The sequence below is a fragment of the Novosphingobium sediminicola genome (assembly GCF_014196525.1).
Taxonomy (GTDB): Bacteria; Pseudomonadota; Alphaproteobacteria; order Sphingomonadales; family Sphingomonadaceae; genus Novosphingobium; species Novosphingobium sediminicola.
Genome location: NZ_JACIDX010000011.1, coordinates 1 through 111,826, shown reverse-complemented (window position 1 = coordinate 111,826; position 111,826 = coordinate 1). Strand labels below are relative to the sequence as shown.

The following is a 111,826-nucleotide window of genomic DNA, read 5'->3' as shown; positions in this document are numbered from 1 at the left end:
GGCGTGGGCAAGATCGCCCGCGATCAGCATTTGCCCGCCATTGCCGCCAATCCGGCCTATGAACTGGTCGCTACGGTCAGCCGCCATGACCCGGAATTGTCGGTGCCGTGGTTTGCCGATCTGGATGATCTGTTGGCATCGGGCATTACGGTCGATGCGGTGGCCCTCTGCACCCCGCCGCAGGTGCGATACGGCTTGGCGGTCAAGGCTTTGCAGCACAAGCTGCATGTGTTCCTCGAAAAGCCGCCCGGCGCGACTTTGGCCGAGGTGGAATCCTTGCGTGCCATGGCCGATGAGGCGGGGGTGACGCTGTTTGCCTCATGGCATTCGCGCTATGCCGCTGGGGTGGAACCCGCGCGGGCATGGCTGGCCGGGCGCAGCATTCGCGACGTTCGGATCATCTGGCGCGAGGATGTCCGCGTCTGGCATCCGGGGCAGGCGTGGATCTGGCAGGCGGGCGGATTGGGCGTGTTCGATCCGGGCATCAATGCTCTCTCCATCGCCACGCATATCCTGCCGCGTCCTTTCTTTCTGACCGAGGCCACGCTGGAGATGCCCTCGAACTGTCAGGCGCCGATTGCGGCCGATCTGAGCTTTACCGACAGCGCGGGCACGCCGATCCACATGGATCTGGATTTCCGCCAGACCGGTCCGCAGAGCTGGGACATCATCATCCAGACCGACGATGGCGAGTTGAAGCTGGCCAAGGGCGGATCGGTGCTGACCCTGCCCGAAGGCGTCCGCGAGGATGAGGACAGGGAATATCCCGAACTCTATGCCCGTTTTGCCGCGCTGGTCGCCGGGGGGCAGAGCGATGTTGATATTGCCCCGCTGCGCCATGTGGCGGACGCTTTCCTGCGCGGCCACATGCGCGCGGTGGAGCCGTTTATCGAATAAGCGGTTTGGTCCTTCGCCGTCACACTGGGGTGGGGCGGGGGCCATTGGCCGAAAGGGGCGCTTTTCCGATGGGAAGGGCGCCCCTTTCCATGTCTGCGGTGCGGGCGCGTTGCTTGCCCGCCCATGCTTTCGGCGCGTTTGTCTGTAAAGGAATCGTGAATGTTTTCATGATTTTCGCAATGACGGCAAGATCAGACCTATTGGGATACTTTTACGGTCGCCGGATTTTGGTTGGATTGACTGATATCCGAATTGGGCAATTGGCCATTTGGTTTAGATGTATAAGGATGACGGAAATCAGCGCTTGTGGTTATCTTTGGGTGATTGATAAAGTGCATTGGTAAATTCATGTAAATAAACAAGTTATTTTTCTATGTGCCGTTGTGTGACGAAATTCGCGCCGCTTTCGTGGATAAACTATACGGTTATACATCTATTTTACCTAGACGCGGTCAAGAATTATCCTTAGCTGAACGCCAAGGTCATATCTGCGATCCACCGCACGGGGGCATGTGCGGCGCCGAATATGCGCCTTCGAATGGTTAAGGGGGTTCCATGCGTATTATTCTCAAGGCATTTGCTATTGCCGGGCTGGCTGTTGCCGGTTCGCTCACCGTCGCCTCGCAGCCGGCCCAGGCCGGTCTGCTCGGTTCGCTTGGCGCGCCCAAGCTGCCCGCTGCCGACACGCTTGTCGCGCCTTCGCCGATTGATGGCAATTCGGGCAAGTATATGTCGCCCTTCACCTCGGACGGGGTGACGGCGGAATGGGTGACGAAGGCGATGAAGGTGGGCGCGGGCGGCGCCATCGGCAGCGCGGCAGGCCAGTATGCGGGCCAGCAGGCGCTCAGCCAGGTGCCTTTTGTCGGCGGCTTTTTGGGCAAATCGCTGGGCAATTCGGCCGGTCGCGCCATCGCGCTCAAGTCGATCGGCGGCGAAGCTTTTCTCAAGAGCAGCTCGGACCTGTCGTTTGACAATGGCGATGCGATGCTGGTCTTTGTCTATGCCAAATATTCGACTCACGCCGAGTATAACAAGATCCTCGATGCGACCTATTCGATTTACCCCGAGCTGAAGGACCGTTACCAGAGCGCGCTTCAGCACGCCCAGAAGAAGTAATCGGGAATAATCGGAGCATCATGATGGCAATCACAAAATCTGGTCGTATCGCGACTTTCGCCCTGTCCTGCGGTCTGCTGTCCGTGCCGGGCGTGGCGCTGGCCGCGCCCAAGCCGCCGGCAAGTGTCTATCGCCCCACCGATTCCTCGGGCGATGTGCGGGGCGTGGGCACCGAATCGCAGGACATCATCGCGATGGCCGACCAGATGGTGCGCGACCTGCTGACGGTTCCCGCGCTGCTCAACGCCAAGACACCGCCGCGCGTACTGGTCGATCCGAGCAGCTTCAAGAACCAGAGTTCGGAAATCATCGACAAGGCGCTGATCACCGATCGGATCCTTGTCGGTCTGAACCGGGCGGCGCAGGGCCGGGTGATGTTCATCAGCCGCGAGGATCTGGAAGACATCCAGGCCGAGCGCGACATGAAGCGCAAGGGGCTGGTCGACAAGGGCACCACGGGGCAGACCGCCGCCGTGGCCGGTGTCGACTATGCCCTGACCGGGCGCATCAGCACGCGCGATGCGGTCAACACCGCCAATGGGCAGCGTTCGCGCTATACCCAGATCATGTTCCGCATGGTGGATATGGAATATTCGAACATCATCTGGTCGAATATTTTCGAATTCAAGAAAGAGGCTGGCGATGGTGGTGTCGTTTACCGCTGATCGGCGGAGCGGACGACATCTCGGCCTGAAAAAAGCGATGGGAGCAGGGGCCTTGCTGCTGCTGGCTCCCTCGTTTGCTGCGGCTCAGGGGCTGGGCGTTGTCCCGCCCTCGGGCAATGCCGAGATGTATGAAGCGCGCATCGACAAAGAGGGCGAGCGCAACCGCGTGCTCAACGAGATGGAGGTGGGCGCCCGGTCTTTCTGGCAGGGCGACATCGACCGTTCGCGGGTTATGCTCGACGATGCGATTTTGCGCATTGAATCGGTCTATAACAACAATGCGGCGGCCCAAAAGGCGCGCAGCCTGTGGTATTCGGAATCGGTGAAACCGTTCAAGGGCGAGCCCTACGAACGGGTCATGGTCTATTACTACCGCGGCCTGCTGTATCTGCGCGCGGGCGATTATGAAAATGCGCGCGCCGCCTTCCGTCAGGGGCAGATGCAGGACGCCTTTGCCGAGGAAGAACAGTTTCAGTGCGATTTCGCCATCATGCTGTTTCTTGAGGCATGGGCATCGCATCTCAACCACGATTATGCGTTGCGCGATGAAACGCTGGAGCGACTGGCCAAGCTGCGTTCGGGCTTCCCCGGCATCGGCAAGGATGACGATACGCTGATCATTGCCGAAACCGGATCGGCCCCGCGCAAGCTGGGCGATGGCGCGGCCCATGCCTATTTTGTTTACAAGCGGGGCAAGGGTTTTACCGAAAGCAGCGCGGTGCTGATGGGCGCGGGGGGCGAAGCGCCCTTCTATCCGATGGAGGACGTCTATTGGCAGGCCAACACACGCGGCGCGCGCCAGATTGACAAGATCCTCAACGGCAAGGTCGAATTCGTCAACACCAGCAATGCTGTCGGCTCGACGCTGTTGAAGGGGGCGGATATCGCGCTGACGGTCAGCAGCGTGGCGCAGAGCAACACGATCCTGCATGATTCCAGCGTTGGGCGGATAGCGGGCGATGTCGGCGTGGGCATGGGGGCGGTGGGCGGCGTGATCGCGCTGATCGCGGCCAATGCCAAGCCCACGGCCGATACGCGCACGTGGAGCTCGCTGCCTGATGGCATCCATATTCTGACGCTTAATTCGAAAAAGGCCGCCGGGGCCAAACTGGTGGCGCAATTCCGCAATCCTGACGGCACACCGGCGGGCGTGGAAAAGGAACTCGCTCTCGAACCTTCGGGCAAGAACGGCAAAATGGCGCTGGTGCGTTCCCGATAGGGTTTTACACAATAAAGCAATGGGTTAAACTAGGAGCAAGGCCGATGAAAATGTTTGTGAAGGGCGGGCTGGCTTTGGCCCTGATGGCGACGCTTTCGGGTTGCAACGAAGGCACCGAAGGCGGCGTCCGCATCGATAATCAGAATCAGATCCGTCCCGCGCTCAATTCGGTGCGGGTGGTCGATCCCACGCTGGCCCATTACAAGAACCGTTCGGGCACCAAGGTGGCGTCCGCGCTGGACATTGAGAATGTCACTGTCTCGCCCTCGGAAACAGGTTTTTCGCGCCTTTCAGTCGAAATCCGCAACAAGGTCGATGTGCCGTTGATGCTGGAGGTTCGTTCGAGTTGGTATGACGCCTCGGGCGCGCCCAGCGATGCGGCGCAGTCGTGGAGCCGGGTCAACCTGCCGCCGCAGGGTGTGACCGTGTACAAGACCGTTTCGACCAACATGACCTCGCGCCAGTATTATGTCGAGATCCGTCAGGCTCGCTGATCGACTGGCTCAATGAAAAAGGGGAGCGGGAGCCGATGCGCCCGCTCCCCTTTTTGCGTCAGCGCGCCAGTTCGCGCATCACATCGCCGGCCAGTTGGCGGCCGATGCCTTCGGGCGTGATATTCTGATCCTGCACCGCCACATAGCGGTTGCCGCGCGCCTCATACCTTGTGGGTCCGGACGGCGGCGTGGCGCTCGAAACGAATTGCGCGACCAAGGCCGAGCTGGGCAAATGCTTGATCTTGACCGACATGGCCAGATCGGTTGTGCCATTGTCAGTTTCGTTCGGCACGATTTCGACCAGATAGGTCACGCCCTGTTTAAGGGCCAGCGTTTCAAGATATTGCACATCGTCGCGCGTCTGGGCCGAAACCTTGGTGCTGAGCGAGCGCATCAGGGCATTACGGTCCAGCAACCGCCCGCCTGCATGCAGAAACTCGCTCATGAACGCGCCTTCGACCCTTTGCATCGGCACTCCGGTCAGATCGGTGGCCAGCCCGCCCGACTGGCGTTTAACGCCGACTTCGGTGTTGGTTTCATAAGAGAAATTCTGACTGTCGCCGGACCGCGATCCGCTCGAACTGGTCTGCAATGAATAGCGCGAAACGCTGTCTTCGCCCAATTCGCGGTTCCAGAACACCAGAATGCTGGGCTTGCCATGCGCTGCGTACCAGCGCTGAAAATTGCCGGCGACAAAGCGGCCGGAGGCGCGGGGATCGACCGGCCGGGGCGCTGCCGCCACCTCGGGCATGCCCATGCGATTGCCGCTGCGATCAACCTCCTGCGCCATCAGGCTGGTGCCGCCCATCACCAGAGCCATGGAAAGTGCAAATTTTTTGAATCGAACCGTGCTGATAGTCATCCCGTGAAACCCAATATTATCGACCGACTGCGAATCTCTGCGCAATCATAAAGGTCGATGTGCCGCCCCGTAAAACTTTACTATAAATTGCAGGAAAGTCCGTACAACTAAAAATATGCTAGACCTGCCCTGATGCTTTAGCCTTATGGAGCGCAGAATGACAGTGTCCGGGCGCATGGTTTCATGGATTTGATGCGGTTGCCGGTTTGTGGATTGATTTCGAAGGCAGAATAGCGCCCGGTCTTTGGCCCGCCGTCATGCACCCTGCTCTGCACAAGGCGTCCCGATCGGTCTGAGCCCGACGGATGATCGGCGCACCAACGGCTCTGATATCCCACTTCAGGACAGCAGCCATCTGCCTTCAACGATTTGGGGAATGGTGGCGATGACACACTCGAATAGATAGGCTTAACTATCTATAAAAATGTATAATTTATGCAATTGAAAGTCTGACATACCCTCATTTATACCCCCTTAGAGAAAAGGACGTTGGGTTCGTGTCCGGGGAATGCGAACTTTTATAGGTAGGTTTTGTTAGGTGGTATGATTCATGAGTCGCATCCTGATTCCTCGGAGAAGGGGTAAAAGTTTATATCGTCGGCTTGTGCGGACGAATCGGTAAGTCTCCTCCGGGGCCTGGATTGGCCCGAGCTGCCCTTCGTTCACCAGCGGCAAACTTGTCCCCTGAATGCCCATGCTGGTGGAAGGTCCGGAACGGCAGGTTACAGCCGCACAAATGGAATAGCGGACACTCGGATGCGTTGGTGTCCGCTTCCGGGTCCGACCCTTTGTCGCCATTCAGGCACCAGGTTCGGATCCTCAGTTCCGGACTGTCCGGTAACCGGCAGGTCGCGACCAGATCACGACGTTCGTTTGTGCTGGAACGAACGTCCATTTCGGGGAACAGCGGTCATTCGGATTCTACCAAACGGCTGACGACACGCGCCGGCGACTCGGCCGACAGTTCGAAGAGTGGAGAACGGCAGGCTTCGGCGCTAACTATTTGTGGCTGTTCGCCCCCAGACCCAACACGCATCACGACAGGTATGATGGAAGCTTAGAGGATCTCCGACAGCAATACCAAGCCGCCTTGCTCCATTGGCAAATCCTGCCAGCGCGTCCTCGCCGAGCTCACCATCCAAAATCCCGCCTTGATTAACGCAGATCGCTGTTAGCAGCGGCAAACCCTTCACGTGACAAAGATCGAGAAGTCGATCGAGATGCCCGTTGACACCATTCATCTGGTGTCGTGCCTTCGACCATTCGACACCGCTAGCTGCAGCAAGCGCGCCGTAGGTCGTGCAACGTTGTTCAATCGCCGCGATTTTCAAATGTTCGAGAGAAAGATCGAAGCTCATTTTTTGCTTTAATTGCGCGCGCCCGACACGTTCTATAAGCAAAGTTTTATAGAGTGGCGCATCAGTTGCCTGGCTAGTCTCATGATTCGCAATCCATTGATCAATTTGGCGATCGGTCTTTGTTGAAAAATCCATCAGCCTATACTCGAAAGTTTTTGCTGTGTGGCAGCTTCGTGGCGCCATGCCAATAAGCTATGGACGTGCAAACCGCTCAAAAGATGGCCCTTCATTGAGGCGGAATTCGACTTCGTAGCTTTTGAATGACACTGACGGCAAGGTACTCAGCGCATAATGAAGCTTGTCGTCACCGTGGGCGGCAATAACCAAGCCCTCTACGCCTTCGCCGGGCTTGGCGAGATGAGCTTTAATCCAGCCTATGTAGCGCAGGATTTGGCCAACAACAGCGTCAGACGACTTATCGCGCTTGAGTTCAATCACCAGCCAACGTGGTTCCCGCCTATGCCGGGCAAGGAGGTCTATTCTGCCAATGGGCGTCACAAACTCGTAGCCTGCGTCTGGTTCTTCACCGCGATCAAAGAGCTCCCAGTCCTTGGCTAAATCAAGTTTAGACCAATTATCGAATAAATAGTCTTGAAGATGCCGCTCTATCGCAAACCGGGTAGCTGCCCGGGTGGTGCGAATTTCCGTGATTGGTACGGATTCCTCGTAGCTGGCATCGGCATCCTCATTGTTCGAGAGATACCACCAAATGGTATCAAGCGTCCAAAGGTCGATTTCCAGCTCTCTAGCCAGTGTGGTAAGCACGGCGTTGATGGCGGCATAACGTACACCAAAACTGGCTCCGCGAGGCCACTCCGGAAGCAGGCCAAGATTAACAAGCCCGCTTTCTGAAGTGTTGTTCCACACCCCATATCTGTCAGGGTAGGCCACGATCAGGATCGCGGTTATGATGCCCTTACCGAGGCCTTTGACCTCAGTCGCTGCCCGAGTTCGCTCCTCGATTGGGCGCGTCTCATCAACCAGTTCACTCAGCGCAGAGCGCGTCATGGCCATATTGGCGCAAATCCGGTTACTTTGGCGGAAAAGGCCGGACCAATGCTTGTTGTTCTCGATAAGCAGAAAAGAGCGCAGTACCTCTTCCTCTACATGCTCAATTGCGCCTGGCCTGAATTGTGGGCCATAACGGTCAATCACACTGTCACGTGATTCAAGAATATCGCGAATTGCGGTGTCCTTTTGCATCAAAGCTTTGGCCGCACGCAGCCGGCCGAGCGCATCGGCCGAGATAACTTCGCTCATCAACATTCCCTCGCTTGAGCGTTCAACTAACTGACCTAGAGGTATTTTGATAGCGATAATTGCGAAACGTGAATGTACGTCGGCTTCGGACGGCACAACCTTGTTGCTTGAATGGCAACTTTGAGGGCGGGCAATTCCATGACGGCAAACCGGAAGCACCCGACCAAAGGCGGTTCTTCCCATCCGCGCTGATGAACGTCCTGTTTTGGCGATCCACGCCCTGCTTGAGGTGCGACGGGCGGCAAGGCCACGATACCGATCCTGTCCTATGTGTTTCGATCCACGCCCCTGCGTGAGGGGCTACGGCGCCCAACATGGGAAATGCATCCCTCTCAAGGGTTTCGATCCACGCCCCTGCGTGAGGGGCGACGCTTGCCGCCATCGGGCGGCGTGACAAACACGTCGTTTCGATCCACGCCCCTGCGTGAGGGGCGACTTTCCAGACCGGCGAAAGCGCCATGGTCTATATGGTTTCGATCCACGCCCCTGCGTGAGGGGCGACCCGATCAGGCCACCGCCACGCTGATCGCGATCCAGTTTCGATCCACGCCCCTGCGTGAGGGGCGACTGCAACAGCTTGATCACCTCCCTTCGAAATGGAGGTTTCGATCCACGCCCCTGCGTGAGGGGCGACGAGGCCGGGCATCGCCCTGAGCTGGTCAGCCGTGTTTCGATCCACGCCCCTGCGTGAGGGGCGACAGTTGCGCCCCGGCGTAGTCACGAGCTTTAACTGGTTTCGATCCACGCCCCTGCGTGAGGGGCGACGGTCCAGCTGGTCGAGGTATCGCAATCAGCGAGGTTTCGATCCACGCCCCTGCGTGAGGGGCGACCGCGGCCCGCGCGGCGCCTGCGGCTCTCGCGGTAGTTTCGATCCACGCCCCTGCGTGAGGGGCGACATCGGTATTCGGCTCGCAAGGGCTGGACGAGCGCGTTTCGATCCACGCCCCTGCGTGAGGGGCGACCTCTCGTTCACATAGACGGTGCAATTGTGCGCCAGTTTCGATCCACGCCCCTGCGTGAGGGGCGACGCGAGGTAGTATGTCGCTGCCGCATCCGTTTCCTGTTTCGATCCACGCCCCTGCGTGAGGGGCGACTGCCACGCTGCGGGACACATCACCGACTCCCAGCGTTTCGATCCACGCCCCTGCGTGAGGGGCGACAAGCCATCGCAGGCGGCGCTGCGGGCGGCGGCTCTGTTTCGATCCACGCCCCTGCGTGAGGGGCGACGAAGTTTTGGCCGTAAAGATCGCAGCCGATGATGGTTTCGATCCACGCCCCTGCGTGAGGGGCGACGCCATATAACACAATGTCCGGTCTGGCAGATGCATGTTTCGATCCACGCCCCTGCGTGAGGGGCGACCTGCGCTCGACATCGCTCAGGGCATGACCCGCGAGGTTTCGATCCACGCCCCTGCGTGAGGGGCGACACGTGCCGGGGATCAGCAGCACCGATTCCTTCTTGTTTCGATCCACGCCCCTGCGTGAGGGGCGACTGGATCGCGTATTCGTTACGCAGATCGGTGGCGCTGTTTCGATCCACGCCCCTGCGTGAGGGGCGACAACAAGCCCACGCTGATTGCAGGGAGCCGCGCAGTTTCGATCCACGCCCCTGCGTGAGGGGCGACGCCGCATGAGATATTCGACTGCCAGCATTTGGCGTGTTTCGATCCACGCCCCTGCGTGAGGGGCGACATTCGTCGTCCTCCACTTCATCGGGCATGTTGTAGTTTCGATCCACGCCCCTGCGTGAGGGGCGACATGCGGGTCATCCGGGGCAATGCGTAGGCTACGCGGTTTCGATCCACGCCCCTGCGTGAGGGGCGACCACAACCGACACCCGCGCGGGATTGGGCATCGGAGTTTCGATCCACGCCCCTGCGTGAGGGGCGACCGCCTGATCCTCTTGCTTGTGAGGTCGATGCCATGTTTCGATCCACGCCCCTGCGTGAGGGGCGACTCGCGGCGCAGATCCCTTAGCGCCGATGATGGGAGTTTCGATCCACGCCCCTGCGTGAGGGGCGACACCGGCTTTGGCGGCTTCTGGTTCGCCACTGTGCTGTTTCGATCCACGCACCTGCGTGAGGGGCGACCCAACAACGATGCCGCCATGACCAAGCGCTGATGGTTTCGATCCACGCCCCTGCGTGAGGGGCGACCTGAACCAGCGTTGCGTTGTCAGCCTGCAGCCCATGTTTCGATCCACGCCCCTGCGTGAGGGGCGACACCACCGCAGCGCAGCTTGCCACCGCCATTGCCGCGTTTCGATCCACGCCCCTGCGTGAGGGGCGACGACTTGTATACGCGCTAAGCGATACGACGTTTTGGTGTTTCGATCCACGCCCCTGCGTGAGGGGCGACCATCTTGACCGGGCGGCCATCCTCGTAATGCGTGGTTTCGATCCACGCCCCTGCGTGAGGGGCGACTCCAATAGCGCCGGTTGCCGGTCTGGTCGTGCAAGTTTCGATCCACGCCCCTGCGTGAGGGGCGACTTCTTGGCCAGCGTGTGACGGTTCGCTTTGATCCTGTTTCGATCCACGCCCCTGCGTGAGGGGCGACCTATGGACAGCCGGTGCGGATCGGCAAGTATCATGTTTCGATCCACGCCCCTGCGTGAGGGGCGACGGCCCGCGATCAGCGCAGAAGAGCGCGCGCGAATGGTTTCGATCCACGCCCCTGCGTGAGGGGCGACCTTGTCTCCCCGACCACATTTTCCGCCATTTTGTGTTTCGATCCACGCCCCTGCGTGAGGGGCGACCCGCGTCGCGCGCGGCCCCTCCCTTACCATCGGAGTTTCGATCCACGCCCCTGCGTGAGGGGCGACCAGAGCGCGGGCGATCATCAATCAGGCAGGGCTTGTTTCGATCCACGCCCCTGCGTGAGGGGCGACGAGCGCTTGCTAGCGACCAGCATGGCGCAGAGCAGTTTCGATCCACGCCCCTGCGTGAGGGGCGACGGCGAATGGAGAGCCGCTGCGGGCTTATCTCATGGTTTCGATCCACGCCCCTGCGTGAGGGGCGACCCCTGCTGCGCCTAGCACCGCTTCATGCCGACTATGTTTCGATCCACGCCCCTGCGTGAGGGGCGACCGCAGCTGGATGGAGGACCGCTGCGGCGAGGCATTGTTTCGATCCACGCCCCTGCGTGAGGGGCGACCACCTGTCCATCGTGCCGACCGAGGATCATCCATGTTTCGATCCACGCCCCTGCGTGAGGGGCGACAGGTGCCATCCGGGTACTGCGCCACGCGGCCAAGGTTTCGATCCACGCCCCTGCGTGAGGGGCGACGCGGACGCCCAAGCCCTAATTGCAGCGGGGGTGGCGTTTCGATCCACGCCCCTGCGTGAGGGGCGACGCGTGGCCTGAGCCGCGCGGGCGCGCAGGATCAATGTTTCGATCCACGCCCCTGCGTGAGGGGCGACTGTTGGCCAAATGGCAGCGCGACGAAGAGATGTTTCGATCCACGCCCCTGCGTGAGGGGCGACATCACACCTTCGAAAAATCCATCATCTTGAACGGGTTTCGATCCACGCCCCTGCGTGAGGGGCGACTAGCCATCATGCAGGCGGCAGGGCTGTCAAATATGTTTCGATCCACGCCCCTGCGTGAGGGGCGACAACAAACAATCGACATCATGCGGACGCATAAGCGTTTCGATCCACGCCCCTGCGTGAGGGGCGACCCTTGGGCTGATGGAGGGCACTGGCTCCAAGAATGTTTCGATCCACGCCCCTGCGTGAGGGGCGACGCCAGATCGTCGTGGAACTGCAAGAGCGCTATGTGGGTTTCGATCCACGCCCCTGCGTGAGGGGCGACGGGAATTGCGCGGTCATAGGCCCCGAATACCATGGTTTCGATCCACGCCCCTGCGTGAGGGGCGACTTCCCACTGTTGCCGCGCTCCAAGCATCCCGCTCTCGTTTCGATCCACGCCCCTGCGTGAGGGGCGACTGACTATCTCCACGATTTGCAAATGGACCGTGGCGGTTTCGATCCACGCCCCTGCGTGAGGGGCGACAGGGTTGCTGTTACACGATGAGAAAGAAGGAGAATATAGCCGCTTCGCGCGAAGCACGGCTTTTGCCACGCCTCGCCACAGCAATCATCCAATTAAACAAGTCAAGATATTGATAAGAAGTAACTTATTTTCGCGCGATCCTCCCGGCATTTTGCCCACAGCTTGGGGTTCGCGCATGGTCTGCCCGGTCAGAACACCAGCGGGCCTTCAAGATCCAAGGCAGGCTTTGCCCCCACATGCTCGACCCGCCGTTTACCCGAGGCGCCAAGCTGATAAAACCGCAAACTGTCTTTCCGGGCATCGATTTCCGCGATGAGACTTGCCCGCAGCATCGCCCAACGCGCCGGATCGACCTCACACTCAAACACCGAATTCTGCACTCTCTGGCCAAAGTCCTGACAGGCCTTGGCCACACGACGCAAGCGCCGTCGCCCCTCGGCATCCTGCGTATTCACATCATATGTCACCAGAACTAACATCGCTTATTTCCAAATGAAGGGCGGGTATCCGTCGAGATCCCCGCGCAAATGGCGCGCCAGTAATTGCGCCTGTATATGCACCACCAGCCCCAGCGACAGGGCCTCGCCAAGGAAAGGATGGCGCAGTTCCTCTTTCTTGCGTTCCTGCCAGGCAACCAGCATCGCCTTGCGGGCATCGTCGCTCATCCGCACCGCGCCGCCATCCTCGACAAGGAAGTCACTGGCGGCAATCTGCCTTCGATTGATCAGGCTGAGCGCCAGCCGATCGGCCAACACCGGGCGCATTTCCTCCATCAGATCGAGCGCCAGACTGGCCCGGCCCGGTCGATCAGCATGCAATAGGCCGACCTGCGGATCGAGGCCCACCGCCTCCAGGGCCGAGCGACAATCATGCCCGAGTATGGCATACAGAAACGACAGCAGCGCATTGACCCGATCAAGCGGCGGGCGGCGCGAACGCCCGACAAAGGCGAAGGCTGCATCATCGTGCCGAATCAGGTGATTGAACACTGAGAAGTAGAGCCTTGCGCAATCGCCCTCGATCCCGCGTAACTCGGCCACATCGCTGGCCGCCAGAGTGCGGCGGGCGGCATGGGATAATTGGCGTTCGACCGCTAGCAGCGCGTCCCGCGCCTCTTCAGGCATTTTCACCGCATGGTCGCGCAGTGCCCGCATCACAACCGTGCGCTGATTGGCCGCCTTGCCGGCGACGATGCCCCGCACCACCGGCAAGACCCGCGCGGCATCATCGGCCACGCGATATTGCGTGCGCCGCAGCAGAACATTGCCGCTGCGCTGCCCCTCGACCCGCGCCTGAAACCGCCCATTCGGCGTAAGAAAGGACAGACCAATCCCGGCTTCCGCACAGGCCGCCATCACCGATGGCGATGCGCCCGCCCTGCTGAAACACACAAGGCCTTCCATCATGTGGAGCGGCACTCGGCCGCGCTCCACGCCCTGAACCTCGATCACCAGATTTTCGCGATCCTTGCGCAGCCAGGCATCCTCGCTGGTGACATAGATGGTGTTGAGCAATTTGCGCATAGGCTAATCCTGCCCCAGGCTGGCGTTGAGCTGGCGCGCCAACCAGGCCGACACTGAGGGCGGCTTTTCAAGCGAGCGCGGCACGCACAGATCTTGCAGTGAACAATGTTTGCATGAGAGCTGGTAGTGGGGCGAGGGGGTAATCGCCGCGGCAATCATCGCACGCGCGGATTGAGCAGTTCCGGCGGTCAGGCTGCGCAATTCCGCATCGAAATCGACAACAAACCGGCGGCGTGTTTCGCCATAAAACAGCGCACCCTCAGGCACGGAAACGCCGAACATCTCTTCCAGACATATCGCCTGCGCACAGAGCTGCACCTCGTCCGCCCTGTGGGCCTTGGGGCGTCCGCGCTTGTATTCCACTGGATAGGGCACGGCATCGGCGCCCTTGCCATGAAACTCCACCGCATCAGCCTTGCCCGCCACGCCCAAGGCCATCGACCGGATCGCCATGCCGCGCACCGTGCGAACCCCTGCACGCCTGTCGGGCGGGCCGTTGTCTACGCGGTCATGCATGATGCGCCCCTCGGCGGTGGCACCATCTTCTGCCCACACCTGCTCGACATGAATGAGCGCGCATTGGCGAGGGCAGAACAGATAATGCTGCAAGGCCGAGAGCGGGACGAGCCCGTCCTCGGCAGCAGGGTCGGGAGTGTGCATTGACAAATCAGGCTTCTCCCTATAACTATTGGGCTGGTTTTCAAGGCATGGATCAGCGAAATGCGAAAGCGCGGTTGGAAGTTGAAAATTTCGGTTGGAAACTTCGCCCTCAGCGTCGAGTGGGAACCCTTATAGCTGTCGCCTATGCTTTAGGCGTGGATTGAAACTCCCTTTACCTTTGGGGTGAAAATAGAGGGGCTTCGGGCGCTAACCCCGAAGCCAACTTCTCTTACCGCTCGATGATCTCCACCCCACCCGTCAGGCCGCCGCGGTCGATCAAGACCTGGTAGTCCTGCCATTGGCGGGCAGGGGGCAGATTGCCGGTGCCCTCGCTGCCGATCTCGTAGGGCGCGCCCTGATAGACCCGCTGCACCGTCACCCGATCAAACAGGCTTTGCGCCCGCGCATTGCCCAGCGCGCTTTCGTGGCGGAACAGGATCAGCTTGCGCGTGGCCATTTCTCCACGCGCTGCCGAGCGGTCATGATCAAACATCTGCTCCAGCGCTTGCCACAGCAGTTCGAGGTCATCCTCGGAAAAGCCGGTGCCCTTGGTGGCATGCGAGGCCAGCGGGGCCGACACATAGCCATGCGCGCGGTAGAGACCGTAGGGCACGATATGCTTGCGCCCCATGGTGCGGCCGCCCTTATCCTCGGCATCCTTTTCGGTGGTGGCGGCCATGCGGGTGATCGAGATTTCCAACGGCAGGATTGGCTCTACCGAACGGGCAAACGAAAACTGCACTGGGCCGCGCACCTGCCCGGCATTGACCCCGGTCGACATCACCGCGCCAAAAGTGCGGATGTCCCAGAAATTGGCGCACATCCATGCCGTCAGCTCGCGGGCCTTGGCCTCGTCCTTGGGCAGCTTTTTCTTCTCTTCGGCCTTGCTTACACCGGGCATGACAGCTTTCCACGCCTCGTCATGCTGCAAATTGAGCGTCGCGCCCTCGGACATATAAATGCGATTGTCGGAGGCAAAAGCGACATAATTACGCACCTTGCGCTTCATGGCCACATCCGACACCAGCCCCTGATTGGTTTCGGGGTCGAGGCGGGGCATGTTGCCCGCATCAGGATCGCCGTTGGGGTTGCCGTTCGTCACATCGAAAAACAGGACGAATTCATAGCGGTTGGTTACAGGCGTGCTCATCAATCGTCCCCTTCTGCACCATTATCATCGTGGCCAGCCTCTTCGGGACGGCCTTTGAATTGTTCCTTGCGCTGGTGGTAATAGCCGACCGCAAAACGCCCCTGCTCGGCCAGCGGCAGCGAGCGCGGCAAATCGAGTGTCAACCTGTCGAGGATGTCCTCGATCTCACGCTCGATCCATTTGTCCTTGCCGTCCTTGCGCAAGCGGGCGAGGTGATTTTGCGCCCCGCGCAGCAGCAAGGGAAAAACGCTGGCGGGCGTGGCTGAAGCTGCCCCGAAATAGCGGTCACGGATGGTGGCATTGATCTTGCCCAGGGCCAAGCGCTGCGCGTTTTCCAGTACAGCAAACAGCCGCCCCAGTTGATAGGCCTTGTTCGGTTCGTCAGGCGCCAGACTCACAGGCACGTCCTCCTTCTGGAATTTTTTGCGATGATCACGGGTTAGCACCGCACGGATGACAGATACGTGCCAACCGGACAGCGGATCATCGCCCGCGCGCAAACGGATGATGGCCGCTGCTAGCCAGCTTTGCGGATAGCGCGCGCCGGTCAGAACCGAGCGCATCACCTCGCCAGCCAGCAACGGCGGGATATTCTCGAATTTCTCGCCGAGCGCCGTGGTTTTCATCAGCAGCCAGTTGACGCTCGGCGCGCCTGACCAGCCACGCGGGCGCGGCTCGATGTGCATATCCCGATAGTGATCGCCCAGATGGCGGGCGAAGACCTCGAAATCATCGGCCAGCCAGAACCGCACCGAAAGCCGCGCGGCATTGGGCGAGAGGCCCAGCACATGAAAGCGCGTGCCCGGTGTGAACCTGGGGCGCAATTTCTCCAGTGGGCGACCTTGCGCCAGCGCATCAAGCAAGGAGCCGATCTTGCCCGCCTCTTCGGCATCGGTGGGCGGGTCCAGCGCATCGCCAAACAGATCTTCCGCATCTTCTGCCGCTTCGGCATTGCTGGCATCCGCCCAGAATACCACCGTGGCATCGCCGATAGGGCGCCTCACCCTGTTTGGCCCATCGCGCGTGAGCATATGGTTCAGGGCGGTTCCATAACGGAAAGCGGCAATCTCGCTGGTTGGGGCATTGGCCCCCTGATCCTTTCCCAGTGAGGTGAAGGCATCAAGGTTGAACGATACCAACGCTGCCCCTGATGATTGCGCGCCCTCCACCCCCTTGATGGTGGGGTGCAGGCGGGCGAGCAGGGCTTGCTTTCCCGTAACCAGGCATGAGATGCCTTCGGCCTTGGCCCCATCTTTGGCCGCTTCAACCAGAGCGCGGGCGGCAGCACGCTCATGGATAAAACCGCGTTCGCCTTCCAGCCGGAACAGGATGTTGGCATCAAGCATTTCGGGCCGGAATGGCGCTTCGTCGAAACGTTCAGGTTGCCAGTTCTGCAAGAAGCTGAGCAAGGCCTTCAGCCCCGCATCCTTTTGCCCTGCCAGACGTTCGATATGCATGTCGACAAAGGCTGCATGCTCTTGGGCCGTCCGCTTGCCTTCCCCCGCTGTGCGGCCCAACACATAGGCTGTTTTGTCCCACAAAAAGTTGGCAGAAATACCAACGGTCCGTTTTACCGCAGCCGGAACGGAATAGAGCTTCGGCTTGGGTTTTTTCCCGGAAGTGTCGTGCAGGTCATAAACGTCGACTGGCGCACCATCGGCATCCAGAACAATGCACCAGCCAAACTTTTCCGGGCTCCACCCCGGCGCGGTCACCTCGCCGCGCTGGGCAAGGCGGTGGTAATAGCCATCCAGCGCCTGAAGAATGGTCATCGCGCGGCTCCCTCGGCCAGGCAGGCGTTCACATCAATCACGCCATCTACCATCACCGCCCGATAGAAGCGCGAAGTGTTGCCATTGGCAAAGTCTACGTCGTGCAGCATCCAGCCGAAATCGGCATGGCGTTTCTCGGGTGCCAGATCGCAGGTGGGCAAAGGCGCCCCCTCCGGCACCAGCGCGAATTCCGCGTCGAACTCCCGCGTGCCAAGGCAGGGGCGGTGGAAGCATTGTCCCTGTTCAGCCCGGCGGTTGAACATCGAGATATGCTTGGCGGCGCTGTCCTCTGGCCCGGCGCGGTCAGTCATGGTAAAATGTGCCTCGATCACATAGGCCACGTCGACCAGCGCCAGCGTGGCGCGCTGCTGGCGATTTTCATCGACGATCAGGCCAAGCCCCTGGGTCGTGCCCCGTTTCATCGCACTGGTGGCATTGGCCGCGCTGGCCTTGGCGCCCACCTCATTGCGACGGAAGGACTGAAAGCGGATCGGTTTCAGCACATGGATACGGTCAATATGCCAGCGAATGGCCGGTTTCCAATGCACGGCCTCCAGAATGCCCCGCGCGGCGGAAGGCGTTATTACATCATAGCTGACACGCTCGACTTTGAGTTCCGGGCGGGTGAAGCAGGCCCGCTCACCCCACACATGCAATCGAACCGCCATTTTTGCCCCTAAATCAAGCAAGGAATCCAAAATTTCTTCCGCTTACACCCTGTTTGACAGCAAAGTGGTCGCGCAATTGGATTTGTTCAAGTAATTTATATTCTCATCCATTGACGCCCATCAAATGACGTTGTTTTCTGCTGTGCGCCAGGTCGGGTCATCCAGCCGCAATCCTGCTTGCGGATCATAAAGGCTCTCATTGGCCAACACGGCAAAGCGATCACCATATTCCTCCGGCTTGATCAGTTGCACCGCGCCAAGGGCGATCATCGCCGCCCGGACCCGCGCAGGCACCGGCACGACATAGCGCTGCAAGCGGCGCGTCACCCCGGCGGGAGGGAATGGCGCGTTTGGATCTCGCAACGCGTCAATGTCATGGGAAACCTCGCCATCGAAAGGGATGATCACCGGGTCCATCAGATCATCGATCATGCGGAAGGCTTCTGCGATGTCGGCGAAGGGCCAGTCCATCGCCCGCGATGTGTCGGCCAGAGCGGGAAGGATGGGATAGCGGGTGCCGTTCAGCATCTTGGCTGCATCCAGCGCATCGTCCCCCTTTTGCCAATAGAGCTCTCGGTAATATTCCCTTACGGCCTCCAGCCCAAGTGGGTCATCCCAATCCTTGCGCAAAACGGTGCGAGCTGGTTGATAGAAGGACTCAAGGATCGGTGGGGTTTTGTGTTGGGAGGATTCGAACAGCACCGTGCGCCCGAAGGCTTCGCCCAGAGCGCCCAATTCTCCGCTGCGGTTGCAGCGTCCCGCGGCCTGCGCCACGCTGAACAGGCCCGCCGCTGCGCGCCACACTTCGGGAAAGCTGATGTCCACACCGGCCTCGATCAGGCTGGTCGAGACAAGCCGGACGGGCTGTCCGGCTTTCAGCGCCTCGCGCAAATCTTTCAGGACTTCACGCCGATGCTGCGCACACATCAATGTGGTGAGTTGCACCGCTCCGGGGAGATCCTCGCTGCGCATCCGTGTGAACAAGGCCTGCGCATGGGCGCGGCTGTTCACGATGCACAGCATCTGCGCCTGCTCGGCAAAGCGTCCGGCAATGACCTCGTCATCAACCGGATCGCGCAGCCATTCCACCTGCACTCGTTTCAGTTTTTGATAGAGCGCCGAGGGGGCGGGCGCCAATTCCCGTTCATCGGGGATATGCAAGCCGTCCGTCTCGCCGTCCTTGCGCCGCGGCAAGGCTTTGTCCTGAATACGCAAGGCAGGCTGGGTCGCGGTGCAGAGGATCACGCTGGCGCCATAGTTGCGCGCCAATTCCTCGATCGCCGCCATGCAGGGGCGCAGCAGATGCACCGGGATCGATTGCGCCTCGTCCAGCACGATCACACTTTGCGCCAGATTATGCAGCTTGCGAGCCTTGCTGGTGCGCGCGGCAAACAGGCTCTCGAAAAACTGCACCGCCGTGGTCACCACGATCGGGGCATCCCAATTTTCCGCGTCACGGCGCAATTTGGCAAGGCCGTTCGGGCCTTCTTCTTCCTTGTCATCGCTGGGCGGGCGTCGTTGATCCCAGTCGAAACTGGCATGATGCTCCAGCACGGCATCGCCCAGACCGACCTCCTCGCGAAACACCGCCGCCGTTTGCTCAATGATCGAGGTGAACGGGATCACATAGATCACCCGGCGCAAGCCATGCCGTGCGGCATGCTCCATCGCGAAGCTGAGCGAGGTAAGCGTTTTTCCGCCCCCCGTCGGTACTGTCAGCGTGAACAGGCCCGGCGCAAGGCTGGCCTTGGCATTGGCATGGTCCAGAATCTGCGAGCGCAACCGGTTGACTTCGGTGTTGTCGGCGCGATGGCCGGCCAGAAAGTTGCGCAATTTCTGCAAATGTTCAGGCAAAAGATGGCCGCCGCGCTCAGGCCGGGCATCGCGCGCATAGAAGGCCTCTGTTTCCAGGAAATCGGCATCCACAAGGCAGGAAAACAGCATCCGCGCCATGAATGGCACCGAAAAATGCTTTTCGATCTGATTGATCTGCGGCTTTTTTAACGCCGCCTTCAACTCTGAAGGCGAGGGCAAGCCAATGGCATAGTTCTCCCAGCCATCGTGAGGCTCCACCTCTTTCTCCAGTCGGGAGTTCAGGCTGGAACCTTCGTGGCCGCCGCCATTCATCAGTCCGCTATGGTGTCCGGCTATGCCAAACCCCATCAGGTGCCCCGCCAAACCATAGATCTCGCGAGCCCGGATGGCCCCGGCGGTGCTGTGATCCGGGCCTTTGGGGCCGCCTTCCACTGCGGGCCTGCGAATATAGGCCTGATATTGGGCTGAGCATTTGCCAATGTCATGCAGCAGCCCCATGGTTCGCGCCAGCAGGCCGCCGCCGAACGGCATGGCCTTCCGCTCCGCAGCGCTCCCTACTGCGGTCAGATGATGTTCCAGAGGTTCCCACGATGCCTCTGGTTCTCCCTGTCTGGAATGCGCATAAAACATCGCCGCTAAGACTCCGAGCAATGGCCATTAAAATCGATAATTGGAAATACTTGCAAAATTTATTGTGGTATAAATTATGGATGAAAGATCGATTTGGGAGGTCTGATCTGGTGGCGTGAACGTCTGGCCTTCGGGCGCTTACCCCGGCTCGGCCAGTGCCATTAGCCTTGCATGCACAATCTCAACTCGGCCTTCAGGACCCCTGATATTTCCGTGGAGGAAATTGTCGAAGTCAAAGTGTTGCAGCAGGGCCTGAAACTGCTCTGACAGATAGGTGCGGACATTGCCTTTCGCGGCCTGCACTTCGCTCAAGAGTTCTGCCCTGCCATCCACCACATTGATGATGTCTTCCAAATCATGGCTTCCGAGAGGGTCGTTCTGACCTCTCCCGGCATAAGCCTCCAGTTTGGTGGCCAGAAAAAGGGGGGATGTGAGATGCTTGATGACGCGCCCGCTCGGAAGGGCATATTTGATTGCCGTAGAGATGCCTTCTTTATACCAGCGGTTACTGAACCCCAATATGTCCGGATCGTCGGGCATAAAATCGACTTTGAGGTTCCCAAGCCGCATTCTGCAAATGACCTCGTCCTCTCCCGATACCGTAAAGCCCTTCGTGCCCAAGGTTTCCTGGAGTTGCATCCACTGCGCCATGCCGGTTAGGGCGACGATGAGGTCTACATCGTCAGTCGCCCGCACTTCCTGCAAAGTGATTTCGTCGGTGATGAGCACGGCGGTGGAGCACCCGCCTACAAACACCATCTTCCGGCACAGATCATCCCCCAAGGCTTCGGCAACAGTTTCCAGCATCGCGAGAAGTTCGCCTTGAACGCTCATGAACGGTTTATCCGTTCTTCAAATAGGTCCTGGGCAAGATTCGCCTCGCGCTGATTGCCCAGCCTGATCGCATCGATCAGCGCCAGAAATTCGTAAAGCCTCTCATCTTTGAGCGCCGCCTCGGGCACAGATTTGAACAAGGGGGTTATTGCTAAGCCTCGCAGGGTTCCTTCGGCATGAGGCCACACATAAATATCCGCGCTGGAGCTGACGAGCTGCCCTTTGAGCATGGGCGCGGCAAAGCCGGTGGCGACGCCGCGCTGCGGTGCTCCGGGTTTGGCGGGGAACACATATTTCAGCCCGTGCTGGACAAATTTGGTCAGGTTTCGGCGGTTCACTTTGGGGCGATCTTTGAGCTTAATCGCCAATGTCGCAGTGATGCTGCGCCGGAGTGATGCGCCTATCTCTGTTTTGCTGATGCCCAAGGCACCTTCTAGGTTTCGCAATGCAAACGGGTCGGAGCCGGGTGGCTCATCAAGACAGCCCTGTCTGATCTGGTCTTCCAGGCTTACGAGCTTGAGCAATATAACGATGTCTTGGCTTTTCATGGTGGGCTCATCTGTCCGCTGTCCTAGGACGGAGGACAGATTGGCGCTAAGCTGTTAATTTGTCAAACATCGAAAATGTCAGAGTTCAGCCTGGTGCCATTTCCCAGATTCTGCTGGATCTACTTCGAAAAGAGAAGGTCTTTGGTCGGCAAAGGCGGCGATGGTTTGGGCCATCCTGCCCGCCGCTTCGTGTCGTCCATGACCAGGCTCTAGGTCGCCTTTGGCGCCCCCGGACCGCAATTCTGCGTTCCGTCCTTTCAGGTGACGATCCTTTGTCCAAAGTTCTGAAGGCTCACTGCTGACGCCGCGCTGCTGCGCGGCGGCGTTCTTGTGGCCTTCCCCTCGGAGCGCGGGTGGGCGGCGCGCCCTTTTGGGCGGGCCCGTCCGGGCTGCAAGCCGGGCTTTCTGCCCGGCTCCTCCACTGCGTTGCGGCCGGAGGTGCAGCCCGGCCCTGTGGTCCCGCCCTGAACGGCGCTGGTGCCGCCCACCCCCGCTCCGGGGGAAGCCAATGTGGTGGGGTGGCGCAAGGAGGATACCATGCGTCAGACAAGCAAAGGTTGCGTTGCGGGCGAGGGTGAAGCGCCGCGCGGCGGGAACCGCAATTCTCTTTACGATGAAGTGACGGCAAAGATCATCGGCCAGCTTGAGGCGGGCCGCTTTCCATGGGTGCAGCCATGGGGGCCGGTGGATGGTGCGGGGCAGGGTGGCCTGTGTCCTGCGCTGCCGCATAATGCGCTGACCGGCAGAAGCTATTCAGGCGTCAATGTCCTGTTGCTCTGGGGCAGCGTGATCGAAGGAGGCTATCCTTCGCAGGGCTGGCTGACTTTCAAGCAGGCGCTGGAAGCAGGCGGCAATGTCCGCAAGGGCGAGAAGGGCGTCACGGTGGTCTATGCCGACCGCTTCACCCCGCAGGCAGAGAAGGCTCGCGCGCAGGAAAGCGGCGAGGATGCAAGGTCGGTTCCTTTCCTGAAGCGCTTTACCGTTTTCAATGTCGCGCAATGCGAGGGGCTGGGCGAAGGGCAGGGCAAAGAGTTGTTTGGTGATCCTGCGCCCTTGCCTGAGCGTGAGATGGTGCCGCTGGCCGAAGAGGTCATCACCGCGTCGGGCGTGCCTTTCCGTATTGGTGGGGCTAAAGCCTTCTATGTCCCCTCCGCCGATTATGTGCAGGTGCCGCCGCAACCGGCTTTCTTTGAGCAGATCAATTATTACCGCACCGCCCTGCATGAGCTTTGCCATGCCACAGGTCATGGCTCACGGCTGGATCGCAAAATCCTCAATCCCTTTGGCAGCAAGGACTATGCCCGCGAGGAAATGGTCGCGGAAATGGGTTCGGCCTTCCTCTGTGCGGCGTTGGGCATTGTGCCGACCGTGCGCCATGCCGATTACCTCGGTTCATGGCTGGAAGTGCTGCGGGAGGATAACCGCGCCATCTTCCGCGCCGCCAGTCAGGCCAGCAAGGCCGCCGAATGGCTGCTGGCAAAACATGCCGAATACAGGGTGAGCAAGGACGGCGAGGACGGCGAGGACGGCAGGGAGGCGCCGCAGTCGAAGCCTGCTGAGCCGGAGCAGGGCTCTATCACCGAAGGGAGGGCAGCGGCATGATCCTCCTTCCTGAAAAGATCCGCGTGGCCCTGCTGGTCAATGGTGCCCTCCATCGGGTGGCGCAGCGCGACAATCTGCCCGCGCCTGATCCGGTGCCTTTGCTCAAACTGTTCAACCCTTGCGGCGCGGCGACATGGCTGGCGAGCGAACTGGGCGAGGATGGCGATACCTTATTCGGGTTGGCCGATCTTGGCTTTGGTTGTCCGGAGTTGGGCCATTTCTCGCTGAACGAGATCGCTTCGGTGCGTCTGCCCCTAGGCCTGCGGATTGAGCGTGACCAACATTTTTCCAGTCATCACCCTCTATCCCTATGGACCCAGACCGCGCGGCGATTGGGTTCGCTCACCTGGGCGGAAATGTCCTTGAAGCGGAACGGTGGTGTGCCCAACCGCAACGGCAGGGCATAGGCCATGGGGTGCGAACGACAGCACGAGGGCCAGCCCCAGGATCAGGCCGAACGGCAGCGCCAGCGCCTGATCGCCCTGCTCGACACTTTGCCGATGGTGGAGAGGGCAGCCTATCTTCTGTCAGCCAGCGACGGCCTCAGCCATGGTGCCATCGCTTTCCGCCTTGGGGTGAGCATCCGGGAGGTGGAAACCGCTCTGGCGGGGGCTCTGAGCAAGCTCACCGAGGGGCTGGACGAGCCCTGACAGCAAGGTGGCGAGCCCAAGTACGGAGGCAGGCGCGGGATGGGGTGTGGAGGCCTGTGTAGCGCCTTGTAGCGGGGCGCAGGGCGCGAAGTTTGTCCGGTTGCAGGGGTAATGGCCCAAAGGCCATCACCCCTGCACAGTTGCTTCCAGCGCGGTCAGACGTTCGGTGCAGATCGTGTGAACGATGCGGCCCAACTCTTCGACCCGTTCCCCCAGCCATGCCAGTTCCTCGGCGGTGATCCGGTAGTGTTTCGAGTAGCGGGCCTTGACGTAAGCGTCCTTGAGCTTCTCAAACAAGGCGCGGTCCTTACGCAGTTCGCGGGGCCATGCAGCGACCAGCCGCAGGTCCAGCCGTTCAGCTTGGGTGCGCAGGAAGATGATATTGTGGTTATGTGGTGCGTACGCGGTGCAAACGAGCATCAGGCAATTGTACAATCTTTCAGTGGCTTGATGCAGCTCAAACGCAGCTTTCTTATTCCACCCACGTTGAGTGGCTTCATTGCCCTGAATTAAAAACTGCTCAGCGGTAGGCATCCACTCCTCAAAATACTCCCGCGCCATATCGAGATTGGCCTGCGGTGTCCTTGGCATCGGCCTTGCCAACTCACGGTCATCGGATTCGTAGATCGCGATACCTTCGTTGGCGATGTCCATGAAGAAGAACCGGCCATGGGCGAGACCGTCATTCACCTGCTGGAGCGAATGCACGATGAAATTGACCGGGGTTCGCAACCGCCCCGCGATCATCTCCTCGATCAGGCGTTCATCCGCGCGGGTCCAGTAGGCGGCCCGGTCAGCCAGTTCTTTCTGGCTGACGATGATCAGCAGGTCGAAGTCAGAACGGTAGCCTTTGGCGGTATGAGGTTCATCCACCCAGCCGCCGCGCGCATGACTACCATATAGAAGAATCTTGACGATCTTCCCCGTTTTGCGCCTGCCGGTCGCTTCCACATGGGCGCCGTCAAATTCCTCGAACAGCAGTTGCACCACGCGGTCGAGTTCGCGCTGCTTGTGGGCCGGCAGATGATCGAGATCGGTCTTCATCACCTCATCCTAACAACATCTTGCAGGCCCTGTGCAACTGAATTGACCGGTGGCGAAAAGGGGGCCGCGTTCCTGCATGACTGCCCGTTCCCCAGGACACGCAGGGATTTACCCAAAGGGCATTTGTCATCGGCTTCGCTCCGCCAAAGCCCCCCAAAGGGGCCGCCCCCGACATCGACGAATCATCCCATAAAGCCAGCCATTTGGCCACCCATGTAAGTCGTGGATCGGCGCATGGGACAGGCCCATGCGGTAAGTCGGACGCACGCCCAAAGCGGGCGTAAGTGTAATGCACCGTACGCACGGGTGCTGCGCGGCTTTTATGTCTCCATATCATGGGCTTATGACTGTGGTCCATGGACCCCAAAATTCCAGATTTGCGCCATACACGAACTACGGGAAGCAAATGGTGCTCGATAAGGCACTGATATACATCGGCGAATTCTGTCCTACGCGCACCATAGGCCTCGTTTACCTGTACGCCGCCAGCGAGGGCATGGTCGGGTGGTTGCAGGCAAGTCTTGGCAGGCGTATAAAGAACCTGCTTACGACCTCGGGCAGAAGCTCTGTTTAAAGGAGATTTCTGCAATGACAGTCCTATCCCTTCGTATCGATGATGCGCTTTACGAGGCGCTGAGCCGCCTTGCCTATGGCGCCAACCTTCCGCTCTCGGTCTTCTGCCGCAATGTGCTGACACGGGCCGCCGATCCGCAAAGCCGCTATATCTATTCCTCGCAGGACGAGATCCTTGCGACCTCGATCCAGATGCTGGCGATCCTTGGCACCTATGTCGGCCAGCAATCCCCAAAGGCGCTCGAAGGCGGCATGAAGGAAGCGCGGGCCATGCTTGTCGAGCGGGGCATGATGTCTGAGGAGGGTGGGGAATGAGCAAGGCCGCACCCTCCGTCACCCCGGCGCGGAAACGGCTTTTGCCGCGCCTCGTTCTCATGGTATTTTCGGACTGTGGCGGGCAGACCATCGCAAGGATGGAAATGCCCAAATGAAGAAACGCATCCCACTCAATCAGCCCCAGACGGCCTCGACAGTCGCCGCGCCCATGCAGCCCAGACCGCTCGCTCTGCGCATCCCTGAGGTCCAGCGCATGACCGGTCTTGGACGCACCAAGCTCTATGCGCTTATCGCCGATGGCGAACTGGCCACGATCAAGATCGGCAGGGCAACGCTGGTCCCGCTGGCCAGTCTTGAAGCCCTGCTTGAGCGTGGCCAGCAGCACCGCTCCTAACCGTGCTTCTGTTCCGGAAAGGACAGAATTGCGGCCCCGTCACGCAGCGCGTCGAGATAGTCGGACCACCATTGCGCCATCTCGACGCGCTCTTTCCAATGCGCCCCGCGATGATAGGCTGCGCGCACCTTGTCACTGTCGCCATGCGCTAGCGCCCGTTCAATCGCATCGGAGGTCCATTTGCCGGATTCGTTGAGCAGGGTGCTGGCCATCGCGCGGAAGCCGTGCGCGGTCATTTCGTCGCCCGTGTAACCCAAGCGGCGTAATCCCGCATTGACGGTGTTTTCGCTCATCGGGCGTTTGCGCGTGCGGATCGAGGGGAAGACATAGCCTGCCGGGCCAGTAAGCGGCATCAGTTCTTGGAACACCTCAACGGATTGCCGGGATAGCGGAATATGATGGGCTTTGCGCATCTTCATTTTTTCCGCAGGGATTGTCCACAAGCCCGCATCAAGATCAATGTCTGCCCATTCGGCGTGCCTCAATTCGCCGGGGCGTACGAAAACATGGGCGGAAAGGCGCATGGCGATCTTCGTGGTGCCCATGCCTTCGTAGGTTTCAATTGCACGGAGCAATTCTCCTGCCGCTTTTGGATCCGTGATAGCGCCGTAATGCTTTGACCGTGGGGCAGTCAGGGCGCCGCGCAGGTCGCGACTTGGATCAGACACGAGCCGAGCCGTGGCGATCGCGTAACGGAAGACACGCCCCGCTAGTTGCAGCACGCGGCGCGATGTTTCGTAATTTCCTTTGGTTTCGATACGACGCAGAACCGCCAGCAGATCGGGCGCAGTGATTTCTGATACGGGCATCCGGGCAATCTGGCTGCCCATGCGCGACATGTAATATTCGCTCTTATCGGCGGTGGATTCCGACATTCCTTCACGGCGGCGCTTGTTGATGAACTCTTGTGCAATTTCGCCAAAGGTGTTTGCCGCGGAGACCTTTGCTCTGAGCTTGATCTTCTGCTTTTCTCTTGCGGGATCGGTGCCGCTTGCAAGGGATTCCTTTGCCTTGTCCCGCTCTTTGCGGGCGATGGCCAGCTTAACCTGAGGCCACCCGCCGAACGAAAGTAGCTTTTCCTTGCCGCTAACGCGAAATTTCATGCGCCACAATTTTCCGCCCGCCGGAGTGACGAACAGATAAAGGCCACCTGAATCACTGAGTTTGTAAGCCTTATCCTTTGGCTTGGCATTTCGCACTGCGGTTTCTGTCAGCGCCATACCCCGGACGCTCCTCATGACCTTGGGGGTATCGAATTTTCGGGGTAGCGTACCACCCCACTTCATACCCCCATTTCGGGATGGCTGTCAGCGAACCCATGCGGACGCAGACGACCGGCTCATGAGAAAATATAGCAGATTTCCGGGGCTTATAAAGCCCTGAGCGACCTTCGGCGGTCAAGGAAATGGTGGGCGATGACGGGCTCGAACCGCCGACCCTCTCGGTGTAAACGAGATGCTCTACCAACTGAGCTAATCGCCCCAATCACGGGAAGGGCGCGGTTAGGCGGTTTTTCGCGGGGCGTCAACAGGGTAGGGATGAATTTGGCCTTTTCCCGCTCAATGCGCGGCGGCCTGCGGCCCGGCGCGGCGCAATTCGGGGAAATTTGCGGCCGGGCGTGCGCGGGAAAAGAGATAGCCCTGCGCCTGATCGCAGCCTTCGGCCAGCAGCACGCGCATCTGATGCTCGTTTTCCACCCCTTCGGCGGTGGTGGTCATGCCCATGGCGCGGGCCAGCGCGATCACCGCGCGCACGATAGGCAAGGTCTCGTCGCTTTCCCCCAGACCTTTGAGGAAACAGCGGTCGATCTTGATCTTGTCGAAGGGAAAGGCGCGCAGATAATTGAGCGAGGAATAGCCGGTGCCGAAATCATCGAGCGCCACCCGCACCCCGAGCCCGCGCAATTTGTGCAGCAGCGCGCCGTGGACGGCGTTGTCCTTGAGCAGCACATTTTCGGTGATTTCCAGTTCGAGCCGATCGGGCGCGACGCCATTTTCGGCAATCGCCTGCATCACGGTGGAAATCAGCCCGGTGCTGCGCAATTGCGCGGGCGAGAGGTTGACCGCCACGCGCAGATATTCGGGCCATTGCGCCATTTCCTCACAGGCCCGGCGGATCACCCAATCGCCCAGCGGCACCACCAGCCCGGTTTCCTCGGCCAACGGGATGAACAGATCGGGCATGACCATCCCGCGCGTGGGATGGCGCCAGCGCACCAGTGCCTCATAGGCCACGGTCCGGCGCGTGGGCACATCGATCAGCGGCTGATAATGCAGCTCGAACTGGCCTTCGCTCAGGCCCACCCGCATGTCCATTTCCAGCTCGCGCCTGGCGGCGGCGGCCTCGTCCATGCCCGGTTCGAAATGCGAGAACACGCCCCGCCCGCGCCCCTTGGCAACATAGAGCGCCAGATCGGCCTGTTTCATCAGCGTGGCGGCCTCGGTCCTGTTGTCGCGGCTCACCGCAATGCCGATGCTGGTCGAGGTGAGAACCTGTCCCTCGTCGATCATGCAGGGCTGGCGCACCGCTTCGATGATATGGGCGGCGGTTCGCTCGGCCACATGGTCGATGCGCCGCCCCTGCATCAGGATGGCAAATTCATCGCCCCCCAGCCGCGCCACCAGATCGCTCTTGCGTACCGCGCATTCGATGCGCCGCGCCACTTCGCACAGCAATTTGTCGCCCACCGGATGGCCCAGCGTGTCATTGACCGATTTGAACCGGTCGAGATCGAGATAAAGCACCGCAATCTCGTCATCCTGCGCCCGCCGCCGCAGCAGCGCGCCCGCCAGCGTTTCGTTGAACAGGAAGCGATTGGCCAGATTGGTGAGGCCATCGTAATGGGCCATGTGGCTGACGCGGGCCTCGGCGCGCTTTTGCGCGGTGACATCGCGGGCCACGCCGCGCATCCCGTCCTGCCATGGCTGGGCCGAAAGGGTCCACCAATGCGGCGATCCGTCCAGCGTCAGCGGCAGGGTAATGTCGCGAAAAGGCGTGCGCAGTGCCAGATGTTCGATCAGCCGTTCGGTTTCGGGGCAGGGGTCGAACAGGCCGGACAGGGGCGCGCCATCAAGCAATTGCCACGCGCGGCGGGCTGCATCGCCAAAGCGCGGGCTGGGGTCCTGAATGCGCCCTTCGCCGTCCACTTTCCACAGCCAGTCGGCCGATTGCGCCTCGAAATCATTGAGCAGCAATTGCACCGTCGCCCCGGTTTCGCGCAGCGCCTCGCGCGCATGAAAGGCTCTGGCAAATTCGCGCTGGCTTTGAAACGCGCCGCGCGACAGGATCAGCAGATAGGAGGCGCAAAACAGCGCTCCTACCCAGACCTGCGCGCCGGGAAACAGCGCCCATGCGATGATCGTGCCGACGCAGATCGGCGCCATGAACAGCACCGCCGCCAGCGCCATGGTCGAATAGGTCAGCACCGAGGCGCCCAGCATCCCGCCCGACAGAATGGCGATGACGATGAACTGGCGCGTATTGGCAATGCTGGCCCCGGCCGCGATCCCCGCGCCCCAGAGCAGCCCGTTGGCCAGCGCTGTGGCATGGATATGCCAAAGATCGCGCCGCACATCGATGGTGGCCCATCTCGCCCGTTTGCGCCGCAGCGCCAGTTCGAGCCGCGCTCCCGCCACCGCAAAGATGCAGGCCAGCCACGCCAGAACCATGGCCGGATCGGGCGAGGACAGCATCGTCAGGGCCACCGCCACCGCATTGACCGTTCCGCCCGCAGCCCCCGTTACCGCGCGGCGCAGATTGTCCTCGATACGCTCGGTCAGCAATTGGCGGGCGGTATCCCCCGTCTGTTGAGGCAAAGGGTTGAACATTTGCGCCGTGCCGGGAACATCCTGAAGTTAAGGCAGTATAGGCCTGGAGGCCCTGTTTGGCCAACAAGTCAAAAACCCAATGACTACGGATGTTTATCAGCGGTTGGTTAATTTTGGCTCCGCTCTCCCATCGGGATTGCCCCTATTGCGGCGCGGGTCAGGCCGCCCGGTCGGCAGGGGCGATGCGGCCGCCATACTTTTCGGCACGGCCATCGGCCGAACCGTCGCGCAACTTGTTGCGGCGTTCGAAACTGAACTGGCCCACGATGCCTGCCATGCCGGCGGCCTGATCGGACAGGCCGCGCGCCGCCGCGTTCGATTCCTCGACCATGGCCGCGTTCTGCTGGGTGTTGAGGTCGATCTGCTGCAACTGGGCGTTGAGCGCGACCATGCTTTCCGATTGCTGTTCGGAAAAGCTGGCGATGTCGCCCGCCTTGCTGCTGGTGTCGTCCAGCCGACTGATGATCAGGTTGAGCGCATCGCGCATCTGTTCGACCAGATCGGCGCCATGCTGCACATCCTCATTCGATGTGACGATCAGGCTCTTGATGTTCTTGGCTGATTCGGTGGTGCGATGGGCCAGCGCGCGCACCTCGCTGGCCACCACGGCAAAGCCTTTGCCCGCTTCGCCCGCGCGTGCCGCCTCGACGCCCGCGTTCAGCGCGAGCAGGTTGGTCTGAAACGCAATGCCGTCGATCACATCGACGATCTGGGCGATCTGGGTGGCTGAATCCTTGATCTTTTCCATCGCCACAACGGTCGAATCCATGATCCGCCCGCCCTTGCTGGCATGGCCCGACACTTCGGCCACCGAACCATCGACATCGCGCGCATTGCCCGCCGTGGTGGCAATCGCCACGGTCACATCGCGCATCACCTCGGAAATATGCGCGACCGAGACCGCCTGCTGCTCGGTACGGTTGGCAAGGTCGTTGGCCGCGCAGCTGATTTCATGCGCGCCCGATTTCACCCCATGAGCCGCATCGGTCATCTGGGTCACCAGATTGCTGATCTGATGGCGCATATTGTGGAAATCGGCGGCCAGTTGCCGATAGGCGGGCGGCACATCGCCCAGTTGCGCGCGCAGATTGCCCGCCGCCACTTCGCCCATCGCCTTGCTCATGGCCGTGATGATATCGTTGCGCTGGGTTGCCTCGGCGTCGAAATAGGCGCCAAGCGCCGCCTCCATATCGAACAGCGCGGTCTTGACCAGCGTCGCGACGGCCTTGGCCTGTTTGCGCCTTTGCCACGGCAGGGTAAAGCCCTTGAGCGTGCTTTCGATGATGGTTTCCAGCACCAGCGCATAGCCGCTGATATAAAGATCCGCCTCCAGCCCGACTCGGGCATGGATGTTGCCGATCTTGGTGGCGCGGGCCACGGCGGCCTCGTCAAAGGATGAGCCGAACAGCGAGAGCCAGTGCTGCAACTGGGCGCTGGAGGCCCTGTCGCGTTGTTCCTGGGTGGGAATGATTTTGGAGGCGACCGGATGGGCCGCGATGGCGGCATAGAGCCTTTCGAGCGCGCGCGGGGCATGGCGCGCCACCATCGCCCGGATGGTGGGAAACACGCGCAGATTGGAGGAATCGATCGACGTTACTGTTTCGCGGCGTGCGCGCTTGGTCGTTGGAATGCCCGGCATTGATTCGATTCCCTCTGCCCTGAGGTCAAATGTATAAAATCGAATCCTGTTCTAGGTGGGCTTGGTTAAATAGGGGGCAAGCGGCAGGACGGGGAAATACCGGATGCCCCCGTTTGGCTTATTGTTCGGCCAGAAGCGCCGCCGCTTCGGCCCCGGCCCAGTCTTTGCCGCCATTGATCCGCCACACTTCGCGCCCCTGCGCATCGTAATAGATGGATGCGGGCAGCGTGCCGACCTGCCACTGGGTCGCCGCCGTGCCTTCGGGGTCCAGCCATGGTTCAAGAGCATCGCCCCCGCGCGCCTTGAGGAAGGCGGCGACCTTGGCCTTGGCGCTTTCGCTGTCCTGCGAAACGGTCAGCACGCGGATCTTGCCGCCTGCGGCCAGTTTGTTCAGCGCGGGCAATTCCGCGATGCAGGGCCCGCACCATGTCGCCCACAGGTTGATCAGCAGGGGCTTGCCCTTGAGGCTGGCGGTGTTGATCTCCTTGCCGGCGGCGTCCTTGAAGGTCAGCGTGGGCAATTGGGCGCCCTTGTGGCTGCGGTCGAGCGCGGCACCTTCGGCATTGGGGGCAGCTGGGGAGGGCTTTGATGCGCTTGCTTCTGGCGGTTGCTTATCGCCGCCGCTTTGCCTATCGCAACCCGCGATTCCGGCCGCGATTCCGGCCACCATCAGGCCACTACCGGCAAGTTTGAGGATTTTGCGCGTGAGCGAAGGTGACAACAAGGCAGGCTCCAATCAGATGTGGGGGGGGCGCTTTGCCGAAGGGCCCAGCGCCATCATGCGTGAGATTAACGCCTCGATCCCCTTCGACAAGGCCCTTTGGCGGCAGGACATTCGCGCGTCCAAGGCCCATGTCGCCATGCTGGGCGCGCAAGGGATCGTAAGCGCCGATGACGCCGCCACGATCAGCGCCGGTCTGGATCAGGTCGCGGGCGAATATGAAGTGAGCGGCGTTCCCGAAAACTGGGACCTCGAAGACATTCACATGACCACCGAGAGTCGCCTTGCCGAGCTGGTCGGCCCGGCGGCGGGGCGCCTGCACACAGCCCGCAGCCGCAACGATCAGGTGGCCACCGATTTCCGCCTGTGGGTGCGCGATGCTGTGGACGAGGCGCTGGCGGGTCTGGATGCTTTGCAACGCGCGCTGGTGGCCCGCGCGGGCGAGCATGCCCACTCGATCATGCCGGGCTTTACCCATCTTCAGACCGCCCAGCCGGTGACGCTTGGCCATCACCTGATGGCTTACTATGAAATGGCCGCCCGCGATGTCTCGCGCTTTGCCGACGCCCGCGCGCGCATGAACCAGTCGCCGCTGGGCGCCGCCGCGCTGGCCGGGACCGGGTTCCCCATCGACCGTTTCGCCACGGCCGCCGCGCTCGATTTTGCGCGCCCCACCGATAACAGCCTCGATTCGGTGTCGGACCGCGATTTTGCGCTCGATTACCTGATGTCGGCGGCCCAATGCGCGTTGCACCTCTCGCGTCTGGCCGAGGAATTCATCATCTGGGCCTCGCAGCCCTTCGGCTTTGTTCGTCTGCCCGACAGCCTCTCGACCGGTTCGTCGATCATGCCGCAAAAGAAGAACCCCGATGCCGCCGAACTGGTGCGGGGCCATGCCGGGCGCATCATCGGCTCGCTCACCAGCCTGATGATCACGATGAAGGGCCTGCCGCTGGCCTATTCCAAGGATATGCAGGACGACAAGCCGCCGGTGTTCGAAGCCGCCGGTTTGCTGACCCTGTGTCTGGCCGCGATGACGGGCATGGTGGAAAGCACGACTTTCCGCACCGACCGTATGCGTCAGGCCGCCGAGCTGGGCTATGCCACGGCCACCGATCTGGCCGACTGGCTGGTCCGGCAAGCCAATATCCCCTTCCGCGAGGCCCATCACATCACGGGCGCGGCGGTCAAGCTGGCCGAAAGCAAAGGTGTGGCGCTGGATCAGCTCTCGCTGGACGAGCTTCAGGCGATTGATCCGCGTATCACCGATGCGGTCTATCCCGCGCTTTCGGTTGAAGCTTCGGTGGCATCGCGCGCCAGCCATGGCGGCACCGCCCCGTCTCAGGTAGAACAACGTGTGGCGCAGGCTCGCGCCGCGCTTGGTATGGAGTAACGCCCCTATGCGTGCTGCACTTTTCCCGATGGTTGCGCTGCTGGCGCTGGCGGGCTGCGGCACGCAGGGCGAGCTTAAACCGGCGCCGGGGCATCAATTGCCCCAGCCGCCCATTGGCCGCAAAGACAAGCCGAGCGCGAATGAATTGCTCAGCCAGTCGTCGCAGGCCCGTCCCAGCCGCAATGTGGAGCTGCATACGCGCTCTGAACCGCGCACGGACGATGCCTTCGACCTGCCCCCCCAAGATTAAGCCGGAGGGCGCCATGCCCTGCCGCAGGATTTGAGAACATATGGATCATTTTCATTACGTTGACGGCGTTCTTCATGCCGAAGACACCGCCATTTCCGCCATTGCCCGCGCCGTGGGCACGCCGGTATACATCTATTCGGCCGCCACGCTGACCCGCCATGCGCGCGTGTTCCGCGAGGCTTTGTCGATCCTGCCCTCGACGCATATCGCCTTTGCGGTCAAGTCGAACCCCAATCTGGCGGTGTTGAAGCTGCTGGCGCGCGAAGGTTACGGCGCGGACGTGGTCTCGGCGGGCGAGATGGATCGCGCGCTGGCCGCAGGTATCCCGGCCGAGGGCGTGGTCTTTTCCGGCGTCGGCAAGACGGCGGATGAGCTGACCCGCGCGGTTAAGGCCGGCATTGGCCAGTTCAACATTGAGAGCGAGGAAGAAGGCGTCGAACTGGCCGCGATTGCCGCTTCGCTCGGGCTGGTGGCCCATGCCGCGCTCCGCGTGAACCCGGATGTGGACGCGGGCACCCATGCCAAGATTTCCACCGGCATGGCGGAAAACAAGTTCGGCGTGGCCTATGACCGTGCCGCCGGGATCTATGCGCGCCTTTCCGCGCTGCCGGGTATCCAGATGCGTGGCCTTGCGGTCCATATCGGCAGCCAGCTCTCCAAGCTCGACCCGCTCGAAGCCGCCTTTGCCAAGATGGGCGAGCTGATGCGCTCGATCCGCGCGCAGGGGCTGAGCATCACACATATGGATCTGGGCGGCGGCATCGGCGTGCCTTACAAGGCGGATGAGGTGTTCCCCTCTCCGGCCGAATATGCCGCGATGGTGGCGCGCGTCACCGCCGACTGGGGCGTGACGCTGATGTTCGAACCGGGCCGCGTGATCGCGGGCAATTCGGGCGTGCTGGTGACCGAAGTCGTGCGCGTCAAGGAAGGCGTGACCACGCCCTTCGTCATCGTCGATGCGGCCATGAACGACCTTGCCCGCCCGGCGCTCTACGGCTCGTGGCACGATTTTCTGGCGGTTGAGCCCAATGGTGAAAAGTTCACCGCCAATATTGTCGGCCCGATCTGCGAATCCAGCGACACATTCGCCATGGGCCGTGAGATCGACGTGGTGAAGGCCGGTGACCTTGCCGTGTTCCGCACTGCCGGGGCCTATGGCGCGACCATGGCCAACACCTATAACAGCCGCGCGCTGGTGCCCGAGGTGATGGTGAACGGGGATCAGTGGGCGGTTGTTGCCAACCGGATCGATCCGGCGGCTATTCTGGCGGCGGAGCAGGTGCCGGATTGGTTGGCGGATTAAGGTTTTTGCCTCCGGCGGGCAAAGGGACTTGTCCCTTTGCAATCCCATTAATGGGGATGGTTTGACGCCGAGGTGAGTGGTGATTTTTAAAGCCTGCGGCGCTTACGAAAAGGCGCCGCGGGCTTTATCATTTCTCACATTGCATTCGCCATCCATTGGCTGAACCCCTTGCGCAACGCAGACAGTAAAGGGAGCGCGAGGGTCTAGACCCTCGCATCTTAAATCCTTCCCTTTATAACCCCCGGAATGATCGACACACTCCCCCTCTTTCACCGCATCAAGGGCCAACCCGTCATCGTTCTGGGCGAGGGCGATGCGGCTGACGCCAAATCCCGCCTTGTCCTGCGCGCAGGGGGCCATGTGATCGCCGATGCCGCCAAGGGCATCGCCCAAAGCGCAAGGCTGGCCTTCGTCGCCTACGAAGACCGCGCAGCGGCTGCGGACGAGGCCGAAAAGCTGCGCGGCGCGGGCCTGCTGGTCAATGTCGTCGATCAGCCCGACCTTTGCGATTTCACCACGCCCTCGATCCTCGACCGTTCGCCCGTGCTGATCGCGGTAGGCACGGGGGGCGTCTCGGCGGGGCTGGCCAAGCAATTGCGGCTCAGGCTGGAGGCGCTGCTGCCCGAGGGGCTGGGCGCGCTGGCGCAGGCGCTGGGCGCGGCGCGGACCATGCTGCGCAGGCGGTTTCCCGATGCGGCCGACCGCCGCCGCGCGCTCGACGTGGCGCTGGGGCAGGGAGGGATGCTCGACCCGCTCGACGATAGCAGCGCGGGCCGGGTGGATGCGTTCCTCGCAGGCGCCACTCTGCCTGACGAGACGCTGGCCGAAATCGTGCTGACCTCGCTCGACCCCGATGACCTCACGCTGCGTCAGGCCCGCTGGCTGGGCGGGGCCGATGGGATCGCTGTTGAGGAAGGCGTGCCCGATGCCGTGCTGGCGCGGGCGCGGGCCGATGCGATCCGCGTGAAAATCGCGCGGGGGCAGGGGTTTGAGGCGCCCGGCGGGGTGTGGGTTGTGGTGAGGAGGTAGGAAGCAGGTTTGCCTCCGGCGGGCAAAGGGACTTGTCCCTTTGCAATCCCATTAATGGGGTGCGGATTGCAGCCGAGGTGTTTTGGGCGATATTATAAAGCCTGCGGCGCCACTTAAAACGCGCCGCAGGCTTTCATATGTCTAACGTCACGTCTGACACGTGACGCCGAACCCATGGCGCAACGCAGACAGTATTGGGAGCGCGAGGGTCTAGACCCTCGCATCTTACCCTACCTTCTTCACCACCGCATCCCGCCCGCCATCGCATCGCAAGCCGCCTGCAGGATCACCGCCGCCGCCGCACTGTCGATGCGGACCTTGCGCTTGGCGCGGCTCATGTCCTGCTCGATCAACCCGCGCTCGGCGCTGGTGGTGGACCAGCGCTCGTCCCACAGCAGGATGGGCAGGCCCAGCACGGCGAGGTTCTTGGCATAGGCGCGGGCCGATTGCGCGCGCGGGCCCGATGTGCCGTCCATGTTCAGCGGCAGGCCGATGACGATGCCCTTGATCCCGCGCTCCTCGATCAGGGCGGCGATGGCCAGTTTGTCCACGCTGAATTTGCCGCGCGCGATGGTTTTGCCGGGCGATGCGATGCGCCATTCGGGATCGGCAAAGGCGGTGCCGATGGTCTGCGTGCCCAGGTCGAGGCCGATCAGGCCCCCGCCATCGGGCAGCGCATCGCGCATATCCAGCGCGGAAAGGGTAATCAGCTCAGCCATTGACGCCACCAGCCTGCGGTTTGTTCGGTTTGCGCGTCGGGCGCCTTGCGGGCGGCCCTTGCGGGAGGCGCCCCATGCCATGCTTTGACCCGCCGCGCCACATCCGCGCGCAAGGCGCTCCAGAACAGGGGGATGTCATAGACGTGGAAATTGTTGCCCGGCGCGACGAAGGGGCCGAGCTGGGGCGCGGGGCCGATCATCAGAAAGCCGTCCGGCGCGCATCGCGCGGGCACGAGGCCGGGGATCACGCTGGCCCCGGTCAGCGCGCCATCGGGCACCAGCGTGCCGGGATTGGCCTGCGCGGGAGAGGCGTCGCCGGGGCGGCCGGTGATGGGGTTGATGCAGAGGAACGGGCTGTCGCCTCGCGCTGCGCCATCAAGGCCGGGAAAGCGGGCATAGGCCTCGCGCACCATGTCGGTTTCGGCCGGTTCGGCAAAGCTCTGCCATGAAATCACACATCCGGCCTGATCGGGGCCTTCGCAGGCGGGCAGGCCCATTTCGGGCAGGTCATGGTCGAGGCTGACCGGCCAGCCCACCGCGTAGGCCGCCGCCACCCGCGCGGCCAAAGGCTTGCCCGCGACGCGGTCCTGCATCAGATGCATCAGGTGAAACGCGCCCTGACTGTGTCCGGCGATCACGATGGGCAGGCGCGGATCGACCTGCGCAATAAATTCATCAAACGCGGCCAGCACATCGCCATAGGCCACATCCAGCGCCGCTCGCCCCGATGGCCGGTCAGTCAGAAACGCGCCCAGCGTCGCCTGCCGATAGCGCGGCGCCCAGACCTCGGCCGCGGCGCTGAAGGGCGTGGCAAGGCCGCGCAGCAGGATTTCGGTCCGTCCCGAAATCAGCGTTTCATCTATCGCCGAATTCCAGTGCAGCCGGTCGAAATGGCTGGTGGGATGGATGAAGAACACCGCCACGGGCAAAGTCGCCTCGCCCACCGGGGCGCCATTGGGGCGCCAGCGCGAAGGATCATTGGGCCCGCCCGCCCCGCGCGAATACCACATGGATGGATCGGCATAAGCATTGGCCGCCAAAGGCGGCGCGGCGGAAAACGGCACGACCGGAACAAAGGTGAATTGCGTCAATTCCTTGGCCCAATAGCGCAACGCACCCAGCGCACCGATCACAAGCACCACCAGTATTGCAACGCCATAGACAAACTTTCGCGCCAAGGGGGACTTACACCTGCTCTGTCACTTCGGCCCCATCATGCGCCATCGCGCCGCGCGCCGCCAGCCTTTCCAGCAAGACCTTGAGCATGGCCAGCATCGGATCGGCCAGCGCAAGACCCAGAATGCCGAACAGCGCCCCCATCATCAACTGCATCGCCAGCACCAGCGCGGGGGCCAGATCGGCGGTTTTCTTGGCCACCATGGGCACGACAATATTGCCGTCGATCCCTTGAACCACGATATAAACGCCGATGCAGTAAAGCCCCATGGACGTGCCGCCCGAAAAGCCCACCATCACCATCAACAGGCCAGACACCGGCGCGCCAATATTGGGCAGAAACGCCAGCACCCCGGTAATCAGCCCCAGCAGCGTCGCCATGGGCACGCCATAGGCCGAGAGCGCAAGGCCGATCGTTACCCCCTCGATCACCATGCCGACCAGCCGCCCGAAGAGCAGGCGCCGCATCGTATGGCCCATCTGGGTAAACATCTGTTCAAAGAACGGGCGACTTTCGCCCGGCAGCATCCATGCCAGACCGCGCTGATAGGGCTGGGGGTCGATGGCGAAATAGACGCCCAGCACGAGGATCAGAAACAGCGTGGCCATGCCGCCAAACAGCCCGCCCAGCACGCTGGGCAATTGCGCCGCGCCCGCGATGGCCTGTTCGGTAAAGGTCTGGATCGTGCTGCGGTTGAGCGTGATCAGCCGGTGGCGTTCGGCCCAGTGCAGGCCCTTTTGCGCCTGCGCCATCAGGATTTCGGGCAGGGCGGCGGCCTGAAGCGCGATTTGCGAACCGGCATAGGTGGCAAACCAGACGGCAAAGCCCACCGCCGCCGCCAGCACGATGGCCACGCGCCAGATGCGTGGGATCGGCAAGACCCGCCCCAGCAAACGCGCTCCGCCATCCAGCAGCGCGCCAAACACCATGCCGCCAAACACCACCATCAACGGTTGCGCCAGCACCACCAGCAACACCATCAACCCGGCAATACCCAGCCAGATCAGCGCCTTTTTTGCCTCATTGCGCACCATCGGGTCGCGAATATCGGTCGGGCCGGCACGGCGCTGGCGAGGGGTGGGGGGCTTGCGGGGTGTTTGGGCCATATTATTTGGGCTTGGCCGCCAGCGGCGGGCGCAGCGAGGTGCCCGCGCGGCCTGAACGCAGGCCCGTGAACCAGCTCAGCGGGTTCCAGCCTGCCGTGCCGTTGAACGAATGGGTGATGAATTCGGCGCGCCCGCCCACGTCGGACAAAGGCACCGGCCCGCCAAGCCCGCGTTCTTCGAGCGGCACGCGGCTGTCGGCGGAATGGTCGCGATTGTCGCCCATCACAAAGACGTGGCCCTCCGGCACGCGAATTTCGGCCATGTCGTCAAAGGGCTGCTCCATATGATCGAGGATCGTATAGGTCGCGCCATTGGGCAGGGTCTCGCGCCATGCGGGGATCGAGCAGACTTCCTGACCCGAAGGCTTGCGCTCCTTCAGGCCGATAAAGCCGGGGCCTTCGCAGGGGTAGGGGTCTTCATCGCCCCGTATCGCGTCGAGTGGGATTTCGGCGGGCGGTTCGACCGCCTGCGGCACCGGCTGACCATTCAGGATGATCTGGCCATGGCGCAGCGCGATGCGGTCGCCGGGGCGGGCCACCACGCGCTTGATATAGTCGTCGCCCGGCCGGTCGCGCGGGACCACGATCACCACATCGCCATAATCGGGCGTGCCGGGCCAGACGCGCCAGGAGCCACGCGGCAGGATGTGAAAGCTGGGCGAGGCCCAGTTCCAGCCGAAGGGATATTTCGACACCACCAGATGATCGCCCACCCACAGACCCGGCAGCATCGAGGCCGAGGGAATGTAAAAAGGCTTGGCCACGAAAGAGTGAAACGCCAGCACCGCCAGCAACATGCCGCCCAACCCGCGTACCTCGGCCAGCCAGTTGATGGGCTGCTTGGCGGCGTCATTGATCTTGGTATCGCTGGAGGCGGACATTGGGGAATCGTCTTTCAAAGAGGCAGGGTTTCGATGATGACCGTGGCGGATGCCCATGGCAAATCATCGGTAAGCGAGAGGTGGAGGCAGGATGTATGGCCCGGCGGGGTGATCGCGGCCAGACGATCAGCGGCCCCGCCATGGAGCACAATTGAGGGCGCGCCCAGATCGTTGCGCACCACCTCGATGTCGGTCAGGCCAAAGCCGCGCCCGATGCCGGTGCCCAGCGCCTTGGCGCAGGCTTCCTTGGCCGCCCAGCGTTTGGCCAGCGTGGCCGCGCGCATCGCCGGGCGCGAATCGGCCAAAGCGATTTCGGCAGGCGTAAAGCTGCGCGCCAGAAAGCGCGCCTCATGCCGTTCCAGCGCCGCCTCGATGCGGTCGATATTCACCAGATCTGTGCCAAGGCCCAGAATCATATTACCCCCGCGCCGCGTCCATCAGTTCGCGCATCCGCCGCACCGCGTTTTCAAGGCCCACGAACACCGCCTCGCCAATCAGATAATGGCCGATGTTGAGTTCGGCGATCTGGGGAATGGCGGCGACCGGCTGGACATTGTCATAGGTCAGGCCGTGGCCCGCATGAGGCTCGATCCCGTTGCGCGCGGCAAGGGCAACCATATCGGTCAGCCGTCGCAATTCGACCTCGCGCGCATCACCCTCGGCATGGGCATATTCGCCGGTGTGGAATTCCACCACCGGCGCGCCAAGGCGGATCGCGGCGTCAAGCTGTCGCACCTCGGGCGCGATGAACAGCGAGACGCGGATGCCCGCATCGGTCAAACGCTGAACGATGGGGGCAAGGCGGTTATGCTGTCCCGCCGCATCAAGGCCGCCCTCGGTCGTGCGCTCCTCGCGCCGCTCGGGCACGATGCAGGCGGCGTGCGGTTTGTGGCGCAGCGCGATGTCCAGCATCTCGTCCGTGGCGGCCATTTCCAGATTGAGCGGCAGGTTGGTGGCCGCCTGAATCCGCATCAGATCCTCGTCGCGGATATGGCGGCGATCCTCGCGCAGATGCGCGGTGATGCCGTCGCCGCCCACGGCCGCGACGATTTGCGCCGCGCGCACGGGATCAGGATGGGCGCCGCCCCGCGCGTTGCGGATCGTGGCCACATGGTCGATGTTGACGCCGAGACGCAGGCGCGCGGGGGTCAGCGCGTTCATTACGGCTTGGCCCGGCTGCCGGGCTTGACCGCAGGCGTGGCGGCCAGAGCGGCGGGCACTTCTTCAGGCGCATAGGTGGGGAAGTTGAGCGCGATCAGCGGATAGAAGGGCACGCCCAGATCCACCTTGCCCGCGCTGCGGTCGATCAGAGCCGCCGCCGCGATCACCTTGCCGCCCGCATCCTCGATGGCCTTGATCGCCTCGCGGCTGGACAGGCCCGTGGTCACCACGTCCTCGACCATCAGCACCTTGTCGCCCGGTTCGATGGAAAAGCCGCGGCGCAGTTCGAACGTGCCGGTGGGCCGTTCGACAAACATCGCGTCCACGCCCAAGGCGCGGCCCACTTCATGGCCGATGATCAATCCGCCCATCGCCGGGCTGATGACCTTCTGGATTTCCTTGCGCAGGTCGCGCGGCAATTTCTGGGCAATGCCAATCGCCAGACGGCTTGCCCGTTCCGGGTTCATCAGCACGCGGGCGCATTGCAGATAATGCGCGCTGTGGCGGCCAGAGGAGAGCAGGAAATGCCCTTCGAGCAGGGCATGGCTGGCGCGGAATTCGGCCAGCACCTCTTCTTCGGTCATGCTTTGTCTTGCCTTCGTCCAAAAAACTTGTGCGATTCCCGCAGGAGCGGCGCGCGCCCTGCTTCAAAATTACCCCTAGAGGCGCTTGTGGGCTGGGGCAAGCGCTGGTACACCCTGTTCCTAAGGGACAAAAGTCCCCATGCCTGTGGGACGCCGGACGAGGAGGGGGCTTTTCTTCCGAGCGGCGAAGAAGAAAGAACGTAGGCCATGATTTTGGGAGAAGTATCCGGGGCCTTCGGGCGCCGAACGTTGCGTCTTGCCTTGAAAACATTGCCGGGGCTGGCGCTGATTGCGGCGGGGGCGGTTCATGCTGCTGCCGATCGTCTGGCCGTGGCGCCGGGCGGCTATACCCCGATGAAGCCCACGCCCGGCAAGGGCATGCCGGTTGACGGCGGGCTGACCTTTCAAACCCAATATTCCCCCACCGGGCTTGAAGCCTTGTGGATGCACGATAATATCGTGATGACCGTGCTGATCGCGACTACGGCTTTCGTGCTGGGCCTGCTGATCTGGGTCATGATCCGCTATAATTCGCGCGCCAATCCGGTACCCAGCAAGACCAGCCACAACACGCTGCTCGAAGTGGTGTGGACCGGCATTCCGGTGCTGATCCTGCTGGTGGTCTTCGTGCCCTCGATGAAGCTGCTGGCCCATCAGTTCAAGACGCCGCCCAAGGAAGCGCTGACCATCAAGGCCATCGGCAACCAGTGGTACTGGACCTATGCCTATCCCGACAATGGCGAGTTCGAAGTGACCAGCAACATGCTGAGCCACGAAGAAGCGATCAAGCGCGGCGAGCCGCCGCAGCTGGCCGCCGACAACCGCATGGTGGTGCCGGTGGGCGAACCGATTCGCCTACAGACCACGGGCGCGGATGTGATCCACTCCTTTGCGGTCCCCTCGCTGTGGTTCAAGCTGGACGCGGTGCCGGGGCGGATCAACGAGAAGGTGCTCTTCGTCAAGGAACCGGGCGTCTATTATGGCCAGTGCAGCGAGCTTTGCGGCGCGCGTCACGGTTATATGCCGATCGTGGTCGAGGCTTTGCCCCGTCCCCAGTATAACGCATGGGTGATGACGCATGCCGGGGCCAAGATCGACGGCGCGCCCGAGGCGCCTGCTGCGGCCCCTGTCGCTGCCGCCGCCGCGCCTGCTGCCGAAGCCGCTTCGGGGACTGAGGTGGCTGCCGCCGCCTCGTCCGGCGAATAACTTTTACGCGAGGGTTTGAAGAACAATGGCTACCATCGCAGACGAATTTCACGCCCATTCCGATGGGCATGTGCATGATCACCACGATCATGATCACAAGCCGGGCTTTTTCGCCCGCTGGTTCATGTCGACCAACCACAAGGATATCGGCACGCTCTATCTGATCTTCGCCATCACGGCGGGGATCATCGGCGGCGCGATTTCCGGCATCATGCGCGCCGAACTGGCGCAGCCGGGTATTCAGTATCTGGGGTTCTTTGCCGATCTGCTGGGCACGAAAAATCCCAGTTTTGACCAGCAATTGCACCTGTGGAACGTGTTGATCACGGCCCATGGCCTGATCATGGTGTTCTTCATGGTTATGCCCGCGATCATCGGCGGCTTTGGCAACTGGTTTGTGCCGATCATGATCGGCGCGCCCGACATGGCCTTTCCGCGCATGAACAACATCTCGTTCTGGCTGACGGTGGCGGGTTTCTGCTCGCTGCTCTGCTCGGCCTTTGTGCCGGGCGGCACGGGCCAGGGCGCGGGGATCGGCTGGACGGCCTATGCGCCGCTCTCGACCTCGGGTTCGCAGGGGCCGGCGGTGGACTTCGCGATCTTCTCGCTGCACCTTGCCGGTGCGGGCTCGATCATGGGCGCGATCAATTTCATCACTACCATCTTCAACATGCGCGCGCCGGGCATGACCCTGCACAAGATGCCGCTGTTTGTCTGGTCGGTGCTGGTCACCGCGTTCCTGCTGCTGCTGGCGCTGCCGGTGCTGGCGGCTGCCATCACGATGCTGTTGACCGACCGCAATTTCCACACCACCTTCTTTGATGCCGCGGGCGGCGGCGATCCGGTGCTGTTCCAGCATCTGTTCTGGTTCTTCGGCCACCCCGAAGTTTACATCATGATCCTGCCCGGTTTCGGCATCATCAGCCAGATCGTCAGCACCTTCAGCCGCAAGCCGGTGTTCGGCTATCTGGGCATGGCCTATGCCATGGTGGCGATCGGCGTGGTGGGCTTTGTCGTGTGGGCGCACCACATGTACACCACCGGCCTGTCCGAAGATGTTAAGATGTATTTCACCACCGCCACGATGGTGATCGCGGTGCCTACCGGCATCAAGATCTTCTCGTGGATCGCGACGATGTGGGGCGGTTCGATCCGCTTTGCCTCGCCCATGGTCTGGGCCATCGGCTTCATCTTCCTGTTCACCGTGGGCGGCGTTACCGGCGTTGAACTGGCCAATGGCGGCTTGGACGACAATCTTCAGGACACCTATTACGTGGTGGGTCACTTCCACTATGTGCTCTCGCTGGGCGCGGTGACCTCGCTGTTTGCCGGTTTCTATTACTGGTTCCCCAAGATGAGCGGGCGCTGGCACTCAGAATTGTTGTCCTATCTGCATTTCGCGGTGTTCTTCGTCGGCGTGAACATGATCTTTTTCCCGATGCATTTCCTCGGGATGCAGGGCATGCCGCGCCGTTATCCTGACTTTACGCCTGCCTATGCCTATTGGAACCATATCGCCACGATCGGCTATATGGTGATGGCGGTGTCGATCGGCATCTGGCTGATCAACATCATCTATGCCTTCACCATGGGCAAAAAGGCCGAGGGCAATTACTGGGGCGAGGGCGCCACGACGCTGGAATGGACGCTGTCCAGCCCGCCGCCGTTCCACCAGTTCGAAACCGTGCCGGTGATCAAGGACGAAGATCACCATTAAGATCGATTGGGGCGTCCGAACTGGCTTCGGGCGCCTGCAATCCGGCCGCATCTGTCACTCGAAGGGACAGCCATGTCGCTTGTGCTCCCTTTACATCGCGGCGCAATGGCGCAAGGGGGAATGCCCATGAGCATCCCCCCTGCCAACAATGGCGCCACACCCGCCGCCCGTCAGCCTGCCGACTGGCGCGATTTCTTCGCCCTGACCAAGCCGCGCGTGATGACGCTGGTGATTTTCACCGGCCTTTGCGGATTGCTGGCGGCGCCGGGGCATATCAATCCGGTGATCGGATTCGCCACGATTTTGTGCATCGCGGTGGGCGCCGGCGGGGCTGCCGCGCTCAACCAGTGGTGGGAAGCCGATATTGACGCGGGGATGAAGCGCACCGCCAAGCGGCCCTTGCCCGCCGGGCGGATGGAGCGCGAATCGGCGCGCGATTTCGGCATGGCGCTGGCAGGTCTGTCGGTGCTGACCATGGGGTTGGCGGCGGGATGGCTTTGTGCGCTGATCCTTGCCGGTTCGATTGTTTATTATGCGCTGGTCTATACGGTCTGGCTGAAACCGCGCACGCCGCAGAATATTGTGATCGGCGGCGGGGCGGGGGCCTTTCCGCCGATGATCGGCTGGGTGGCGGTCACGGGCCATATCACATGGATGCCGGTGCTGCTGTTCATGATCATCTTCATGTGGACGCCGCCCCATTTTTGGGCGCTGGCGCTGTTTGTGAAGACTGATTACGCCAAGGTGGGCATTCCGATGATGCCGGTGGTGGCGGGGGAGAAATCCACCCGGCGCCAGATCTTTGCTTATTCGGTGCTGTTGCTGCCTTTGACGCTGCTGCCGGTGTTTCTGCCCAAGAGCGATGGCGGGCCGGGGTGGATTTACGGCGTGTCGGCGGGCGTGCTGTCCACGCTGTTCCTGTTGCTGGCGATCCGGGTTGGTTTCCGCGTGCGCCGCGACGAGGACGATTCCATGAAGCCGGAAAAGCAGCTTTTCGCTTTTTCGGTGCTTTATCTGTTCGCCCTGTTCGCCGCGCTGGTGGCGGATCGCTGGGTGCCGATCATCGGAGGATATTTGTGAGCGAGCCGATCAACATGGACGCAAGCAAGATGGAGGAGCGCAAGCGCATCATCGCCGGGCGCAACAAGGCGCTGGGTCTGGTGCTGCTGGGGCTGGTGGTGCTGTTCTTTGCCATCACCATTGCCAAGATGGGGCATTGATCCATGACCAGCCTGACCCCGCCCGCGCCGCAAAACCGCAACCGCCGCGTGGCGATGATCGCGGGGGCGGTGGCGCTGGGGATGGCTGGGCTGGGTTATGCCTCGGTGCCGCTCTATCGGATTTTCTGTCAGGCCACCGGCTTTGGCGGCACGCCGCAACGGGCCAGCGAGGCGCAGGCGGCGGGGGTGAAAATCGCAGCGGGGCGGACGATGTCGGTGCGTTTCGACGCCAATGTCGATCCGGGCATGCCGTGGCATTTCCGCCCGCGCCAGACCACGCAGACCGTGGCCATCGGCGCGCGCACGCTCGCCATTTTCGAAGCGCATAACACGTCGGACAAGCCGATCACCGGGGCGGCCAGTTTCAACGTCTCGCCCGATGAGGCGGCGCGCTATTTCACCAAGGTGGCCTGCTTCTGCTTTACCCAGCAGACGCTGCAACCGGGCCAAAGCGTGGCCATGCCGGTCAGCTATTACGTCGATCCCAAGATCCTTGAGGACAAGGACCTCAAATCTTTGGAGCAGATCACATTGAGTTACACATTCCACCGCGTGCCGGGGGCGTAAGTCCGGCGGGTATGGGTTAAGAAATCAGCGCTTTTCGCCTTGCAAATCATGCTGGACCGGGCGGCGCAGGAAAGATAGGTTCGAACACAACAATGCCCGGGGGGACAGAGGCCGCAACAGGCCCGCACCCATGGCAAAAAGGGGATGAATGCGATGGCCTCTGGCAAGACACATGACTACCATATCCTGCCGCCTGATCTGGTGCCTTTGACCACCACGATCGGGGCTTTCACCTTTACCACCGGCATGGTGTTCATGATGCACCCCGATACGTTCGGGGCGCTGGGCCATATCGTGCCTTGGGCAGGGCTGGCGCTGTTGCTGGCGGCCATGTTCACCTGGTTCAACAAGATCGTGAACGAGGCCCATGCGGGCGATCATACGCCGGTGGTGCAGCTGCATCAGCGCTATGGCATGATCCTGTTCATTGCCTCGGAAGTCATGTTCTTCGTCGGCTGGTTCTGGGCCTTCTTCGATTTCTCGCTGTTTCCCTCGACCATTTCCAAGGTGGTGGGCGGGCAATGGCCGCCCAAGGAACTCGAAGCTGTCCTTGACGCTTTCGACCTGCCGCTGCTCAACACGATGATCCTGCTGCTTTCGGGCACGACCGTGACATGGGCGCATCACAGCCTGATCCATGGCGACCGTTCGGGCCTGAAGAAGGGCCTGTGGCTGACCATCATCCTTGGCATCCTGTTCAGCAGCCTTCAGGCGTTTGAATATGCCCATGCGCCCTTCGCCTTTGGCAAGAACACCTATGGTTCGGCCTTCTACATGGCGACCGGCTTCCACGGCTTCCATGTGATCGTGGGCACGATCTTCCTCGCGGTCTGCCTTGCGCGCACCTATCGCGGCGATTTCACCCCGCGCCAGCATTTCGGCTTCGAGGCTGCCGCCTGGTATTGGCACTTCGTCGACGTGGTGTGGCTGTTCCTCTTCGTGTGCATCTACATCTGGGGCAATTGGGGCTTTGCGGTTGACTGATCAGACGCCGAATTCACCATCAGCAGGGCAGCCGGGAATCGTCTCGGCTGCCCTGTTCGGTTTGTGCCCGCGCTGCGGGGCCAAGGGTCTGTTTGCGGGCATCGCCCATTTTGCGCCGCGTTGTGAACAATGCGGGCTGGATTTTGGCGCGTTCAACGTGGGTGATGGCCCGGCGGCCTTTTTGACCTTTGGGGTGGGGGCGCTGGCGGCGGGTGTTGCGGCATGGCTGGCGCTGGATGTCGATCCGCCGGTGTGGGTCTATGTCGCGGTGCTGGTGCCGTTGGTGGTTGTGCCCACGCTCTATGGGCTGCGCGTGTCCAAGGCCGCGCTGATGACGGCGGAGTATCAGCGGCGGGCGAGTGAAGCAGGCGCAAAGGATGTCGATTCGCGATGAACTGGCGTAGATTGCCTGTGATCCCCACGCTGCTGGTGCTGGCGGCGGCTGGCTATATGGTCCACCTCGGCCTTTGGCAGCTTGACCGACTGGCGCAGAAAGAGGCCAAGATCGCCCGTTTTACGGCCGCGCAGGGGGACCGCAGCCCGGTCTCGATCGGCGAGGTGTGGCGGTATAAGGCATCGGATGTTCGCGATTTCCACCGCACCGAATTCTGGTGTCAGCAGGTGTTGCAGATCTCGGCCCAGTCGGGGCGCAATGCGGCGGGGCAGGCGGGGTGGGCGCATATCGCGCGATGCCTGACCGCGCCGGTCGATACGCAGGGGTTCCGCCCAACCGAGCCCCCTAAGGGCGTGCTGGCCGATGTTGTGCTGGGGTGGAGCAATAAGCCCGCGCCTGTGACATGGGCCGGCGGGCGGGTGCAGGGGCTGGTCGTGCCGGGGGGCGAATTTGCCCATCATGTCGTGGCCGATCCGGCGCTGGCCGGGCTGGCGGGGAATGCGACGCCTGATCCGCGTGATTTGCCCAATAACCATCTGTCCTATGCGGTGCAGTGGTTCCTTTTCGCGCTGACCGCTTTGGTGATTTATGGGGTGGCGGTTCGGAAAAGGGTTTTGGGGGCGGAAGAAGAAGGAGAATGATGCGAGGGACTAGTCCCTCGCGCTCCCGTTACTGTCTGCGTTGCGTCATGGGTTTGGCCGATGGGTGTAGGGCGCACCGTTAGTATTTGAAAGCCTGCGGCGCCATTCAGCGCGAGTTCGCTTTAATAGCCCCACCTGATAAGACCCCATGGCCGGGCAAGCGCACCCCCATAATGGGATTGCAAAGGGTCGAGACCCTTTGCCCGCCGGAGGCATCCCCCGACCTGCGCCCCAAGGCATAAAAACCCCTGAATCCCGCAAAACCCTTGCCCCTGCGCGCCTCTCCCGCTAACGGGCGGCCCAAACGGACAGGGAATCCCATGGAATATATCTCCACGCGCGGTAACGCACCGGTTCTTGATTTTGAAGGCGCGACTCTGGCTGGTCTGGCCAGCGACGGCGGGCTTTATGTGCCCCGCGAATGGCCGCGTTTTTCTAGGCAAGAGATCGCCGCGTTTGCGGGCTTGCCCTATGCGGAGCTGGCGGCCAAGGTGATGGCGCCTTTCGTGGGCGACAGCCTGAGCTATGAGCGCCTGCTGGAGCTGACCACGGCGGCTTATGGCCGGTTTTCGCATGCCGCCGTCACGCCTTTGAAGCAGTTGGATGAGCAGCAGTGGTTGCTGGAACTGTTCCACGGCCCGACGCTGGCGTTCAAGGATGTGGCGCTGCAACTGCTGGGCCTGCTGTTTGAAGAATTCCTGGGCCGCAGCCCGCAGAACCTGACCATCGTTGGCGCCACCAGCGGCGACACCGGCAGCGCGGCGATTGACGCAGTGGCGGGCCGCGCCAAGGTCGACATCTTCATGCTGCACCCAAAGGGCCGCGTGAGCGATGTTCAGCGCCGTCAGATGACGACGGTGCTGGCCCCCAACGTCTATAACATCGCCATCGAGGGCAGCTTCGACGATGCGCAGGCGATGGTGAAGCGCATTTTCAACGACAAGGCCGTGACCGACCGTTTCAACATCGGCGCGGTGAATTCGATCAACTGGGCGCGCCTGATGGCGCAGGTGGTCTATTACTTCGCCGCCGCGCTGCAACTGGGCGCACCGGAACGCGAAGTGGCCTTCAGCGTCCCCACCGGCAATTTCGGTGACGTGTTTGCCGGCTATGTCGCCGCGCAGATGGGCCTGCCGATTGCCAAGCTGATCGTCGCCACCAATGTGAACGACATTCTGCATCGCGCTCTCTCGACCGGCGATTATTCGGCCGGGACGGTGACGCCGACGGCTGCGCCCAGCATGGACATTCAGGTGTCGTCGAACTTCGAACGCCTGCTGTTCGATGTGGGCGGCCGTGATGGCGCGGCTCTGGCCGAGCAGATGGCCGGGTTCGAGGCCACCAAGGCCATGACTCTGACGAATGCGCAGCGTGAAGGCGCATCGACTTTGTTCGTGTCGGCCCGCGCCGATGCCGACGAAATGGCGCAGGCCATCCGCTGGGGCTGGGAAGCGGCGGGCGAATTGCTCGATCCGCATACCGCCATCGGTATCCATGCCGCGCGCAACGCCGGGATCGCCAAGGGCACCCCGGTGGTCACGCTGGCCACCGCCCATCCGGCCAAGTTCCCCGAAGCGGTGGAACGCAGCACCGGCCACCGTCCGGGCCTGCCCGAGCGCGTGGGCGATCTGTTCGAGCGTGAAGAGCGCTATGCCGAACTGCCCGGCGATTATGACGCGGTCTGCGCCTATGTCGCCGAGCGGGCGACCGCGAAGGCATAATGGCCGAGCTGATCCATCAACCCGTCCTGCTGACCGGCGAGGGCTGGGCCGATTACGGGCTGGTCGATTCGGGCGCGGGGCGCAAGCTGGAGCGCTATGGCGACTATCGCTTCATTCGCCCCGAACCGCAGGCCTTGTGGCAGCCGCGCATGGCCGAGTGGGACGCGCATGGCGAATTCGTGCCGGGTGCGGATGAAGATGGCGGCGGGCGCTGGAACTATACCAAGCCGGTGCCGCGCGATGGCTGGCCGCTGAGCTGGGGTGATGTCGGGTTCACGGCGCAATGCACGCCCTTCCGCCATCTGGGCTTCTTTCCCGATATGGCGCCGGTCTGGGGCTGGATGGGGCAGCAACTGGGCGAGCGCCGCGATGCCAGCACGCTCAACCTGTTCGGCTATACCGGCGTCGGCACGCTGGCGCTGAGCCAGTACGGCCCCGTCACCCATGTGGACGCCAGCAAGAAATCGGTGGCGCAGGCGCGCGTCAACGCCGCCCTGTCGGGCATGGAAAGCCGCCCGGTGCGCTGGATCGTCGATGATGCAGCCAAGTTCACCGCGCGCGAAGTGCGCCGGGGCAAGCGCTATGACGGCATCATCATGGACCCGCCCAAATTCGGGCGCGGGCCGGATGGTGAAGTCTGGCGTCTGGAAGAGCATCTGCCCGGCCTGATCCATGATGCTCGGCAATTGCTGGATGAAAACAGCCGGTTCCTGTTCCTGACGGTCTATGCGGTGCGTATGTCCTCGCTGGCCATTGCCGGGTTGCTTGACGAAGCCTTTGCCGGGCTGCCGGGCTATGTCGAACATGGCGATCTGGCGGTGCGCGAGGATGGTGCGGGGCGGATGTTGCCCACGGCGATCTTTGCGCGGTGGCGTCGGGATTGAGCATAAGGGGTTAGGTTTGCCTCCGGCGGGCAAAGGGACTCGGTCCCTTTGCAATCCCGTTAATGGGGTCGCGCTTCATCCGCTCCCAAGCTTGTGCGGCATGGTTTGGTAAAGCCTGCGGCGCGGCCACATCGGGCTGATTGGCGCCGCAGGCTTTAAAATTCCAAGGTTGCGTCCGACACCCATAGGTCGCCGCTATCGCGCAACGCTGACAATATCGGGATTGCAAAGGGCCTCGTCCTTTGCTCGCCGGAGGCCCTGCCCTTAAATCCTTCTGGACTCCCCCCGCGCAACCTGCCATCGGCCCGCGCGCAAACACCCCCTGCAATCGTGAAAGCATCCAACGTGGCGGACAGCCTGATTCTTGAAGTGGCCGATTTCGAAGTGGACGTTCTGACGGGCGTTTATTCGGAGGAAACGGGCCAGAAGCAGCCCTTGCGCATCAGCGTGAGCGTGCGGTTGAAGCCTTATGACCGCTATTTGCCCGACACGCCGCTGGGGGCGAGCAAGAATTACATGGATCTGAAATTCGCCGCCAGCGATGCGCTGCCCGAGGGCGTGCATTTCACTCTGATCGAGGCGGTGGCCGATCATATTACCGAAACCCTGTTCCTTCAGGACGAGCGGGTCGAGGCGGTGACGGTCAAGATCGTCAAGCTGGCCATCAGCGAGGCGGGGGAAAAGATCGGTATGACCCTGACGCGCGAGCGGCGGTAAGTGGCTGATAATATTCTGAGCATCGAGGATCTGCCGGCCGCGCCTCTGGCTGCGGCGGTGGCCTTTCATGCGCAATGGCTGGCCCAGGCCGAGACGATGCTGGCCGATGGCGATCTGGTGCTGGTGATGTCTCTGGCGGGGCATGAGCATCGCGCCTGGCGTTTGGCCGCGGTGCAGGGGCTGGCGCGGGCCTACGCCCCGGCGCGGGCCAATCTAGTGGAATGCGACGAACCGGCCGGGATTGCGGCGGCCTGCGCATTTTTGGCCGCCTCGCCAGGGATTACCGGGCAAATCCTGAGACTGGATAGCCAAGCGCCCGGAGCGGTGATAGATTAACTCCATGAACCAGCCGTCGCGTCAGCCTTTGGTCGATCAATTCCAACGCCGGATTTCCTATCTGCGGCTTTCGGTGATCGATCGGTGCGACCTGCGCTGCACCTATTGCATGCCCGAGCGGCAGACCTTTCTGCCCAAATCCGAAGTGCTCAGCCTTGAGGAATTGCACAAGCTGGCGCTGGGTTTCATCGGGCGGGGCGTGCGCAAAATCCGCCTGACCGGGGGCGAGCCTTTGGTGCGGCGCGACATGATCGAGCTGGTGCGGGCGTTGGGGCGCAAGCTGGGCGATGGTCTGGACGAGTTGACCATCACCACCAATGGCACGCGATTGGCCGAATTTGTCGATGATCTGCGCGAGGCGGGCATCAGGCGAGTCAATGTCAGCCTTGATACGCTGAACCGCGAGAAATTTGCCCGCATCGCCCGGCGCGATCAGTTGCCGCAGGTGCTGGAAGGCATTGCCGCCGCGCGGGAGGCGGGGCTGGCGGTCAAGATCAACACCGTTGCGCTCAAAGGCGAGAATGAGGGCGAGATCGGCGATCTGGTCGCCTGGGCGCATGGTGCGGGCCATGAGATCACGCTGATCGAGGTCATGCCGCTGGGCGAGGTGGAGGGGGATCGCTACGACCACTACCTGCCGCTGACGCAGGTGCGCAGCGGGCTGGAGCAGCGCTTTACCCTGACCGAGGATACGCATCGCAGCGGTGGTCCGGCGCGATACTGGCATGTCGAGGAAACCGGCGGTCGGTTGGGGTTGATCACGCCGCTCACCAGCAATTTCTGCGATGGGTGCAACCGGGTGCGCGTGACGGCCACGGGGCAATTGTTCGCCTGCCTTGGCGGACGCGAGCAGGTGGACCTGCGCGCCGCGCTGCGCAGTGAGGAGCCGGAAAGCGCGCTGGAAGCCGCGCTGGACGAGGCGATGCGGATCAAGCCCGCGCGCCACCATTTCGAAATCAACCGCCCCGGCGCCGAGCCTGCCTTGCCGCGCCATATGTCGATGACGGGGGGGTGATGATGGCGCGGCTGGTGTTTCTGGGGCGTCTGGCGGATCTCGCCGGAGGGGCAGAGCGCGAGGTGGCGCCGGGGCCTTTGGCGGCGATTCTCGCGGGGCTGGAGGTCGATCTCGTTCAGGCTTTGACGGGCGCGCGGGTCAGGTTGGCGCTTAATGGCGCGTTGGTGGCGCGTGATGGGCTGGTGTTGGTGGCGGGCGATGAGCTGGCCTTTCTGCCCCCGGTGAGCGGCGGATGATCGAGGTCCGGTTGATCGAACAGGCGTTTGATGCGGCAGACGCGATGCGCGATTTTGCCGTCGCCCATCCGCAATCGGGCGGGGTGGTCAGCTTTCTGGGGCAGGTCAGAGCCGATAGCCCTGGGCAAGGCGATGATGTCGAGGCGCTCGAGCTTCAGCATTACGCGCCGCTCACCCTGCCGGGGATGCAGGCGCTGGCGCAGGATGTGCTGGGGCGCTGGGCGCTCGATGGCCTACTGATCTGGCACCGGGTGGGCGAAATGGCACCGGGCGATCCGATTGTGCTGGTGGCGGCGGCCTCGCGGCATCGGCGCGACGCTTTTGCCGCTGCCGATTTCGCGATGGACCACCTGAAGAGCGAGAGCTGGTTCTGGAAGCGTGAAAAGCGCGGCGGACAATGGGCCTGGGTCGAACCGCGCGAGCAAGATTATGCCGATCTGGCCCGTTGGGGCCAGATCGAGGATTAACGCCGAGGTTTAACGCGGCAATTTCCGGCGGGCGGCGGCAAGGACGCGATCCTGCGCGGCGGCAAGGGCGAGGATCTCGCTTCGCGCGGTCTCGATCATTTGGACGGCTGCGCGCGGCGCATCGGGATTTTCGGGCGCATGGGCCAGACGATCCTGCGCATAGAGTTCCTCGATATCGCCCTCGACAAGGCCCAGCGCGCCACGCTGGCGTTCAAGGTCGCTCAGCGCCAGATTGGCCTGCTGCCATGCCTCGTCGCCCGGTGCGGCGCGCGTGGCGGCGTTAAGCGCCTTGTCAACGGCGGGGCGGGCGGCGGCAAACGCCTTGTCGGCATCGCGCGCGGCGCGGCGCAGCGAATCGAGCTTTGCATTGAGATCGGCCGTGGCCCCGTCCTGCGCGGCGGCCTTGCCGGTGGCGGCCGTGGGCGCGGCAATCGGCTTTTCCTCGGCCCGGCGCGCCAGCGAGGGATAGGAGGCGGTGCTGCATCCCCCCAGCAGGGCGGGAATCAGCAGAGCCAGCGGAGCGAATCGGGGGGCGCGTGCGAATCGGTGACGCTGCGCACTTGTCGATGAGGCGGATTTTGCGATAAAGCCAAGCATGGATGCGCCATAGCACGCCTGTGTCCATGCGCCAGAGGGCAGAAATTGGCCAGAGTTTCCGGGAGGAAATGGCCCTTTGTGTGAAGCGGTGCATTGACAGGCGGGGGCGGTTGCACTAACGGCGCAGCTTCTTTCCGAACCCTGCCGTGTGTGGCGGGGGTCGGCGCGTCGCTCGCGGCTCCTCGAATAACCGCCTTGCTCGGCCTTTGGCTTGGCGGCAGGTTTCGGGAAACGCGGCCGGGGCGGCCACGTAATTTTTTGAATGGATTTGCATCATGTTCGCTATCGTGCGCACGGGCGGTAAGCAGTATCGGGTCGCCGCCGGAGACAAGATCGCGGTCGAAAAGCTGGCTGGTGAAGCCGGCGAGACGATCACGCTGGGTGAAGTTCTGCTGGCCGGTGAAGAAGGCGTTGTCGCCGACGCTTCGAAGGTGGTGGTCTCGGCCGAGATCATCGCTCAGGCGAAGTCGGAAAAGGTGATCGTTTTCAAGAAGCGCCGCCGTCACAACTATCGTCGCAAGAACGGCCATCGCCAGCTGCTCACGCTGCTGCGCATCGTGTCGGTCGCGGCCGCCTAAGCTCAGGAGTTTTCGACAATGGCACATAAGAAAGCAGGCGGTTCGTCGCGTAACGGTCGCGACTCGCAGTCCAAGCGCCTTGGCGTGAAGAAGTTCGGCAGCCAGCTGGTGATCGGTGGCAACATCATCATCCGTCAGCGCGGCACCAAGGTTTATCCGGGCGCCAACGTCGGCATCGGCAAGGACCACACGCTGTTCTCGCTGATTGAAGGCCGTGTGCGCTTTCATGAAGGCAAGCTGGGCCGCAAATACGTGTCGGTTGACGCGTTGGCCGAAGCCGCCGAGTAAGCGGATGGTCTATCTGGGCCATCCTGATGGGATGGCCCCGCCAAGGTTTGAACGCCTTGGCTGAACGAGGGAGAGGGGCCCGGCCCATCTCCCTCTTTTCGTATCTCTCCTTCACCCGCCGATCGGTGGGACGCAGCCAAAGAGTTCGGAGGCAAACGTGGGTTTGCGTTCGATCAAGGCAATTTTGCGTCCAATGCGGTTCAGCATGCGCTGGGCTGAAGCCGGTCGTCACCGCAATGTCACTGCGCGCCTATAGTAATCCTGCGCGGGACTGAGGATCAAAGCGTCCCGAACGGGACCGGGGATTTGGAGTGATACACATGTTCTTCCGCAGCGAACGGCTGTTTCTGCGGCCCGCGTGGCCAGAGGACTGGAACGCGATCCACGCCGCGATCGACGACGAGGGTATCGTGCGCAATCTGGCGCGCGCGCCCTGGCCCTATACCGAAAATGATGCGCGCTGGTTCGCCGGTCAGCCTCAGGATGGGCGTCTGCCGCATTTCCTGATCACGCGTCCAGGCGCCGAAGGCAGCGCGCTGATCGGCTCGATCGGATTGAGCGAGATCGAGGGCGAGGCCAACATCGGCTATTGGATCGCGCGCGCGCATTGGGGGCAGGGCTATGCCACCGAGGCCGGGCGGGCGATGCTGGGGCTGGCGCGCGGGCTGGGGCATAAGCGTCTGGTCGGGCGGCATTTTCTGGATAATCCTGCTTCGGGCCTGGTGCTGCGGCGCCTGGGTTTCCGGCCGGTGGACGAGCGCGGCGCGATTTTCAGCGCGGGGCGTGGGCAGGCTTGTCCTTCGGCTCGGTTCGAGATCGAGCTTTGCGCCGAGCATGGTGATCAGGATGATTCGCCCGATGGCGGTATGGAGGGGAGACGGGCGGCCTGACAGGCGCATCGGCGTGCCATGTTCATATGTCTGACATTACGCAAACACGCTGATGTGCGAATGAAAATTACAGCTTTAGTGGGTCGAAGCTTTCGCTTCTTGCTTGACTACGCCTAAACCATTATGGGTTGGGGATGTGGTTTTGCGAGCCTGTCGGCTTGTACTGTTTGGACATAAGACATGGGCCCCAAGAAGCGTCTCTCCCCCGAAGCAAGCCGCAATGCCGCGATGGAGGCGGCGCGCGATCTGCTGGTTGAGCAGGGGCCGCAGGGCGTGACGCTGAAAGCTGTGGCGGCGCGGGTGGGGCGTACCCATGCCAATCTGCTGCATCACTTTGGTTCGGCGGCCGAACTGCAAAAGGCGCTGGCCGAGCATATGGCGGTGTCGATCTGCGCCTCGGTCGCGCGCGCCGTTCTGGCCCAGCGGGACGGCAGCGGCAGCGCCCGCGATGTGGTCGATCTGGCCTTTGACGCCTTTGGCAAGCAGGGCGGCGGACAACTGGTCAGCTGGATGCGGTTGATCGGCAATGTCGATGCGCTCGACACGATTGTACGCTCGATCCACGCCATCGTGGACGAGGTGCATGACGCGGGCGAGGTCTGCATGCGCCATGTGACGCAGACGTTGGTGCTGCTGGCGCTGGGCGATTCGATGATTGGCGCGTCATTGGCCGATTCGCTGGAAATTTCGCGCGATTCCAGCCGCGAAATGGCCGCCCGCCTGATCGAAACCGAGGCGGTGCGGCTGGGCCTTGTCCCGGCGGAGCGGGCGCTTACGCCTCTGGGGTGATGTCTTCCGGCGTGAACCAGACGGGAGGGTTGGCGATGTCATCGACCCGCCAATGTTCAACCGACAGGCCCAGTGCGGGATAGTCCACCCTCTGGCGATCCGGGCGCGATTGCGCGGCGGGCACCACCACCACGCGCCGGTTGACCTTTTGCCGCCAGTTCATGCGCGCGGTGTTTTCCTGCCCGACATAGCAGCCCTTGGTGAAGGACACGCCGTTCAGTTCGACGGCATTGCATTCCAGCCAGAGCAGATCGGCAATCTCGGGCCCTTCGGCCACGCCCAAAGACAGACGATGGGCCAGATAGGCATCATCAACCGGCGCATCATCATCGGCTGCCAGCCAGCGATAGCCCAATTCCGCAAGTCTGGGATCGGGCGAGGCGCCATCGCGAGGCGTCAGGCTCCAATGCGCGGCCAGCGCTTCATCCCGCGCAATCGCAATCGCGCGGCGCAGGCGGTACATCGACAGGCGCTTGACCACCCCGTCGGCCTGTTCCGCCGCCACATCCAGCAGCAGGTCCGCCCCATCGGCCCACACGATGAAATCCGCGATCACCTTGCCCTGCGGCGTCAGCAGCGCGGCATAGGTCGGCAATGCGCCCAGCACGACATCCTGCGTCACCAAGCCTTGCAGGAATTTGCGGACGTCTTCTTGCGGGTCGGTCGGGGTCAGGCGGATCACGGCGCGGGTGGCAAGTTTTGTCATGGTGTCTAGGTGGGGATGATGAGGAGAAAAGGGAAGAGGGTTTATGCCTCCGGCGGGCAAAGGGACACGGTCCCTTTGCAATCCCATTAATGGGGGCTGGATTTGCCGCGTAGTGGGTGGTGGTTCGAAAGCCTGCGGCGCGGCGGCCTTGGGCTAAAGGCGCCGCAGGCTTTGAAAATTCAATGTAGCGTCAGGCACCCAAGGCCGAACCCAATGCGCAACGCATACAGCCATGGGAGCGCGAGGGACGAGTCCCTCGCATCTAAACCTTCATCTTCACCCCAACCTGTGGCAAAGCGCAAAGCATGACCCAAGCGATAGACCTTGTCCTCACCGGTGGCACTGTCCACACTCCCTCTGGCCCCGCACAGGTTGATGTTGCCGTCTGCGATGGCAAAATCGTTGGCATAGGCAGTTTCCCCGATGCGGCGCGGCGGATTGATTGCACGGGGCTGGACGTCCTGCCCGGTGTGATCGATTCGCAGGTCCATTTCCGCGAGCCGGGGCTGGAGTATAAGGAAGATCTGGAGAGCGGCAGCCGCTGTGCGGTGATGGGCGGGATCACCGCCGTGTTTGAAATGCCCAACACCAATCCGAACACCGATTCGGTGATGCGCGTGCATGACAAGCTTGAACGTGCGCACCATCGCATGTGGTGCGATCATGCGTTCTATGTGGGGGCCACCGCCGCCAACGCGCCTGATCTGGCCGAGCTGGAGCGCATTCCGGGCACGGCGGGCGTCAAGATCTTCATGGGCGCTTCCACCGGCAGCCTGCTGGTCGCGCATGACGAGGAACTGGCCCGCGTGCTGGCCCATGGCACGCGCCGCGTGGCCATCCATGCCGAGGATGAGGACCGCATGAATGCGCGCAAGGATCTGCGCGTCGAGGGCGATCCGTCGAGCCACCCCGTTTGGCGCGACGATGAAAGCGCGCTGCTGGCGACCAAGCGTATTCTCAAGCTGGCCCGCGCGGCGCGGCGGCCTATCCACATTCTGCATGTGACCACGCCTGCCGAGCTGGAACTCATCAGCCAGCACCGCGACATCGCTTCCTGCGAAGTCACGCCCCAGCACCTGACGCTGCGCGGCGAGGAAGCCTATCCGCGCCTTGGCACCTATGCCCAGATGAACCCGCCGATCCGCAGCGGCGAGCATGTCGATGGCCTGTGGCATTGGCTGCAGCAGGGCGTGCCCGACGTGATCGGTTCCGACCATGCGCCCCACACGATTGAGGAAAAGGCCAAGCCCTATCCCGCTTCGCCCAGCGGCATGCCCGGCGTGCAGACGCTGCTGCCGCTGATGCTCGACCATGTGCTGAACGGGCGGATGACGCTGGCTCGCCTGATCGACATGACCAGCGCGGGCGTTCAGCGCATCTTTGGCCTGCAGGCCAAGGGTCGCATCGCGGTGGGTTATGACGCTGACTTTACCGTGGTGGACCTGAAGGGCCAGTTCACCGTCACCGAAGACTGGTTGCAGAGCCGCTGCGGCTGGTCGCCCTATACCGGCATGGAGCTGAAGGGCCGCGTCCTTGGCACCATCATTCGCGGGCATCAGGTGATGTGGGAGGCCCAACTGGCCGACAGCGCCGTGGGTGAGCCGTTGAAGTTTGCCGGGGCGCTGTAAAGCAAGGGTGCCTCCGGCGGGCAAAGGGCGAAGGCCCTTTGCAATCCCGTGACTGTCGGCGGTGTGTATCGGGTTCGGCCTTTGGTGTCGGGCGCGATGTTTGGGTTTTGAAAGCCTGCGGTGCTGGTCTGCGTAAGATCGCCGCGCCGCAGGCTTTCATCATATGTGGCGCGGCGATTTCAATTCAAAACCCTATAATGGGATTGCAAAGGGTCGAGACCCTTTGCCCGCCGGAGGCATAAACCCCTCCCTTAAACCACCTCATCCGAATGCAGCGCACACTCATGCCCGCCATCGGTCTCGACCTGGATCGTGGCATGACCGATGCCGAAATCATGCTCCAGATCATGCGCCAGCCCATGCAAAAACGCGTCCCCCGGATGGCCGCCGGGCATGATGATATGGGCGGTCATGGCGGTGTCGGTGGTGCTGATCGGCCAGACGTGAAGGTCGTGGAGCGCGGCGATGCCGGGGCGGGCAAGGAGGAAGGCGCGCAGCTTTTCCTCATTCACCGAGGCGGGGACGGCCAGCAGGCCCATCTGCACCGACTCTTTCAGCATCGACCAGCTGCCCAGCGCGATCATCAGCGTGATGGCGAGGCTGGTGACGGGGTCGATCCAGTTCCATGCGGTGAAGTGGATGGCCAGACCCGCCAGCACCACGCCCGCTGATACTGCCGCATCGGCCATCAGGTGCTGAAACGCCGCGCGCAGGTTGAGGTCATCCTTGCTGCCCCGCGCAAAGAGCAGCGCCGAGAGGCCGTTGACCGCGATGCCTGCCGCCGCCACCGCCATCATCAACCCCGCCGCCGCCGGTTCGGGCGAGGCAAATTTCTGCAAGGTCTCGATCAGGATCGCCCCCAGCGCCACCCAGAGCAGCGCCGCATTGGCCAGAGCGGCCAGGATCGAGGCGCTCTTCATGCCATAGGTGAAGCGGCGCGATGGCGCCCGCGCGGCAAGGCGGCTTGCCCCCCATGCCAGCAAGAGCGAGAGCACGTCGGACAGATTATGCCCGGCATCGGCCAGCAGCGCGGTGGAATGGCCGATAAAGCCCGCGGCGGTTTCTATCAGAACAAACAGGATGTTGAGCGATGTGGCCACGGCAAAGGCGGTGCCATGGGTGGCGCCCGATCCGTGGTGGTGGCCATGCCCATGATGATGTCCATGGTGATCTTTGCCGCCATGCGATTCGCCATGATCGTGGTGATGATGGTGATGGTGGCCGATGCCCATGGTTTTTCCCGATCTGCTGCGTTGCACAAATGTCGCACTGCGGCCCAATTCGCAACAGCGGAATTTGGGGCCGACATTTAAATTCCATATGAATTTCGTCAAGACCGTAACAAAGTTACATCAATGTCAATTGTGTGGGAAACAATCTTGCCTTTTGCGGCATCAGCCTGTCGCACGCCCCGTTTTGTGTCAAAATTGCGTCACAAACCGCTGTTTAGAAGCCTCTCAAACATCGTTAGGTGTTTTGCATCCGAATGATTTTCGTCGCTCGGACGGGGGCATTTCGGCGGTTTTGACACAAAATTGTCATGCAGGGGCATTCAGCATGCGCATTATCAAAAATTCGGCTTTGGCCGTAAGTTCTTTCGCGATTGCAGCAGCGGTTGCATCGCCCGCTTTCGCTCAGTCGACCGGCGCGGTCGACTTTGAAAACACCATCGTGGTGACCGGCACCAAGGCCAAGGCGATCAACGGCGTGGACATTCCCGCCACGCCCAAGGCCAAGCAGGTGCTGGACCAGAGCTTCATTTCCAAGAGCGCGCCGGGCCAGACGATCAACGACGTGATCAATATGGTGCCGGGCGTGTCGTTCTACAACGCCGATCCGTTCGGTTCGTCGGGCGGCAACATGTTCATCCGCGGTTTCGACAGCAGCCGTATCTCGCAGACCTTTGACGGTATGCCGACCAACGATACCGGCAACTATGCGCTCTATTCGAACCAGCAGCTCGACTCCGAACTGATCGAACAGGTCAGCGTCAACCTGGGTTCGACCGACGTGGACAGCCCGACGGCCGCCGCCACCGGTTCGACCGTCAACTATCGTTCGCGCGATCCGCTGGAAAAGGCGCAGGTCATGGCCGTGGGTTCGGCCGGTGACCTCAGCTACAAGCGCGGCTTCATCTCGGTCGACACCGGCAATATCACCAATGCGGGCCTGAAGGCTTGGTTCGCCGCTTCGGTGGCTTCGAACCGCTTCCTGCCCAACACGGGCGGCAAGGTGGCCAAGCAACAGCTCAACTTCAAGGTGAAGCAGCCGCTGGGCGACAATGGCGACTTTATCTCGCTGGCCGGTCACTTCAACTTCAACCGCAACAACTTTGCGCCCTCAATGTCGCTCTACACCGAAAATTCGGGGAGCCGTCCGGTCAACTCGTCGAGCAGCGGCCGCACGCCCTACAGCTGGGACGAAGCGCAATACACGATCAACTGCGCCGACACGACCAGCTCGACCAAGTCGACCACCGGCTATGGCGCGTTCGAATGCCGCTATAACCCCTCGCGCACAGCCAACCTGCGCATGAACTCGCGCTTCACGCTGGCCGACAATCTGACGCTGACCATCGATCCCAGCTTCCAGTACACCAAGGCCAATGGCGGCGGCGTGACCACGCTGAGCGAAGGCGTTTCGCCCAACGGTCTGACCGGTTTTGTCATCTATCCTTCGGGCAGCAGCACGGCTTCGGGCTATTTCGCTGGCAACGATGTGAACGGCAATGGCGTGCTGGACACCGGCATTCTGGTGGGCAACGCCAGCGAGACCGAAACCAACCGTATCGGCCTGCTGACCTCGCTGCGCTGGAAGATCAATCCGAACAACACGCTGCGTGTCGGTTATTCGTATGACCGCGGTCGCCACAAGCAGACCGGCGAGCTGACCTATATCAACACCACCACCGGCTATTACGCGACCTACTTCCCGATCGACCTTGCGATCAAGGATCGTTACGGCAGCTCGATCCAGAAGCGCAACCGTCTGTCCTATGCGATCCTGCATCAGGTTTCGGCGGAATATAACGGCAAGTTCTTCGACGGTAAGCTCGACGTTCTGGCCGGTGTGCGCGCGCCCTTCTTCAAGCGCAACCTGACCAACTACTGCTTCACCGCAGACACCGCCGGCAGCAACTTCTATTGCCCCAGCGTGCAGGATCAGGCCGCATTCGCTGCTGCCAACCCCTATACCTATAACGCCACGACCAATGCCGTGACGGGTTATGCCGGGCCGCAGAACCGCAATTTCAACTATAGCCGTGTGCTGCCCAACGTCGGCTTCACGCTGGCTCTGGCTCAGGGCACCTCGCTCTTCGCCAACTATTCGCAGGGCCTTCAGGTTCCGGGTACGGACTCGCTCTACGGTTCGTTCTACTATCCGACCAGCTCGAACTATGGCGTGCCCAAGCTTGAAACCTCGGACAATTTCGACGCCGGCCTGCGCGCCCGCTTCGGTCGTCTGAGCGCCTCGTTGGGCGGTTGGTACACCATGTTCAACAACAAGATTTCGCAGGTCTATAATCAGGATACCCAGACCTCGATCTATACCAACCTTGGCAAGGTGGAGAAGTACGGCTTCGACGCCACGCTGAACTGGAAGGTTGACGAGCACTTCTCGGTCTATGCTTTCGGTTCGTACAACAAGTCGCGCATCATCAACGATACGCTGGCGGGCAAGGGCACGAGCAGCACGATCATCAACGGTAACACGATCCTGCGCAGCGATGGCACCTTCACCTATTACACCACCGCCGGTAAGCGCGAATCGGGCGTGCCGATCTATACCGCCGGTGCGGTGCTGAGCGCCGACTTCGATCCGTTCAGCCTGAACGTGTCGATCAAGAACAACGGCAAGCGCTACATCAACTCGGAAAACCTGCCGTCCTACAACAGCTCGAACGTTCAGGTGAACTCGGCAACGCTGCCGTCCTACACCACGGTTGATCTGTCGGCCCGCATGAAGCTGGCGATCGCCGGTCTCAAGTCGGACAAGAGCTTCATCCAGCTCAACGTCACCAACCTGTTCAACCAGTTCTACGTCGGCGGCTTCACCAGCTCGTCGACCCCGGTTGGCGCAACCACCATCCCGACCGTCTATCTGGCGACCCCGCGCACCGTCGTGGCGACGCTTAGCGTGGCGTTCTAAGCCTTAACCGGCCTAGGAAAACGGAAAGGGCGCTCCCGCGCGGGGGCGCCCTTTTTGGTTTGGGGATGGGTTTTATGCCTCCGGCGGGCAAAGGGCGGGGCCCCTTTGCAATCCCGTTATTGGGGTTGCGCACTATTCATGGCCGAGTGTGCTGGGCTGCGGTTAAAGGCCTGCGGCGCGGATAGGTCTGGCTGAAAGGCGCCGCAGGCTTTCAAAATGCCAACGCTGCGTCCATGCACCTTGGCTGAACTTAATCCCCAACGCTAACAGTAACGGGATTGCAAAGGGCCCCCGCCCTTTGCCCGCCGGAGGCACCTAACCTTCACTGATAAATACAATCATCCTGATCGTTCCGCCGTACCACACCCGACCGCTTGGCAATGGTGTTGCCATGACGACGCGTAAATCCTGTCGCCCCCACCACGGCGCGCTTTTTGGGGCTGGGCAGAGCAGCCGCGATGCGGGCGGCTTCGATCTGGGTCAGGTTGGCGGCGGAGTGGCGGAAATAGCGCTGTGCGCCTGCCTCGACGCCATAGGTGCCGATGCCGGTTTCCGCGACGTTGAGATAGACTTCCATAATCCGCCGCTTGGGCCACAGGTTTTCGATCAGCACGGTGAACCACGCCTCCAGCCCCTTGCGGATATAGCGGGTGATGCCGCTGCCCTGCCAGAGGAAGGTGTTTTTCGCGGTCTGCTGGCTGATGGTCGATCCGCCGCGCAATTTGCTGCCGTCGCCCGCCAGATTGCGTTCCAGTGCATATTCGATGCCGGCGCCGTCAAAGCCGTGGTGGATGCAAAAGCGCGAATCCTCGCCCGCGATGACCGCGTCCACCATCTTGCGGTCGATGCGCGAGAGGGGGGTCCATGATTTGTTGAACCCGTTGTGGTCAAACAGCATGGTCAGCGTGACGGGCGGCGGCACCACGCGATAGATCAGCGTGATGCCCACCGAAAGGCCGACAAACCACAGGATGGCCATGGCCAGATACCAGCCGAGGCGGAAACGGGAACTACGGTTTGGCCCGGGGCGGGCGAAGAAGCGTGCCATGGCGGCAATCTAGCGAGGGAGAGGGGAGCCTGACAAGCGGCGCTTTAGGCGATCCCCAGTTGCGCTTCACGCAATGCCCAATTGCGGCAGCCAATGGCCGATGGCGGCAAATTTGGCGACCACCAGAATGCCCCCCAGCGACGCGCCCACGGCAATGCTCTTGGCATCGGTAATGGCAAAGGCGACCGGATCGCTGTCGACCTGTCCCCGGCGGCCCATCATCCAGATGCGGTTGAGCCAGTAGAGCAGCGGCAGCGGCAGCAGCCAGAGCAATTGCGGCGTAGCATAGGCGCCGGTCTTGCCCATCGCCTCGGCGAACAGCACCATGACGAGGATCGAGACCATGCCCGCGGCCAGCCCGCTGATTGCGACGATCTCGGTGTCGGAACGGGTATAGCCGCGCCCGGAAAGCAATTCGTCGGGCTCACGCGCGCTGCTGCGCAATTCGACATAGCGCTTCAGGTAGCCGAGGCTGAGGAAGAAGAACACGCTGAACAGCAGCAGCCAGGACGATACCGGCACCGCAATCGCCGCCGCCCCCGCGATGATGCGGATCGTATAGAGGCAGGCGAGCGTGAGCACATCGGCGATCATCGCCGCCTTCAACCGCATCGAATAGGCCAGCGTCAGCGCGAAATAGGTCGCCATGGCCGAAAAGCTTGGCAGGCCCAATTGCCACGCCAGCGCCAGACCCGCGCCCGCAAAGGCCACGCAGGCCACCAGCGCATGGGGGATCGGCAGCGCGCCGCTGGCCAGCGGGCGGTGGCGCTTCTTGGCGTGCTGGCGGTCGCTCTCGATATCGAGCAGGTCGTTGAGCAGATAGACCGAGGAGGCGATCAGGCTCATCGCGGCAAAGGCGAGGAGCGACTGGCCGATAGCATGGGGATTGGCCAGCAGGCCCGAAGAGGCCAGCGGCACAAAGACCAGCGCGTTCTTGGCCCATTGATGCGGGCGGGCGGCTTTCACCAGCGCGCGCAACCGGCTGCGCGCCGGGGCGAGGCGTTCTTCGTGGTGCACGCCGGTGGCGGCCTCGACGGTATAGGCGACGCGCGCCTCGCGCCAGATGCGGCGGTCGGCCCCGCAATCACCCACATAGTCGAAAGGCTGGTTGCCCAATGACGCACGGATCGCGGTCAGTTTCGCGCCGCCCTTGGCGTTGCGCCGCGCGCCGCTGGCGATCACCTCGTCAAACAGGCCGAGATGGGCGGCCACGCGGCGCGCATTGCGCCAATGGGCCGCGCTGGCCAGCACCACGCGGCGGCGCTGGCGGCGGGCATGGGCGATCAGCTCCAGCACCTCGGGGCGGTAGGTGAGCGAGGCCGGATCGACCGGTGCGCGCCGTGCCAGCAGGGTCTTGAGCCGCGCCCGCCCCCGGATCATCGTCCAGAGCAGGACCAGCAGCGCGCCAAACCCGCGCTTAGCCTCGGTCACGCAGGCTTCCATCGCCACGTCGCCCGAAATCAGCGTGCGGTCCAGATCGACCACCAGAGGGGTTTCATCGGTGATGCGTTCATGCAGCATGGGCGCTCTCCCTGCGGGCCAGACGATTGGTGACGATTTCTGCCAGCGCCGCCGATGCCATCACGATCAGCAAGGGCATGACCGGATCGCGATAGCGGTCGATGATATAGGCGAGGCCATGCAGCGCCCAGAAACCGGCGATGGCGCCCATCAGCGCGATCTGACGCGGGCGGCCGATCCCCGGCAGCAGCAGGCAGAGCCCGGCCAGCGTGAGGAAGAGCAGGTACTGCACGACCTCGAACAGGCGGACATAGGTGACAGCGGGCGAAAGGGCGAAATCATTCGAGTCCGGCAGATTGGGCGCCCAGAACGCGGCCAGCTTGACGGTGGCCAGGCGGACGACTTCGGCGGGATTATGCGCCATCCAGTCGCGCGCCATCGCGCCCAGCGCGGCGCTGGCGCCCGCCTCGCCAAGGTTTTCGCGCATGGCGTGCCATTGCGGGCCGATGGGCGTGGCGGCGATCGAGACAAAGCGCCCGGTGGCCGCAGGATTATTGCCGATATAGAGGTTGAAGCCGGTGTTGGTGGAAAGCGTGGGGCGGCCCAGCATGACCTGCGTGGCCATCGCCCAAGGGGCCAGCACCAGCGCGGCGCCCATGCCCATCGCCAGCGCCGGAACCACCGCGCGCCGCAGCGAACCGCCCAGCAGCAGCGCCAGCAAGGGCGCGGCGATCAGCGGCAGCGCCGAACTGCCCGCCAGCACCGCCGCGCCCCAGACCGCACCCGTGGCCGCCGCCAGCCCAAGACTGGAGGGCGAACGCAGCAGGCGCAGCGCCAGCCACACCACCGCGACCAGCAGCGGCGTCGAGAGATTTTCCCGCGCCAGCATCGTGCAGTTCCAGATCCCCGGCAGCCACAGCGCATAGCCCAGCAGCGCCAGCTTGCGCCCCAGATCGCTCAGACCCGCCTCACGCGCCAGCAGCACGATCAGCACGCCCGTGACCAGCGCGAGCGCCAGATTGACCCCAAAGGCCACCTGAGCCGAAGCCCCCAGCAGCGCGAAGAAGGGCGCCAGCACCAGCGGGTAGCCGATGGAATAAAAGGCATGCTGGCCCAGATTATCGACCGGCCATCCGCCATCGGCCATCGTCTGGGCCAAGGTGAAATAAGCCAGACCATCGCTCTGCAACGGTTGGGGCAGGGCGAAATGGGCGGCCAGACGGATCGTCAGCGCCAGCAGCAGCAGCGAATTGATCGACAGCGCAGGCGCGCGCTCGGGGGCGGGGGTGGCGGCCATTATGCGATGCTCCTTGAAACGCAGACGCAGCCCAGCGCGATCAGCAAGGTGCCCGCGATGCGGATCGGGCTGATGCTCTCGCCCAGCGCCAGCACGCCCAGCGCCATGGTCAGGATGAAGCCGAGGCCGACAAAGGGATAGGCCGCGCTTAGCGGCAGGCGGGCCAGCACATAGAGCCACAGGATCGCCCCCAGCCCATAAAGGCCAAAGCCCGCGATCACCCATGGCGATTGCAGGAATGCGATGCCGGCGCCCGCGCCATCGGCACGCACCCCGCCCACGCCCATTTTGAGCAGCAATTGCGCAATGGCCGACATGGCCACGCTGGTCAGGATCAGCATCAAAAGGGCCGGTTGCATCGATTCCTCCTTCGGTCACGGTCCGTATCGCGCGAAAGAGAGGAGGCCGATAGCGCGGTAACCACCCCTGTGCCGGAATGAGACGAAGCGCGGCGGAAGGTTAAGACGGGGCGCATCTCTGCCTCAAGAATTTGCTTAAATTTATGACTCGTGCTGCATCCCAATGCGCACAGGCGCGCCGCGGGGAGCCCCGCTTGATCGGGATCAAAGAGAGTCGATCAATTGTAAGTGATGCACACGAAGGTCAGGCCGACCCATCGGGGTGGCAGGCTGTATGATCTGGAGAGGCCATTATGTCTGGACCGCAAAATGCAAGCGAGCCAATTCCGGGCACCCATCTGTTCGATGGCGATGCTGCGGCCAAGGGCTTTGAGCTGAACGCCATGTGCTATTCCTTCAACGACGCCGCCAATCGTCAGGCCTTCCTTGATGACGAGGAAGCCTATTGCGCCAAATTCCATCTGACGCCCGAGCAGCGCAAAGCCGTGGCCGAGCGCAGCGTGCTGGGCATGATCGCGGCGGGGGGCAACATCTATTACCTTGCCAAGCTGGCCGGGATTTTCGGTCTGAACGTGCAGGATGTCGGCTCGATGCAGACCGGCGTTTCGGTTGATAATTTCAAGGCCATGCTGCTCGCACAGGGCGCAGGCCAGACCTATGACGAGGCGCATGGCGCCATGATCCAGAAGGAGAAGGTCCATGGCTGAAATCGTAGGCGCTTATTTCACCAGCCATGTGCCCGCCATCGGCGGCGCGATCCACAAGGGGCTGCAGCAGGAGCCCTATTGGAAGCCCTTTTTCGATGGCTATCAGAAGGTCCACGAATGGCTGGCGCAGGTGAAGCCCGATGTCGCCATCGTGTTCAACAACGATCACGGGCTGAATTTCTTCCTCGACAAGATGCCGACCTTTGCCGTGGGCGCGGCGGCCGAATATCACAATGCCGATGAGGGCTGGGGCTTGCCGCTGTACAAGCCCTTTGCCGGGCATACCGAGCTGAGCTGGCACATCATCAACTCTCTGGTCGAGGATGAGTTCGACATCACCACCTGTCAGAAGATGCTGGTGGACCATGCGCTCTCGATCCCGTTTGAACTGGCATGGCCCGATGTGGCGGCATGGCCGGTCAAGATCGTGCCCTTTGCCATCAACACGGTGCAGCACCCGCTGCCCTCGGCCAAGCGCTGTCTGGCGCTGGGTCAGGCGGTGAACAAGGCGCTGCAAAGCTGGACCGGGGGCGAGCGGATCGTCATCATCGGCACGGGCGGCCTGTCGCACCAGCTGGATGGCGAACGCGCCGGTTATATCAACCCGGAATACGACACGTTCTGCATGGACAATCTCTCTGGTAATCCGGCGGCGCTGACGCATGACTCGATCCATGAGATGGTACGCAAGGCAGGCACGCAAGGCGTCGAAGTGCTCAACTGGATCGCCGCGCGCGGGGCCTTGGGCGTGGAGGCGGCGACAGAAATCCACCGCAATTACCATATCCCGATCTCGAACACGGCGGCGGCCACCATGTTGATGGAACCGGCCTGAAATCAAGCCTCTGGCCTAAACCCCGTCCTCTTGACCCGCCGCCATCGCCGGGGCAGGATGGCGGGGCCGCTTGCTTTCAATTGTTAGCTTTTCTCCCCTTGACCGCACCGGCAAAAACCGTAAGCATTGCATACAGTCGAGACGCCGAAGAATGTCGGCGCCGAAGGAGAGGTTATGCAAGCGCAAGCAAAGTCAGGGGCCAAGAGCGCCTTGTGGTTGGGTGGTCTGCTGGCCGGGGCCGCCGTGCTGGCCTATGCGGGCGGCGCAACGGGCGCCGGAAAGGCCAAGCTGGCTGTTAACGCCGCCGCCATTGCCGCATCCGCAGACAAGGGCGACAACTGGCTCAGCCATGGCCGCACCTATGACGAACAGCGCTTCAGCCCGCTGACGCAGATCAACAAGGACAATGTGAATCAGCTTGGGCTGGCATGGTATGCCGACCTTGACACCACGCGCGGGCAGGAAGCCACGCCGCTGGTGATCGACGGGGTGATCTATACCACCACCGCATGGTCCAAGGCCAAGGCCTATGATGCTCTCAGCGGCAAGCTGATCTGGGAATATGACCCCAAGGTGCCGGGCGAAACGGGCGTCAAGGCGTGTTGCGATGTGGTCAATCGCGGCATGGGCGCGTGGGGCGACAAGCTGTTCTACGGCACGCTGGACGGGCGCCTGATCGCGCTGGATCGTACCACGGGGCGCCTGTTGTGGTCGACGGTGACGGTGGACCGGACCAAGCCCTATACGATCACCGGCGCGCCGCGTGTGGTGAACGGCGTGGTCATCATCGGCAATGGCGGCGCGGAAATGGGCGTGCGCGGCTATGTCGCGGGCTATGACGTCAACACCGGCAAGCAGCTCTGGAAATTCTACACCGTCCCGGATCAGCCGGGCAAGAATAAGGCCGAATACCTGAAACGCGCCGAGGCGACGTGGAAGGGCCAGTGGTGGAAGCTGGGCGGCGGCGGCACCGTGTGGGATTCGATGGCCTATGATCCGGCGCTCGACCTGCTCTATATCGGCGTGGGCAATGGATCGCCGTGGAACCAGTCCTATCGCTCGCCGGGCGGCGGGGACAATCTCTATCTGTCCTCCATCGTCGCAGTGCGGCCCAAGACCGGCCAATATGTCTGGCATTTCCAGGAAACCCCCGGCGAGACTTGGGATTTTACCGCCAGCCAGCATATCGTTCTGGCCGATCTGATGATCGATGGGCGGATGCGCAAAGTGTTGATGCACGCGCCCAAGAACGGTTTCTTCTATGTGGTGGACCGCCAGACCGGGCAGTTCATCAAGGGCAAGAATTTCGTGCCGGTGAACTGGGCCACCGGCCTTGATCCCAAGACGGGCCGCCCGATTGAAAACCACTCGGCGCGGTTTGACAAGACGGGCAAGCCCTTCGTCTCGATGCCCGGCGCGGGCGGCGCGCATAGCTGGCAGCCGATGGCCTATGATCCCCGGCAAAAGCTGATGTTCATCCCGGCCAATATCGCGGCCTTCCCCTATGTGCCGGAGGAGAAGTGGAAAGCGGCCAAATATGGTTTCAACAACGGGTTGAACCAAGGCGCCGCCGCGATGCCTGCCAACAATGACGTGCGCGAGGCGGCCAAGGCGGCGACCAAGGGCGCGCTGATCGCGTGGGACCCGGTGACGCAGACCGAGAAGTGGCGGGTGGATTATCCCGGCCCGTCGAATGGGGGCCTGCTGGCGACGGCTGGCGACCTGTTGTTCCAAGGTACGGCGAAGGGCGATTTCGTCGCCTATTCTTCGCTGGACGGCAAGAAGCTGTGGTCCTTTGATGCGCAGACCGGGGTGATCGCCGCGCCTGTCACCTTCACCGTCAAGGGTCAGCAATATGTCGCCGTGATGGCGGGTTGGGGCGGGATCTGGCCGCTGGCCACCGGGGTTCTGGCGTGGAAATCGGGGGCGGTGCGCAATATCAGCCGCCTGCTGGTGTTCAAGGTGGGCGGCAAGGCGCAATTGCCCGCCAAGCCCGACCCCAATTTCGGCCCGCTCGACCCTCCGGCCCAGACGGCCACCAAGGAAGTGGTCGAAAAGGGCGCCTATACGTTCGGTCGCTTCTGCGGCGTGTGCCATGGCGATGCAGCGGTCAGCGGCGGTGTCCTGCCCGACCTGCGCCACAGCGCGGCGCTGGGCAGCCCGGAGACGTGGCAGGCCATCGTGCATGACGGGGCGCTCAAGGCCAATGGCATGATCGGCTGGTCGGCGCAGCTCAGCCGCGAGGAGATCGACGCAATCCGCCATTACGTCATCGCCCGCGCGCATGAGGATAAGGCACTAGGCGAGAAATAAGTGCGATGGGCCGAGCCTGTTGAGGCTTGGAAGATTGCTATAAAATGTTACAGTTTGGACAGATGCGGGGCGGGCAAAAAGCTTCAGCCCGCACGCCAGAGAGGATCAAGCCGATGAACGAGATGACCACGCTCTCCTATCAGCAACATGCCTATTCGGCGGCGGCGCAAAAGTCGCTGTCGCGCAAGCCCGCCTTGTTCATCAATGGCGAATGGGTGGCCTCCAGCCATGGCGAGTTGATCGATGTCGAGGACCCTTCCTCGGGCAAGGTCGTCAGCCAGATCGTGGACGCCAGCGTGGCCGATACCGACCGCGCCGTGGCCGCCGCGCGCGCCGCCTTTGACGATGGCCGCTGGAGCGGTTTGCCGCCGATCGCGCGTGAAAAGATCATGCTGCGTCTAGCCGATCTGATCGAGGCCCATGCCGAGGAATTTGCCGAGTTGGAAGCCATCGACAATGGCAAGCCCAAGACCATGGCGGGCGCCATTGACGTGCCCGGCGCGGTCAGCCACATCCGTTATATGGCCGGTTTTGCCGCCAAGGTGGGCGGCGAGACGACCCCGCCCTATACGCTGCCGGCTGGCGCGTTCTTCACCTATACGGTCAAAGAGCCGGTCGGCGTCTGCGCCCAGATCGTGCCGTGGAACTTTCCTCTGCTGATGGCCTGTCTCAAGGTCGGGCCTGCGCTGGCGGCCGGTTGCACCATCATCCTCAAGCCTGCGGAACAGACCTCGCTGACCGCGCTGCGTCTGGCTGATCTGATCGCCGAGGCGGGTATTCCGGCGGGCGTGGTCAATGTCATCACCGGCTATGGCCATGTTTCGGGCGACCGTTTGGTCAAGCATCCCGATGTGGACAAGGTGGCCTTCACCGGCTCGACCGAAATCGGCAAGCTGATCAACAAGAACGCCACCGATACGTTGAAGCACGTCACGCTGGAACTGGGCGGGAAATCGCCGGTGGTGGTGATGCCCGATGTGGATGTGGCCGAGGCGGCGCCGGGCGCGGCGGGCGCGATCTTCTTCAATTCGGGGCAGGTTTGTGTCGCCGGTTCGCGCCTCTATGCCCATCGCTCGGTGTTTGACCAAGTGGTCGAGGGCATCGCCAATACCGCGTCTTTCTGGGCGCCGCGTCCCTCGCTGGACCCGGCCGCGCATATGGGGCCGCTGGTGTCTCAGGAACAGTTCGACCGCGTGATGGGCTATATCGAGGCGGGCAAGCGCGATGGCGCCAGCGTGGCCATGGGCGGCGATGCGCCCAGCGCGGATGGTTACTATGTGAACCCGACGATGCTGGTGAACGTGAACCCGCAAATGAGCGTGGTGCGCGAGGAAATCTTTGGCCCGGTCGTCGTCGCCCAGCGTTTTGACGACCTCGACGAGGTGGTCAAGGAAGCCAACAACACCCAGTTCGGTCTGGCCGCCAGCGTGTGGACCAAGGACGCCTCGACGCTGCACAAGCTGGCTTCGCGGATCAAGGCGGGGACGGTGTGGGCGAATTGCCACGCCATGATCGACGTGGCGCTGCCCTTTGGCGGATACAAGGAAAGCGGCGTCGGGCGCGAGCAGGGCCGGGCGGGGATTGAGGCTTATCTGGAAACGAAGTCGGTGATTATGAAGCTGTAAGGGGTTGGGTGCCTCCGGCGGGCAAAGGGACTTGGTCCCTTTGCAATCCCTTTATGGGGTTGTGCTTGGCCTGCTGGGGGAGCGTGATGACCATGGTTTGAAAGCCAGCGGCGCGGCTTTGGTTGGAAGCGTCGCAGGCTTTAACATTCAGGCATCTCGTCCGACACAAAACGCCGAACCCATGACGCAACGAAGACAGTAACGGGAGCGCGAGGGTCTAGACCCTCGCATTCTTCCCTTAAAACCTTGGACATCCAATCATGCCCATCGACCTCACCAAAATCCGCGCCATCGATGTGCATGTCCACGCCGAGGTATCGTGCCATGATCCTGAAGACCCGGTGATGGGCCAGTTCTTCGACGCGGCCAGCGCCTATTTCAAGGCCCCGCGCGAGCGGCCCAAGATGCCTGAGATTGTCGAGCTTTACCGCGAGGCACAGATTGCCTTTTGCATGTTCACGGTGGATTGCGAGAGCCATATCGGCGCCAAGCGGGTTTCCAATTTCGAGATCGCTGAATTTGCCGCCAAGCATGATGACATCTGCATCCCTTTTGCCAGCATCGACCCGCACAAGGGCAAGATGGGGGCGCGAGAGGCGCGCGATCTGGTCGAGAATTGCGGGGTCAAGGGTTTCAAATTCCACCATATCATGCAGGGCTGCAATCCCGGCGATCAGGTGGGCTATCCGATTTACGAGATTATCAACCATTACAAATTGCCCGCGATTTTCCACACCGGCCATTCGGGCATGGGCACGGGGATGCGCGGCGGCGGCGGTGTTCGGCTGAAATATGGTCAGCCGATGCTGGTGGATGATGTGGCGGTCGATTTCCCCGACATGAAGATCATTCTGGCCCATCCGTCCTGGCCCTGGGTGGATGAGAGCCTGTCGATGGCTTTGCATAAAACCAATGTTTACATCGACCTGTCGGGCTGGAGCCCCAAATATTTCGCCCCCCAGATTATTCAGTATGCGAACACGCAACTGCGCAAGAAGATGCTGTTCGGCAGCGATTTTCCGCTGATCCACCCTGACAAGTGGCTGGATGCGGCGCGCGGCGTGGGTTTCCGCGAGGAAATCTTGCCCGGCATCATGAAGGATAATGCGGCGCGGCTTTTGGGCCTGACCTGAAGGCAAGACGCCGGAGAAGGAGAGAGCGATGGCGTTGAAATATTACCATGCCGAACCGGCGGCCAATTCCCTGAAATCCATGATACCCCTGATCGAAAAGGATCTGGATTGGGAAAGCGTCTATGTCGATCTGCACAAGTTCGAACAGCATCAGCCGTGGTTCACCGCCATCAACCCCGAGGGCCAAGTGCCGGTGCTGGACCATGACGGTGCGATCATCACCCACACCACGGTCATCAACGAATATCTCGAAGACGCCTTTCCCGATGCTCAGCCGGAGAGCGGCCCCTTGCGCCCGCGCGATCCGGTGGGCGCGGCACGGATGCGTTATTGGAACAAGTTCGTCGACGAGCATGTGATGAATTTCGTCTCGATGCATGGCTGGCACCGGATGGTGGGCATCATCGCGCGCAACATCGAATCGGGCGAATTTGAAAAGCTGCTCGAAAGCATTCCGCTGCCTGATCAGCGCAAGAAATGGGCGACCGCGCGCAGCGGCTTTTCGGAAGGCGATCTGGCCAATGCCACCGCCAAGATCGAATATGCGGTGGACAAGATCGAGCGCCAATTGGGCGAAACGGCATGGCTGGCGGGCGATGCCTATACGCTGGCCGACATCAATTTCTACAGCCATTGCGGGATGATGGTTGAGCGTATGTTCCCCGATATGGAGATTGCGAAGCGCTGTCCCCGGTTGGTCGAATGGCGCGACCGGATGACGGCGCGCCCTGCGGTTGCCCGCGCTCTGGCGGGCGAAGATCGCACGGCGCCGGGTCTGCGCACGTGGACGGGGCACGCCCGATAATCGGATAGATGCTGCGCGGCAAAACCCGCGCGGAGGCCGTTTGCGTCATGCACAATTTAGTTTGTGTAGCTTACAAAATTTGCTATGCCATAGGGGCAATAGCAAACAAACCTTTGAGGAGAGAGGAACCACCATGGCCGCTCAAAATCTTGAACAGGTGCTGGCTGGCACCGAGAATATCGTTGACATGCTGCGCAATTCGCAGCTTGGCGCCTATGTTTATCCGGTTGTTGCGCCGGAATTTTCCAACTGGCGTTCGGAACAGTGGGCTTGGCAGCACAGCGCCGTGCTGTTCGATCAGTCGCACCACATGGTCAACCTGTATATCCGTGGCAAGGACGCGCTCAAGCTGCTGTCTGACACGATGATCAACAGCACCAAGGGCTGGACCGTCAACAAGGCCAAGCAGTACGTTCCGACCACGCCCTATGGCCATGTGATCGGCGACGGCATCATCTTCTGGGAAGAAGAGCAGAGCTTCACCTATGTCGGTCGCGCGCCGGCCTCGAACTGGCTGCGCTATCACGCCGCGACCGGCGGCTATGACGTTGAAATCGAGCTGGACGACCGTTCGCCGATGCGCCCGATGGGCAAGCCCGTCAGCCGCAAGGAATGGCGCTTCCAGATCCAGGGCCCCAACGCATGGGCCGTGATCGAAAAGCTGCATGGCGGCCCGCTGGAACAGCTCAAGTTCTTCAACATGTCGACGATGAACATCGCGGGCAAGACCGTGCGCACGCTGCGCCACGGCATGTCGGGCGCGCCGGGCCTTGAAATCTGGGGCCCCTATGCCGAGCAGGAAGAAATCCGCGCCGCCATCCTCGAAGCGGGCAAGGAATTCGGCCTGATCGCTTGCGGCAGCCGCGCCTATCCGTCGAACACGCTGGAATCGGGCTGGATTCCCTCGCCGCTGCCCGCGATCTATACCGGCGAAAAGATGAAGGGTTTCCGCGAATGGCTGGCCGCCGATTCGTATGAAGCCACCGGCTCGATCGGCGGTTCGTTCGTCTCGGACAACATTGAGGACTACTACCTCAACCCGTGGGAACTGGGCTATGGCTCGTTCGTGAAGTTCGACCACGAATTCCACGGCCGCGAGGCTCTCGAAGCTCTGAACCCGGCTGAACAGCGCAAGAAGGTGACGCTGGCCTGGCATCCGGAAGACATGGCCAAGATCATGGCCTCGATGTTCAACCCGGACGGCGAAGCCTACAAGTTCTTCGACGTGCCGCTGGCCAACTATGCCTCGTCGAACTACGACCGCGTGGTCGATGCCGATGGCAAGACCGTGGGCCTCTCGATGTTCACCGGCTTCTCGTATAACGAAAAGCAGGCGCTCAGCCTCGCTACCATCGACCCCGCCATCCCCGTCGGCACCGAGCTGCACGTGGTATGGGGCGAAGAAAACGGCGGCACCCGCAAGACCACCGTCGAACCCCACAAGCAGCTGGCCGTGCGTTGCATCGTTTCGCCGGTGCCTTACAGCCGCGTGGCGCGTGAGGCTTATGCTGAAGGCTGGCGCACGAGCGTTACGGCCTGATCTGGGCTTGATGCCTCCGGCGGGCAAAGGGACTCGTCCCTTTGCAATCCCATTATGGGGTTGCGGGTTGTTCGTCGGGGGTGCCAATAATTAAAAGCCTGCGGCGCGGCGAGATTGCGCCGAAAAGCGCCGCAGGCTTTAATTTTGAAACGCTGCGTCCGTTGCGCCTTGGTCGAACCCTTGGCGCGCCAAAGACAGTAACGGGAGCGCGAAGGTCTAGACCCTCGCATCTATCCTTTTATAAAAATCAGAGAGGCCCTGAAACGATGACCGACTATGTTCTGGTGCATGGCGCATGGGCCGGCGGCTGGTCGTATCAGGGGCTTGCCGAGGATCTGCGCGGCGCGGGCCACCGGGCGGTGGTGGTAGAGCTGAGCGGACTTGGCGAGCGGCGCGAGGAATTGCACCCCGGCATCACGCTGTCCGATCACATCGACGACGTTTGCGTGGCGGTGGAAGAGGCCGGTTTCGACCGCTTTGTGCTGGTGGGCCATTCCTATGGCGGCATGGTGATTACCGGCACGGCGACGCGGCTGGGCGGGCGGATCGACACGATTGCCTATCTCGACGCTTTCCTGCCCGAGGATGGCCAGTCGCTTTGGGACATCACCAGCGAGTACGAGCATCGCCATTATATCGACACGCAGAAATTCACCCCCGGCCTTGTCGCGCCGATCATCGGTGAGATGGGGCGTAAGCTCTCGCGCCATCCGCTGCTGACGCTGCTGGAAGGGGTGCGTTTCACGGGCGAGGAGGCCAAGATTGCGCGGCGCATCTATGTGCTGGCCACCGGCTGGAAGCCTTCGCCTTTCCCGAAATTCGCCGCGCGGATCAAGGACGATGCCGCATGGGAATATCACGAGGCCGATTGCGGCCATGACGTGATGAATGGTCAGCGCGCGCAGGTGGTCAAGATCCTGCTGGGCGCCTAATCACCAAAGAAATTAAGTTCAAACAAGACCTCATTGGGATCGCGCACAAAGATCTGGCGCAGCCCGATGGCCGTCACGAAATTGCGCTGATAATCCAGCCTCACCGCCTCCAGCCGCGCGATCATCGCATCATGCCCGCTGCAAGCCAGCGCGACATGGTGAAGCGCACCGGTCGGCCCCGGCGCAATATCGCGGTCATAGGCGCGCGGGGCGTCCAGACTGTTGAGGTGGATCACCGCGCGCCCCGCTTCATCATACATCCACTGCCCGGTCTGCGGGGTAAGGGGAGGGGGCCCATCGCGCCGCTCAAGCCCGAACACCTGCGCATAGAAGCGGGCGGATCCTTCCAGATCCGCCGTGATGATGTTCACATGATCGAGCGTCAGAATCATACCGCTTTCCTTGCTGCTTCGCGGGCTTCCTTATACCGCTCGCGCCGGAATTTTTCGAAGCTGATGCGCTGCTCAAACCCCGGATCGGCGGGATAGTCGCGGAAATCGGCCAGATATTCGGCAAACAATTCGGCCACTTCCTCGCGGAATTCGGGGTGGCTGAAGATATAGGCGCGGTTGTCCTCCATGCCCTCGATCACGCGGGCGGCGATCACGTCCGGCTCCATCCCGGCCTGATGCGCGCCCGCCAGCCTTTCGACGGCGGCATGATCGATCGGCTTTGCCCCCTCCATCAACCCGGCGGGGCGCACATCGTCGCTGGCATAGATATAGCTTTTCACCAGCCCCGGACACAGGATCGACACGCCGATGCCATACTTGGCAAGGCTGTAGCGCAGAGATTCCGACATGCCGCGCACCGCAAATTTGGTGGTGTTGTAAATCCCCGGCGCGCCCGAGGCCAGCCATCCGGCCATGCTGGCGGTGTTGACGATATAGCCCCCGTTGCCCGCCGCGATCATGCGCGGCACAAAGGTCATCACCCCGTTGATGACGCCATGCAGGTTCACCCCCATCACCCAGTCCCAGTCGGACCAGCTCGAATCCTCGATGGTCTGGAACAGGTTGATGCCCGCATTGTTGAACAGCAGCGAGACCGGGCCAAAGCGCGCCTCGACCTCATCGGCCGCCACCGCCATCGCCTCGCGGCTCGACACGTCCACCTGAACGCCCATCACCTCGGCATTGTCCAGCGTGGCCAGCGCCGATGCGATGGATTCCTCACGAATATCGGCAATCGCCACCCGGCAACCCTGCGCCAGCAGCGCGCGCACGAGGCCCAGCCCCACGCCATTCGCGCCCCCGGTGACAAAGGCGGTGCGTCCTGCAAAATCAATCATCGCTGTCATCCTCTTGCCCGCGCAATTTTTCTTGCGTCCATGCCGATTGGGGCTTGCCAAGCGGCTCGCTATGCATTGTATCTAACACATACAAAACATGCGCTGTAAAGAGCCAGCGCGAAATCGCCCCTCGCCAATCGGGGGCAGGCACGGGAGAGGTGCATATGGCAGTTTCTATGAGCGGGCCGGATATGGCCGCCGAACTCAATCATGGCGTGGCGTCCGAGGATGCTGCCGCGCATCACCTTGCCGTGGCCGCGCGCGATGAACCATGGCCCAGCGCGGGCGCGGCATGGTTTGCGCTGGCCGTGATTATCTTCGCCACATTTCTCAATTTCTTCGATTCGGCGGCTTTTGGCCTGCTGATCGAACAGATCAAGACCGAGTTCGGCCTGTCGAACACCGCCATCGGCCTGCTGCAAGGGCCGGTCAATGTTGTGTTCTACATGGTGGTGATGCTGCCGCTGTCGCGCTGTTCGGATATTTTTCCGCGCAAATATGTGCTGGCCATCGGCGCGCTTCTGATCGCGCTGCTCAATGCGGCGGGTGGGTTTACCAGCACCTTTATGGCTCTGGCCTTCACCCGGATGCTGGTGGGCGCCGGGGGCGGGGCTCATGCGCCGGGGTCTTACTCAATGCTGGCCGATTTCTTTCCGCCCGAAAAACGCCGCTGGCCCTTCGCCGTGCTGCAACTGGGCTTTATCGGCGGCAGCACGATCGGCCTCGTTATCGCGGGCAAGCTGCTCGCGCTGGCGATGAGCCTGCCCGAAACGCCTTTCATGGGCACGACGCTCCATGGATGGAAATATGTGCTGATGATGCTGGCGCTGCCGGGCGTGGTGGCCTGCGCCCTGCTGCTCTTCGTGAAGGAACCGCCGCGCCGGGGCGTGATCGATGGGGGCAAGCCGCTGCCGATCCGCACGGTGATGGCCGAAGTATGGCGCCGCCGCGCGGTGTATGGACCGCTGTTTCTGGGGCTAGGTTTTTCGGCGGCCCACGCTATGGCCGCGCCCGCATGGATGGTGCCTTTCTATAAGCGCACCTATGGCTGGACCGAGGTGGAGATCGCCACGCGCGCGCCCATGTTCATGCTGGCCGGGCAAATCGCCGGGCTGCTGCTGGGGCCGATGCTGATCAAATTGCTGGCGCGGCGCTATCGTGACGCCAATGTCCGCGCCGTCACGATCTGCTTTTCGCTGGCCGCGCCGCTGGCGATCATCGGGCCGATGATGCCCAGCCCTTGGCTGGCGCTGACCTGTTCGATGCTGGCGGGCATGCTGGGGATCGCCTCGGCGGTGCCGCAAAATCTGGTTATTCAGGAAATCACCCCCAACCAGATGCGCGGGCAGGTGACCGGCCTTTATCTGATGATGTTCACCGCCGTGGGCGCGGTCGGCCCCTTTATGATCGGCTTTTTCACCGACCATGTGTTCGGCCATGATGCCGACGTTTGGAAGTCTTTGGTGCTCTCGGGGGTTTTGCTCAGCCCTGCGGCTGCCTACATTATCAGCCGCGCGATCCGGCCCTATGCCGACGCCTTGGCTTTGCTCGACAAGGAAACCCAATGACTTACCCTGAACTTTCCATGGTGATTGGCGGCGAGAAGGTGGGTGTCGCCCATCGCCGCACCCATGCTGTGCTGAACCCTGCGACCGGCGCGGTGATCGGGCAATTGCCGCTGGCGGATGCTGCTGATCTCGACCGCGCGCTGGCCGTGGCGGATGAGGGCTTTCGCATCTGGCGCAAGTCCACCCCGATGCAGCGCGCCGCCGTGCTGTCGGGCGCGGCAGCCCTGTTGGTGCAGCGTCAGGAGGAAATCGCCCGCGCCGCCACGCTGGAGGAGGGCAAAACCATCGGTGAAACCCGCATCGAGGTGATGATGGTCGCGGGCCTGTTCAACTTTTATGCGGGCGAGACGCAGCGCATCTATGGCCGCACCCTGCCGCGCCCCGATGGTCAGCGTTCGACCGTGACCTACGAGCCGGTTGGCCCGGTGGCGGCCTTTGCGCCGTGGAATTTCCCCATTGCCAATCCGGGGCGCAAGCTGGGCGCGCCGATTGCGGCGGGGTGCAGCGTGATCCTGAAACCTGCCGAAGAATCCCCCGCCTCGGCGCTGGCCGTGCTGCAGGCGCTGCTGGACGCTGGCCTGCCGCCGCAGGTGGCGCAGGTGGTGTTCGGCGTGCCCGATGAGGTCAGCCGCCATCTGCTGGGCAGTCCGGTGATCCGCAAGCTCTCCTTCACCGGCTCGACGGTGGTGGGCAAGCATCTGGCGAAACTCGCTGCGGAAAATTGCATCCGCACGACGATGGAGCTGGGCGGGCATGGGCCGGTGCTGGTGTTTGCGGACGCGGATATTGAGCGCACGCTTGATATTGCCGTGGGCCATAAATATCGCAACGCGGGGCAGGTCTGCGTCAGCCCGACGCGCTTCCTTGTCGAGGAAAGCGTGTTCGAGCGTTTCCGCGATGGCTTTGCCGCGCGGGCGCAGGCGATCACCGTGGGCGACGGCATGGACGAGGGCAGCCGCATGGGGCCGATGGCCAACCCGCGCCGACCCGAGGCCATTGAGGCGCTGGTGAAAGACGCCGTGGCGGCGGGCGCAAAACTGAACGCAGGCGGCAAGCGTATCGGCAATCAGGGATTCTTCTTCGAACCCACCGTGATTTCCGAAGTGCCGCTCAGCGCGCGGATCATGAATGAGGAGCCGTTTGGCCCTGTGGCCATCATCAACCCGATGCCGGGCGAGGAGGCGATGATCGCGGAGGCCAACCGGCTGCCCTATGGTCTGGCCGCCTATTGCTGGACACAGGATGCCGCACGGCAAAAGCGTCTGGCGCGCGAGCTGGAGGCCGGGATGGTGGGCATCAACACGGTGGCCATCGGCGCTTCGGATTCGCCCTTTGGCGGGGTTAAATGGTCGGGGCACGGCGCCGAGGACGGGCCGGAAGGTCTGGCTGCCTGCCTTGTCACCAAGGCTGTCCACGAAGGATAATTGCCCTTTGTCATGGCCCAGCAACAGTTGAGCAAAACAGGCGAGGTAAGCGGCGTGGCCCAGCGTCATGCCGCCCCCGCAACAGGAGGAGGCCGCGATGGCCTCCCCCTGTTTGCGAGATCTTGCCATGAAGCTTCTGTTTGCCCTGCCTTTGTTGATGATGGCGCCCATGGCGTATGCGGCGGAGGAGGATACGCAGACATGGGCCGCCGTGCATGGCATGGTCGGGCTGGGGGGGCGCGCTGTGGTCAATTTCGACTATCAGGCGCGGATTACGGACGAGCACAGTCGCGCCGGGCAAATCCTGCTCCGTCAGGCGATCGGTTATCGCATCAATCCCAAGACCAGCGTGTTTGGCGGCTATGCCTATGTCCGCACCGACAATCTGGGGGCCAAGGTGCTGGACGAACATCGCCTGTTTCAGCAGGCCAATTTCAGCATTTTGGACGCGGGCAAGAGCGGCACGATCACCGGGCGCACTCGTCTGGAACAACGCTTTGTCGAGGGTTCGGGCGAGGTGGGCTGGCGGATGCGGCAACAGGTGCGAGGCAGCCTGCCCATCGGCAAGGGCTTCGCGCTGGTGGGCAGCGCCGAACCGTTCTTCGCCTTCAACAAGACCACTTGGGGCCAGAAGGCGGGCTTCGACCAATTGCGCCTGTTTGGCGGTCTGGCCGTGCCAGTGGCGCGCGGCTTCGCCATCGAGACCGGATATATGGGCCAGTATATTGCGCGGGACGCAAAGGCCGACCGGATGAATCACATTTTCAGCCTGGCATTGACCATCAACCGATAAAAACCGCCGGGCTGTCGGGAAAGAGGAACAGCCCCACATGAGCGAACATCTCCATCCACTTCGCACCGGCGGCGAGCGCGGTTATCTGCGCATCGCCACCGAGGAAGCCTTTGCCACGCGCGAGCAGGTGGACATCTTCCTGCGCATGATCCGCGACGGCACGGCGGACAAGGGCATGGTCAGCCTGTGGGGCTTTTATGCGCAAAGCCCATCGCCGCGCGCGACGCAGATCATGGAGCGCCTGCTGGATCTGGGCGAGCGGCGGATTGCCGATATGGACGCGACCGGGATTGATGTCGCCATCCTCGCGCTGACCAGCCCCGGTGTGCAGCCGATTCTGGATGTGGAAGAAGCCAAGGGCGTGGCGCGGCGGGCCAATGAGGCGCTTGCCGCTGCCTGCGCGAAATATCCCACCCGCTTTGTCGGCATGACGGCGGTGGCGCCGCAGGACCCGGAATGGTCGGCCGATGAAATCCGGCGCGGCGCGCGCGAATGGGGCTTTAAGGGCTGCCAGATCAACAGCCACACGCAGGGCCACTATCTGGACGAGCCGCAATTCGACCCCATCTTCCGCGCGCTGGTCGAGGTGGATCAGCCGCTTTATATCCATCCTGCCACCTTGCCCGACAGCATGATCGGGCCGGTGCTGGAAGCGGGGCTGGACGGTGCGGTGTTCGGCTTTGGCGTGGAAACGGGGATGCACCTTTTGCGCCTGATCACCACCGGCATTTTCGACCGCTATCCCACGCTCCAGATCATGGTCGGCCATATGGGCGAGGCGCTGCCCTACTGGCTCTATCGTCTCGATTACATGCATCAGGCGGGGGTGCGCTCGCAGCGCTATGAACGCCTCAAGCCGCTGAAGAAAACCATCGCCGAATATATGCGTTCCAACGTGTTGATCACCAATTCGGGCATGGCGTGGGAACCGGCGATCAAATTTGCTCAGGAGGTGATGGGCGAGGATCGCGTGATGTACGCTATGGACTATCCGTATCAGTACGAGGCGCGCGAAGTGGTCGATATGGACAATATGGCCATGAATTTTGCCACAAAACGCAAGTTCTTTGAGGATAACGCACGCCGCTGGTTCAAACTGTGAGGCAGGGGCCTTGCGCCCGGCGCAAGGCCCGGTCACTGATGGAAACAGGAGCGCAGATAGAGGGGCAAGCGCAAGGGCATGGCAAAAGTCAAGGAAACGCTGGTGAAAACCACCCCGCCGGGGGAAGATGCCGACGATATTGGCGAAATCCGCGATATCGTGGGGTTTCACCTGCGCCTTGCCCATGGCGCGGTCTATCGCCACTTTACCGAGACCTTTGCCGAACTCGATCTGACGCAGAAACAGGTCTCGGTGCTGTGGCTGGTCGATGACCACCCCGGCATCGCGCAAACCGGGCTGGCCCAGCGTATGCGCATGGACCGGGCCACCACCATGGCCATCGTCAACCGGCTGGAAGCGCGCGACCTGTTGCAGCGCGGAAAGTCGGACACCGATGGGCGCAAGCAGACGCTGCATCTGACGGTTGCGGGTAAGGCGATGCTGGCCACGGCGAAAGAGGCCATCCGCGCGCATGAGGAATGGCTTAAGTCTCGGTACACGGCGCGGGAAGTGGCGGTGTTGATCGAGTTGCTGACGCGGTTGCATGAGTGAAGAAGGGTTGAATGCGAGGGTCTAGACCCTCGCGCTCCCGTTACTGTCTGCGTTGCGCCAAGGGTTCGGCGTTGGGTGTCGGACGCGGCGTTGGGATTTAAAAGCCTGCGGCGCGGATAGGACTGAGTTTACCGCGCCGTAGGCTTTCAAACATGGCGGCCGGGCACACCGCTATCAACCAACCACCACCCCATTAACGGGATTGCAAAGGGACCGAGTCCCTTTGCCCGCCGGAGGCAAACTTCAAACCTCAAACCTCCACCATCACCCCAAACCCGCTCACCCGCTCCGCCGCCATCAACGCCTGCGCGCCGGCCAGAGCCGCCCGCGGCGCAATATCGGCCAGCGCATAGCGCCCTGCCGCCGCCAGTTGGCGCGACAGTGGATCGCCAGCCTCCGCTGCGATCAGCCGCGCCGCGATCCAGCCGGTTGCCACCACGCCCGCCAGCGTCAGGAAGGGCGTCGATCCCGCCTCGGCCGTTGCGGGATCGGCGGCGATCATGGCCTCGGCGGTGGCGGTGAAGGTGTCGAGCGCCGCATTGAAACCGGCATGGTCGATGCGGGCTGCATCCTCGCGGGTGGCCTGCAAAAACGCATGATATCCCGCCGCGCCAGATGCGCGAAGGCGGCGCAGGGTGATGTCCTGCGCCTGCATACCGGTGGTGCCTTCAAAGACGGTGAGCACGCGGGCATCGCGCAACCCCTGCTCGACCGGCCATTCGCGTGTGTATCCCGCGCCGCCCAGCACCTGAATCGCATCCGATGCCACGCCAAAGCCCGTCTCGCCGCCCAGCGTTTTGACGATGGGCAACAGCCAACCGGCCAGCGCCTCATTATGCGCCTTGACCGCCGCATCATTGGTAAAGCGGGCGAGATCGGCGGCATTGGCCGTGGCAAAGATCAGCCCGCGCAGAGGCTCGACCCGCGCGGAAAGCGAGAGCAGTTGCGCCTGCACATCGGCATGGGTGTTGATCGTGACCGGCTGCGGGCCATTGCCGCCCTGTCGCCGCTCGGCCGCATAGCCATAGGCGATGTCGGCGGCGCGGCTGCCCACGGCTAAGCCCATTACGCCGGTCGCCAGACGCATATTGGTGATCATGACGAAGAGTTGCGGCAACCCGCGCCCCGCTTCGCCCAGCAGATAGGCGGGTGCGCCTTCAAACCCCATCACGCAGGTGGGCGAGGCATGCAGGCCAAGCTTTTCCTCAAGACGGCGCACCACAATCGGCGCGCGCACACCATCCTCGACCGAGGGGACAAGGAACAGGCTGATCGGGTCTTTGGGGCTGGGGGCCTGCCCTTCGGGCGCGGTTTTGGCCAGCAACAGGTGGGCAATCGCGCCCGTCAGATCCTGATCGCCAAAGCTGATCCAGCATTTCTCGCCGGTGATCCGCCATGTGCCATCTGCCTGCTTTTCGCCCCGCGTGCGCAGGCGGCGCACATCGCTGCCCGCATCGGGTTCGGAAATGCAGATGGTCGCGCCAATCGTCCCGTCGATCAGACCGGGCAGCCATGCCTCGCGCACGGCGTCATCGGCAAAGGCATGGATCAGGCGTGCACCCGCCCGGCTGGGCACTGGCATCATGCCAAAGGCGGGGCAGTGGCGGTCCATCATTTCCTGCACCGCATTGCCCAGCGCCGTGGGCAGGCCCATGCCGCCGATCTCGGGCGAGGCGTCAAGCATCAGCCAGCCGCCCTCACAGAATTCCGCCCATGCGGCCTTGTGTTCGGGCACGGTGATGACGCGGCCATCGACCAGTTTGCAACCCGTCACATCGGCCGCCGTATTCAGGGGCGCCAGACGTTCAAGCGCAAAGCGCCCCGCCGAACCCAGGATCTCGGCGATCATGTCTTCGCTGGCCTGTGCGCAGGATTCGCTGGTGGCCAAAAGCGCATCCCAGCCGGGGCTGATGGCCAGATGGCGTGCGATGGTGGCGGTGATATCCATGCGGTCCTCTCATCTAATTCTGCTATCATGCATAACAGTAATGCGCAGGCCTGCCAATCGCCACCATGGTCGAAAAATCGCACGTGGTGCGGATTTTTGTTGCGCGCCCCCCTTGCCATCGGCCCTCGTGGGCTTCACGAAAGATTGTTATGAACGATCCATTGGCAAATCTTCCCGGCTATGTGCTGCGCCGGGCCTCCTCGGCGGCGCTGGCCGGGCTTAACCGGCGCCTGTCGGCGCTTTCGCTGCGCCATGTCGATGCCAGCCTGTTGATGCTGCTGAACGGCCAACCGGGCATCACCCAGAGCGAGGCGGGGCGCATCCTTGATATTCAGCGGGCCAATATGGTGCCGATCGTCTCGCGGCTTGAGGCGAAGGGGTTGATCGATCGTCAACGGGTCGATGGGCGCTCGCAGGGGCTTTATCTGAGCGCCGAGGGGGAGGCGCTGCATACGCAGGTCCTCACCGTGATCGACGCTTATGAGCAGACGCTGATGGAAGGCGTGCCCGCGCCTTTGCGCAAACAGGCGATGGCGGTTCTGCATGCCTTTTGGCAATCGGCAGAAGCCGCCATCGAGAGCGATTAACCCATAATCCACTGCGCCAGCGCGGCGATGCAGTCGCGGCCCAATTGCGCGCTGCGTTCCGGGCTCCACCCCTGATCGGGGCAGGGCAGGTCATTGTGGTCCTTGAACGGCATTTCCAGCGTCATCGCCACCGCGCCAAACCGCTCGGCGATCTGGTTGGTGGCCATGGTCAGATTGCCCCGGCCTGCAGGCGCGATGGGGTAGCCCGCCCTGGTCTGGAAATCGGGCGTCTGGGCGTCAAGGATCGCCAGATAGCGATGGTATGACGCCAGTTGCGCCTGCGTGATGCCGGGGATGCCCTCGAAACCGGCGATGAAGACATGTGGGATCGCCTCGTCGCCATGCACGTCCATGCACAGGGCGACGCCGGTCTCATCCATCGCATTGCGGATGGCCAGCACTTCGGGGCTGCGATCAGGGCGCGGATCGTGCCATTCGCGGTTGAGGTTCACGCCCGCCGCATTGGTGCGCAAATGCCCCCGGCGCGAGCCATCGGGATTGGCGTTGGGCACAACATGCACGGTCGCCTTCTCCCGCAGCAAACGCCCATGCGGATTGGCCGGATCGGTCAGAGCATCGAGCGCCCCTTCCATCCACCATTGCGCCATGCTCTCGCCCGGATGCTGGCGGGCCTGAAGCCAGATCTGCACCGGCCCGTCGCCCATGGTCAGGCAGTCGATGGGCTGGCCATCGAGGCTTTGCCCAAGGCGGCGATAGATCACGCCCGGCTCGGCGGCCAGTTGCGCGATCAGGTCGTGGTGGCGCTCCATTGAATAGGGCGCGAAATAGGCGAACCAGCAGATCTCGCTTTCGGGCGAATAGGTGATGGTCAGCGTGCCGTTTTCGGTGTGCGGGTCCCATGCTGTATCGGCGCGGCCCCAATAGTCGCGGTCCTCCGACACACAGGCCCGGTAGCCTTCCCAACCGCCCGGATAGGCGGCCGCGTTCAGCCCGGTGATGCGCAGCACCAGTTCGCGCCCAGCCGCGCCCGAAACGCGGAAATGGAACCATTGGAAAAAATCGCTGTGCGCATCGCGGCGGATGGCCAGCGTGGCGGTGGCGCCATGGATGGCGCGCACCTCGATATTGCCCGAATCAAAGGCGGAGTCGATGTGGATGGCAAATTCGCTCATGGGTGTACTCTATGGAACGCGGATGGTTTCGCCCGATTGGCCGGGAAAGCCGGAAAACAGCGCCTGTGCCAGCTTGGGCGCGGCCAGTTGGGTTTGCGCCAAAGGCGACGTGCTGGACACGGTAAAGCTGGCGCGGCCCTCCCACAGGGCCTTGCCGCTGGCGCGATCGCGGATCACGGCGATAAGGTCGGTGGCCGTTTGCTGGCCCGAGGCGGTGCGGATGGGGATCGAGATGCCCACGCCCGCGCCGCTGCCGTAATTGCTGCCCGATGCGCCAAGGCTGACCCCCACCGGGCTGCGGCTTTCGGTCAGCGCGGTGCGGACCAGACGGATCGCGGCGATCTGATCGGCGCTGTCGGGCGGGGCGGCGGTATAGCCAAGGGCGGCCAGTTGGGCTTCGACCGCGATCTGATAGGATTGCAATTCGAGGCTGGAGCCATCCATGCCGGGGCCGGGCACCACCGCAATCGTGCCATGCCCCAGCGGCGAGGCATCGGCGACATGGAAGCGCGAAACTTCGACCGGGCCGACCGGCACGGCGCAGGCGGAAAGCAGCAACAGCGGCGCAAGTGAACTGATAAGGCGCATCATGGGACCGGTGGTGGCCCCATGCGCGCGATCATGCAAGAGGCGAATCAGCGTGCCGCCAACGAGGAGGAGGGGAAGCGCTCGAACAGGGCGCCGGCAAGGCGGACCGAGACGGCATCGTCGCTGGCCGCCTTGGTGCCCTCGCGCGTGGCGATGCGGGCGCGGGCCTCATACAATGCCTTGCCCGAGACGCGGTCGCGGATGCGGATTTCCATATTGGTCATCACCAGCGCGCCGCGCGGCTTGGTGGCGTCATAGGCCAGCGACAGGCCCATCATCGACCCGCGATTGGACACGCCCATCGTCGCGCTGCCCGAGATCGGATTGCGCTTTTCCTCGGCGGGCTCAAGCTGGTCGCGCACCACGGTGATCTCGACGATCTGGCCGCCTTCGCCATCGGGGCCTGTTGTGTCATAGCCCGCCTTGGCCAGTTGATCGACAACGGCGGCCTCGAAGGTGGCCTGTTCGCGGTCGGACGCGGTGGTGCCGGGCATCGTGCGCAAGGTGACGCGGCCATGGCCCAGCGCAGGAATGGCGCCATCGGCCAGAAACCTTTCGGCATCCACCCGGCCCTCGCGGTCATCGCGCGGGGCCGAAGCGCGTCCGTAACCGCCAAACCCGCCATAACCGCCGCCCCATCCCCCCATTCCGCCCCAGCCGGGCTGGGCATGGGCAGGTGCGGACAGAGCCAGAATGGCAAGCAGGGCAGCGGGGATCTTTCCGGAAATGGTCGGCTTCATGGCGTTGTGCAACTTTCTGTGCGGCAATGGCGGTGTTTCTGTGCCCCTTGGGCCTCAGGCTAGGTGGTCATAGCTTGCCCGATGATGAACCTGATGCGCGATGGATATGCGAAATTGTCGCAGGATTGCGATGAAAATGGCGCATAATTTAATCCCATGTCCAATAGATCATGCTAGAGACGGCAACCATGACAGACGCAACGATTGGAAAGCTTCCCGTCCTTGTCACCGGCGGGGCGGGTTATATTGGCAGCCATGCCGTGCTGGCGTTGAAGGACGCAGGGTGGAAAGTGGCGGTGGTGGACAATCTGGTCACCGGCTTCCGCTTCGCCGTGCCCGATGGCGTCGCCTTTTATCAGGGCGATATTGCCGATGGCGAATTGATCGCGCGAATCATCGCCGAACAGGGAATCGGCGCCATCATGCATTTTGCCGGATCGGTCGTTGTGCCCGAATCGGTGGAAAACCCTCTGAAATATTATCACAATAACACCGCCAAGAGCCGCGCCCTGATCGAGGCGGCGGTGACGGGTGGCGTCAAGCATTTCATCTTCAGCTCGACCGCAGCCACCTATGGCATTCCCGAGGTTTCGCCCGTCAACGAGGATATGCCCAAGGTCCCGATCAACCCCTATGGCATGTCCAAGCTGATGACGGAGATCATGCTCAAGGATGTCGCGGCGGCCCATCCGATGAATTATTGCGCGCTGCGTTATTTTAACGTGGCCGGGGCGGACCCGGATGCGCGCACCGGGCAATCAACGGCGGGCGCGACCCACCTGATCAAGGTGGCGGTTGAGGCGGCGCTGGGCAAGCGTGAGAGCGTGGGCGTGTTCGGCACCGATTTCTCCACGCCCGACGGCACCGGCGTGCGCGACTACATCCACGTTTCGGATCTGGCCAATGCCCATGTGCTGGCGCTGGAGGCGTTGGTTGAGCAGCCGCAGCGCTCACTGACGATGAATGCCGGTTATGGGCGCGGTTTCTCGGTGCTGGACGTGCTGGACGCGGTGGACCGGGCGACCAATCGCACCATCAAGCGCGTGATGCAGCCGCGCCGCGCGGGCGACCCCGATTCGCTGATTTCCGACAATGCCCGCATCAAGGCCACTGTGCCTTGGGTGCCGCGCTATGCTGATCTTGATGTAATTGTGGGCCATGCCTTGGCGTGGGAACGTAAGCTGACGGAAATTCGCGGCGAAGGTTGACTTTGCCACCCACGCAGCCTATCGGCGCGGTTCAATTTTCGGCCCGGTCGGTTCGGGCAAAGGGATTTGTCATGAAGATTCGCAACAGCCTCAAGTCGCTGAAGGACCGTCACCGGGATAACCGCGTGATCCGCCGTCGCGGCCGCACCTATGTCATCAACAAGACCCAAAAGCGTTTCAAGGCTCGTCAGGGCTAATTGATACGCGGTCGGCATTGGGTTCCCTTGGGTTCCCTGCCTGCCACGGGTAAGCTTGCAAGCCCGCCACCGCCCAGCGCGATGGCGGGCTTGCTGCGTCTGGTCCCTGTGTTGCGTGTTTTGGCGCGAATCAGGGCGAATCGGAGAAGGTGATGAGCGAGAAGCAGCCGCATGTGGTGGTGTTCGATATTGGCCGGGTGTTGGTCAAATGGCGAATCGCGGGCCTGTATGAAAAACTGATCCCCGAGGCGGACCGGCTCGAATGGTTCCTGCGCGAAGTGGTCAGCGAGGAGTGGCATGCCCAGCATGACGCGGGCAAACCCTTTGCCGAAATGATCGAGGAACTGGCGCAGGAATATCCCGAAGAGCGCGAATTGATCGAACTCTATGCGCCGCGCTGGCTGGAATGCGTGCCCGGCCCCATCGAGGGGACTCACGACATTGTGCGGGCGCTCGATGCGCGGGGTGTGCCGCTCTATTCGATCACCAATTTCGGCGTGGACGCATGGGCGATGTTCCGCCCGACCTTCCCGGTCCTCGATCATTTTCGCGACATCGTGGTTTCGGGGCATGAGCGCATGATCAAGCCCGATGCGGCGATCTTCGGCCTCGCCGCGCAGCGTTTCGGCCATGCGCCGGGCGAGATGTTCTTCATCGACGACAATGCCGACAATATCGCGGCCGCGCGCGCGCTGGGCTGGCATGTGCATCATTTCGTGGATGGGGCTGAGGCGTTGGAGGCGGATTTGCGGGGGCGGGGGTTGTTGTAAGGTTTTGCCTCCGGCGGGCAAAGGGCGGGGGCCCTTTGCAATCCCGTTAATGGGGTGGTGGATGGTTGGGGGCGGCGTGTTTGCCCTGCGTGTTTTAAAGCCTGCGGCGCTAAGAGGTCATCCCTGTCCGCGCCGCAGGCTTTTAAAATTCCAAGGCTGCGTCCGACACTCTTCGGCCAAACCATAAGCGCAACAAAGACAGTAACGGGAGCGCGAGGGTCTAGACCCTCGCATCTTTCCCCCTTTAACCTTGCTCCCATGCTTCTCCGATTCGCTCTCTTCGCCGCGTTGATCGCCACGCCCGCCTATGCCGCCCCCGTGCGCAAGGCCCCGCCCAAACCGGTCGTGGCGAAGGAAGTTCCGCCCCAGCCATTGCACGATACCGAGACTGTGGTGATGACCACTGATCTTGGCACCATCACGCTGGAACTGGACGGCAAGCATGCCCCGATCAGCACTGCCAATTTCATGCGTTATGTTGATAACAAGCGCTTTGACGGGGTCGTATTTTATCGCGCGATGCATCTGAAGTGGGGCGAGCAGCCCAATGGCCTGATTCAGGCGGGCACGCGCGGCGATCCGCGCAAGACCTTCCCGCCCATCGCCCATGAGCCGACCAACCAGACCGGCGTGCTGCACAAGGCGGGGGCGATTTCGCTGGCGCGTCTGGCGCCGGGCACGGCAACGGGGGATTTCTCAATCCTGCTGTCCGATATTGACGGGCTGGACGCCAATCCGCAATCCACCGACCCGGAGGCGCAGGCCGGCTATGCCGCCTTTGGCCATGTGGTGTCGGGCATGGATGTGGTGCGCAAGATTTGGGATCAGCCGGTCGATCCGGAAGCGGGCGAGGGCTTTATGAAGGGGCAGATGCTGGCCCAGCCGGTCAAGGTTATCAGCGTGCGGCGCGTGGTTGCGCCCTGATTGGATCAGTCCTCGATCTCCTGCTCGTGCACCGGATGCGATTTTCCGCCCATGCCAAAGGTGCGCGCCCAGTCGCGCGCCCATTTGTCGCGATGGAGCCGTTTGATCGGCGCGCCGCAATGGATGCAATGGCCGATATAGTGATCGCTGGACGAGCGCCTGACCTTGCGGCGATTCGGGGCGTGCGAAAACAGGAGGCAACGGATTAAACCAAATGGTTTCATGCGTTTGGCAAACTTTCCCAAAACTGCTGAATTAATCCAGCATTAATAACCTTATCTTCGCTCTGCAACCTTTGCCACAAAACCTCCTGAAGGGTGACAGAACCTTAATCCCCGATCACGCGCGGGGCGGCTGGCGGCGATAGGACAGCGCCTCGGCCACATGCGCGCGCGAGACACTTTGCGCGCCCGCCAGATCGGCGATGGTGCGCGCCACGCGGCGGATTCGCGTATAGCCGCGCGCGGTCAGGTTCATTGCCTCGGCGGCGCGAATCAGCAATTTCATGCCCTCGCCATCGGGCGTGGCAAAGCGGTCGAGCGATTCGCCATCCAGATCGGCGTTGCTGCGCATGCGTGAGCCGTGGAGGCGCTCGGTCTGCACCCTGCGCGCGGCATTCACGCGGGCGGCCACCTGCGCGCTGCTCTCGGCGGCCGAGGGCAGGGCAAGATCGAAGGCGCACACCGCCTCTACCTCGACATGCAGGTCGATGCGGTCGAGCAGCGGGCCGGAAACCTTGCTCTGATAATCCCCCGCGCAGCGCGGCGCGCGCGAACAGGCCAGCCCCGCATCGCCCAGATGGCCGCAGCGGCAGGGGTTCATCGCCGCGATCAACTGGACTCGCGCTGGAAAGGTGACATGGGCATTGGCGCGGGCGACGGTGACCTCGCCGGTTTCCAAAGGCTGGCGCAGCGAATCGAGTACGCCGCGCTGGAATTCGGGCAATTCGTCGAGGAACAGCACACCCAGATGCGCCATCGACACTTCGCCGGGGCGCACGCGCAACCCGCCGCCGGTCATCGCGGCCATGCTGGCCGAATGGTGGGGGCTGCGGAAGGGGCGGGCGCGGCTGATTCGTCCGCCTTCCAGCGTTCCGGCGACCGAGGCGATCATCGAGACTTCGAGCGCCTCGGCGGGCGTCAGTTCGGGCAGGATGCCGGGTAGGCAGGAGGCCATCAGCGATTTGCCCGCGCCGGGCGGCCCGATCATCAGCAGATTGTGTCCGCCCGCCGCCGCAATTTCCAGGGCCCGCCGCGCTGTTTCCTGCCCTTTGACCTGGCGCAGATCCGGCCCTGGTATGGTTGCCGCACTTTGGCCTGGGGAGGGGGGGGAGAGTGCCTGCGTGCCCTTGAGATGGGCCAGCAGGCTGGCCAGATCGGGCGCGGCGACTATGGGGATGCCTGCGGCCCAGCTTGCCTCGGAACCTTGCGCGGCGGGGCAGATCAGGCCCAGCTCATGCTCGCTGGCATGGAGCGCGGCCAGCAGCACGCCGGGCGAGCCGACGATCCGCCCATCGAGCGACAATTCGCCCACCGCCAGAAAATCGCTCGCCTGCTCGGCATCGAGCACCCCCATCGCGGCCAGCAGCGCCAGCGCAATGGGCAGGTCGTAATGCGAGCCTTCCTTGGGCAGATCGGCGGGTGACATATTGATGGTGATCCGCTTGGGCGGCAGTGCAAGCCCCATCGCGGTCAGCGCGGCCTGCACCCGCTGGCGGCTTTCATTCACCGCCTTGTCGGGCAGGCCGACCAAGGTAAAGCCCGGCAATCCGGGGGCGAGCTGGCACTGCACCTCGACGGCGCGCGCCTCCAGCCCCAGATAGGCCACCGTCCGGACCAGCGCGACCATGTGCAAATTCCCCGTCTGACTTCCCCTTTCCAAGTATTTGTGCGTAAAGTCAGACTTGTCGAGGGGAAAAGCGCGGGGGCGATTCCCTTGTGCCGAATCCCTTGACTCAGAGGCCCAGTTCCCATAGTGGCGCCGCTTCACATCCCATCGGCATCGGTGGGCTGGCCATCTTTATCCGCGCTGCACAGCGCCGAACATTGTTTGAGGGTTTAGACCATGAAGCGCACTTTCCAGCCCAGCCGGCTCGTCCGCGCCCGCCGTCACGGCTTCCGCGCCCGCACCGCCACGGTCGGCGGCCGCAAGGTGCTGCGCGCCCGTCGTGCGCGCGGCCGCAAGAATCTGTCGGCCTGATGATCTGGCCCGGTGGGGAGCAATCCCCGCGCCGGGCCGGTTCGCTTGAACGCCGGGGCTGATCGGTGGCAGGCGAAAACATCGTGACAGATGACGCAATGGGGTCGGAGGCATTGCCTTCGGCCCATTGTGCGTTTGCGGAAGATCGTAGTGTTGCGCCCAAGCTGCGCATCATGACCAAGCGTTCGGATTTCCTTGCCGCGAACAAGGGTTTGCGCGTGGCGCGGGCCGGGTTCGTGCTGCTGGTTTTGCCGCATGCCGCGCCTGACGCGGGCGATATTCGCCGTTTTGGCATCACCGTTACCAAGAAGATCGGCAATGCCGTGGTGCGCAACCGGATGAAGCGCCGGTTTCGCGCGCTGGTGCGTGAGATCCTGCCCGAACATGGGCTGGCGGGGCACGATCATGTGCTGATCGGCCGCGAGGGCGGGGTGGAGCGCGATTTCGCGCTGCTGCGCAAGGAATTGCTGGTCGCGCTCGACCGGGCCAGAGCGGGCAAAGGCGATCCGCCGCGCGGGGCCAAAGGCGGCAGGGGCGGTGGCAAGCCTCACCACGGCCGCGGCAAAGGCCCGCGCCCCGCTCCTGAGTCTCCTCAAACGTGAAATATGTGCTGATCTTCATCGCCCGTCTGTGGCAATGGGGACCGTCGGCCATGATGCCGCCCACCTGCCGCTATTCGCCATCCTGCTCGGCCTATGCGATCGAGGCCTTGCAAAAACATGGCGCGATTAAGGGTGGATGGTTGACGGTGAAGCGTCTATTGCGCTGCCATCCATGGGGCGGTCATGGCTATGACCCCGTCCCTTGAACCTGTAATTTTGACCAATGTATTGGGGAAATATGCGTGAGTAACCAGCGCAATCTGATTATTGCCATGCTGCTGACCGGGCTGTTGCTGTTCGGCTGGGATGCGGGCCTGCGCTATTTCTATCCCGACATGGGCAAGAAGCCGGCGGCGGTGGCATCGGCCGCGCCGACCCCTGCGGCCAGCGCCAAGCCGACCCGCGAAGGCGGCCTTGGCAGCGTGGTGGATCAGGCGATTGAGGCCAAGGCGCTCAACGCGGATCTTAACGCCGGTGGCCGCGTCAAGGTGGAAGCGCCGGGCCTGTCGGGCTCGATCAATCTGGTGGGCGCGGTGGTCGATGATCTGTCGATCAATCGTCACAAGCAGACCATCGACAAGGACAGCGCGCCGGTTCGCCTGTTCAGCCCCGCCGGGACCCCCGCCGAACATTTCGCGCAGGTGGGCTGGGTCGGTCAGGGCGTGGCCACGCCTAATGGCACGACCGTCTGGGCCGCGCCTGCCGGGGCCAAGCTGACGCCGCAGACGCCGGTGACGCTGAGCTGGGCCAACACCACGGGCCAGACCTATACCATCACCTTCAGCATTGACGATGATTACATGATCACCGCCAAGCAGGCCGTGCAGAACGCCAGCCCTGCGCCGGTGAGCGTGCAGCCCTTTGGTCTTATCCGCCGCACCGAAAAGACCGCCAGCGTCGATTCGTGGAACATCCACTCGGGCCCCTTTGGCGCCTATGATGAAGCGGTCAACTTTGGCGTCAATTACAAGGATGTCGCCGAAAAGGGTCAGGTCAATCCTGATGGCAAGACCAACTGGATCGGCTTTACCGACATCTATTGGATGAGCGTGCTTGTGCCCGAAGCGGTGCCTGCCACGGGCGATTATCGCAGCCTTGGCAATCAGCTCTTCCGTGCCGACCTGATCTATCAGCCGCAGGTGGTGGCCCCCGGCCAGACCGCGCTGCGCTCCACCCGTCTGTTTGCTGGCGCCAAGGAAAGCCTGCTGCTCGACAAGTATGAGGCCCAGGGCGTGACCCGCTTCAGTCTCGCTATCGACTGGGGCTGGTTCCGCTGGTTTGAAAAGCCGATCTTCTGGCTGCTGCGTTCGCTGTTTAAGTTCGTCGGCAATTTCGGCGTGGCGATCATCCTGCTGACCGTCATCGTGCGCGGCATCATGTTCCCTGTGGCCCAGCGCCAGTTCGCCAGCATGGCGGCGATGAAGGCGATCCAGCCCAAGATGAAGTCGCTGCAGGAGCGCTATAAGGACGACAAGCAGAAGCTTCAGGAAGAAACCATGAAGCTGTACAAGGAAGAGGGCGTCAACCCGCTTGCCGGTTGCTTGCCGATCTTCCTGCAGATCCCGGTGTTCTTTGCGCTGTATAAGGTGCTGATGGTGTCGATCGACATGCGTCACCAGCCTTTCGCGCTGTGGATCCACGATCTGTCTGCGCCCGATCCCAAGCATATCCTCAACCTGTTCGGCCTGCTGCCCTTCGATCCGCCCAGCTTCCTGGCGATCGGCGTGCTGGCGGTCATTCTGGGCATCACCATGTGGCTTCAGTTCAAGCTGCAACCGGCCGCCCCCGATCCCGCGCAGCAGCAGGTGATGGGCATCATGCCGTGGATGATGATGTTCATCATGGCGCCCTTTGCCTCGGGCCTGCTGGTTTACTGGATCACCTCGAACCTTCTGACCATTGCTCAGCAGAAGTATCTGTACGCACGGCATCCTGACTTGAAGAAGAATGTCGATAAGGAGCGCGCCGTGGTCGAAGCCGCGACGCATAAGAAAAAGTGACTGAAGAACAGAACCTTGAATTGATCGAGCGCGCCCGGAAAGTGTTTTCCGGGCGCATCGACTTCCTGCTTTCGGCGCCCTCGCTGAAATTTTTGCCCGATCCGGCGGTGGCGGAAATCGCCTTTGCGGGGCGTTCGAATGTGGGCAAAAGCTCGCTCTTGAACGCGATCACCGGGCGCAAGTCGCTGGCGCGCACCTCGGTCACGCCGGGGCGCACGCAGGAGCTGAACTTCTTCGACGTGGGCGGGACGATGGGCGAATTGCCCGATTTCCGTCTGGTCGACATGCCCGGCTATGGCTTTGCCAAGGCCCCGCCCAAGGTGGTGGAGCAGTGGAAGAAGCTGGTGCGCGATTTCCTGCGCGGGCGTGTGGTGTTGAAGCGCGCGCTGGTGCTGATCGACAGCCGTCATGGGGTGAAGCCGCCCGATCTGGAAATGATGGAAATGCTCGATGGAGCGGCGCTGTCCTATCGCCTCGTGCTGACCAAGGCGGACAAGGTCAAGGCCAGCGAGCTGGACGAGGTCTATGCCAAGGTTGTGGCCGAGGCGCGCAAGCATTCGGCGGCCTATCCCGAGGTGATGATCACCAGCAGCGAGACGGGGCTGGGCATTGCCGAGATCCGCGCGGCGGTGCTGGGGGATGCCGAGCTTTAAGCTTTACGGCTGTCACATTCCACCGCTAACATCGGGGTAAGTTTGTCTCAAGTGAGGTCGCTTACCCCCATGACTCGCAAAAAGTTTCGCAAAAGTTTGAAGCTTCTGGCCGCCGGTGTGGCGGCATTGGGCCTGTCCGTATCGACCCCCGCGCTGGCATGGGGCGATCTGGGCCATCGCACGATCGCCAATATCGCACTGGCCAATGTTTCGCCCAAGACCAAGGCGGCGATCGCTGCGCTGCTGACGGCGCAGAAAGGGCTGGGGACGGCCAAATGCCCGGTGCATTCGCTGGGCGACGCGGCGACATGGCCCGATTGCCTGCGCAGCGAGAGCTGGCGCTGGGGCCACACCTTCCCCTGGCATTACCATGATGGCGACATCACCGCGCCCGCCTTTGACATGAAGGCCAATTGCAGCGGCGGCCAATGCGCCACGTTCCAGATCACCCGCTTTGAACGCATTCTGGCCGACAAGAGCCTGCCGGTCGCCCAACGCCTCGAAGCGCTTGCTTTCCTCAGCCATATCGTGGGCGACCTGCATCAGCCGCTCCATGCTGCCGAACATGCCCATGACGCGGGCGGCAATGGCGTCACGGTCACCAACCTGCCGGGCGAACCCTATATCATCAACACCACCCCGCCCACGGTGGTGAACCCCAAGCCGGGCACGCTCAACCTGCATTGGATGTGGGACAATTTCCTTGTCATCCGCGCGCAGAAGGCGGGCAAGCTGCCCGAGATCCGCGCCTATGATGCGGCGGACCGTGCGCAGATCGCCACCGGCGGCATTGCCGACTGGGCTCAGGAAAGCTGGCAGATCGCCCATGACACGGTTTACCCGCAGGCCTTCGGCCATGTGGTGAGCGCCGAGGAAAAGACCTCGAAGGATGTGACCATCAGCGACGAGGCCATCGCGCAGGACATTCCCATCGTCAGCCAGCGCCTGCTTCAGGGCGGGCTGCGTCTGGCCAAGGTGCTGGACGAAACGCTGGGCAGCTAAAGCGCCGAACCGGCCAGCCAGAGCGCAATGCCCAGCATGATCAGCGCCATCACGCGCCGGATCTTTTGCATCCGGCGCGGGTTGCTGATCAGGCCATGCGCTTTGGCCCCGCCCGCCACAATGGCCAGATGGACCGCTGTTGCCAGCCCCACGCTGATCGCGGCAAAGCCCATGGCCTGTGGGATCGACGGCGCCGCGCCGCCAAGGAAAGGCGGGACCACCACGACAAAGAACAGCAGCGCCTTGGGGTTGAACAGATTGACCAGCAGGCCCGAGACGAAATGGCGCCCCGCGCCCTGCGGCTCCGTTGCCTTGGCTACCATGTCCGCTTCGCGCCACGCCTGCCATGCCAGCCAGAGCATCAGCGCCACACCGGCCCAGCGCAACCCCGATTGCAGACCGGGCCGAACGCTGAGCAATTCGACCAGCCCCAGCGCCGCCAGCATCGCATTGAGCGCCAGTCCGATCCCGATCCCGGCCGTCGCCACCCATCCGGCGCGCCGCCCCTCGGCCAGGCTGAGCGCGGCAAGCCATGCCATATTCGGCCCCGGCGTCAGCTCGATCACCAGCACGGCGATGGCAAATTCAAACCAGTTGATCGTCATGGCCGTGCCCCGCGCCGCGCATCAATCCGCAAAGGGTGTGCCGTCGCGGTGGAGAAAACGGTCGTCTTCAAAGATCATGTCGATGTCGCTGTAGCCGCCTGCGGTGCGCGGGCCTGCCGACAGGGCGAGGAAGGTGCAGTCCTCTTCGCTCTCATTAATCAGATGATGGCCATTGGCCACGCCCGCCGGAAAGACTGCCAGATCGCCCGCCCGCATGATGCTGCGCGCGCCATCCTCGACCAGCACCGCCTCGCCGCTCAGCATCACGACCATCTCGTCCTCGCCGTCGTGCCAGTGGCGCTGGGACGACCACGCGCCGGGTTTGAGCACGACATGGCTGGCCCCCAGATGGGCAAGCCCGGCCAGCGGGGCAAGGCGGCTGTACCATCGCCCCGCGACCTGTCGCGCATGTTCGGGCGGATAGCCGGTGCGGTTGGTATGGGCGAGCGAGGCAAGGTCGATCCGTGGCATGGGCGCAGGATAGGGCGGGCAGGGGTTGGCGGCAAGCCGGATGGGCCAAACTCCACTTGCCCTTGGCCATGCATTTGCTAGGCGAGGGGCATGAATGACATGGTGAAGAGCGAGTTGGTCCGGCCCGGCGCCGGTGTGGCCGAATTGGCCGAGGCCCTGATTGCCTGCCCCAGCGTGACGCCCGCGACGGGGCTGGTGTTCGATTGTCTTGAGGAAATGCTGGTGCCGCTGGGCTTTGCCATCCACCGCGCGGTGGTGGGCGAGGCGCCCGACGGGCCGGTGGAAAACCTGTTCGCGATCCGCACCGGACCCGAGGGCAGCCGCCATTTCGCCTATGCAGGCCATGTCGATGTCGTCCCGCCGGGCGAGGGGTGGAGCAGCGCGCCTTTTGCGCCCGAACGCCGGGGAGAGCTGCTCTATGGTCGCGGCGCGGTGGATATGAAGGGCTCGGTTGCCGCCTTCATCGCCGCCCTGCGCGATATTCCGCGCGAGGCAGGCACGATCAGCCTGATCATCACCGGCGATGAGGAAGGCGCGGCGACCTTCGGCACGGTCAAGATCATCGAGCATATGCGCGAGGCCGGGATCAATCCCGACCTGATCCTTGTGGGTGAGCCCACCAGCGTCAACCGCCTTGGCGACATGATCAAGGTCGGGCGGCGCGGCAGCGTCAATATGTGGATCGAGGTCGAGGGCCAACAGGGCCATGTCGCCTATCCGCATCTGGCCGACAATCCGATCACGCGGCTGGTGGCGATGCTGTCGGAACTGAAGGCGATCAAGCTGGATGAGGGGACCGACTGGTTCCAGCCGAGCAATCTGGAAGTGACCGATATCGCCTGCGGCAATCCGGCCACCAATGTCATCCCGCAAAAGGCCAGCGCGCGCATCTCGATCCGTTTCAACGATCTGCACACGGGCGAAAGCCTGTCAAAGCTGGTGCGTGAGATCGGCGCCAAGCATGGCGCATCCGTGCGTCCGGTGATCTCGGGCGAGGCTTTCCTGACCCCGCCGGGCGAGTTTTCGGCCATCGTGGTCGATGCGATCCGCGCCGAAACCGGGCTGGACACCGAAATTTCCACCAGCGGCGGCACGTCGGACGCGCGCTTCCTCAAAGCTTTGGCCCCGGTCATCGAATTTGGCCTGTGCAACGCCACGATGCATAAGAAGGACGAGGCGGTTGCGATTCCCGATCTTGAGGCGCTCTCGCGGATCTATGCCCGCATCGCCATCGCCGGTCTTAAACGCGCCTGATACGCTATCCGGCCCAATTGCCCGCACACGCGGGGATTGGTAGCCGGATTTTTTCTTTCGGAGTTTTTCCAAGATGCGCCAGCGTCTGACGCAATTCCTGATTCTGGGCCTGATTCTGGGCATAGGCTTGGGCTATGTCCTGCATTCGTCCTATGATCCGGCCGATCCCTTGCTGGCGGCATGGGCCGATTATCTGAAACTGCTGCCCGATGTGTTCCTGCATCTGATCAAGATGATCATCGCGCCGCTGATCGCATCGACGATCATCACCGGCATTGCGGGCATGGGCGATTCGACCGCGCTGGGCCGCATCGGCGCCAAGGCGATGGCATGGTTCATCTCGGCCAGCTTCGTCTCGCTGCTGCTGGGCATGGTGCTGGTCAATTGGTGGCAGCCGGGCGTGGGCGTCAATGCCGTGGCCAGCGCCGGGGTCGATCTGGCCACCAAGGAGCTGACCGTTCGCCATTTCGTGCTGGAAATCTTCCCGACCAGCGCGATGGAGGCGATGGCCACCAACAATGTGCTCCAGATCCTGCTGTTCTCGGTGTTCTGCGGCGTGGCGCTCAGCGCGATTGGCGCCAAGGGCAAGATCATCGTCGAATTCGCCGAGGCGGTGGTGCAGATGATGCTGCAGGTCACCGGCTATGTGATGAGCGTCTCGCCCATCGCGGTGTTTGGCGCGGCGGCCTCGATCGTGGCGCAAAAGGGGCTGGGCATCATCGCCACCTATGGCGTGCTGGCGGGTGAATTCTATGCGGGTCTGGCCATCCTCTGGATCATCCTGATCGCGGCGGGCAGCCTGTTCCTGGGCAAGAAGATCTTCCTGCTGATGCGCTATGTTCGCGAGCCGGTGCTGATCACCTTCTCGACCGCGACCAGCGATGCATCCTTGCCCCGGATGTTCGAGGCGCTCGACCGCTTTGGCGTGCCGCGCCGCGTGTCGGGCTTCGTGCTGCCGCTGGGCTATGCGTTCAACCTCGACGGGTCGATGATGTACACCAGCTTCGCCTCGCTCTTTATCGCGCAGGCTTATGGCATCCATCTCAGCTTTCAGCAGCAGATCCTGATGCTCCTGACGCTGATGGTCTCGTCCAAGGGCATCGCGGGCGTGCCGCGCGCCAGCCTCGTCGTCATCGCCGCCACGCTCAATCAGTTCCACGTGCCGGTCGAGGGCGTGGCGCTGTTGCTGGGCATCGACACGTTCCTCGACATGGGCCGTTCGGGCACCAGCGTTTTCGGCAATGCCGTGGCCACCGCCGTCGTCTGCCGCGCCGAGGGCATGTTGCAGCCGCCGCTCGATCCCGATGCGCCGCTGCCCGAGGCGCCGCATGATACGGCCGAGCATGGGCGCAAGGGGTTGCATCTGGAGGGGTAGGTTTGGGGGTTTTGCCTCCGGCGGGCAAAGGGCGGGGGCCCTTTGCAATCCCGTTAATGGGATGGTGGGCCGGATAGGATGCGGTGAATTTAAAGCCTGCGGCGCGGTGAGGTTATGCCTGCCCGCGCCGCAGGCTTTAAAATTCTAAGGCCGCGTCTGACACTTAAACGCCGAACCCTATGCGCACGCAGACAGTAACGGGAGCGCGAGGGTCCAGACCCTCGCATCATCATTTCTTCTTTTTCTCCAAAACCTTATCCTTAAACCCGCACAGATCCACCACCGGACACCGCCAGCATTCCGGCGTCCGCGCCTTGCAGATGTATCGCCCGTGCAGGATCAGCCAATGATGCGCGCCCACGCGAAAAGGCTTGGGAGTTTTCTTCTCAAGGCTGCGCTCGACAACATTTACATTCTTGCCCTTGGCCAACCCGGTGCGGTTGCCCACGCGGAAGATATGCGTGTCCACAGCAAAGGTCTCGGCCCCAAAGGCGCAGTTGAGCACCACATTGGCCGTCTTGCGCCCCACGCCGGGCAGCTTGACCAACTCGTCACGGTCGGCAGGGACTTCGCCCCCATGCTCGCGCACGAGGATCTCGGCCATGGCCATCACGTTCTTCGCCTTGGAGTTGAACAGGCCAATGGTCTTGATGTGATCCTTCAACCCCTCTTCGCCAAGGTCCAGCATGTCCTGCGGCGTCTTGACGATCTCGAACAGCGCCCGTGTCGCCTTGTTCACCCCCACATCGGTAGCCTGCGCGGAAAGCGTCACCGCCACCAGCAACTGATACGTATTGCCGAACTCCAGCTCGGTCTGCGGGTCCGGGTTGGCCTCGGCAAGGCGGCGGTAGAATTCGAAGATGTCGGCGGTTTTCATGGGGCGGGGTATGGAGGGAATGGCGTTTTGGGGCAAGATGCCTCCGGCGGGCAAAGGGACTCGTCCCTTTGCAATCCCGTTATGGGGTGGCGTTTGATCCGCCAGAATAGGGGAAATTGGATGTTTTAAAGCCTGCGGCGCGGCGAACTTACGCCAAAAGCACCGCAGGCTTTAAAATGCAAATGCCGCGCCCGACACCCAATGCCGCACCCGATCCACAACAAAGACATTACCGGGATTGCCAAGGGATGAGTCCCTTGGCCCGCCGGAGGCCCCTACAAACCTTAAAGCCCCAACACTTCCCGCATCCCATACCGGCCCGCCGGGCGCCCAGCCAGCCAGAGCGCCCCCTTGACGGCACCGCGCGCAAAGATCCCGCGGTTTTCGGCAATATGGCTCAAAGACAGGCGCTCGTTATCGGCCAGGAAATGGACCGTATGATCCCCCGCCACGCTGCCCCCGCGCAAAGCTGCAAAGCCAATTGTGCCGGATTCGCGCGCGCCGGTGATGCCATCGCGCCCGCGCACGGCCACGTTGGACAGGCCGACCTCGCGCCCGCGCGCGGCGGCCTCGCCAAGGAGCAGCGCTGTGCCCGAGGGGGCATCCACCTTCATCCGGTGGTGGGTTTCGATGATCTCGATGTCCCAGTCCTCGCCAAGGCGCTTGGCCGCTTCCTCGACAAGGAAGGCCAGCATGTTGACGCCCAGCGAGGTATTGCCGGTTTGCAGCACGGCGATTTTGTCGGCTGCCTGATCGATCAGCCAGTGGTGGCGTTCCTCAAGGCCGGTGGTGCCGATAAGGATCGGCACGCCCGCCGCGATGGCCGCATCCAGATTGCCTTCGAGCGCGGAGGGCGAGGAGAAGTCGATCAGCACATCCGATGCGGCGGCCAGCGGGGCAACATCCTCGTCCCGGTCCACGCCGCCGGCCAGTTCGTGTCCGGCATCGGCAATGGCCTGCGCGATGGCGCGGCCCATACGTCCGCCGCTGCCGATAATTCCCAGTCTGGTCATGGGGTAAATTCCTTTCGGCGCGCTTCATGGGCGAGGCGCGCCGGAATCGCAATTCCCCAAATCGCAATTACCAAAGCACTCCTTCGGCATCCACGGTGATCGGCGCGGGCGCGCTTTCGCCAAGGCCCTGCAACAGATCAATCTCAATCGTGCGGCACATTGTGTCGAGCGGCAGATCGTGGCGCGTATTGGCAAAGGGATCGACCAGATCATCGCCAATCGCCAGCACCGCCATGAACATCATCCCCGCCACGGTGGACCCCAGAGGCGTGGCAGGCCCCAGCGCCTCGACCAAACCAAAGGGCAGCAGGACGCAGAACAGATGGGTGAAATAGGTGGGGAACAGCCGGAATTGCGAGGGCAGGGGCGTGTTCTTCAACCGCTCCATCCCGCCCTGCGCATTGGCGATGTCGACCAGAACCCGCTCGATCTGGGTCTGCTGCATCGAATCGATGATGCCGTTGGCGCGGGCCTGCGCCACCTGCGCGCCGGTCGCATCCAGCAGGCCGTTGGCGGTATTGGCCCGGCTCAAGGCCGCATCGGCCTCGGCGGCGGGGATATAGGGCAGGGTGTCGCCCGTCATCGGCAGGCGACGCAACTGGCAGCGCAGCGCGTTCACATAGGCGATCTGGCGCAGCACGATGGCGCGCGCCATGGCCTGCCCCTGCGCCCCGGTCATGAAATTGCGTGATGCGCGCGCAAGGTTGCGGCTGGCATTGATCATCAGCCCCCACAGGCCGCGCCCTTCCCACCAGCGCTGATAGGCCGAGGTCGAGCGGAAGCCGAGAATCAGCGCCAGCACGCTGCCGAACAGGGTCAGCGGCAGGCCGGGTGCCGGAAAAGGCACCACGTAATAGGTGATCGTGACGATCACATCCCAGACGAAGAGCAGGACCAACGGCGTCTTGATCTGCCGGGCGATGCTGCGAAGGGTATGGGGCGTATGGATGATCATGGCGCGGATCAGTGTCCTGAATTGCTCTGGGGCGTGGTCTGGGCGGCGTGATACAGGGCGAGCGAGGAGCCCGAGGCCGGGCGCAGTTCGAACCATTCGGGTCGCCCGATGGCTATCATAAATATCAGCAGTGCCAAACAAAAGGCGACCAGTTCAAACCGCCCGCGAAACTGGCTGCGCGGCTGGCCCGGCGTGGTGGGCTGGGTGGCGCTCAGCGGTCGGTGGCGGATCGGGCGCGGGCCGGGGGGCGTGCGCGGCTGAAAGCGGCGAAAGGGATTGGACGAGGGCATGGGAGACTCCATGATTGAAAGCATTGATCAGAAGGACAATCTGGGGGGCGAGCCTATCTGTTGAATGGCCGTTTCGTTACAAATCTTTGCTGCGATGCGGCATTTCGTTGTGCGGTGCATCATGAGCGGCAAATGGATCACCGGCTTGGCCTTGGCGCCGCTTTGGGGCATAGGGGAAGGCATGGAAATGACAGGCAATATCGTGATCCTGACCGGGGCGGGATGCAGCGCGGAAAGCGGGATCGACACGTTTCGCGATGCCAATGACGGCAGGGGCGGATTGTGGGAACAGCACCGGGTCGAGCAAGCATATAGGGTTGCACACTAAATTTTTCTGACAAGAAGATGCCAAAGAAATCAACGACCACTAGCTGAACATGCGGGGCATGATCCTATGAGCGTACCTTGCAACATTGTGATTCTGACTGGGGCGGGGTGTAGCGCTGAAAGCGGCATTGACACATTTCGCGACGGTGGGGGGCTTTGGGAGCAACACCGCGTAGAAGATGTCGCAACACCGGAGGCGTACGAACGCGATCCCGATCTTGTTCTACGTTTTTATGATATGCGACGTGCCGCAATCCAGACGAAAAAACCAAATGCCGCCCATCACGCGCTGGCCCGTTTGGAGCGGGAATGGTGGCAGGGACAGCGTGGAAATGTGACGCTGATTACTCAGAACGTCGATGATCTGCATGACCGCGCCGGATCGAAAAACCTGATCCATATGCACGGTGAGCATCTTTCGGCATGGTGTGGTGCTTGTGATGCGCGCCATCACTGGAACGATATGCTGATAGACAGGCCAGCGTGTCCCGCTTGCGGCGCGAGAGCATTGCGCCCAGATATAGTATGGTTCGGTGAAATGCCCTATCGCATGGATGAGATCCACGATGCGCTACGCCAATGCGATATATTCGTGTCTATAGGTACGTCGGGAGCGGTCTATCCTGCGGCGGGCTTTGTCCGGCTGGCGCGGGAAATGGGTGCCCATTGCCTCGAACTCAATCTGGAGCGAAGCCAAGGTTCGGCATGGTTCCATGAAAGCCGCTTTGGTGCTGCTACGAAAATTGTTAGCGAATGGGTTGCTGACAAACTGGCCAACTGATGAGTAGGCCAAATTTACCCAGCGAGCTTCCCTGAGCACCAGTTTTGTGCTGGTATATACGCTGGGGCAAAAGAGCCGGGGTTGGCGCTCATTGGGGCTCGTAGGGCAATTTGCTCAATGTTGGCTTCGGAGATCAACTTTGCCGCCTATTTTAGGCCGCCAGCTTTTGAATGCAGAACCAACATGACGTCCAAGCACATGTGGGGAGGTGGTGCGATGCTCGTCAATTTTCATTCATTTGCGGGCGTGAGAATATGGCTGTCGAGCGCTTGCCAAAGGGCGAGTGCAAGAAAGCTGCGATAGGGTGCCGCAAGTTCATGCCCTAACGGATCGCCGCCGCAGTATCGAGCTTCTACCAATTCCAGCGCTCGGATAAGGCTACCGTCCGAAAGGGGGAACAAATCAGGATGTCCGAATTCAAATATGCCCAGCATAGCTGCTGACCAGTCCCCAAGCCCCCACACCTCTTTCACATCCTTTTGAAGAGCTGGATAATCCAATCGCCGCCATTTTTCAAAACAGTCCGCGTCGTCCCGGACCATTTGCGAGATTATGCCAATTGTCTTCGCTTTTCGTCCACTGACACCCGCCGTTCGCAAATCATCCAGCGGTAAATCTTGCAAACTAAGGCCCCGCTGATTTGCTTTATCATTAAGGCGAGCCATAATCGTGCGGGCTGCTGACAAAGACAGCATTTGCCCAACAACGATCCGAACCAGTGATCCCGCGACTGGCAAGATTGACGGATCCGGCAACGCGACTTCCCCTGTCGCATCAAACAACCAATTTAGTTGCGGAAATTGTTTGCGAAGGTGCTTGTAAGCTGAACGCCGCGTGTCACGGCTTGACAGTGGTGACGTAGGATCAGACATCTGCCTAGTTTCACCAAAGAAAGCTCACTGGGCAATGACAAAATATCTCAGCACGATTGAAATCCCCAGTTCAATTGTCACACCCATCGACAGCGCGGTTCGGTTCCCTGAGATACTGGAGCAAAGCTATGCGCGGTATGAAGCCGACATCGCGTTCTTCCACGAGCTGATTCGAACCTCCACCAGCAGCGCCGAATTGCTCGACCGCATCCGTTCGCCCAAAGTCCACAAAGACACCCGCATGTCGCTGCTTAAGATGTTCAGGCGTTGCGTCGCACCTGTCATCGACACGGAGATGAGTAAAAAGATCACTAAGGTAACAACCAAAGAGCTGGTCAACAGTTATGGGGCAACGTTCAAGCCCATCGAGAAGCTACAAGAGCAGTTCTCCAATCTGCGCCCCGGCGATTTTGAGACCCTTGCTGCTCTGGTAGGCGAATACGACACGCGAGGGCAATCAGGTTATGCTCTGACCGAGCAGTTCTTTGATTGGTTTGAAGCCGAGATGCCGGATGAGTTGTCGATCACCGGCCCACGTCGTGCTGGTCGCGATGTGGAACTCAGTAGCGTGTTTGCCGATTTCGTCGGTGGCTATCCCTGCGATTTTGTAATCCGCGCTGGGGATGACGTTCTTGCAGTTGGTTTCGCTCGCTATGATGCCACTCGGGGCGGTGCGCAATCGGATGACCGGACGGGTGGCAACTGGGCAAAGGTGGAAAAGGCTCGCCAGTATTGTCAAAATACTGGACGCTCGTTCCGCATTATTTTCCTCTCGGATGGCCCCGGCCTCACTCACAATGACACTTGGAGGGAAGCCTGCGACATTGATGGGGAATGGGATGGACGGGTCCGTGTGACGACGTTGAAATTGGCTCCAACGCGCGTCACACTTCGCTGGCTTTATGGCTGGCCAGAAACCAGCGCTGAGAAATCAGAGGTCGGCGAGGTCATTGATCTGCTCGCCAAAGCTAGCGAGTAGTTCACGGTCAACCAAGAACTCAAAGTCGCGCTCAGTTGCCTGTTGGGGTGACTGGGTGGCGACTGGGAGGTCTTGGAAGAGATCAAACGACTGATCTACCTTGGGCCGGTCAACGTAATCACCCATTGGCTTTACGCCGAAGCGCAGCCGATTGAGCGTGGCGCTCGCGGCGGTAAAGCTCTCGTCCATGCCAATGAAACGGCGGCCAAGATCGTCTGCCGCTGCCAGCGTGGTTCCCGAGCCGCAGAACGGATCTACTACTAGATCGCCCGGATTACTGCTTGCACCAACGATCATGCGAAGCATGTCGATGTTTTTTTCAGTGGGATAACCCGTGATGCCAATGCTCTGGTGGTGAGCATCGCGGAAGCAGTCCCATTGATCGGTGTAGGGGACGAGCTTGTCATCCCCTAGATAGACCTTGCGGCGCGGATTGCCGGTTTTGCTCCAATAGATTTGACCATCGGCATCCAATTCGTCCAGTTTTGAAGGTGCGTATTGCCAATGCTTTCCGGGTGGCGGGTTCATGCCCTTCCACGGCCTGCCTGTCTCACCATTGCGGGTTCCGGGGGCATGAACGGGAACCAACTTATAGCGACCTCGTGCATCGACCTTGGTGTATTCCTTGTTGATCCAGTCATCAGACGGCTTCTGTCCCGGCTGGTTCCACAGGTAATCATCTGACTTGGTATAGAACAGTAGATAGTCGTGGATGTTTGCATAGCTGTTGGAGGTGAAGTTCTTAGAACTGCACTTGCGCCGCGATATAATATTGCGGAAATTGCGCGGACCAAACACATCGTCCATGACCACTTTCAGATGCCCAAGCATTTGATGGCCTATGTGAATATAAATCGAGCCGTCATCAGCCAAGCATTCGCGCATTAGGATCAGGCGGCGGCGCATGAACTCAACATAACCAGCGGTAGAACGATTGTCGTCGTAAGCATGTTGCAAGCTGCGTGATTGAAAGCCCATGCCAGTGTTGTATGGTGGGTCGAGATATATAAGCCTTGCCTTATGGTCTGAGCGTGCAAGTGCAGAGAGACCCGCAAGGTTGTCACAGAGCGCGAAGCTGTTGGGTTTGAGCTGGACATCGTTCCAAGCCTGCTTTTGCCGCGCCGCGAATACAATTGGGATCGCTTCGAGGGCCTCAGCCTTGGTGATCCGATTGTCATAATCCAGAAAGGGTTCACTCAGGCCGCTTGGCAGGGGGTGAGGATCTCGGTGAGGAACATGCGCCGTGATCGCGTCCTCACTCAATTGTTCCCGTCCTGTAATCCCTGTTGCCACGCGTAGTTCTCCATTTTTTTGGTAACCAGTTGGCACCTGATTTATGACATCGGTGCGTGGAGGTAAAGGCAGGAAGGCTAAAGGTTATCCACAAATCTCATTGGCTTTGACAATATAAATCAGGATATCGGCTTTAGATTTTTTAGTGTGAAGGCTCACGTTGGGGATCGATCCTAATTCAACGGCTCGCCTAAACTTTCTTGAGAATGAGTTTACATTATCAATAAGGCGCCAATCTTCGCCACAAATTGCTGAAAGAGAATAAAATCCAGCAGGCAAGTCTTGCGCATTATTCGAAATACGATTGATCCAATCTTTATCTAAATCTGATAATTGCATCGCCGTTTCGTGTCCGTTTTCGCTATCAGATCAAGATTATCACACCCGACCGCTCGCCAATATGCATATAGGCTCAGTGTTAATCCGGCAAGAAACGCGCCCCAAGCGAATTTCAATCTGGCCCATCGAAGCGCCTAATTGCTGGACAGCTCAGTGGATCGCCACCCCACGCGGGATGCCACCACGCGACCGGCGATCCACGGCATCCCAAGTCTGCGGCCATGCGACCTTGCAGCGAGTGACCACGATATGCGCTTCGGCCATACCATATTTCACCAGCAGCATGAGTTGGCGGTAATGGAAATCGCCAATGTCCTCGACCTGAAATTTGCGCATCAATATTCCTCCGCCAGCATGACGGTCAGAACCCGTAAGACGGTTTCCGGGTCGGCTGGATCGGCTTCCTCAAACCCGTTGGCGGGCAGGTAGTCGATTTTCCAGATGATCCGGTGCTCGCCGAACGTCAGCGCCGCGCAGTCATGTTCGCCATGTGGGTCATTGTCTGGGGTGAAGGCATCGAAGCACCTGACCTCGGTGAGGATCAACAGCTTTTCGATGGCCGACAAGGCATCAAAGCCTGATGTCATGAAAAGCCGCCCACCCTTGCCGGAAAAGCGGACGACATCGTTGAGGCGGGCAATCTCTGCCCGCCTCTCTGCCTCGGCCATCAGGTGGATGCCTTCTTGGCGCGCGGCTTCAAAGCCGCCTTGCGGTCGGCAATTGCAGCCTTCAACTGCCCATCGAGTTCGCCAGCATTCACGGCCTCCATGACCGAGGTGATGATGGTGGGCAGGGCATTGCGTTCGGCCACCTCGACCGCGTTCATGCCCTTGGCAAATTCCAGCGGCTTCGCGCCGTAACGCAGTTGGAAGAACAACTTGCCCTGAGGATCGGCGAACCAGCCCTTGCTGACATGGCGCGGCGCATCCACGCGAACTTTCTCGCCCGCGTCATTGGTGCGCGTCACGCGCTTGGTGGCCTGAAAAGCCGTGCCGTCGATTTCGGCCTCGGCCAATGCCTTCTGTTCGGTGAGATAGGCCAGCAACTTGAGTAGCCCCTAGATTTCTGGACGCCTTCGATCCTAATTTTGAGGACAGGAGGCGATGATGGGAAAGCCCAATTTCAGTGATGAGTTCAAGCGTGATGCGGTGGCCCAGATCACCGAGCGCGGATATCCGGTAGCCGAAGTCTCCCAGCGGCTCGGTGTCAGTCAGCACTCGTTGTATGCGTGGAAGCGACAGCTGGGCCGGCAAGTGTCGGGCGACGCCAGCAAGGATGCCGAGATCCGCCAGTTGAAGCGCGAACTGGCCCGGGTGACCGAGGAGCGCGACATACTAAAAAAAGCCACCGCGTATTTCGCTCGAGATGCAAAGTGAGATACGCCTTCATTGCCGAGCATCGCGATCGTTTCTGCGTGCGGGGGGAGTGTCAGGAATTCCGTGTACGGGGCGGCGGTTGAACATCAGGCCGCCATGGCCCGAACGAAACGATCGCCGAAGAGAACAGCGAACTGAG

General features: G+C 62.1%; 114 protein-coding genes, 1 tRNA gene, 1 pseudogene and 1 CRISPR repeat array (1 of these 117 cut by a window edge). Of the genes and pseudogenes, 65 read left to right on the top strand and 51 right to left on the bottom strand.

Annotation, left to right across the window (positions count from 1 at the left end; translation table 11 throughout):
* The 5 genes from GGR38_RS14880 to GGR38_RS14860 form a co-directional block, all read left to right on the top strand.
* Positions 1–897, top strand: partial view of a Gfo/Idh/MocA family protein gene (locus GGR38_RS14880; protein ID WP_183626893.1) — the 3' portion only. The gene continues 24 nt to the left of window position 1, outside the view; 897 of the gene's 921 nt are visible here — the last part of the coding sequence; the start codon falls outside the window, past its left edge; the stop codon is at positions 895–897.
* Between the two features lie 555 nt (positions 898–1,452).
* Positions 1,453–2,013, top strand: a complete 561-nt coding sequence (locus GGR38_RS14875; protein ID WP_183626891.1) for a hypothetical protein — start codon at positions 1,453–1,455, stop codon at positions 2,011–2,013.
* Positions 2,014–2,033: 20 nt separating this feature from the next.
* Positions 2,034–2,678 (top strand): penicillin-binding protein activator LpoB, encoded by a 645-nt coding sequence (locus GGR38_RS14870; RefSeq protein ID WP_246404717.1) that lies wholly within the window; start codon positions 2,034–2,036, stop codon positions 2,676–2,678.
* Positions 2,656–3,897 carry a COG3014 family protein gene (locus GGR38_RS14865; RefSeq protein ID WP_183626889.1) on the top strand — a complete coding sequence of 414 codons (1,242 nt, stop codon included), beginning with the start codon at positions 2,656–2,658 and terminating at the stop codon, positions 3,895–3,897. Before GGR38_RS14870 ends, GGR38_RS14865 begins: the two co-directional genes overlap by 23 nt.
* Before the next feature lie 44 nt (positions 3,898–3,941).
* A complete protein-coding gene (locus GGR38_RS14860; protein WP_172342617.1) occupies positions 3,942–4,391 on the top strand; it encodes a DUF1425 domain-containing protein in 450 nt (149 codons plus the stop codon).
* Between the two features lie 58 nt (positions 4,392–4,449).
* On the opposite strand, the gene GGR38_RS14855 is transcribed toward GGR38_RS14860, so the two are convergent.
* The 12 genes from GGR38_RS14855 to GGR38_RS14800 all read right to left on the bottom strand — a co-directional run bounded on the left by GGR38_RS14855 (position 4,450) and on the right by GGR38_RS14800 (position 21,486).
* Positions 4,450–5,211, bottom strand: coding sequence for a hypothetical protein (locus tag GGR38_RS14855; protein WP_183626887.1), 762 nt, complete (start codon positions 5,209–5,211; stop codon positions 4,450–4,452).
* A gap of 1,037 nt (positions 5,212–6,248) precedes the next feature.
* Positions 6,249–6,746, bottom strand: coding sequence for a hypothetical protein (locus tag GGR38_RS14850; protein WP_183626885.1), 498 nt, complete (start codon positions 6,744–6,746; stop codon positions 6,249–6,251).
* Positions 6,747–6,803: 57 nt separating this feature from the next.
* Positions 6,804–7,871 (bottom strand): endonuclease NucS domain-containing protein, encoded by a 1,068-nt coding sequence (locus tag GGR38_RS14845; RefSeq protein ID WP_183626883.1) that lies wholly within the window; start codon positions 7,869–7,871, stop codon positions 6,804–6,806.
* A gap of 272 nt (positions 7,872–8,143) precedes the next feature.
* Positions 8,144–11,886: a CRISPR direct-repeat array (repeat unit 32 nt; unit sequence GTTTCGATCCACGCCCCTGCGTGAGGGGCGAC).
* 188 nt (positions 11,887–12,074) lie between these two features.
* Positions 12,075–12,365, bottom strand: a complete 291-nt coding sequence (cas2, locus tag GGR38_RS14840) for a CRISPR-associated endonuclease Cas2 (protein ID WP_183626881.1) — start codon at positions 12,363–12,365, stop codon at positions 12,075–12,077.
* Positions 12,366–12,368: 3 nt separating this feature from the next.
* The gene (gene cas1c / locus GGR38_RS14835; protein WP_183626879.1) at positions 12,369–13,409 is read right to left on the bottom strand and encodes a type I-C CRISPR-associated endonuclease Cas1c; all 1,041 of its coding nucleotides are present in this window, start codon (positions 13,407–13,409) and stop codon (positions 12,369–12,371) included.
* A 3-nt stretch (positions 13,410–13,412) separates the two neighbouring features.
* On the bottom strand, positions 13,413–14,069 hold the full coding sequence (cas4, locus tag GGR38_RS14830; protein ID WP_183627025.1) for a CRISPR-associated protein Cas4: 657 nt from the start codon (positions 14,067–14,069) through the stop codon (positions 13,413–13,415).
* Positions 14,070–14,298: 229 nt separating this feature from the next.
* Positions 14,299–15,219 carry a type I-C CRISPR-associated protein Cas7/Csd2 gene (cas7c, locus tag GGR38_RS14825; protein WP_183626877.1) on the bottom strand — a complete coding sequence of 307 codons (921 nt, stop codon included), beginning with the start codon at positions 15,217–15,219 and terminating at the stop codon, positions 14,299–14,301.
* Positions 15,219–16,991 (bottom strand): type I-C CRISPR-associated protein Cas8c/Csd1, encoded by a 1,773-nt coding sequence (gene cas8c, locus GGR38_RS14820; protein WP_183626875.1) that lies wholly within the window; start codon positions 16,989–16,991, stop codon positions 15,219–15,221. The genes cas7c and cas8c overlap by 1 nt, the downstream gene beginning before the upstream one ends.
* A complete protein-coding gene (cas5c, locus tag GGR38_RS14815) occupies positions 16,988–17,659 on the bottom strand; it encodes a type I-C CRISPR-associated protein Cas5c (RefSeq protein ID WP_183626873.1) in 672 nt (223 codons plus the stop codon). Before cas5c ends, cas8c begins: the two co-directional genes overlap by 4 nt.
* A gap of 120 nt (positions 17,660–17,779) precedes the next feature.
* Positions 17,780–20,104: a CRISPR-associated endonuclease Cas3'' gene (locus GGR38_RS14810; protein WP_183626871.1), complete on the bottom strand. Its 2,325-nt coding sequence runs from the start codon at positions 20,102–20,104 to the stop codon at positions 17,780–17,782.
* A gap of 138 nt (positions 20,105–20,242) precedes the next feature.
* Positions 20,243–20,938: a hypothetical protein gene (locus tag GGR38_RS14805; protein ID WP_183626869.1), complete on the bottom strand. Its 696-nt coding sequence runs from the start codon at positions 20,936–20,938 to the stop codon at positions 20,243–20,245.
* Positions 20,935–21,486, bottom strand: a complete 552-nt coding sequence (locus tag GGR38_RS14800) for a hypothetical protein (RefSeq protein WP_183626867.1) — start codon at positions 21,484–21,486, stop codon at positions 20,935–20,937. The genes GGR38_RS14805 and GGR38_RS14800 overlap by 4 nt, the downstream gene beginning before the upstream one ends.
* 537 nt (positions 21,487–22,023) lie before the next feature.
* On the opposite strand from GGR38_RS14800, the gene GGR38_RS14795 reads away from it, so the two are divergent.
* Genes GGR38_RS14795 through GGR38_RS14785 form a run of 3 tightly spaced genes read left to right on the top strand, consistent with a single transcriptional unit; the run spans position 22,024 to position 23,738 of the window.
* Complete coding sequence (locus GGR38_RS14795) at positions 22,024–23,088, top strand: ArdC family protein (protein WP_183626865.1); 1,065 nt, start codon at positions 22,024–22,026, stop codon at positions 23,086–23,088.
* On the top strand, positions 23,085–23,495 hold the full coding sequence (locus GGR38_RS14790; RefSeq protein WP_183626863.1) for a DUF2958 domain-containing protein: 411 nt from the start codon (positions 23,085–23,087) through the stop codon (positions 23,493–23,495). Before GGR38_RS14795 ends, GGR38_RS14790 begins: the two co-directional genes overlap by 4 nt.
* Before the next feature lie 3 nt (positions 23,496–23,498).
* Positions 23,499–23,738 (top strand): RNA polymerase sigma factor, encoded by a 240-nt coding sequence (locus GGR38_RS14785; protein WP_183626861.1) that lies wholly within the window; start codon positions 23,499–23,501, stop codon positions 23,736–23,738.
* Between the two features lie 126 nt (positions 23,739–23,864).
* Here GGR38_RS14785 and GGR38_RS14780 read toward each other — a convergent pair whose 3' ends face one another.
* Complete coding sequence (locus GGR38_RS14780; RefSeq protein WP_183626859.1) at positions 23,865–24,782, bottom strand: HEPN domain-containing protein; 918 nt, start codon at positions 24,780–24,782, stop codon at positions 23,865–23,867.
* Between the two features lie 588 nt (positions 24,783–25,370).
* Here GGR38_RS14780 and GGR38_RS14775 point away from each other — a divergent pair.
* Positions 25,371–25,670 (top strand): CopG family transcriptional regulator, encoded by a 300-nt coding sequence (locus GGR38_RS14775; protein ID WP_183626857.1) that lies wholly within the window; start codon positions 25,371–25,373, stop codon positions 25,668–25,670.
* Between the two features lie 112 nt (positions 25,671–25,782).
* Positions 25,783–26,025: a helix-turn-helix transcriptional regulator gene (locus GGR38_RS14770; RefSeq protein WP_246404714.1), complete on the top strand. Its 243-nt coding sequence runs from the start codon at positions 25,783–25,785 to the stop codon at positions 26,023–26,025.
* Here GGR38_RS14770 and GGR38_RS14765 read toward each other — a convergent pair.
* The 5 genes from GGR38_RS14765 to GGR38_RS14745 form a co-directional block, all read right to left on the bottom strand.
* Positions 26,022–27,245, bottom strand: coding sequence for a tyrosine-type recombinase/integrase (locus GGR38_RS14765; RefSeq protein WP_183626855.1), 1,224 nt, complete (start codon positions 27,243–27,245; stop codon positions 26,022–26,024). The two genes, GGR38_RS14770 and GGR38_RS14765, sit on opposite strands and share 4 nt — an antisense overlap.
* A 186-nt stretch (positions 27,246–27,431) precedes the next feature.
* Positions 27,432–27,507: transfer RNA gene (locus GGR38_RS14760), tRNA-Val, on the bottom strand.
* Between the two features lie 77 nt (positions 27,508–27,584).
* The gene (locus GGR38_RS14755) at positions 27,585–29,852 is read right to left on the bottom strand and encodes a putative bifunctional diguanylate cyclase/phosphodiesterase (protein WP_183626853.1); all 2,268 of its coding nucleotides are present in this window, start codon (positions 29,850–29,852) and stop codon (positions 27,585–27,587) included.
* Positions 29,853–30,009: 157 nt separating this feature from the next.
* On the bottom strand, positions 30,010–31,491 hold the full coding sequence (locus GGR38_RS14750) for a methyl-accepting chemotaxis protein (RefSeq protein ID WP_183626851.1): 1,482 nt from the start codon (positions 31,489–31,491) through the stop codon (positions 30,010–30,012).
* 118 nt (positions 31,492–31,609) lie between these two features.
* The gene (locus GGR38_RS14745; RefSeq protein ID WP_183626849.1) at positions 31,610–32,011 is read right to left on the bottom strand and encodes a TlpA family protein disulfide reductase; all 402 of its coding nucleotides are present in this window, start codon (positions 32,009–32,011) and stop codon (positions 31,610–31,612) included.
* Between the two features lie 220 nt (positions 32,012–32,231).
* On the opposite strand from GGR38_RS14745, the gene argH reads away from it, so the two are divergent.
* The 4 genes from argH to GGR38_RS14725 all read left to right on the top strand — a co-directional run bounded on the left by argH (position 32,232) and on the right by GGR38_RS14725 (position 36,187).
* A complete protein-coding gene (argH, locus tag GGR38_RS14740) occupies positions 32,232–33,605 on the top strand; it encodes an argininosuccinate lyase (protein WP_183627021.1) in 1,374 nt (457 codons plus the stop codon).
* Positions 33,606–33,612: 7 nt separating this feature from the next.
* On the top strand, positions 33,613–33,855 hold the full coding sequence (locus GGR38_RS14735; protein ID WP_183626847.1) for a hypothetical protein: 243 nt from the start codon (positions 33,613–33,615) through the stop codon (positions 33,853–33,855).
* Positions 33,856–33,895: 40 nt separating this feature from the next.
* Positions 33,896–35,158 (top strand): diaminopimelate decarboxylase, encoded by a 1,263-nt coding sequence (gene lysA, locus GGR38_RS14730; protein WP_183626845.1) that lies wholly within the window; start codon positions 33,896–33,898, stop codon positions 35,156–35,158.
* 246 nt (positions 35,159–35,404) lie between these two features.
* The gene (locus GGR38_RS14725; RefSeq protein WP_183626843.1) at positions 35,405–36,187 is read left to right on the top strand and encodes a precorrin-2 dehydrogenase/sirohydrochlorin ferrochelatase family protein; all 783 of its coding nucleotides are present in this window, start codon (positions 35,405–35,407) and stop codon (positions 36,185–36,187) included.
* A 239-nt stretch (positions 36,188–36,426) separates the two neighbouring features.
* On the opposite strand, the gene ruvX is transcribed toward GGR38_RS14725, so the two are convergent.
* The 7 genes from ruvX to pyrE are packed head-to-tail and all read right to left on the bottom strand — an operon-like array spanning position 36,427 to position 41,814.
* Positions 36,427–36,906, bottom strand: a complete 480-nt coding sequence (gene ruvX, locus GGR38_RS14720; protein ID WP_183626841.1) for a Holliday junction resolvase RuvX — start codon at positions 36,904–36,906, stop codon at positions 36,427–36,429.
* Positions 36,894–38,084, bottom strand: a complete 1,191-nt coding sequence (locus tag GGR38_RS14715) for a DUF3089 domain-containing protein (RefSeq protein WP_183626839.1) — start codon at positions 38,082–38,084, stop codon at positions 36,894–36,896. The genes ruvX and GGR38_RS14715 overlap by 13 nt, the downstream gene beginning before the upstream one ends.
* A 7-nt stretch (positions 38,085–38,091) precedes the next feature.
* Complete coding sequence (locus GGR38_RS14710) at positions 38,092–39,189, bottom strand: AI-2E family transporter (RefSeq protein WP_183626837.1); 1,098 nt, start codon at positions 39,187–39,189, stop codon at positions 38,092–38,094.
* 1 nt (position 39,190) lies between these two features.
* The gene (gene lepB / locus GGR38_RS14705; protein WP_183626835.1) at positions 39,191–40,069 is read right to left on the bottom strand and encodes a signal peptidase I; all 879 of its coding nucleotides are present in this window, start codon (positions 40,067–40,069) and stop codon (positions 39,191–39,193) included.
* A gap of 14 nt (positions 40,070–40,083) precedes the next feature.
* Positions 40,084–40,485 carry a holo-ACP synthase gene (gene acpS / locus GGR38_RS14700; RefSeq protein WP_183626833.1) on the bottom strand — a complete coding sequence of 134 codons (402 nt, stop codon included), beginning with the start codon at positions 40,483–40,485 and terminating at the stop codon, positions 40,084–40,086.
* A gap of 1 nt (position 40,486) precedes the next feature.
* Positions 40,487–41,230 carry a pyridoxine 5'-phosphate synthase gene (locus GGR38_RS14695; RefSeq protein ID WP_183626831.1) on the bottom strand — a complete coding sequence of 248 codons (744 nt, stop codon included), beginning with the start codon at positions 41,228–41,230 and terminating at the stop codon, positions 40,487–40,489.
* Positions 41,230–41,814, bottom strand: a complete 585-nt coding sequence (pyrE, locus tag GGR38_RS14690; RefSeq protein ID WP_172341822.1) for an orotate phosphoribosyltransferase — start codon at positions 41,812–41,814, stop codon at positions 41,230–41,232. Before pyrE ends, GGR38_RS14695 begins: the two co-directional genes overlap by 1 nt.
* Before the next feature lie 249 nt (positions 41,815–42,063).
* On the opposite strand from pyrE, the gene coxB reads away from it, so the two are divergent.
* The 15 genes from coxB to GGR38_RS14615 all read left to right on the top strand — a co-directional run bounded on the left by coxB (position 42,064) and on the right by GGR38_RS14615 (position 53,919).
* Positions 42,064–43,020, top strand: coding sequence for a cytochrome c oxidase subunit II (coxB, locus tag GGR38_RS14685; RefSeq protein WP_246404711.1), 957 nt, complete (start codon positions 42,064–42,066; stop codon positions 43,018–43,020).
* Between the two features lie 25 nt (positions 43,021–43,045).
* Positions 43,046–44,737, top strand: coding sequence for a cytochrome c oxidase subunit I (gene ctaD, locus GGR38_RS14680; protein WP_172341820.1), 1,692 nt, complete (start codon positions 43,046–43,048; stop codon positions 44,735–44,737).
* 126 nt (positions 44,738–44,863) lie between these two features.
* The gene (locus GGR38_RS14675; protein ID WP_183626827.1) at positions 44,864–45,817 is read left to right on the top strand and encodes a heme o synthase; all 954 of its coding nucleotides are present in this window, start codon (positions 44,864–44,866) and stop codon (positions 45,815–45,817) included.
* On the top strand, positions 45,814–45,957 hold the full coding sequence (locus GGR38_RS14670) for a hypothetical protein (RefSeq protein ID WP_183627045.1): 144 nt from the start codon (positions 45,814–45,816) through the stop codon (positions 45,955–45,957). The genes GGR38_RS14675 and GGR38_RS14670 overlap by 4 nt, the downstream gene beginning before the upstream one ends.
* A gap of 3 nt (positions 45,958–45,960) precedes the next feature.
* Entirely contained in the window at positions 45,961–46,524 is a 564-nt protein-coding gene (locus GGR38_RS14665) for a cytochrome c oxidase assembly protein (RefSeq protein ID WP_183626825.1), read from the top strand.
* A 153-nt stretch (positions 46,525–46,677) separates the two neighbouring features.
* Positions 46,678–47,508 carry a cytochrome c oxidase subunit 3 gene (locus GGR38_RS14660; RefSeq protein WP_172341817.1) on the top strand — a complete coding sequence of 277 codons (831 nt, stop codon included), beginning with the start codon at positions 46,678–46,680 and terminating at the stop codon, positions 47,506–47,508.
* Positions 47,501–47,902, top strand: coding sequence for a DUF983 domain-containing protein (locus GGR38_RS14655; protein ID WP_183626823.1), 402 nt, complete (start codon positions 47,501–47,503; stop codon positions 47,900–47,902). Before GGR38_RS14660 ends, GGR38_RS14655 begins: the two co-directional genes overlap by 8 nt.
* Complete coding sequence (locus GGR38_RS14650; RefSeq protein WP_183626821.1) at positions 47,899–48,543, top strand: SURF1 family cytochrome oxidase biogenesis protein; 645 nt, start codon at positions 47,899–47,901, stop codon at positions 48,541–48,543. The genes GGR38_RS14655 and GGR38_RS14650 overlap by 4 nt, the downstream gene beginning before the upstream one ends.
* A 320-nt stretch (positions 48,544–48,863) precedes the next feature.
* Positions 48,864–50,264, top strand: a complete 1,401-nt coding sequence (gene thrC / locus GGR38_RS14645; protein ID WP_183626819.1) for a threonine synthase — start codon at positions 48,864–48,866, stop codon at positions 50,262–50,264.
* Positions 50,264–51,148, top strand: coding sequence for a class I SAM-dependent rRNA methyltransferase (locus tag GGR38_RS14640; RefSeq protein WP_183626817.1), 885 nt, complete (start codon positions 50,264–50,266; stop codon positions 51,146–51,148). The genes thrC and GGR38_RS14640 overlap by 1 nt, the downstream gene beginning before the upstream one ends.
* 345 nt (positions 51,149–51,493) lie before the next feature.
* Complete coding sequence (locus GGR38_RS14635) at positions 51,494–51,865, top strand: dihydroneopterin aldolase (protein WP_183627019.1); 372 nt, start codon at positions 51,494–51,496, stop codon at positions 51,863–51,865.
* Positions 51,866–52,201 (top strand): Rossmann fold domain-containing protein, encoded by a 336-nt coding sequence (locus GGR38_RS14630; RefSeq protein WP_183626815.1) that lies wholly within the window; start codon positions 51,866–51,868, stop codon positions 52,199–52,201.
* Positions 52,202–52,205: 4 nt separating this feature from the next.
* Positions 52,206–53,216: a GTP 3',8-cyclase MoaA gene (gene moaA / locus GGR38_RS14625; protein WP_183626813.1), complete on the top strand. Its 1,011-nt coding sequence runs from the start codon at positions 52,206–52,208 to the stop codon at positions 53,214–53,216.
* On the top strand, positions 53,216–53,452 hold the full coding sequence (locus tag GGR38_RS14620; protein WP_183626810.1) for a MoaD/ThiS family protein: 237 nt from the start codon (positions 53,216–53,218) through the stop codon (positions 53,450–53,452). Before moaA ends, GGR38_RS14620 begins: the two co-directional genes overlap by 1 nt.
* The gene (locus GGR38_RS14615) at positions 53,449–53,919 is read left to right on the top strand and encodes a molybdenum cofactor biosynthesis protein MoaE (protein ID WP_183626808.1); all 471 of its coding nucleotides are present in this window, start codon (positions 53,449–53,451) and stop codon (positions 53,917–53,919) included. The genes GGR38_RS14620 and GGR38_RS14615 overlap by 4 nt, the downstream gene beginning before the upstream one ends.
* A 9-nt stretch (positions 53,920–53,928) precedes the next feature.
* Here the strand turns inward: GGR38_RS14615 and GGR38_RS14610 are convergent, their stop codons facing one another.
* Positions 53,929–54,516 carry a hypothetical protein gene (locus GGR38_RS14610; RefSeq protein ID WP_183626806.1) on the bottom strand — a complete coding sequence of 196 codons (588 nt, stop codon included), beginning with the start codon at positions 54,514–54,516 and terminating at the stop codon, positions 53,929–53,931.
* A gap of 275 nt (positions 54,517–54,791) precedes the next feature.
* Here GGR38_RS14610 and rplU point away from each other — a divergent pair, with 275 nt between their 5' ends.
* The 4 genes from rplU (at position 54,792) to GGR38_RS14590 (ending at position 57,061) form a co-directional block, all read left to right on the top strand.
* The gene (gene rplU / locus GGR38_RS14605; protein WP_172341809.1) at positions 54,792–55,094 is read left to right on the top strand and encodes a 50S ribosomal protein L21; all 303 of its coding nucleotides are present in this window, start codon (positions 54,792–54,794) and stop codon (positions 55,092–55,094) included.
* A gap of 18 nt (positions 55,095–55,112) precedes the next feature.
* Positions 55,113–55,382 (top strand): 50S ribosomal protein L27, encoded by a 270-nt coding sequence (gene rpmA, locus GGR38_RS14600; RefSeq protein WP_183626804.1) that lies wholly within the window; start codon positions 55,113–55,115, stop codon positions 55,380–55,382.
* A gap of 320 nt (positions 55,383–55,702) precedes the next feature.
* Entirely contained in the window at positions 55,703–56,272 is a 570-nt protein-coding gene (locus GGR38_RS14595) for a GNAT family N-acetyltransferase (protein WP_183626802.1), read from the top strand.
* A gap of 180 nt (positions 56,273–56,452) precedes the next feature.
* Positions 56,453–57,061: a TetR/AcrR family transcriptional regulator gene (locus GGR38_RS14590; RefSeq protein WP_172341806.1), complete on the top strand. Its 609-nt coding sequence runs from the start codon at positions 56,453–56,455 to the stop codon at positions 57,059–57,061.
* Here GGR38_RS14590 and ygfZ read toward each other — a convergent pair.
* Positions 57,045–57,767 (bottom strand): CAF17-like 4Fe-4S cluster assembly/insertion protein YgfZ, encoded by a 723-nt coding sequence (gene ygfZ / locus GGR38_RS14585; RefSeq protein ID WP_183626800.1) that lies wholly within the window; start codon positions 57,765–57,767, stop codon positions 57,045–57,047. The two genes, GGR38_RS14590 and ygfZ, sit on opposite strands and share 17 nt — an antisense overlap.
* Positions 57,768–58,072: 305 nt before the next feature.
* On the opposite strand from ygfZ, the gene GGR38_RS14580 reads away from it, so the two are divergent.
* Complete coding sequence (locus tag GGR38_RS14580) at positions 58,073–59,395, top strand: dihydroorotase (RefSeq protein ID WP_183626798.1); 1,323 nt, start codon at positions 58,073–58,075, stop codon at positions 59,393–59,395.
* Positions 59,396–59,646: 251 nt separating this feature from the next.
* Here the strand turns inward: GGR38_RS14580 and GGR38_RS14575 are convergent, their stop codons facing one another.
* On the bottom strand, positions 59,647–60,627 hold the full coding sequence (locus GGR38_RS14575) for a cation diffusion facilitator family transporter (RefSeq protein ID WP_183626796.1): 981 nt from the start codon (positions 60,625–60,627) through the stop codon (positions 59,647–59,649).
* Positions 60,628–60,952: 325 nt separating this feature from the next.
* Here GGR38_RS14575 and GGR38_RS14570 point away from each other — a divergent pair, with 325 nt between their 5' ends.
* Entirely contained in the window at positions 60,953–63,544 is a 2,592-nt protein-coding gene (locus GGR38_RS14570; RefSeq protein ID WP_183626794.1) for a TonB-dependent receptor, read from the top strand.
* 322 nt (positions 63,545–63,866) lie between these two features.
* Here the strand turns inward: GGR38_RS14570 and mtgA are convergent, their stop codons facing one another.
* The 4 genes from mtgA to GGR38_RS14550 form a co-directional block, all read right to left on the bottom strand.
* Positions 63,867–64,592 carry a monofunctional biosynthetic peptidoglycan transglycosylase gene (mtgA, locus tag GGR38_RS14565; protein ID WP_183626792.1) on the bottom strand — a complete coding sequence of 242 codons (726 nt, stop codon included), beginning with the start codon at positions 64,590–64,592 and terminating at the stop codon, positions 63,867–63,869.
* A 66-nt stretch (positions 64,593–64,658) separates the two neighbouring features.
* Positions 64,659–66,113: a UbiA family prenyltransferase gene (locus tag GGR38_RS14560; protein ID WP_183626790.1), complete on the bottom strand. Its 1,455-nt coding sequence runs from the start codon at positions 66,111–66,113 to the stop codon at positions 64,659–64,661.
* The gene (locus GGR38_RS14555) at positions 66,103–67,350 is read right to left on the bottom strand and encodes a hypothetical protein (RefSeq protein WP_183626788.1); all 1,248 of its coding nucleotides are present in this window, start codon (positions 67,348–67,350) and stop codon (positions 66,103–66,105) included. The genes GGR38_RS14560 and GGR38_RS14555 overlap by 11 nt, the downstream gene beginning before the upstream one ends.
* Positions 67,350–67,709, bottom strand: a complete 360-nt coding sequence (locus GGR38_RS14550; protein WP_183626786.1) for a DMT family transporter — start codon at positions 67,707–67,709, stop codon at positions 67,350–67,352. The genes GGR38_RS14555 and GGR38_RS14550 overlap by 1 nt, the downstream gene beginning before the upstream one ends.
* Before the next feature lie 293 nt (positions 67,710–68,002).
* On the opposite strand from GGR38_RS14550, the gene GGR38_RS14545 reads away from it, so the two are divergent.
* From GGR38_RS14545 to GGR38_RS14510, 8 genes are all read left to right on the top strand, one after another.
* The gene (locus GGR38_RS14545; RefSeq protein ID WP_183626784.1) at positions 68,003–68,416 is read left to right on the top strand and encodes a protocatechuate 4,5-dioxygenase subunit alpha; all 414 of its coding nucleotides are present in this window, start codon (positions 68,003–68,005) and stop codon (positions 68,414–68,416) included.
* Positions 68,409–69,251, top strand: coding sequence for a class III extradiol dioxygenase family protein (locus GGR38_RS14540; RefSeq protein WP_183626782.1), 843 nt, complete (start codon positions 68,409–68,411; stop codon positions 69,249–69,251). The genes GGR38_RS14545 and GGR38_RS14540 overlap by 8 nt, the downstream gene beginning before the upstream one ends.
* Positions 69,252–69,425: 174 nt before the next feature.
* Positions 69,426–71,564, top strand: a complete 2,139-nt coding sequence (locus GGR38_RS14535) for a PQQ-dependent dehydrogenase, methanol/ethanol family (protein WP_183626780.1) — start codon at positions 69,426–69,428, stop codon at positions 71,562–71,564.
* A 113-nt stretch (positions 71,565–71,677) separates the two neighbouring features.
* Positions 71,678–73,189 (top strand): aldehyde dehydrogenase family protein, encoded by a 1,512-nt coding sequence (locus GGR38_RS14530; protein WP_183626778.1) that lies wholly within the window; start codon positions 71,678–71,680, stop codon positions 73,187–73,189.
* A gap of 260 nt (positions 73,190–73,449) precedes the next feature.
* Positions 73,450–74,322 (top strand): amidohydrolase family protein, encoded by an 873-nt coding sequence (locus GGR38_RS14525; protein ID WP_183626776.1) that lies wholly within the window; start codon positions 73,450–73,452, stop codon positions 74,320–74,322.
* 28 nt (positions 74,323–74,350) lie between these two features.
* Positions 74,351–75,127 (top strand): glutathione S-transferase family protein, encoded by a 777-nt coding sequence (locus GGR38_RS14520; RefSeq protein WP_183626774.1) that lies wholly within the window; start codon positions 74,351–74,353, stop codon positions 75,125–75,127.
* Between the two features lie 133 nt (positions 75,128–75,260).
* The gene (ligM, locus tag GGR38_RS14515; RefSeq protein WP_183626772.1) at positions 75,261–76,667 is read left to right on the top strand and encodes a vanillate/3-O-methylgallate O-demethylase; all 1,407 of its coding nucleotides are present in this window, start codon (positions 75,261–75,263) and stop codon (positions 76,665–76,667) included.
* Between the two features lie 266 nt (positions 76,668–76,933).
* On the top strand, positions 76,934–77,599 hold the full coding sequence (locus tag GGR38_RS14510) for an alpha/beta fold hydrolase (protein WP_183626770.1): 666 nt from the start codon (positions 76,934–76,936) through the stop codon (positions 77,597–77,599).
* Here the strand turns inward: GGR38_RS14510 and GGR38_RS14505 are convergent.
* Positions 77,596–77,991, bottom strand: a complete 396-nt coding sequence (locus GGR38_RS14505; RefSeq protein ID WP_183626768.1) for a VOC family protein — start codon at positions 77,989–77,991, stop codon at positions 77,596–77,598. The genes GGR38_RS14510 and GGR38_RS14505 overlap by 4 nt on opposite strands.
* The gene (locus GGR38_RS14500; RefSeq protein ID WP_183626765.1) at positions 77,988–78,890 is read right to left on the bottom strand and encodes an SDR family NAD(P)-dependent oxidoreductase; all 903 of its coding nucleotides are present in this window, start codon (positions 78,888–78,890) and stop codon (positions 77,988–77,990) included. The genes GGR38_RS14505 and GGR38_RS14500 overlap by 4 nt, the downstream gene beginning before the upstream one ends.
* Before the next feature lie 164 nt (positions 78,891–79,054).
* Here GGR38_RS14500 and GGR38_RS14495 point away from each other — a divergent pair, with 164 nt between their 5' ends.
* The 5 genes from GGR38_RS14495 to GGR38_RS14475 all read left to right on the top strand — a co-directional run bounded on the left by GGR38_RS14495 (position 79,055) and on the right by GGR38_RS14475 (position 84,329).
* On the top strand, positions 79,055–80,458 hold the full coding sequence (locus GGR38_RS14495; RefSeq protein ID WP_183626763.1) for an MFS transporter: 1,404 nt from the start codon (positions 79,055–79,057) through the stop codon (positions 80,456–80,458).
* The gene (locus GGR38_RS14490) at positions 80,455–81,882 is read left to right on the top strand and encodes an NAD-dependent succinate-semialdehyde dehydrogenase (protein WP_183626761.1); all 1,428 of its coding nucleotides are present in this window, start codon (positions 80,455–80,457) and stop codon (positions 81,880–81,882) included. Before GGR38_RS14495 ends, GGR38_RS14490 begins: the two co-directional genes overlap by 4 nt.
* A 127-nt stretch (positions 81,883–82,009) precedes the next feature.
* Positions 82,010–82,675 carry a DUF2490 domain-containing protein gene (locus tag GGR38_RS14485; protein ID WP_183626759.1) on the top strand — a complete coding sequence of 222 codons (666 nt, stop codon included), beginning with the start codon at positions 82,010–82,012 and terminating at the stop codon, positions 82,673–82,675.
* 37 nt (positions 82,676–82,712) lie between these two features.
* Positions 82,713–83,777: an amidohydrolase family protein gene (locus GGR38_RS14480; RefSeq protein ID WP_183626757.1), complete on the top strand. Its 1,065-nt coding sequence runs from the start codon at positions 82,713–82,715 to the stop codon at positions 83,775–83,777.
* 78 nt (positions 83,778–83,855) lie between these two features.
* Positions 83,856–84,329 (top strand): Saro_0803 family transcriptional regulator, encoded by a 474-nt coding sequence (locus tag GGR38_RS14475; RefSeq protein ID WP_168605003.1) that lies wholly within the window; start codon positions 83,856–83,858, stop codon positions 84,327–84,329.
* A 250-nt stretch (positions 84,330–84,579) separates the two neighbouring features.
* Here GGR38_RS14475 and GGR38_RS14470 read toward each other — a convergent pair whose 3' ends face one another.
* Positions 84,580–86,277, bottom strand: a complete 1,698-nt coding sequence (locus GGR38_RS14470; protein ID WP_183626755.1) for an acyl-CoA dehydrogenase family protein — start codon at positions 86,275–86,277, stop codon at positions 84,580–84,582.
* Positions 86,278–86,426: 149 nt separating this feature from the next.
* On the opposite strand from GGR38_RS14470, the gene GGR38_RS14465 reads away from it, so the two are divergent.
* A complete protein-coding gene (locus tag GGR38_RS14465) occupies positions 86,427–86,864 on the top strand; it encodes a MarR family winged helix-turn-helix transcriptional regulator (RefSeq protein ID WP_183626753.1) in 438 nt (145 codons plus the stop codon).
* Here GGR38_RS14465 and GGR38_RS14460 read toward each other — a convergent pair.
* The 3 genes from GGR38_RS14460 to GGR38_RS14450 are packed head-to-tail and all read right to left on the bottom strand — an operon-like array spanning position 86,861 to position 89,325.
* Positions 86,861–87,997, bottom strand: coding sequence for a M14 family metallopeptidase (locus GGR38_RS14460; RefSeq protein WP_183626751.1), 1,137 nt, complete (start codon positions 87,995–87,997; stop codon positions 86,861–86,863). The genes GGR38_RS14465 and GGR38_RS14460 overlap by 4 nt on opposite strands.
* Positions 87,998–88,006: 9 nt before the next feature.
* Complete coding sequence (locus GGR38_RS14455; RefSeq protein ID WP_183626749.1) at positions 88,007–88,588, bottom strand: DUF4136 domain-containing protein; 582 nt, start codon at positions 88,586–88,588, stop codon at positions 88,007–88,009.
* A 44-nt stretch (positions 88,589–88,632) separates the two neighbouring features.
* Positions 88,633–89,325: a DUF4136 domain-containing protein gene (locus tag GGR38_RS14450; RefSeq protein WP_246404707.1), complete on the bottom strand. Its 693-nt coding sequence runs from the start codon at positions 89,323–89,325 to the stop codon at positions 88,633–88,635.
* 188 nt (positions 89,326–89,513) lie between these two features.
* Between GGR38_RS14450 and galE the strand changes: the two genes are divergently transcribed.
* From galE to GGR38_RS14430, 4 genes are all read left to right on the top strand, one after another.
* The gene (gene galE, locus GGR38_RS14445; protein WP_183626746.1) at positions 89,514–90,533 is read left to right on the top strand and encodes a UDP-glucose 4-epimerase GalE; all 1,020 of its coding nucleotides are present in this window, start codon (positions 89,514–89,516) and stop codon (positions 90,531–90,533) included.
* A gap of 71 nt (positions 90,534–90,604) precedes the next feature.
* Positions 90,605–90,730: a type B 50S ribosomal protein L36 gene (gene ykgO / locus GGR38_RS14440; RefSeq protein ID WP_054122357.1), complete on the top strand. Its 126-nt coding sequence runs from the start codon at positions 90,605–90,607 to the stop codon at positions 90,728–90,730.
* A 152-nt stretch (positions 90,731–90,882) separates the two neighbouring features.
* On the top strand, positions 90,883–91,500 hold the full coding sequence (locus GGR38_RS14435; RefSeq protein WP_183626745.1) for an HAD family hydrolase: 618 nt from the start codon (positions 90,883–90,885) through the stop codon (positions 91,498–91,500).
* Positions 91,501–91,758: 258 nt separating this feature from the next.
* Positions 91,759–92,424, top strand: a complete 666-nt coding sequence (locus GGR38_RS14430; protein WP_183626743.1) for a peptidylprolyl isomerase — start codon at positions 91,759–91,761, stop codon at positions 92,422–92,424.
* A gap of 5 nt (positions 92,425–92,429) precedes the next feature.
* Here the strand turns inward: GGR38_RS14430 and GGR38_RS14425 are convergent, their stop codons facing one another.
* Together GGR38_RS14425 and GGR38_RS14420 are read right to left on the bottom strand one after the other, a co-directional pair.
* Positions 92,430–92,669 carry a hypothetical protein gene (locus GGR38_RS14425; protein ID WP_183626741.1) on the bottom strand — a complete coding sequence of 80 codons (240 nt, stop codon included), beginning with the start codon at positions 92,667–92,669 and terminating at the stop codon, positions 92,430–92,432.
* 94 nt (positions 92,670–92,763) lie between these two features.
* Positions 92,764–94,272 carry a YifB family Mg chelatase-like AAA ATPase gene (locus tag GGR38_RS14420; RefSeq protein ID WP_183626739.1) on the bottom strand — a complete coding sequence of 503 codons (1,509 nt, stop codon included), beginning with the start codon at positions 94,270–94,272 and terminating at the stop codon, positions 92,764–92,766.
* Positions 94,273–94,488: 216 nt separating this feature from the next.
* Between GGR38_RS14420 and rpmH the strand changes: the two genes are divergently transcribed.
* The 6 genes from rpmH (at position 94,489) to GGR38_RS14390 (ending at position 98,880) form a co-directional block, all read left to right on the top strand.
* Entirely contained in the window at positions 94,489–94,623 is a 135-nt protein-coding gene (rpmH, locus tag GGR38_RS14415; RefSeq protein ID WP_018075531.1) for a 50S ribosomal protein L34, read from the top strand.
* Between the two features lie 173 nt (positions 94,624–94,796).
* Complete coding sequence (rnpA, locus tag GGR38_RS14410; protein WP_183626737.1) at positions 94,797–95,225, top strand: ribonuclease P protein component; 429 nt, start codon at positions 94,797–94,799, stop codon at positions 95,223–95,225.
* Positions 95,222–95,431, top strand: coding sequence for a membrane protein insertion efficiency factor YidD (gene yidD, locus GGR38_RS14405; RefSeq protein WP_168605015.1), 210 nt, complete (start codon positions 95,222–95,224; stop codon positions 95,429–95,431). The genes rnpA and yidD overlap by 4 nt, the downstream gene beginning before the upstream one ends.
* Before the next feature lie 36 nt (positions 95,432–95,467).
* Positions 95,468–97,225, top strand: a complete 1,758-nt coding sequence (gene yidC, locus GGR38_RS14400; RefSeq protein ID WP_183626735.1) for a membrane protein insertase YidC — start codon at positions 95,468–95,470, stop codon at positions 97,223–97,225.
* Entirely contained in the window at positions 97,222–97,878 is a 657-nt protein-coding gene (yihA, locus tag GGR38_RS14395; RefSeq protein WP_183626733.1) for a ribosome biogenesis GTP-binding protein YihA/YsxC, read from the top strand. Before yidC ends, yihA begins: the two co-directional genes overlap by 4 nt.
* A 96-nt stretch (positions 97,879–97,974) precedes the next feature.
* Complete coding sequence (locus GGR38_RS14390; protein ID WP_246404704.1) at positions 97,975–98,880, top strand: S1/P1 nuclease; 906 nt, start codon at positions 97,975–97,977, stop codon at positions 98,878–98,880.
* Here GGR38_RS14390 and GGR38_RS14385 read toward each other — a convergent pair.
* Positions 98,877–99,485, bottom strand: coding sequence for a LysE family translocator (locus GGR38_RS14385; RefSeq protein WP_183626730.1), 609 nt, complete (start codon positions 99,483–99,485; stop codon positions 98,877–98,879). The genes GGR38_RS14390 and GGR38_RS14385 overlap by 4 nt on opposite strands.
* Before the next feature lie 21 nt (positions 99,486–99,506).
* On the bottom strand, positions 99,507–99,956 hold the full coding sequence (locus GGR38_RS14380; RefSeq protein WP_183626728.1) for a cupin domain-containing protein: 450 nt from the start codon (positions 99,954–99,956) through the stop codon (positions 99,507–99,509).
* A 90-nt stretch (positions 99,957–100,046) separates the two neighbouring features.
* Between GGR38_RS14380 and dapE the strand changes: the two genes are divergently transcribed.
* The gene (dapE, locus tag GGR38_RS14375; protein ID WP_425497062.1) at positions 100,047–101,210 is read left to right on the top strand and encodes a succinyl-diaminopimelate desuccinylase; all 1,164 of its coding nucleotides are present in this window, start codon (positions 100,047–100,049) and stop codon (positions 101,208–101,210) included.
* Positions 101,211–101,283: 73 nt separating this feature from the next.
* Positions 101,284–102,585 (top strand): dicarboxylate/amino acid:cation symporter, encoded by a 1,302-nt coding sequence (locus tag GGR38_RS14370; RefSeq protein WP_183626726.1) that lies wholly within the window; start codon positions 101,284–101,286, stop codon positions 102,583–102,585.
* Positions 102,586–102,814: 229 nt separating this feature from the next.
* Here GGR38_RS14370 and nth read toward each other — a convergent pair whose 3' ends face one another.
* The 4 genes from nth to GGR38_RS14350 all read right to left on the bottom strand — a co-directional run bounded on the left by nth (position 102,815) and on the right by GGR38_RS14350 (position 105,720).
* Positions 102,815–103,462, bottom strand: a complete 648-nt coding sequence (gene nth / locus GGR38_RS14365; protein ID WP_183626724.1) for an endonuclease III — start codon at positions 103,460–103,462, stop codon at positions 102,815–102,817.
* Positions 103,463–103,746: 284 nt separating this feature from the next.
* A complete protein-coding gene (dapB, locus tag GGR38_RS14360; protein WP_183626722.1) occupies positions 103,747–104,475 on the bottom strand; it encodes a 4-hydroxy-tetrahydrodipicolinate reductase in 729 nt (242 codons plus the stop codon).
* A 67-nt stretch (positions 104,476–104,542) separates the two neighbouring features.
* A complete protein-coding gene (locus tag GGR38_RS14355; RefSeq protein WP_183626720.1) occupies positions 104,543–105,430 on the bottom strand; it encodes a bestrophin family protein in 888 nt (295 codons plus the stop codon).
* 8 nt (positions 105,431–105,438) lie between these two features.
* The gene (locus GGR38_RS14350) at positions 105,439–105,720 is read right to left on the bottom strand and encodes a hypothetical protein (protein ID WP_183627043.1); all 282 of its coding nucleotides are present in this window, start codon (positions 105,718–105,720) and stop codon (positions 105,439–105,441) included.
* Between the two features lie 121 nt (positions 105,721–105,841).
* Between GGR38_RS14350 and GGR38_RS24630 the strand changes: the two genes are divergently transcribed.
* Both GGR38_RS24630 and GGR38_RS14340 read left to right on the top strand, forming a co-directional pair.
* Entirely contained in the window at positions 105,842–106,048 is a 207-nt protein-coding gene (locus GGR38_RS24630; RefSeq protein WP_246404735.1) for a hypothetical protein, read from the top strand.
* A gap of 66 nt (positions 106,049–106,114) precedes the next feature.
* Positions 106,115–106,828, top strand: coding sequence for an NAD-dependent deacylase (locus GGR38_RS14340; RefSeq protein WP_183626718.1), 714 nt, complete (start codon positions 106,115–106,117; stop codon positions 106,826–106,828).
* Positions 106,829–107,058: 230 nt separating this feature from the next.
* On the opposite strand, the gene GGR38_RS14335 is transcribed toward GGR38_RS14340, so the two are convergent.
* The gene (locus tag GGR38_RS14335; RefSeq protein ID WP_183626716.1) at positions 107,059–107,700 is read right to left on the bottom strand and encodes a DNA-3-methyladenine glycosylase family protein; all 642 of its coding nucleotides are present in this window, start codon (positions 107,698–107,700) and stop codon (positions 107,059–107,061) included.
* Positions 107,701–107,734: 34 nt separating this feature from the next.
* Between GGR38_RS14335 and GGR38_RS14330 the strand changes: the two genes are divergently transcribed.
* Positions 107,735–108,679, top strand: a complete 945-nt coding sequence (locus GGR38_RS14330; RefSeq protein WP_183626714.1) for a hypothetical protein — start codon at positions 107,735–107,737, stop codon at positions 108,677–108,679.
* On the opposite strand, the gene GGR38_RS14325 is transcribed toward GGR38_RS14330, so the two are convergent.
* From GGR38_RS14325 to GGR38_RS14310, 4 genes are all read right to left on the bottom strand, one after another.
* Positions 108,632–109,972, bottom strand: a complete 1,341-nt coding sequence (locus GGR38_RS14325; RefSeq protein ID WP_183626712.1) for a DNA methyltransferase — start codon at positions 109,970–109,972, stop codon at positions 108,632–108,634. The two genes, GGR38_RS14330 and GGR38_RS14325, sit on opposite strands and share 48 nt — an antisense overlap.
* A 489-nt stretch (positions 109,973–110,461) precedes the next feature.
* Positions 110,462–110,647, bottom strand: a complete 186-nt coding sequence (locus GGR38_RS14320; RefSeq protein WP_183626710.1) for a hypothetical protein — start codon at positions 110,645–110,647, stop codon at positions 110,462–110,464.
* On the bottom strand, positions 110,647–110,979 hold the full coding sequence (locus tag GGR38_RS14315; protein WP_183626708.1) for a DUF3768 domain-containing protein: 333 nt from the start codon (positions 110,977–110,979) through the stop codon (positions 110,647–110,649). The genes GGR38_RS14320 and GGR38_RS14315 overlap by 1 nt, the downstream gene beginning before the upstream one ends.
* Entirely contained in the window at positions 110,979–111,356 is a 378-nt protein-coding gene (locus tag GGR38_RS14310) for a hypothetical protein (protein ID WP_183626705.1), read from the bottom strand. The genes GGR38_RS14315 and GGR38_RS14310 overlap by 1 nt, the downstream gene beginning before the upstream one ends.
* Positions 111,357–111,417: 61 nt before the next feature.
* On the opposite strand from GGR38_RS14310, the pseudogene GGR38_RS14305 reads away from it, so the two are divergent.
* A pseudogene (locus GGR38_RS14305) lies at positions 111,418–111,767 on the top strand (transposase); the annotation flags it as partial.
* Positions 111,768–111,826 lie beyond the last annotated feature (59 nt).

Bases quoted from the DNA above. Each gene is read 5' to 3' on its own strand.
- GGR38_RS14850 (WP_183626885.1), bottom strand. From the start codon at position 6,746: ATGGATTTTTCAACAAAGACCGATCGCCAAATTGATCAATGGATTGCG.
- GGR38_RS14500 (WP_183626765.1), bottom strand. From the start codon at position 78,890: ATGATTGATTTTGCAGGACGCACCGCCTTTGTCACCGGGGGCGCGAAT.
- nth (WP_183626724.1), bottom strand. From the start codon at position 103,462: ATGAAAACCGCCGACATCTTCGAATTCTACCGCCGCCTTGCCGAGGCC.
- cas4 (WP_183627025.1), bottom strand. From the start codon at position 14,069: ATGCACACTCCCGACCCTGCTGCCGAGGACGGGCTCGTCCCGCTCTCG.
- GGR38_RS14385 (WP_183626730.1), bottom strand. From the start codon at position 99,485: ATGACGATCAACTGGTTTGAATTTGCCATCGCCGTGCTGGTGATCGAG.
- dapE (WP_425497062.1), top strand. From the start codon at position 100,047: ATGAATGACATGGTGAAGAGCGAGTTGGTCCGGCCCGGCGCCGGTGTG.
- GGR38_RS14795 (WP_183626865.1), top strand. From the start codon at position 22,024: ATGCGTCAGACAAGCAAAGGTTGCGTTGCGGGCGAGGGTGAAGCGCCG.
- GGR38_RS14775 (WP_183626857.1), top strand. From the start codon at position 25,371: ATGACAGTCCTATCCCTTCGTATCGATGATGCGCTTTACGAGGCGCTG.
- lepB (WP_183626835.1), bottom strand. From the start codon at position 40,069: ATGTCCGCCTCCAGCGATACCAAGATCAATGACGCCGCCAAGCAGCCC.
- GGR38_RS14455 (WP_183626749.1), bottom strand. From the start codon at position 88,588: ATGATGCGCCTTATCAGTTCACTTGCGCCGCTGTTGCTGCTTTCCGCC.
- GGR38_RS14545 (WP_183626784.1), top strand. From the start codon at position 68,003: ATGTCTGGACCGCAAAATGCAAGCGAGCCAATTCCGGGCACCCATCTG.
- GGR38_RS14315 (WP_183626708.1), bottom strand. From the start codon at position 110,979: ATGGCCGAGGCAGAGAGGCGGGCAGAGATTGCCCGCCTCAACGATGTC.
- GGR38_RS14805 (WP_183626869.1), bottom strand. From the start codon at position 20,938: ATGAGCGTTCAAGGCGAACTTCTCGCGATGCTGGAAACTGTTGCCGAA.
- GGR38_RS14335 (WP_183626716.1), bottom strand. From the start codon at position 107,700: ATGTCTGATCCTACGTCACCACTGTCAAGCCGTGACACGCGGCGTTCA.
- GGR38_RS14450 (WP_246404707.1), bottom strand. From the start codon at position 89,325: ATGAAGCCGACCATTTCCGGAAAGATCCCCGCTGCCCTGCTTGCCATT.
- GGR38_RS14650 (WP_183626821.1), top strand. From the start codon at position 47,899: ATGAACTGGCGTAGATTGCCTGTGATCCCCACGCTGCTGGTGCTGGCG.
- cas2 (WP_183626881.1), bottom strand. From the start codon at position 12,365: ATGTTAGTTCTGGTGACATATGATGTGAATACGCAGGATGCCGAGGGG.
- GGR38_RS14510 (WP_183626770.1), top strand. From the start codon at position 76,934: ATGACCGACTATGTTCTGGTGCATGGCGCATGGGCCGGCGGCTGGTCG.
- GGR38_RS14750 (WP_183626851.1), bottom strand. From the start codon at position 31,491: ATGCCGGGCATTCCAACGACCAAGCGCGCACGCCGCGAAACAGTAACG.
- GGR38_RS14735 (WP_183626847.1), top strand. From the start codon at position 33,613: ATGCGTGCTGCACTTTTCCCGATGGTTGCGCTGCTGGCGCTGGCGGGC.
- cas7c (WP_183626877.1), bottom strand. From the start codon at position 15,219: ATGAGCACGCCTGTAACCAACCGCTATGAATTCGTCCTGTTTTTCGAT.
- ligM (WP_183626772.1), top strand. From the start codon at position 75,261: ATGGCCGCTCAAAATCTTGAACAGGTGCTGGCTGGCACCGAGAATATC.
- GGR38_RS14570 (WP_183626794.1), top strand. From the start codon at position 60,953: ATGCGCATTATCAAAAATTCGGCTTTGGCCGTAAGTTCTTTCGCGATT.
- GGR38_RS14660 (WP_172341817.1), top strand. From the start codon at position 46,678: ATGGCCTCTGGCAAGACACATGACTACCATATCCTGCCGCCTGATCTG.
- rnpA (WP_183626737.1), top strand. From the start codon at position 94,797: ATGACCAAGCGTTCGGATTTCCTTGCCGCGAACAAGGGTTTGCGCGTG.
- GGR38_RS14615 (WP_183626808.1), top strand. From the start codon at position 53,449: ATGATCGAGGTCCGGTTGATCGAACAGGCGTTTGATGCGGCAGACGCG.
- GGR38_RS14675 (WP_183626827.1), top strand. From the start codon at position 44,864: ATGAGCATCCCCCCTGCCAACAATGGCGCCACACCCGCCGCCCGTCAG.
- GGR38_RS14620 (WP_183626810.1), top strand. From the start codon at position 53,216: ATGATGGCGCGGCTGGTGTTTCTGGGGCGTCTGGCGGATCTCGCCGGA.
- GGR38_RS14355 (WP_183626720.1), bottom strand. From the start codon at position 105,430: ATGATCATCCATACGCCCCATACCCTTCGCAGCATCGCCCGGCAGATC.
- rpmA (WP_183626804.1), top strand. From the start codon at position 55,113: ATGGCACATAAGAAAGCAGGCGGTTCGTCGCGTAACGGTCGCGACTCG.
- GGR38_RS14430 (WP_183626743.1), top strand. From the start codon at position 91,759: ATGCTTCTCCGATTCGCTCTCTTCGCCGCGTTGATCGCCACGCCCGCC.
- GGR38_RS14420 (WP_183626739.1), bottom strand. From the start codon at position 94,272: ATGGTCGCGCTGGTCCGGACGGTGGCCTATCTGGGGCTGGAGGCGCGC.
- GGR38_RS14525 (WP_183626776.1), top strand. From the start codon at position 73,450: ATGCCCATCGACCTCACCAAAATCCGCGCCATCGATGTGCATGTCCAC.
- GGR38_RS14865 (WP_183626889.1), top strand. From the start codon at position 2,656: ATGGTGGTGTCGTTTACCGCTGATCGGCGGAGCGGACGACATCTCGGC.
- GGR38_RS14780 (WP_183626859.1), bottom strand. From the start codon at position 24,782: ATGAAGACCGATCTCGATCATCTGCCGGCCCACAAGCAGCGCGAACTC.
- GGR38_RS14790 (WP_183626863.1), top strand. From the start codon at position 23,085: ATGATCCTCCTTCCTGAAAAGATCCGCGTGGCCCTGCTGGTCAATGGT.
- GGR38_RS14860 (WP_172342617.1), top strand. From the start codon at position 3,942: ATGAAAATGTTTGTGAAGGGCGGGCTGGCTTTGGCCCTGATGGCGACG.
- GGR38_RS14350 (WP_183627043.1), bottom strand. From the start codon at position 105,720: ATGCCCTCGTCCAATCCCTTTCGCCGCTTTCAGCCGCGCACGCCCCCC.
- moaA (WP_183626813.1), top strand. From the start codon at position 52,206: ATGAACCAGCCGTCGCGTCAGCCTTTGGTCGATCAATTCCAACGCCGG.
- ygfZ (WP_183626800.1), bottom strand. From the start codon at position 57,767: ATGACAAAACTTGCCACCCGCGCCGTGATCCGCCTGACCCCGACCGAC.
- GGR38_RS14610 (WP_183626806.1), bottom strand. From the start codon at position 54,516: ATGCTTGGCTTTATCGCAAAATCCGCCTCATCGACAAGTGCGCAGCGT.
- GGR38_RS14810 (WP_183626871.1), bottom strand. From the start codon at position 20,104: ATGTTTTATGCGCATTCCAGACAGGGAGAACCAGAGGCATCGTGGGAA.
- GGR38_RS14755 (WP_183626853.1), bottom strand. From the start codon at position 29,852: ATGTTCAACCCTTTGCCTCAACAGACGGGGGATACCGCCCGCCAATTG.
- GGR38_RS14550 (WP_183626786.1), bottom strand. From the start codon at position 67,709: ATGCAACCGGCCCTTTTGATGCTGATCCTGACCAGCGTGGCCATGTCG.
- cas5c (WP_183626873.1), bottom strand. From the start codon at position 17,659: ATGGCGGTTCGATTGCATGTGTGGGGTGAGCGGGCCTGCTTCACCCGC.
- GGR38_RS14560 (WP_183626790.1), bottom strand. From the start codon at position 66,113: ATGCTGCATGAACGCATCACCGATGAAACCCCTCTGGTGGTCGATCTG.
- ctaD (WP_172341820.1), top strand. From the start codon at position 43,046: ATGGCTACCATCGCAGACGAATTTCACGCCCATTCCGATGGGCATGTG.
- GGR38_RS14765 (WP_183626855.1), bottom strand. From the start codon at position 27,245: ATGGCGCTGACAGAAACCGCAGTGCGAAATGCCAAGCCAAAGGATAAG.
- GGR38_RS14530 (WP_183626778.1), top strand. From the start codon at position 71,678: ATGAACGAGATGACCACGCTCTCCTATCAGCAACATGCCTATTCGGCG.
- rplU (WP_172341809.1), top strand. From the start codon at position 54,792: ATGTTCGCTATCGTGCGCACGGGCGGTAAGCAGTATCGGGTCGCCGCC.
- GGR38_RS14460 (WP_183626751.1), bottom strand. From the start codon at position 87,997: ATGAGCGAATTTGCCATCCACATCGACTCCGCCTTTGATTCGGGCAAT.
- GGR38_RS14380 (WP_183626728.1), bottom strand. From the start codon at position 99,956: ATGCCACGGATCGACCTTGCCTCGCTCGCCCATACCAACCGCACCGGC.
- ykgO (WP_054122357.1), top strand. From the start codon at position 90,605: ATGAAGATTCGCAACAGCCTCAAGTCGCTGAAGGACCGTCACCGGGAT.
- GGR38_RS14465 (WP_183626753.1), top strand. From the start codon at position 86,427: ATGAACGATCCATTGGCAAATCTTCCCGGCTATGTGCTGCGCCGGGCC.
- galE (WP_183626746.1), top strand. From the start codon at position 89,514: ATGACAGACGCAACGATTGGAAAGCTTCCCGTCCTTGTCACCGGCGGG.
- GGR38_RS14595 (WP_183626802.1), top strand. From the start codon at position 55,703: ATGTTCTTCCGCAGCGAACGGCTGTTTCTGCGGCCCGCGTGGCCAGAG.
- GGR38_RS14785 (WP_183626861.1), top strand. From the start codon at position 23,499: ATGGGGTGCGAACGACAGCACGAGGGCCAGCCCCAGGATCAGGCCGAA.
- GGR38_RS14495 (WP_183626763.1), top strand. From the start codon at position 79,055: ATGGCAGTTTCTATGAGCGGGCCGGATATGGCCGCCGAACTCAATCAT.
- GGR38_RS14555 (WP_183626788.1), bottom strand. From the start codon at position 67,350: ATGGCCGCCACCCCCGCCCCCGAGCGCGCGCCTGCGCTGTCGATCAAT.
- ruvX (WP_183626841.1), bottom strand. From the start codon at position 36,906: ATGGCTGAGCTGATTACCCTTTCCGCGCTGGATATGCGCGATGCGCTG.
- GGR38_RS14435 (WP_183626745.1), top strand. From the start codon at position 90,883: ATGAGCGAGAAGCAGCCGCATGTGGTGGTGTTCGATATTGGCCGGGTG.
- argH (WP_183627021.1), top strand. From the start codon at position 32,232: ATGTGGGGGGGGCGCTTTGCCGAAGGGCCCAGCGCCATCATGCGTGAG.
- GGR38_RS14665 (WP_183626825.1), top strand. From the start codon at position 45,961: ATGACCAGCCTGACCCCGCCCGCGCCGCAAAACCGCAACCGCCGCGTG.
- GGR38_RS14340 (WP_183626718.1), top strand. From the start codon at position 106,115: ATGAGCGTACCTTGCAACATTGTGATTCTGACTGGGGCGGGGTGTAGC.
- GGR38_RS14770 (WP_246404714.1), top strand. From the start codon at position 25,783: ATGAAGAAACGCATCCCACTCAATCAGCCCCAGACGGCCTCGACAGTC.
- pyrE (WP_172341822.1), bottom strand. From the start codon at position 41,814: ATGACCGAAGAAGAGGTGCTGGCCGAATTCCGCGCCAGCCATGCCCTG.
- GGR38_RS14505 (WP_183626768.1), bottom strand. From the start codon at position 77,991: ATGATTCTGACGCTCGATCATGTGAACATCATCACGGCGGATCTGGAA.
- GGR38_RS24630 (WP_246404735.1), top strand. From the start codon at position 105,842: ATGAGCGGCAAATGGATCACCGGCTTGGCCTTGGCGCCGCTTTGGGGC.
- cas8c (WP_183626875.1), bottom strand. From the start codon at position 16,991: ATGACCATTCTTCAGGCGCTGGATGGCTATTACCACCGCCTTGCCCAG.
- GGR38_RS14480 (WP_183626757.1), top strand. From the start codon at position 82,713: ATGAGCGAACATCTCCATCCACTTCGCACCGGCGGCGAGCGCGGTTAT.
- GGR38_RS14855 (WP_183626887.1), bottom strand. From the start codon at position 5,211: ATGGCTCTGGTGATGGGCGGCACCAGCCTGATGGCGCAGGAGGTTGAT.
- GGR38_RS14575 (WP_183626796.1), bottom strand. From the start codon at position 60,627: ATGGGCATCGGCCACCATCACCATCATCACCACGATCATGGCGAATCG.
- GGR38_RS14800 (WP_183626867.1), bottom strand. From the start codon at position 21,486: ATGAAAAGCCAAGACATCGTTATATTGCTCAAGCTCGTAAGCCTGGAA.
- GGR38_RS14370 (WP_183626726.1), top strand. From the start codon at position 101,284: ATGCGCCAGCGTCTGACGCAATTCCTGATTCTGGGCCTGATTCTGGGC.
- acpS (WP_183626833.1), bottom strand. From the start codon at position 40,485: ATGATTCTGGGCCTTGGCACAGATCTGGTGAATATCGACCGCATCGAG.
- cas1c (WP_183626879.1), bottom strand. From the start codon at position 13,409: ATGCGCAAATTGCTCAACACCATCTATGTCACCAGCGAGGATGCCTGG.
- GGR38_RS14535 (WP_183626780.1), top strand. From the start codon at position 69,426: ATGCAAGCGCAAGCAAAGTCAGGGGCCAAGAGCGCCTTGTGGTTGGGT.
- dapB (WP_183626722.1), bottom strand. From the start codon at position 104,475: ATGACCAGACTGGGAATTATCGGCAGCGGCGGACGTATGGGCCGCGCC.
- rpmH (WP_018075531.1), top strand. From the start codon at position 94,489: ATGAAGCGCACTTTCCAGCCCAGCCGGCTCGTCCGCGCCCGCCGTCAC.
- GGR38_RS14640 (WP_183626817.1), top strand. From the start codon at position 50,264: ATGGCCGAGCTGATCCATCAACCCGTCCTGCTGACCGGCGAGGGCTGG.
- thrC (WP_183626819.1), top strand. From the start codon at position 48,864: ATGGAATATATCTCCACGCGCGGTAACGCACCGGTTCTTGATTTTGAA.
- GGR38_RS14580 (WP_183626798.1), top strand. From the start codon at position 58,073: ATGACCCAAGCGATAGACCTTGTCCTCACCGGTGGCACTGTCCACACT.
- GGR38_RS14490 (WP_183626761.1), top strand. From the start codon at position 80,455: ATGACTTACCCTGAACTTTCCATGGTGATTGGCGGCGAGAAGGTGGGT.
- GGR38_RS14870 (WP_246404717.1), top strand. From the start codon at position 2,034: ATGATGGCAATCACAAAATCTGGTCGTATCGCGACTTTCGCCCTGTCC.
- lysA (WP_183626845.1), top strand. From the start codon at position 33,896: ATGGATCATTTTCATTACGTTGACGGCGTTCTTCATGCCGAAGACACC.
- GGR38_RS14485 (WP_183626759.1), top strand. From the start codon at position 82,010: ATGAAGCTTCTGTTTGCCCTGCCTTTGTTGATGATGGCGCCCATGGCG.
- GGR38_RS14845 (WP_183626883.1), bottom strand. From the start codon at position 7,871: ATGAGCGAAGTTATCTCGGCCGATGCGCTCGGCCGGCTGCGTGCGGCC.
- GGR38_RS14710 (WP_183626837.1), bottom strand. From the start codon at position 39,189: ATGGCCCAAACACCCCGCAAGCCCCCCACCCCTCGCCAGCGCCGTGCC.
- GGR38_RS14475 (WP_168605003.1), top strand. From the start codon at position 83,856: ATGGCAAAAGTCAAGGAAACGCTGGTGAAAACCACCCCGCCGGGGGAA.
- GGR38_RS14695 (WP_183626831.1), bottom strand. From the start codon at position 41,230: ATGAACGCGCTGACCCCCGCGCGCCTGCGTCTCGGCGTCAACATCGAC.
- GGR38_RS14875 (WP_183626891.1), top strand. From the start codon at position 1,453: ATGCGTATTATTCTCAAGGCATTTGCTATTGCCGGGCTGGCTGTTGCC.
- GGR38_RS14540 (WP_183626782.1), top strand. From the start codon at position 68,409: ATGGCTGAAATCGTAGGCGCTTATTTCACCAGCCATGTGCCCGCCATC.
- GGR38_RS14330 (WP_183626714.1), top strand. From the start codon at position 107,735: ATGACAAAATATCTCAGCACGATTGAAATCCCCAGTTCAATTGTCACA.
- GGR38_RS14320 (WP_183626710.1), bottom strand. From the start codon at position 110,647: ATGCGCAAATTTCAGGTCGAGGACATTGGCGATTTCCATTACCGCCAA.
- GGR38_RS14725 (WP_183626843.1), top strand. From the start codon at position 35,405: ATGATCGACACACTCCCCCTCTTTCACCGCATCAAGGGCCAACCCGTC.
- GGR38_RS14590 (WP_172341806.1), top strand. From the start codon at position 56,453: ATGGGCCCCAAGAAGCGTCTCTCCCCCGAAGCAAGCCGCAATGCCGCG.
- GGR38_RS14520 (WP_183626774.1), top strand. From the start codon at position 74,351: ATGGCGTTGAAATATTACCATGCCGAACCGGCGGCCAATTCCCTGAAA.
- mtgA (WP_183626792.1), bottom strand. From the start codon at position 64,592: ATGGCACGCTTCTTCGCCCGCCCCGGGCCAAACCGTAGTTCCCGTTTC.
- GGR38_RS14470 (WP_183626755.1), bottom strand. From the start codon at position 86,277: ATGGATATCACCGCCACCATCGCACGCCATCTGGCCATCAGCCCCGGC.